The 115343-nt window shown below is 65.3% G+C and carries 87 protein-coding genes and 1 riboswitch (2 of these 88 cut by a window edge); of the genes, 40 read left to right on the forward strand and 47 right to left on the reverse strand.

Going from position 1 to position 115343, the window contains the following annotated elements; all coding sequences use genetic code 11:
- From ACN9M1_RS18325 to ACN9M1_RS18365, 9 genes are all read left to right on the forward strand, one after another.
- Positions 1–279, forward strand: partial view of an MFS transporter gene (locus ACN9M1_RS18325; RefSeq protein ID WP_426399984.1) — the 3' portion only. It extends 1050 nt beyond the left edge of the window; the window shows 279 of its 1329 coding nt (coding positions 1051–1329); its start codon lies off the left edge, out of view; the stop codon is at positions 277–279.
- Between the two features lie 14 nt (positions 280–293).
- Positions 294–2849, forward strand: a complete 2556-nt coding sequence (nirB, locus tag ACN9M1_RS18330) for a nitrite reductase large subunit NirB (protein WP_426399985.1) — start codon at positions 294–296, stop codon at positions 2847–2849.
- A gap of 14 nt (positions 2850–2863) precedes the next feature.
- Positions 2864–3202, forward strand: a complete 339-nt coding sequence (gene nirD, locus ACN9M1_RS18335) for a nitrite reductase small subunit NirD (RefSeq protein WP_426399986.1) — start codon at positions 2864–2866, stop codon at positions 3200–3202.
- Positions 3199–4431: an NAD(P)/FAD-dependent oxidoreductase gene (locus tag ACN9M1_RS18340; protein WP_426399987.1), complete on the forward strand. Its 1233-nt coding sequence runs from the start codon at positions 3199–3201 to the stop codon at positions 4429–4431. Before nirD ends, ACN9M1_RS18340 begins: the two co-directional genes overlap by 4 nt.
- A 289-nt stretch (positions 4432–4720) precedes the next feature.
- Positions 4721–7477 (forward strand): molybdopterin-dependent oxidoreductase, encoded by a 2757-nt coding sequence (locus ACN9M1_RS18345; RefSeq protein ID WP_426399988.1) that lies wholly within the window; start codon positions 4721–4723, stop codon positions 7475–7477.
- Positions 7478–7687: 210 nt separating this feature from the next.
- Positions 7688–7951, forward strand: a complete 264-nt coding sequence (locus tag ACN9M1_RS18350; RefSeq protein ID WP_426399989.1) for a YkgJ family cysteine cluster protein — start codon at positions 7688–7690, stop codon at positions 7949–7951.
- A gap of 282 nt (positions 7952–8233) precedes the next feature.
- Entirely contained in the window at positions 8234–8857 is a 624-nt protein-coding gene (locus ACN9M1_RS18355) for a DUF2239 family protein (RefSeq protein ID WP_426399990.1), read from the forward strand.
- The gene (locus ACN9M1_RS18360; protein ID WP_426399991.1) at positions 8854–10233 is read left to right on the forward strand and encodes an MATE family efflux transporter; all 1380 of its coding nucleotides are present in this window, start codon (positions 8854–8856) and stop codon (positions 10231–10233) included. Before ACN9M1_RS18355 ends, ACN9M1_RS18360 begins: the two co-directional genes overlap by 4 nt.
- Positions 10234–10787: 554 nt before the next feature.
- A complete protein-coding gene (locus ACN9M1_RS18365; RefSeq protein WP_426399992.1) occupies positions 10788–11210 on the forward strand; it encodes a hypothetical protein in 423 nt (140 codons plus the stop codon).
- A 23-nt stretch (positions 11211–11233) separates the two neighbouring features.
- Here ACN9M1_RS18365 and ACN9M1_RS18370 read toward each other — a convergent pair whose 3' ends face one another.
- The 7 genes from ACN9M1_RS18370 to ACN9M1_RS18400 all read right to left on the reverse strand — a co-directional run bounded on the left by ACN9M1_RS18370 (position 11234) and on the right by ACN9M1_RS18400 (position 17894).
- Positions 11234–11557 (reverse strand): Rieske (2Fe-2S) protein, encoded by a 324-nt coding sequence (locus tag ACN9M1_RS18370; protein ID WP_426399993.1) that lies wholly within the window; start codon positions 11555–11557, stop codon positions 11234–11236.
- A gap of 13 nt (positions 11558–11570) precedes the next feature.
- Positions 11571–12143 carry an RBBP9/YdeN family alpha/beta hydrolase gene (locus tag ACN9M1_RS18375; protein ID WP_426400762.1) on the reverse strand — a complete coding sequence of 191 codons (573 nt, stop codon included), beginning with the start codon at positions 12141–12143 and terminating at the stop codon, positions 11571–11573.
- Positions 12144–12244: 101 nt separating this feature from the next.
- Positions 12245–13387, reverse strand: coding sequence for a porin (locus ACN9M1_RS18380; protein ID WP_426399994.1), 1143 nt, complete (start codon positions 13385–13387; stop codon positions 12245–12247).
- A 55-nt stretch (positions 13388–13442) separates the two neighbouring features.
- Positions 13443–14291, reverse strand: a complete 849-nt coding sequence (locus ACN9M1_RS18385; RefSeq protein ID WP_426399995.1) for a TauD/TfdA dioxygenase family protein — start codon at positions 14289–14291, stop codon at positions 13443–13445.
- A 9-nt stretch (positions 14292–14300) separates the two neighbouring features.
- Complete coding sequence (locus ACN9M1_RS18390) at positions 14301–15293, reverse strand: quinone oxidoreductase family protein (protein WP_426399996.1); 993 nt, start codon at positions 15291–15293, stop codon at positions 14301–14303.
- A 136-nt stretch (positions 15294–15429) separates the two neighbouring features.
- A complete protein-coding gene (locus ACN9M1_RS18395) occupies positions 15430–16767 on the reverse strand; it encodes an MFS transporter (RefSeq protein WP_426399997.1) in 1338 nt (445 codons plus the stop codon).
- 71 nt (positions 16768–16838) lie between these two features.
- On the reverse strand, positions 16839–17894 hold the full coding sequence (locus tag ACN9M1_RS18400) for a 3-keto-5-aminohexanoate cleavage protein (RefSeq protein WP_426399998.1): 1056 nt from the start codon (positions 17892–17894) through the stop codon (positions 16839–16841).
- Positions 17895–18048: 154 nt separating this feature from the next.
- On the opposite strand from ACN9M1_RS18400, the gene ACN9M1_RS18405 reads away from it, so the two are divergent.
- The gene (locus tag ACN9M1_RS18405) at positions 18049–19113 is read left to right on the forward strand and encodes an AraC family transcriptional regulator (protein WP_426399999.1); all 1065 of its coding nucleotides are present in this window, start codon (positions 18049–18051) and stop codon (positions 19111–19113) included.
- Here ACN9M1_RS18405 and ACN9M1_RS18410 read toward each other — a convergent pair.
- Both ACN9M1_RS18410 and cls read right to left on the reverse strand, forming a co-directional pair.
- Entirely contained in the window at positions 19068–20321 is a 1254-nt protein-coding gene (locus ACN9M1_RS18410; protein WP_426400000.1) for an MFS transporter, read from the reverse strand. The two genes, ACN9M1_RS18405 and ACN9M1_RS18410, sit on opposite strands and share 46 nt — an antisense overlap.
- 97 nt (positions 20322–20418) lie before the next feature.
- On the reverse strand, positions 20419–21852 hold the full coding sequence (gene cls / locus ACN9M1_RS18415; protein WP_426400001.1) for a cardiolipin synthase: 1434 nt from the start codon (positions 21850–21852) through the stop codon (positions 20419–20421).
- A 186-nt stretch (positions 21853–22038) separates the two neighbouring features.
- Between cls and ACN9M1_RS18420 the strand changes: the two genes are divergently transcribed.
- Positions 22039–23781 (forward strand): phospholipase D family protein, encoded by a 1743-nt coding sequence (locus ACN9M1_RS18420; protein WP_426400002.1) that lies wholly within the window; start codon positions 22039–22041, stop codon positions 23779–23781.
- A gap of 91 nt (positions 23782–23872) precedes the next feature.
- On the opposite strand, the gene ACN9M1_RS18425 is transcribed toward ACN9M1_RS18420, so the two are convergent.
- Positions 23873–24013 carry an entericidin A/B family lipoprotein gene (locus ACN9M1_RS18425; RefSeq protein WP_426400003.1) on the reverse strand — a complete coding sequence of 47 codons (141 nt, stop codon included), beginning with the start codon at positions 24011–24013 and terminating at the stop codon, positions 23873–23875.
- A 294-nt stretch (positions 24014–24307) separates the two neighbouring features.
- On the opposite strand from ACN9M1_RS18425, the gene ACN9M1_RS18430 reads away from it, so the two are divergent.
- Entirely contained in the window at positions 24308–25876 is a 1569-nt protein-coding gene (locus ACN9M1_RS18430) for a methyl-accepting chemotaxis protein (protein ID WP_426400004.1), read from the forward strand.
- A gap of 54 nt (positions 25877–25930) precedes the next feature.
- On the opposite strand, the gene ACN9M1_RS18435 is transcribed toward ACN9M1_RS18430, so the two are convergent.
- Complete coding sequence (locus ACN9M1_RS18435; protein ID WP_426400005.1) at positions 25931–27358, reverse strand: EAL domain-containing protein; 1428 nt, start codon at positions 27356–27358, stop codon at positions 25931–25933.
- A gap of 218 nt (positions 27359–27576) precedes the next feature.
- Positions 27577–28482, reverse strand: coding sequence for a flagellar brake protein (locus ACN9M1_RS18440; RefSeq protein ID WP_426400006.1), 906 nt, complete (start codon positions 28480–28482; stop codon positions 27577–27579).
- 98 nt (positions 28483–28580) lie between these two features.
- On the opposite strand from ACN9M1_RS18440, the gene ACN9M1_RS18445 reads away from it, so the two are divergent.
- On the forward strand, positions 28581–29099 hold the full coding sequence (locus tag ACN9M1_RS18445; RefSeq protein WP_426400007.1) for a GtrA family protein: 519 nt from the start codon (positions 28581–28583) through the stop codon (positions 29097–29099).
- A gap of 3 nt (positions 29100–29102) precedes the next feature.
- On the opposite strand, the gene ACN9M1_RS18450 is transcribed toward ACN9M1_RS18445, so the two are convergent.
- A complete protein-coding gene (locus ACN9M1_RS18450; protein ID WP_426400008.1) occupies positions 29103–29573 on the reverse strand; it encodes a hypothetical protein in 471 nt (156 codons plus the stop codon).
- Between the two features lie 660 nt (positions 29574–30233).
- On the opposite strand from ACN9M1_RS18450, the gene ACN9M1_RS18455 reads away from it, so the two are divergent.
- The gene (locus tag ACN9M1_RS18455) at positions 30234–31580 is read left to right on the forward strand and encodes a diguanylate cyclase domain-containing protein (protein WP_426400009.1); all 1347 of its coding nucleotides are present in this window, start codon (positions 30234–30236) and stop codon (positions 31578–31580) included.
- 23 nt (positions 31581–31603) lie between these two features.
- On the opposite strand, the gene ACN9M1_RS18460 is transcribed toward ACN9M1_RS18455, so the two are convergent.
- The 3 genes from ACN9M1_RS18460 to ACN9M1_RS18470 all read right to left on the reverse strand — a co-directional run bounded on the left by ACN9M1_RS18460 (position 31604) and on the right by ACN9M1_RS18470 (position 35113).
- Positions 31604–32947: a GGDEF domain-containing protein gene (locus tag ACN9M1_RS18460; RefSeq protein WP_426400010.1), complete on the reverse strand. Its 1344-nt coding sequence runs from the start codon at positions 32945–32947 to the stop codon at positions 31604–31606.
- Positions 32948–33013: 66 nt separating this feature from the next.
- The gene (locus ACN9M1_RS18465; RefSeq protein WP_426400011.1) at positions 33014–33766 is read right to left on the reverse strand and encodes a substrate-binding periplasmic protein; all 753 of its coding nucleotides are present in this window, start codon (positions 33764–33766) and stop codon (positions 33014–33016) included.
- A 324-nt stretch (positions 33767–34090) separates the two neighbouring features.
- Complete coding sequence (locus ACN9M1_RS18470) at positions 34091–35113, reverse strand: helix-turn-helix domain-containing protein (RefSeq protein ID WP_426400012.1); 1023 nt, start codon at positions 35111–35113, stop codon at positions 34091–34093.
- Positions 35114–35336: 223 nt separating this feature from the next.
- Here ACN9M1_RS18470 and eat point away from each other — a divergent pair, with 223 nt between their 5' ends.
- The 4 genes from eat to eutC all read left to right on the forward strand — a co-directional run bounded on the left by eat (position 35337) and on the right by eutC (position 40500).
- Complete coding sequence (eat, locus tag ACN9M1_RS18475; protein WP_426400013.1) at positions 35337–36728, forward strand: ethanolamine permease; 1392 nt, start codon at positions 35337–35339, stop codon at positions 36726–36728.
- 146 nt (positions 36729–36874) lie between these two features.
- Positions 36875–38149 carry an HAD family hydrolase gene (locus tag ACN9M1_RS18480; protein ID WP_426400763.1) on the forward strand — a complete coding sequence of 425 codons (1275 nt, stop codon included), beginning with the start codon at positions 36875–36877 and terminating at the stop codon, positions 38147–38149.
- A gap of 62 nt (positions 38150–38211) precedes the next feature.
- A complete protein-coding gene (locus ACN9M1_RS18485; protein ID WP_426400014.1) occupies positions 38212–39618 on the forward strand; it encodes an ethanolamine ammonia-lyase subunit EutB in 1407 nt (468 codons plus the stop codon).
- Positions 39619–39621: 3 nt separating this feature from the next.
- On the forward strand, positions 39622–40500 hold the full coding sequence (gene eutC / locus ACN9M1_RS18490) for an ethanolamine ammonia-lyase subunit EutC (protein WP_426400015.1): 879 nt from the start codon (positions 39622–39624) through the stop codon (positions 40498–40500).
- Positions 40501–40608: 108 nt separating this feature from the next.
- Here the strand turns inward: eutC and ACN9M1_RS18495 are convergent, their stop codons facing one another.
- From ACN9M1_RS18495 to ACN9M1_RS18515, 5 genes are all read right to left on the reverse strand, one after another.
- Positions 40609–41172, reverse strand: a complete 564-nt coding sequence (locus ACN9M1_RS18495) for an acyloxyacyl hydrolase (protein ID WP_426400016.1) — start codon at positions 41170–41172, stop codon at positions 40609–40611.
- 306 nt (positions 41173–41478) lie between these two features.
- On the reverse strand, positions 41479–42993 hold the full coding sequence (locus ACN9M1_RS18500) for an AdeC/AdeK/OprM family multidrug efflux complex outer membrane factor (RefSeq protein ID WP_426400017.1): 1515 nt from the start codon (positions 42991–42993) through the stop codon (positions 41479–41481).
- Positions 42994–42995: 2 nt separating this feature from the next.
- Positions 42996–46109, reverse strand: a complete 3114-nt coding sequence (locus tag ACN9M1_RS18505) for a multidrug efflux RND transporter permease subunit (RefSeq protein ID WP_426400018.1) — start codon at positions 46107–46109, stop codon at positions 42996–42998.
- The gene (locus ACN9M1_RS18510; protein WP_426400019.1) at positions 46106–49249 is read right to left on the reverse strand and encodes an MdtB/MuxB family multidrug efflux RND transporter permease subunit; all 3144 of its coding nucleotides are present in this window, start codon (positions 49247–49249) and stop codon (positions 46106–46108) included. Before ACN9M1_RS18510 ends, ACN9M1_RS18505 begins: the two co-directional genes overlap by 4 nt.
- A 39-nt stretch (positions 49250–49288) precedes the next feature.
- On the reverse strand, positions 49289–50683 hold the full coding sequence (locus ACN9M1_RS18515) for an MdtA/MuxA family multidrug efflux RND transporter periplasmic adaptor subunit (protein ID WP_426400020.1): 1395 nt from the start codon (positions 50681–50683) through the stop codon (positions 49289–49291).
- 270 nt (positions 50684–50953) lie between these two features.
- On the opposite strand from ACN9M1_RS18515, the gene ACN9M1_RS18520 reads away from it, so the two are divergent.
- The 3 genes from ACN9M1_RS18520 to ACN9M1_RS18530 all read left to right on the forward strand — a co-directional run bounded on the left by ACN9M1_RS18520 (position 50954) and on the right by ACN9M1_RS18530 (position 53500).
- Positions 50954–51694 (forward strand): response regulator, encoded by a 741-nt coding sequence (locus tag ACN9M1_RS18520; protein ID WP_426400021.1) that lies wholly within the window; start codon positions 50954–50956, stop codon positions 51692–51694.
- Positions 51678–52964: an ATP-binding protein gene (locus ACN9M1_RS18525; protein ID WP_426400022.1), complete on the forward strand. Its 1287-nt coding sequence runs from the start codon at positions 51678–51680 to the stop codon at positions 52962–52964. The genes ACN9M1_RS18520 and ACN9M1_RS18525 overlap by 17 nt, the downstream gene beginning before the upstream one ends.
- 101 nt (positions 52965–53065) lie before the next feature.
- Positions 53066–53500: a putative hemolysin gene (locus ACN9M1_RS18530; protein WP_426400023.1), complete on the forward strand. Its 435-nt coding sequence runs from the start codon at positions 53066–53068 to the stop codon at positions 53498–53500.
- Positions 53501–53569: 69 nt separating this feature from the next.
- Here the strand turns inward: ACN9M1_RS18530 and ACN9M1_RS18535 are convergent, their stop codons facing one another.
- The 3 genes from ACN9M1_RS18535 to ACN9M1_RS18545 form a co-directional block, all read right to left on the reverse strand.
- Positions 53570–54355: a M48 family metallopeptidase gene (locus ACN9M1_RS18535; RefSeq protein ID WP_426400024.1), complete on the reverse strand. Its 786-nt coding sequence runs from the start codon at positions 54353–54355 to the stop codon at positions 53570–53572.
- A 105-nt stretch (positions 54356–54460) separates the two neighbouring features.
- A complete protein-coding gene (locus tag ACN9M1_RS18540; protein WP_426400025.1) occupies positions 54461–56158 on the reverse strand; it encodes a phospholipid carrier-dependent glycosyltransferase in 1698 nt (565 codons plus the stop codon).
- A gap of 106 nt (positions 56159–56264) precedes the next feature.
- Positions 56265–57815: a methyl-accepting chemotaxis protein gene (locus ACN9M1_RS18545; RefSeq protein ID WP_426400026.1), complete on the reverse strand. Its 1551-nt coding sequence runs from the start codon at positions 57813–57815 to the stop codon at positions 56265–56267.
- Between the two features lie 237 nt (positions 57816–58052).
- A riboswitch (FMN riboswitch) is annotated at positions 58053–58215 on the forward strand.
- A 129-nt stretch (positions 58216–58344) separates the two neighbouring features.
- Here ACN9M1_RS18545 and ribB point away from each other — a divergent pair.
- Positions 58345–59079 (forward strand): 3,4-dihydroxy-2-butanone-4-phosphate synthase, encoded by a 735-nt coding sequence (ribB, locus tag ACN9M1_RS18550; RefSeq protein ID WP_426400027.1) that lies wholly within the window; start codon positions 58345–58347, stop codon positions 59077–59079.
- A gap of 151 nt (positions 59080–59230) precedes the next feature.
- Here ribB and ACN9M1_RS18555 read toward each other — a convergent pair whose 3' ends face one another.
- The 5 genes from ACN9M1_RS18555 to ACN9M1_RS18575 all read right to left on the reverse strand — a co-directional run bounded on the left by ACN9M1_RS18555 (position 59231) and on the right by ACN9M1_RS18575 (position 64105).
- Positions 59231–59857, reverse strand: a complete 627-nt coding sequence (locus tag ACN9M1_RS18555) for a bifunctional 4-hydroxy-2-oxoglutarate aldolase/2-dehydro-3-deoxy-phosphogluconate aldolase (protein ID WP_426400028.1) — start codon at positions 59855–59857, stop codon at positions 59231–59233.
- A 38-nt stretch (positions 59858–59895) separates the two neighbouring features.
- The gene (locus ACN9M1_RS18560; protein WP_426400029.1) at positions 59896–61248 is read right to left on the reverse strand and encodes a GntP family permease; all 1353 of its coding nucleotides are present in this window, start codon (positions 61246–61248) and stop codon (positions 59896–59898) included.
- An 82-nt stretch (positions 61249–61330) separates the two neighbouring features.
- Positions 61331–61717, reverse strand: coding sequence for a RidA family protein (locus tag ACN9M1_RS18565; RefSeq protein ID WP_065854532.1), 387 nt, complete (start codon positions 61715–61717; stop codon positions 61331–61333).
- A gap of 32 nt (positions 61718–61749) precedes the next feature.
- Positions 61750–63234 carry a D-aminoacylase gene (locus ACN9M1_RS18570; protein ID WP_426400030.1) on the reverse strand — a complete coding sequence of 495 codons (1485 nt, stop codon included), beginning with the start codon at positions 63232–63234 and terminating at the stop codon, positions 61750–61752.
- A gap of 1 nt (position 63235) precedes the next feature.
- Positions 63236–64105, reverse strand: a complete 870-nt coding sequence (locus ACN9M1_RS18575; protein WP_426400031.1) for a MurR/RpiR family transcriptional regulator — start codon at positions 64103–64105, stop codon at positions 63236–63238.
- Positions 64106–64266: 161 nt separating this feature from the next.
- On the opposite strand from ACN9M1_RS18575, the gene ACN9M1_RS18580 reads away from it, so the two are divergent.
- Together ACN9M1_RS18580 and ACN9M1_RS18585 are read left to right on the forward strand one after the other, a co-directional pair.
- On the forward strand, positions 64267–65544 hold the full coding sequence (locus ACN9M1_RS18580) for an amino acid deaminase (protein ID WP_426400032.1): 1278 nt from the start codon (positions 64267–64269) through the stop codon (positions 65542–65544).
- 11 nt (positions 65545–65555) lie between these two features.
- On the forward strand, positions 65556–66482 hold the full coding sequence (locus tag ACN9M1_RS18585; RefSeq protein WP_426400033.1) for a sugar kinase: 927 nt from the start codon (positions 65556–65558) through the stop codon (positions 66480–66482).
- 94 nt (positions 66483–66576) lie between these two features.
- On the opposite strand, the gene ACN9M1_RS18590 is transcribed toward ACN9M1_RS18585, so the two are convergent.
- Positions 66577–67626, reverse strand: coding sequence for an NAD(P)-dependent alcohol dehydrogenase (locus tag ACN9M1_RS18590; RefSeq protein ID WP_426400034.1), 1050 nt, complete (start codon positions 67624–67626; stop codon positions 66577–66579).
- A gap of 134 nt (positions 67627–67760) precedes the next feature.
- Here ACN9M1_RS18590 and ACN9M1_RS18595 point away from each other — a divergent pair, with 134 nt between their 5' ends.
- Complete coding sequence (locus ACN9M1_RS18595; protein WP_426400035.1) at positions 67761–68702, forward strand: LysR family transcriptional regulator; 942 nt, start codon at positions 67761–67763, stop codon at positions 68700–68702.
- Positions 68703–68738: 36 nt separating this feature from the next.
- On the opposite strand, the gene ACN9M1_RS18600 is transcribed toward ACN9M1_RS18595, so the two are convergent.
- From ACN9M1_RS18600 to ACN9M1_RS18610, 3 genes are all read right to left on the reverse strand, one after another.
- Positions 68739–71180, reverse strand: coding sequence for a penicillin acylase family protein (locus ACN9M1_RS18600; RefSeq protein ID WP_426400036.1), 2442 nt, complete (start codon positions 71178–71180; stop codon positions 68739–68741).
- A gap of 277 nt (positions 71181–71457) precedes the next feature.
- Positions 71458–73344, reverse strand: a complete 1887-nt coding sequence (locus ACN9M1_RS18605) for an ATP-binding protein (RefSeq protein WP_426400679.1) — start codon at positions 73342–73344, stop codon at positions 71458–71460.
- 286 nt (positions 73345–73630) lie between these two features.
- The gene (locus tag ACN9M1_RS18610; protein ID WP_426400037.1) at positions 73631–74917 is read right to left on the reverse strand and encodes an MFS transporter; all 1287 of its coding nucleotides are present in this window, start codon (positions 74915–74917) and stop codon (positions 73631–73633) included.
- A 152-nt stretch (positions 74918–75069) separates the two neighbouring features.
- Between ACN9M1_RS18610 and ACN9M1_RS18615 the strand changes: the two genes are divergently transcribed.
- Positions 75070–75417, forward strand: coding sequence for a DUF3175 domain-containing protein (locus tag ACN9M1_RS18615; RefSeq protein WP_426400038.1), 348 nt, complete (start codon positions 75070–75072; stop codon positions 75415–75417).
- 20 nt (positions 75418–75437) lie between these two features.
- Here the strand turns inward: ACN9M1_RS18615 and ACN9M1_RS18620 are convergent, their stop codons facing one another.
- The gene (locus ACN9M1_RS18620) at positions 75438–75710 is read right to left on the reverse strand and encodes a hypothetical protein (RefSeq protein ID WP_426400039.1); all 273 of its coding nucleotides are present in this window, start codon (positions 75708–75710) and stop codon (positions 75438–75440) included.
- 311 nt (positions 75711–76021) lie between these two features.
- Here ACN9M1_RS18620 and ACN9M1_RS18625 point away from each other — a divergent pair, with 311 nt between their 5' ends.
- Positions 76022–76270, forward strand: coding sequence for a dodecin (locus ACN9M1_RS18625; protein WP_426400040.1), 249 nt, complete (start codon positions 76022–76024; stop codon positions 76268–76270).
- A gap of 53 nt (positions 76271–76323) precedes the next feature.
- Here ACN9M1_RS18625 and acpA read toward each other — a convergent pair whose 3' ends face one another.
- Positions 76324–78465: an acid phosphatase gene (gene acpA / locus ACN9M1_RS18630; RefSeq protein WP_426400041.1), complete on the reverse strand. Its 2142-nt coding sequence runs from the start codon at positions 78463–78465 to the stop codon at positions 76324–76326.
- A 274-nt stretch (positions 78466–78739) separates the two neighbouring features.
- Here acpA and ACN9M1_RS18635 point away from each other — a divergent pair, with 274 nt between their 5' ends.
- Both ACN9M1_RS18635 and ACN9M1_RS18640 read left to right on the forward strand, forming a co-directional pair.
- On the forward strand, positions 78740–80101 hold the full coding sequence (locus ACN9M1_RS18635; protein WP_426400042.1) for a cytochrome-c peroxidase: 1362 nt from the start codon (positions 78740–78742) through the stop codon (positions 80099–80101).
- A gap of 107 nt (positions 80102–80208) precedes the next feature.
- Positions 80209–81786, forward strand: coding sequence for a TerC family protein (locus tag ACN9M1_RS18640; RefSeq protein WP_426400043.1), 1578 nt, complete (start codon positions 80209–80211; stop codon positions 81784–81786).
- Positions 81787–81962: 176 nt separating this feature from the next.
- On the opposite strand, the gene ACN9M1_RS18645 is transcribed toward ACN9M1_RS18640, so the two are convergent.
- Together ACN9M1_RS18645 and ACN9M1_RS18650 are read right to left on the reverse strand one after the other, a co-directional pair.
- Positions 81963–82952: a DMT family transporter gene (locus tag ACN9M1_RS18645; RefSeq protein WP_426400044.1), complete on the reverse strand. Its 990-nt coding sequence runs from the start codon at positions 82950–82952 to the stop codon at positions 81963–81965.
- 86 nt (positions 82953–83038) lie between these two features.
- Complete coding sequence (locus tag ACN9M1_RS18650; protein WP_426400045.1) at positions 83039–83860, reverse strand: AraC family transcriptional regulator; 822 nt, start codon at positions 83858–83860, stop codon at positions 83039–83041.
- Between the two features lie 212 nt (positions 83861–84072).
- Between ACN9M1_RS18650 and ACN9M1_RS18655 the strand changes: the two genes are divergently transcribed.
- The 3 genes from ACN9M1_RS18655 (at position 84073) to ACN9M1_RS18665 (ending at position 87003) form a co-directional block, all read left to right on the forward strand.
- Positions 84073–85659 (forward strand): ATP-binding protein, encoded by a 1587-nt coding sequence (locus tag ACN9M1_RS18655; RefSeq protein ID WP_426400046.1) that lies wholly within the window; start codon positions 84073–84075, stop codon positions 85657–85659.
- Complete coding sequence (locus ACN9M1_RS18660) at positions 85643–86302, forward strand: response regulator (RefSeq protein WP_426400047.1); 660 nt, start codon at positions 85643–85645, stop codon at positions 86300–86302. The genes ACN9M1_RS18655 and ACN9M1_RS18660 overlap by 17 nt, the downstream gene beginning before the upstream one ends.
- A 149-nt stretch (positions 86303–86451) precedes the next feature.
- Positions 86452–87003, forward strand: a complete 552-nt coding sequence (locus ACN9M1_RS18665) for a Spy/CpxP family protein refolding chaperone (RefSeq protein ID WP_426400048.1) — start codon at positions 86452–86454, stop codon at positions 87001–87003.
- Positions 87004–87015: 12 nt separating this feature from the next.
- Here ACN9M1_RS18665 and ACN9M1_RS18670 read toward each other — a convergent pair whose 3' ends face one another.
- The 4 genes from ACN9M1_RS18670 to ACN9M1_RS18685 all read right to left on the reverse strand — a co-directional run bounded on the left by ACN9M1_RS18670 (position 87016) and on the right by ACN9M1_RS18685 (position 89391).
- The gene (locus ACN9M1_RS18670) at positions 87016–87456 is read right to left on the reverse strand and encodes a universal stress protein (protein WP_426400049.1); all 441 of its coding nucleotides are present in this window, start codon (positions 87454–87456) and stop codon (positions 87016–87018) included.
- A gap of 140 nt (positions 87457–87596) precedes the next feature.
- Positions 87597–88505 (reverse strand): helix-turn-helix domain-containing protein, encoded by a 909-nt coding sequence (locus ACN9M1_RS18675; RefSeq protein WP_426400050.1) that lies wholly within the window; start codon positions 88503–88505, stop codon positions 87597–87599.
- Positions 88506–88555: 50 nt separating this feature from the next.
- Positions 88556–88972 carry a hypothetical protein gene (locus tag ACN9M1_RS18680; protein ID WP_426400681.1) on the reverse strand — a complete coding sequence of 139 codons (417 nt, stop codon included), beginning with the start codon at positions 88970–88972 and terminating at the stop codon, positions 88556–88558.
- Positions 88973–88980: 8 nt separating this feature from the next.
- Positions 88981–89391, reverse strand: coding sequence for a glycoprotein (locus ACN9M1_RS18685; protein ID WP_426400051.1), 411 nt, complete (start codon positions 89389–89391; stop codon positions 88981–88983).
- A 697-nt stretch (positions 89392–90088) separates the two neighbouring features.
- On the opposite strand from ACN9M1_RS18685, the gene ACN9M1_RS18690 reads away from it, so the two are divergent.
- The 4 genes from ACN9M1_RS18690 to ACN9M1_RS18705 all read left to right on the forward strand — a co-directional run bounded on the left by ACN9M1_RS18690 (position 90089) and on the right by ACN9M1_RS18705 (position 94893).
- Complete coding sequence (locus tag ACN9M1_RS18690; RefSeq protein ID WP_426400052.1) at positions 90089–92872, forward strand: EAL domain-containing protein; 2784 nt, start codon at positions 90089–90091, stop codon at positions 92870–92872.
- 111 nt (positions 92873–92983) lie between these two features.
- The gene (locus ACN9M1_RS18695) at positions 92984–93487 is read left to right on the forward strand and encodes a DUF6622 family protein (protein WP_426400053.1); all 504 of its coding nucleotides are present in this window, start codon (positions 92984–92986) and stop codon (positions 93485–93487) included.
- A 90-nt stretch (positions 93488–93577) separates the two neighbouring features.
- Positions 93578–94387, forward strand: coding sequence for a TOBE domain-containing protein (locus ACN9M1_RS18700; RefSeq protein WP_426400054.1), 810 nt, complete (start codon positions 93578–93580; stop codon positions 94385–94387).
- Between the two features lie 5 nt (positions 94388–94392).
- Positions 94393–94893: a flavodoxin family protein gene (locus tag ACN9M1_RS18705; RefSeq protein WP_426400055.1), complete on the forward strand. Its 501-nt coding sequence runs from the start codon at positions 94393–94395 to the stop codon at positions 94891–94893.
- A 12-nt stretch (positions 94894–94905) separates the two neighbouring features.
- On the opposite strand, the gene ACN9M1_RS18710 is transcribed toward ACN9M1_RS18705, so the two are convergent.
- Together ACN9M1_RS18710 and modB are read right to left on the reverse strand one after the other, a co-directional pair.
- The gene (locus tag ACN9M1_RS18710) at positions 94906–95667 is read right to left on the reverse strand and encodes a sulfate/molybdate ABC transporter ATP-binding protein (RefSeq protein ID WP_426400056.1); all 762 of its coding nucleotides are present in this window, start codon (positions 95665–95667) and stop codon (positions 94906–94908) included.
- Complete coding sequence (modB, locus tag ACN9M1_RS18715; RefSeq protein WP_426400057.1) at positions 95664–96350, reverse strand: molybdate ABC transporter permease subunit; 687 nt, start codon at positions 96348–96350, stop codon at positions 95664–95666. The genes ACN9M1_RS18710 and modB overlap by 4 nt, the downstream gene beginning before the upstream one ends.
- Before the next feature lie 436 nt (positions 96351–96786).
- Here modB and ACN9M1_RS18720 point away from each other — a divergent pair, with 436 nt between their 5' ends.
- Both ACN9M1_RS18720 and ACN9M1_RS18725 read left to right on the forward strand, forming a co-directional pair.
- A complete protein-coding gene (locus tag ACN9M1_RS18720) occupies positions 96787–97863 on the forward strand; it encodes a LuxR family transcriptional regulator (RefSeq protein ID WP_426400058.1) in 1077 nt (358 codons plus the stop codon).
- A gap of 244 nt (positions 97864–98107) precedes the next feature.
- Positions 98108–109456 (forward strand): LWXIA domain-containing protein, encoded by an 11349-nt coding sequence (locus ACN9M1_RS18725; RefSeq protein WP_426400059.1) that lies wholly within the window; start codon positions 98108–98110, stop codon positions 109454–109456.
- 127 nt (positions 109457–109583) lie between these two features.
- Here the strand turns inward: ACN9M1_RS18725 and ACN9M1_RS18730 are convergent, their stop codons facing one another.
- Genes ACN9M1_RS18730 through ACN9M1_RS18745 form a run of 4 tightly spaced genes read right to left on the reverse strand, consistent with a single transcriptional unit; the run spans position 109584 to position 113054 of the window.
- Complete coding sequence (locus ACN9M1_RS18730; RefSeq protein ID WP_426400060.1) at positions 109584–110378, reverse strand: lytic transglycosylase domain-containing protein; 795 nt, start codon at positions 110376–110378, stop codon at positions 109584–109586.
- 11 nt (positions 110379–110389) lie between these two features.
- A complete protein-coding gene (gene sctR, locus ACN9M1_RS18735; protein ID WP_426400061.1) occupies positions 110390–111049 on the reverse strand; it encodes a type III secretion system export apparatus subunit SctR in 660 nt (219 codons plus the stop codon).
- A gap of 56 nt (positions 111050–111105) precedes the next feature.
- Complete coding sequence (gene sctQ, locus ACN9M1_RS18740; RefSeq protein ID WP_426400062.1) at positions 111106–112209, reverse strand: type III secretion system cytoplasmic ring protein SctQ; 1104 nt, start codon at positions 112207–112209, stop codon at positions 111106–111108.
- The gene (locus ACN9M1_RS18745; protein WP_426400063.1) at positions 112206–113054 is read right to left on the reverse strand and encodes an autoinducer binding domain-containing protein; all 849 of its coding nucleotides are present in this window, start codon (positions 113052–113054) and stop codon (positions 112206–112208) included. Before ACN9M1_RS18745 ends, sctQ begins: the two co-directional genes overlap by 4 nt.
- A gap of 287 nt (positions 113055–113341) precedes the next feature.
- Between ACN9M1_RS18745 and ACN9M1_RS18750 the strand changes: the two genes are divergently transcribed.
- Together ACN9M1_RS18750 and sctS are read left to right on the forward strand one after the other, a co-directional pair.
- Positions 113342–115297, forward strand: coding sequence for an FHIPEP family type III secretion protein (locus ACN9M1_RS18750; RefSeq protein ID WP_426400683.1), 1956 nt, complete (start codon positions 113342–113344; stop codon positions 115295–115297).
- 34 nt (positions 115298–115331) lie between these two features.
- A protein-coding gene (gene sctS / locus ACN9M1_RS18755) for a type III secretion system export apparatus subunit SctS (RefSeq protein ID WP_426400064.1) crosses the window boundary here: on the forward strand, positions 115332–115343 show its start. It continues 264 nt past the right edge of the window; the window shows 12 of its 276 coding nt (coding positions 1–12); the start codon lies at positions 115332–115334; the stop codon falls past the right edge of the window.

The raw sequence follows: 115343 nt of genomic DNA on the forward strand, positions 1-115343 counted from the left end.
ACCCACATGGCCTGCGGCGCCACGTATGCGCTGGTGCCCTTCATCGATCGCCGCGCACTGGGCGGCGTGGCCGGCATCATCGGTGCGGGCGGCAACGCTGGCGCGGTGGCTGCCGGCTTCCTGCTCAAGGGTATGGCCGATACGCAGGCCACGCTGTCCATCCTCGGCGTGCTGGTGGCGCTGTCCGCCATCTGCGCCATTGCTGTGCGCTTCTCGGCAGAACACAAGGCGCGTGAACAAGCGCTGTACGACAACACGCTGGCCGCCGCCAACGCCTGACAAGGAACATCACCATGACCATGAAGATCGTCGTCATCGGCCACGGAATGGTGGGCCACAAGTTTCTGGAAAGCCTGCTGCACGCGCCGGGTCATCACCTGCAAGTGACGGTGCTGTGCGAAGAGCCGCGCCCCGCGTACGACCGTGTGCATCTCTCCGAATTCTTCGCCGGCAAGACTGCGGAAGACCTGTCGCTCGTTACGCCGGGTTTCTTCGACCGCGATGACGTGGTGCTCAAGCTCAACGCCCGCGCCACCGCCATCGACACGACCGCCAAAACGGTGACGGCCTCCACCGGCGAGGTGCTGCCGTACGACAAGCTGGTGATTGCTTCCGGCTCGTCGCCCTTCGTGCCCCCCGTGCCGGGCAAGGACCGCAAGGACTGCTTCGTCTACCGCACCATCGAAGACCTCGAAGCGATGGCCGAATGCGGCCAGCGCGCCAAGACCGGCGTGGTGATCGGCGGCGGCCTGCTGGGCCTGGAATGCGCCAAGGCCCTTCGCGATATGCACCTGCAAACCCACGTGGTCGAGTTTGCCGGCCGCCTGATGGCCATGCAGGTGGACGACGGCGGCGGCCGCATGCTGCGCCGGAAGATCGAAGATCTGGGCGTGACGGTCCACACGCAAAAGAACACGGTGGAGATCGTCGATGGGGTGGACGGTACGCACCGCCTGAACTTCGCCGACGGCACGCATCTGGACGCCGACATGGTTGTCTTCTCCGCCGGCATCCGCCCGCGTGATGAGCTGGCACGTGCCTGCGGCTTGGAGGTGGGCGAGCGCGGCGGCATCGTGATCGACTCGGAATGCCGCACCTCCGCGCCGGATGTGTACGCCATTGGCGAATGCGCACTGTGGGGTGGGAAGGTCTACGGTCTGGTTGCTCCCGGCTACGAGATGGCCCGCATCACCGCCAAGCAAATCCTGGCCGCCGATGACGCGACCGAATTCAGTGGTGCCGACATGAGCACCAAGCTCAAGCTGATGGGCGTGGACGTGGCCAGCCTGGGCGATGCACAAGGCACGACGCCGGGCAGCCGCAGCGTGCAGTTCACCGATGAGCGCAAGCAGATCTACAAGAAGCTGGTGGTGTCGGAAGACGGCAAGTACCTGCTGGGCGGCGTGCTGGTGGGCGACGCGGCCGAATACGGCACGTTGTTGCAGATGATGCTGAACCGCATTGAACTGCCGGAGGCGCCGGAATTTTTGATCCTGCCGCAGGCCGATGGCAATGCGCGCCCGGCATTGGGTGTGGATGCACTGCCCGACAGCGCACAGATCTGCTCGTGCAACGATGTGTCGAAGGGTGCGCTGTGCCAAGCCGTGTGCGGCGGCGCCACCACCGTGGGCGCACTGAAGGATGCAACCAAGGCCGGCACCTCGTGCGGCGGCTGCGTGCCGCTGATGACGCAGGTGATGAAGGCCGAGATGAAGAAGCAGGGCCTGGCCGTCAACAACCACCTCTGCGAGCACTTCCCGTATTCGCGTCAGGAGTTGTACCACCTGGTGCGCGTGGGCCGTATCCAGTCGTTCGAGGCACTGCTGGAAGCGCATGGCCACGGCATGGGCTGTGATATCTGCAAGCCCGCCGTGGCAAGCATCCTCGCTTCGTGCTGGAATGACTTCGTGCTCAAGAAAGAGCACGCCAGCCTGCAGGATTCCAACGACTACTTCCTCGCCAATATCCAGAAGGACGGCACGTACTCCGTGGTGCCGCGCATGCCGGGCGGCGAGGTGACGGCGGACGGCCTGATCGCCGTGGGCCAGGTCGCCAAGAAGTACGGTCTGTACACCAAGATCACCGGCGGCCAGCGCGTGGACCTGTTCGGCGCGCGGCTGGAACAACTGCCGCTGATCTGGGAAGAGCTGATCGCGGCTGGCTTCGAGTCGGGCCACGCCTATGGCAAATCGCTGCGCACGGTGAAGTCGTGCGTGGGCTCCACGTGGTGCCGTTATGGCGTGGGTGATTCGGTCGGTTTTGCGATTGCGCTGGAGAACCGCTACAAGGGGCTGCGCTCGCCGCACAAGATCAAGTTTGGCGTATCGGGCTGCACGCGCGAATGCGCCGAAGCACAGGGCAAGGACGTCGGCATCATCGCCACCGAAAAGGGCTGGAACCTGTACGTGTGCGGCAACGGCGGCATGAAGCCCCGCCATGCCGAACTGCTCGCCGCGGACCTCGACCAGGAAACGCTCATCAAGTACGTCGACCGCTTTCTGATGTTCTACGTGCGCACGGCCGACCGCCTGCAACGCACCAGCACGTGGCGCGACAACCTGGAAGGCGGTCTGGACTACCTGAAGGACGTGGTCATCAATGACAAGCTGGGCATCGTGGCCGAGTTGGAAGCCGAGATGCAGCACGTGGTCGACACCTACCAAGACGAATGGAAGACCGCCGTGACCAACCCCGAGGTGCGCAAGCGCTTTCGCCACTTCGTCAACAGCGACGCGAAGGACGCGAACGTCGTCTTCGTGGAAGAGCGCGGGCAGATCCGCCCCGCCACGGTGGAGGAGCGTACGAAGACACGCCCCGTGCGCATTCCCGTTGTTGCTGAAGCCGCTTGAGAGAGGAGCCCATCATGCAAGCATCCCGCTGGACCCCTGTTTGTTCGCTGGACGACATCGTGCCCAACACCGGCGTGTGTGCGCTGGTGGATGGCGAGCAAGTCGCCGTGTTCCACGTTGCGGGCAGCGCACCGCAGCTCGTCTACGCCATCGGCAACTACGACCCGAATTCCGACGCGGCCGTGCTCTCGCGCGGGCTGGTCGGCAACCTGGGCGAGCGCATCGTCGTGGCCTCGCCGATTTACAAGCAGCACTTTGACCTGGCGACAGGCGAATGCCTGGAGGCGCCGGCCAACTCGGTGCACGCGTACGCGACGAAGGTGGAAGACGGACGTGTCTGGGTGGCCGTATGAATGCCCGGACCGCGCGCCCCAAGCTGGTCGTCATCGGCAACGGCATGGCTGGCATGCGCACGGTCGAAGAGCTGCTCAAGCTGGCGCCGGACCTGTACGACATCACCGTGTTCGGCGAGGAGCCGCACGGCAACTACAACCGCATCCTTCTCTCCCCCGTGCTGGCGGGCGAGAAGCAGGTTGACGACATCATGCTCAACACGCGTGAGTGGTATGCGCAGAACCACATCACGCTGCACGCGGGCGACCCGGTGGTGAGTATCGACCGCCCGCGCCGCACGCTGCGCTCGCGCGACGGCGTGGAAATGCAGTACGACCGCCTGTTGATCGCCACCGGCTCGCGGCCGTTCATCCTGCCGGTGCCGGGGCACCTGCTGCCGGGCGTGATCGCCTTTCGCGACATCCAGGATGTGGAGACGATGCTGGAAGCCGCGCGCAACCATCGGCACGCAGTCGTCATCGGCGGCGGCCTGCTCGGGTTGGAAGCGGCCAATGGCCTGATGCGCCAGGGCATGGAGGTAACGGTCGTGCACCTGTCCGACACGCTCATGGAACGCCAGCTCGACAAACCCGCCGCGCTGTTGCTGCAGAAAGCACTGGAGGCCAAGGGCCTGCGCTTCCTGCTCGGCGCCCACACGGCCGAACTGCTCGGCACCGATCGTGTGACGGCCGTGCGCTTCAAAGACGGCACGCAAATTCCCGCCGACCTCGTCGTCATGACCGCCGGCGTGCGCCCGAACATTGAACTCGCCAAGGCCGCCGGCCTGCACTGCGAACGCGCCATCATCGTCGACGACACGCTGCAAACGTACGACCCCCGCATCTACGCCGTGGGCGAATGCGTGCAGCACCGCAGCGCCACCTTCGGCCTCGTCGCCCCCATCTGGGACCAGGCCCGCGTGTGCGCCGCGCACCTCGCCGGCGCCGGCCACCGCCGCTACATCCAACAAGCCACAGCGACTAAGCTGAAAGTCACGGGCGTCGACCTGTACTCCGCTGGCGACTTCATCGGCGGCGAGGGCACCGAAGACATCGTCCTGCGCGACCCGCGCCGCGGCATCTACAAGCGCCTAGTGCTGAAGGACGACCGCGTAGTCGGCGCAGTGCTGTATGGCGACGTGGCCGACGGCCCCTGGTACTTCGACCTGATCCAGCGCCAGACCTCCATCACGCCGATCCGCCAGCGCTTGTTGTTCGGCCGCGCGCTGTGCGAAGCGGAAGCCGCATGATGATGGACAGCACAAAAAATTGGCGTCCCCATCTGCACGCAGATGGTTTGGCCGTACTGGCCCTAGAGGGCGCCTTGAATTTCTGTCAGCGGGCGGAAAAAAAGACGGGGAACTGTTTGAGCGAAGCGAGTTTTCCCCGTCTCCGCCCGGTGACATAAATTCAAGGGGAAGTCGCCATCTCGGGCGCGCCTTTCTTTTGCTTACTTTTCTTTGGCAAGACAAAGAAAAGTGAGTCAGCCCCGGCAGGGGATGAAACCAGGGATGCACTACAACGTACAGCACCACAGAGATGACGATGAAAACCATCCCCATTCACCCAGCCACTGAAGCCGCGAACACCACGCGCACCACCTGCCCCTACTGCGGCGTCGGCTGCGGCGTACTGGCGACCCCCCAGCCGGATGGCACCGTCGACATCAAAGGCGACCCCACCCATCCCGCCAACGCCGGCCGCCTGTGCGTAAAGGGTTCCGCACTGGGGGAGACCGTCAGCCTCGAAGGCCGCCTGCTGTATCCGGCGATGCGCGAGCGTGCGCACGACCACGACGCGCCGGTTGCGCCGCTACACCGCGTGTCATGGGACACCGCCCTCAACACCGTCGCCCAAGGCTTCCGCCGCATCATCGACAACCACGGCCCTGACGCCGTCGCACTCTACGTCTCCGGCCAGTTGCTAACCGAGGACTACTACGTCGCCAACAAGCTGATGAAGGGCTTCATCGGCACCGCCAACATCGACACCAACTCACGCCTCTGCATGTCGTCCGCCGTGGCCGGGCACAAGCGCGCGTTTGGCGAAGACCTCGTCCCGGTCTGCTACGACGATCTGGAAGTAGCAGACTTGGTCGTGCTGGTGGGCTCCAACACCGCGTGGTGCCACCCAATCCTGTTCCAGCGCATCGTGCGCGCAAAAGAGGCGCGGCCGCAGATGAAGGTGGTGGTGGTCGACCCGCGCCACACCGCCACGTGTGAACTGGCGGATCTGCACCTGCCCATCAAGCCCGGCACGGATGTGTGGTTGTTCAATGGTCTGCTGTCGTTCCTCTCCCGGCGCGGCGTGGTGGACCGCAACTTCGTCACCCTGCACACCAACGGCCCCGACGCCGCACTGCAAGCCGCCGGCACCGAGAGCGAAGACGTTGAAGCCGTCGCCAAGGCCTGCAAGCTCAAGCTCGACGATCTGCTCACGTTCTACAGCTGGTTTGCCAACACCGAACGCACCATCACCGCGTTCTCGATGGGCGTCAACCAATCCAGCGCGGGCACCGACAAGGTCAACAGCATCATCAACTGCCACTTGCTCACGGGCCGGATCGGGCGCGCGGGCATGGGGCCGTTCTCCATCACCGGCCAACCGAATGCGATGGGCGGGCGTGAAGTCGGTGGCCTCGCCAACATGCTGGCCGCGCACATGGAGCTGAATGAGCCATCTCATCGCGAGCTGGTGCAGACGTTCTGGAACGCACCGCGCATGGCGGACAAGGCGGGGCTGAAGGCAGTCGACTTGTTCCAGGCTATTGAAGACGGGCGCGTAAAGGCGGTGTGGATCATCGGCACCAACCCCGTGGTCAGTCTGCCCGATGCCGACCAGGCGCGGCGGGCGCTGGCCAAGTGCGAACTGGTTGTCGCTTCTGACATCGTGGAAGCCACCGATACCACCGTGCTGGCAGACGTTCTGCTGCCCGCGCTCGGCTGGGGCGAGAAAGACGGCACGGTGACGAACTCCGAGCGCCGCATCTCGCGCCAGCGCGCCTTCCTGCCAGCACCGGGCGAGGCTCGTGCCGACTGGGACATCATCGCCGACGTGGCTCGCCGCATGGGCTACGACGGCTTCGACTTCAAGAGCCAGCACGCGGTGTTCGACGAGCACGCACGCCTGTCGGCCTATGCCAATGATGCAGGCGGTGTACGCCGTGCCTTCCACCTTGGCGGCCTGACGGGGCTCGACGCCGGTGCGTACGACAGCATGGTGCCGACGCAATGGCCAGTCACGCTTTCCGGCAGCAGCGAGGCGCGTCTCTTCCGCGATGGCCGTTTCGCGCACGCCGATGGCCGCGCGCGCTTTGTGCCCACGCCGGCGCGCGCGCCCGTGCACAAGGCAGGTGGCGACTACCCCCTCGTCCTCAACACCGGCCGCGTGCGCGACCAGTGGCACACCATGACGCGCACCGGCCGTGCGCCCAAGCTGGCCGACCACGTGCCCGAACCGTTTGTCGACCTGCACCCGCACGATGCGCTGCTGGCCGGCGTGCGCGAAGGCAACCTCGCGCGCGTGTCGTCGCGCTGGGGCAGTGTGGTGGCGCGCGTGCGCATGACGGGCGGCATCGCGCGCGGCAGCGTGTTCGTACCGATCCACTGGAATGGCCAGTTTGCTTCCGATGCGCGTGTAGGCGCGGTGGTCAACCCGGAGGTCGACCCTGTCTCTGGCGAGCCCGAGTTCAAGCACACGCCGGTGATGGTCGAGCCGTTTGACGTGGCATGGCACGGTTTCGTGCTCTCGCGCCGCGCGCTGGATACCGACGACGCAACGTGGTGGACGCGCATTCAGGGCAAGCAATTCGTGCGCTACGAATTGGCTGGGCGGCAGCCACTCGGCAACGTGCATGACTGGGCGCGCAAGCTGCTCGGCGTGGACGACCCGCACGCCGACTGGCTCGAATACGAAGACGCCACGGCCCGTGTCTATCGCGCCGTGCATGTGGTGGACGATCGCATTGAAGCGTGCGTATTTCTCTCGCCACGGCCCGATCTGCCATCGCGCAACTGGCTGGCCGGGCTGTTTGCGCAGCCGCGCCTGGAAGACCTCGACCGCGCGGGCGTACTGCTTGGCCAACCGATGGAAGCCGGCGCCGATGTGGGGCCCACCGTGTGCTCGTGCTTTGGCGTGGGCCGCAACACCATCTGCGATGCCATCCGCACCCAGGGCCTGCAATCCACGGGCGAGATCACTGCCTGCCTGAAGGCGGGCGGCAATTGCGGCTCTTGCGTGCCGGAGCTCAAGCGGTTGCTGGCGGAAACACGGGTGCTGACGGAAGAGGCGGCGTGATGTCACGGCACCAAGATGTGTCATCGGAAAGACGGGACGCCAACCGCCGTCCCTTTTTTCGATGGCGGTACCGCATCGGGGCAACGCCTTATCATCTCGCCCGGTCGAGTCCCGGATAGTTCGCCAATGCATAGTCAAAAGATCAGATTTCTTCGCTCACGCATCCCCGCGTTTGAGTGCGTCCCCGGCTGTCATGATTGCTGTGGCCCGGTGACTGCCTCAACGGAAGAGATGTCGAGGCTGCCTGTCAAGAGCGATGCCGAGCACGAAGCGGCGTTGGCAAACCTGAGTTGCCCGCATCTTGATACCAAGGGATGCAGTGTGTATCTGGAGCGCCCCTTGATCTGCCGCTTGTTTGGGACGACACCGAGGCTTGCTTGTCCGAACGGAAAGCGGCCGGACCAGATGATCGATCCGGACGTTGAACGGCAGATTCAGCGCTTCTTTGTCGAAACACGTCACGTGCTGGTCTGAGAACGTGAGTCCGTTCTAACGGCCTCACACAATAAAAGGGGCGAATGAACGCTTTCGCCCCCTTCTTGATACCGACCTACGCGGGGTGAACTGACCGGCTGGCTGACGAGAGCGGAGTCCGCCGGATCGATTGCGACCTCATGCTCCATGTATGGGCCACCAACAAGGCTCGGATTCAAGGGGGGAGGGCTTGCTGGCATTTTTCACCCGGATAATATTGACTCTTAATTAAACCCGGGTAGAATGCGTTCCTGTTGAAATTCGCAGCAGGAGCACATTCCTATGGATGCCACAGCAATCCACGCGTGCACGGCCTTTGCCGGCACCCGACGCTTGGCCGGCGGGCCCGTCCGCGACGTCGCCCTGGCGGTCAAAACGCACCTCGACGCGCACCCCGACTCCCAAGTTCTCGTCTTCGACAACACGAGCGCGCAGCCCGTGGAATTCGACGTGCGCGGTACGCTGGACGAGGTGCTCGCGCGACTCGACCGTACGGCGTCGCCCGTGCCAACTGCCGCCGACACCGAATGCCGCCCGCGCGGCCCCGGCCGTCCCAAACTGGGCGTGATTGCCCGGGAGGTGACGCTATTGCCGCGTCATTGGGACTGGCTGGCCGCGCAGCCGGGCGGGGCATCCGTCACCTTGCGCAAGCTGGTGGAAGACGCACGCCGCGCCACCGAAGGCGCAGACCGCCGCCGCGCTGCACAGGAAGCGGCCTACCGCTTCATGGCCGCCATGGCCGGCAATGCCGCGGGCTTTGAAGAGGCCACGCGCGCGTTGTTCGCTGGCGATGCCGGCGCATTTCAATCCCTCACCCAAACTTGGACCGCCGACGTGCGCGACTTCGCGCGTGAACTGGCGCACGCTGCGTTCGATACCCACTCACAAGAAGAGGCGGCTGCATGACGGCACCTACCGCAGTACCGACACCTCGCCCGCTGTGGCGGACCTTTGTGTCATTTCTCGGGCCGCTGATCCTGGCCAACATCCTGCAATCGTTGTCGGGCACGCTCAATAACGTCTACGTCGGCCACATGCTGGGCGTGAAGGCGCTGGCCGCAGTGTCGGCCTTCTTCCCGATCCTGTTTTTCCTGATCGCCTTCATCATCGGGCTGGGCTCGGGGGCGGGGGTGCTGATCGGGCAAGCGTGGGGCGCCAAGAAGCCTGAGGCGGTCAAAACCGTGGCCGGGACCACGCTGTCGGTGGGTTTTATCGCGGGCTTGGCCGTGGCGCTGCTGGGTGGGCCGTTCGCGCATGCGCTGCTCGGCTGGCTCGGCACGCCGACCGACATCCTGCAAGATGCCACGCTCTACGCCAGTGTGATGCTGTATGCGATGCCGGGCCTGTTCGTGTATCTGCTTGCCACGGCGATGATGCGCGGCGTGGGCGACACGCGCACGCCGCTGCGCACGCTTGCACTGTCGACCTCGATCGGACTGGTACTGACGCCAGCGTTCATTCGCGGCTGGTTTGGTCTGCCGCAACTCGGTGTGGCCAGCGGTGCGGTGGCGACCATCATTTCGTTCACGGTGGCGCTGGTGTGGCTGGCGTTCTTCCTGCGCCGCCGCAACCACCCGCTCGCGCCCGATGCTGTGCTGGCGCGGCATCTGTGGGTCGACTTTGGCGTGCTCAGGACTGTCCTGAAGATTGGCGTGCCGACCGGCGTGCAGCTGGTGGTCATCTCGATTGCGGAGCTGGCGCTGCTGTCGTTCGTCAACAGCTTCGGCTCGGACGCCACGGCCGCCTACGGCGCCGGCACGCAGATCATCAGCTACGTGCAGTTCCCCGCCATGTCGATTGCGATTACGGCGTCGATCCTGGGCGCACAGGCCATCGGTGCGGGCAAGCCTGATCGGCTCGACGCCATCATGCGCACCGGGTTGTGGTTGAACGTCGCCATCACCGGGGTGCTGGTGGTGCTGGCGTTGTTGTTCTCGCGCGCCGTCATCGGCTGGTTCACCACGAATGCGGAGGTGATGGACCTCGCGCAGAGCCTGCTGCATATCTCGCTGTGGAGCTCGGTCATCTTTGGCATGGCGAGCGTGTTCTCGGGCGTGATGCGCGCCAGCGGCACGGTCATGGCGCCGACGGCCATTTCCATCCTCGCGATTGCGGCGGTGGAAGTGCCGGTGGCGTGGATGCTGAGCCGGCATATCGGCACGGATGGCATCTGGGCGGCTTACCCCGCCGCGTTCATCGCCATGTTCGTGATGCAGGGGGCGTACTACGGCCTGGTGTGGCGGCGTCGTGCGCAGCGCTTTGGGATTCGGCGGATGGTGTGAGCGTTTCCAACGGGGCTTCGTTGGGGGCGCGGAATGTTCGCGGCGGATGCGGCCTGGGTTCGCAGCGGTCGTTAGTCTGATGTTTCCATAGGGGCAGAAGATCGAGAAAAGCAGAGCGTCAATGGAAGGCTGCCTCGCCATCTCGAAGCCCCTGCGTTGAGGAAACCACGATGCCACGAATCACCCAGTCCCCCACTTCGCACGTCAACCGTGCCTCGCAAGACGCTGGGCAGACCTCTGCCACCACGTCTTCCGGTGCGTCATCCAGTGCGCCAGCCCGAGCGCGCACGAGCACTTCCGTACTCAAGGGGCTGAAGTCGCTCGCAAAAACCATTGGGATCACTTCGACGGCCCCCAAGCGTTCCAAGCCATCGCTGGCGGCACTCATGCACCAGGAAGCACCGTCGAAGCTGACGCGTGCCCACCTTGGGGTGCCTGACCCTGGCGATAGCAAGCCGTCTTCGGCGTCGTCTTCAGCTGTGCCATCGCGGCAATCCTCGGGTGCGGGGCCCTCCGGGTCTGCGCCGGCTCGTACTGTGCCAGGACGCGGGCGCGTGCAGTTCCAAAGCACTGTCGGTACACGCGTGATCCACAATCAGGCCAGCGATGCATCCGTCCGCCGCGGCACGGACAAGGTCGATTTCACCAGCGAACTCAGACCGTCCGGCGTGCATACGCGGCCGGCCAAGCACATCGACGCGCTTCGCGCAGCGCAAACAACGCCGCAGCGCGACATTCTGGTCGGCAATATGGTGCAGGTGTTGAACGAGCGCATGCACGGTGCCGACGCCGATCCGGAGGAGGCAGCGGAGATCAAGCAGGCATTGGCTGCCAAGACGTTTCCGCAAAGCCTTGTCTTTTTGGCCCAGATGTCAGGGCTGGCGACCGCGGAGAGCCGAGCCGCCGTGGTCGCCCGCTTCCATGAGCTGGCTGCGGACGATGCCGAGCTGGCCAAGGATTCGGCCCAGCATACTTAGCAGGGGCGGTGGCGATATCGCCGTCAGCTCGCGTTGGCCGCGTCTTCGAGAGACACGACGACGTGTTCATCGATAACGTCAACAGCGTAGGTGTCCAGGCAGAGGCTGGCTGCGCCGGGTGTGCAGCCGGTCGCAAGGTCAAAGTGCAGCCCATGCGCGGGGCATTGCAGCCGCGTACCGTCGAGCTTGCCATGCGCCAGCGATGCACCCTGGTGCGGGCAACTGTTGTCGATGGCGTAGACGGTGCCCTCGATATTGAAGACCACCACACTGCGCCCATCAATGAACACCAGCTTGCGCTGGCCCGGCGGCAGCTCCGCCATGGGGATCGACGCGGTGTTCGGCATGTGGCGGCTCGGTTCAGCGCAACGCATGAATGAGCGCTTGCGCCCGTGGCCATGGGCCGAACCCTGACGCCGGGTTCAGATGCCCGACTTCTCCCAGATCGATCAACCGACTCCCCCAGTCCATCGCCATGCTGGCCACGCGCTGGTAAGACGCCAGCGGATCATTCCGGCTCGCCGCAACAATGCTGGGAAACGGCAGCAGCCGGCGCGGGCAGGGCAGCCAGCCGTTCTTCTGCAGCACGTCTGGCGTGGGATAGCCAGAAGGCAGCGGCGTATCGAGATCGGCCGGCGCAGCCAGCAGCGCGCCGTGAATCTTGCGGGCGTGCCGCTTGGCCCAATGCACGGTCGTCATCACGCCTGCACTGTGCGCGACCAGGATCACCGGGCCATCGATGGCGGAGATGGCTTTGTCCAATGCGGCCACGCGTGCAGCGCAGCTCAGCTTGTCGGCCTCGAGCGGCGGAACGGAAACCGCGCGCTGCCCTTCGGCCTGCAACTGGGTCTCCAGCAGTGTTTGCCAGTGCTCGGCCACGTGGTCGCGCAGGCCCGGCACCATCAGGATGGTCGGAGTGGTCTTCAACATCATCATCGACTTCAACTTGGGGGATAAAAAACGAGGAGGTCGCCCTCCTCGAATGCCGACCTGGGAGATGGCGCGTCAACGCCACCTCCCCTGGTTCTGGCCGCTCAGAACTTGTGGCGGATGCCGACTGCTGCGCCCACCATGCTCGTTTTGCCGGTGGCCAGGCCGTAGCCTGTGGCGTTGAGGTCCACCGTGGCCTGATCCAACGCCAGGCCCGCGTTGCGTGCATACGCGGTAGTCAGGTAGAGATCGGTGCGCTTAGAGAGCGTGTAGTCGGCAATGAACGCGACCTGCCACGGGTTGGCTTGTGTGGAAGGCGCGCTGTTGATTGTTTTGATCTTCTGATACGAGTATTCGAGCGACAGGCCCAGCGCATTGGTGGCCTGGTAGTTCACGCCGGCCCAGTAGTAGTCGTCACGTAGGGCGACGCTGCCGTTGGCGTTCTTGTTCTGGCCCCAGCGATAGCCGCCCATGACCTTGACGGTGTCGCCAAACAGATAGCTGCCCGCAATCGCCGCCTTGCGCACCGTGCCCGAACTGAAGGCACCGCCGCCCAGTGCCGTGCTCGGGTTGTACTGGTCAAAGGCCAGCGTGGCGCCGATGGGGCCGGCCATGTACGCCACGCCCGCGCCGTAGCCGCTATCGCGACGGGCTTGCCCGGGCACCTCGCCGTTGCCGCCGCCGGTAGGGTTGGCGCTCGGTGCGCCCGTGCCGAAGCTCCAATGCGCCTGGGCGGTGACGGGGCCGAAGGTGCCCGTGTACATGGCGGTGTTGTCGGAGCGGAAGTTGACACCCGTTTGCACTGCGGCCGGTTCGTACTGCGTGGAATACGCCATCGGCTCGAAGTTGGCGAGCAACTGGAACAGCGTCGTGTACTGCCGCCCGAACGTGAACTGCCCGACGGTGGCGCTCCTCAAGCCCACGTAAGCCTGACGTCCGAACAGGCGGCCGCCTTGTTGCGATTGGCCCGTATCGCTCGCAAAGCCGCTTTCCAGCACGAAGAGCGCGCTCAAACCGCCGCCCAGGTCTTCCGTGCCCCGCAGGCCCCAGCGTGAGCCGGAGAGCCCGCCGCTCTGCATCGACACGCGGTTGCCGGAACTGCCCGGCGTGGCGCCGGGCAGGTTGGTGGCGTACTCGATGTTGGTATCCACCACGCCGTACAGCGTCACGCTCGATTGCGCGCACGCCGCGCTGGCGCAGGCCAGTAGGGCAATCGGCGCCATGGGGGCGATGTGCTTGCTCTTCATGTTGCAGGGTCTCCTCTTGGTGTTGTTGCCGCGAGCTCGGTTGGCCCAGCGGTCTTTAAAACGGCTTGCTGCCGATAATGCCTGCGCGCTCCATCTTGCGATGGCACGGCGCGTAATCCATGACCGCGTAGTGCTGCGTGGCGGTGTTGTCCCAGATGGCCACGCTATTGGGCTTCCAGCGCCAGCGCACCTGATATTCGGGGATATACGCCTGGCTGATCAGGTAGCGCAACAGGTCTGCCGCGCCGCTGGTGGCGTCTTGCCCAACGCGCACGCGCGCAGGCGTGTGGTAGTTCGTGAAATGCGTGGTGAAGCCGTTCACGTACAGCACCTTTTCGTCGGTTTCCGGGTGCGTGCGCACCACGGGGTGTTCGGGGTCGGGATACTGCGCCTTGAGCGCCAGGCGTTTTTCAATCGGCATGGCAGCGCCGAAGCTGGCTTCGATGCTGTGGCGCGCGCGCAGGTTGGCAATGTCGCGCTTCACGTCGTCGGGCAGCCGTTCGTAGGCCAGCACCATATTGGCCCACATGGTGTCGCCGCCCACGGGCGGGCATTCCACGCAGCGCAGTACCGCGCCAAACTGCGGCGCCTCGCGCCACGTGGTGTCGGCGTGCCAGCAATTTTCGTAGCGGTCGTTCGGCTGGTCGGGCGTTTTGTAGATGCGCACGAGGCCAGGGTGATCCGGGTCGCTGCCGGCCACGGGGTGGTCTTCCAGATCGCCAAAGCGGCGGGCAAAGGTGACGTGCTGCGCGCGGCTCAAGTCCTGGTCGCGCAGAAAAAGCACGCGGTGCGTGAGCAGCGCCGCGCGGATCTCGTTGAACAGGCCGTGGTCTTCAATGGCATCAGCCAGTTGCACGCCGATGAGTTCTGCGCCGAGCGCGTTGGTCAGTTGTTCGACTCGCATGGCGGTGCCTCAGATGACGAAGACCGACGAGCCGGTCGTCTTGCGCGCTTCCAGATCGCGGTGGGCCTGCACGGCGTCTTGCAACGCGTAGCACTGGTGGATTTCGATGCGGATGCGGCCAGCGGCGACGTGGTCGAACAGCTCGCCGGCGAGCGCCGCCTTTTCAGCCGGATCGGCGATGTAATCCGCCAGCGCCGGGCGCGTCATGTAGAGCGAGCCCTTCATCGCCAGCAACTGCGGATTGAACGGGGGAATCGGCCCCGACGCCGTGCCCACGCACACCATCAGCCCGCGCCGCTTGAGCGAATCGAGCGAGGCATCAAAGGTGGCCTTGCCCACGCTGTCGAACACCACGTTCACGCCCACGCCGTCGGTGAGTTCGCGCACGCGCTTGGCGACACGATTGTCGTCACCCCCGTGCGCGTAGTTGATGACGTGGTCGCAGCCGTGCGCACGGGCGATGTCGGCTTTGGCTTCGCTCGATACGGTGCCGATCACCGTCAGCCCGAGCAGCTTGGCCCATTGCGAGACGATCAGCCCCACACCGCCTGCAGCCGCGTGCAGCAGCACCGTATCGCCCTTGGCAAACGGGTAGATTCGGCGCAGCAGGTAGGCGGAGGTCAAGCCGCGCATGGTCATGGCGGCGGCGGTTTCGCAGGCAATGGCATCCGGCAGTTTGATGAGCGGTGCGGCCGGGATCAGGCGTTCGGTGCTGTAGGCGCCCAGTGTGTTGACGAAGCCGGTGTAGGTGACACGGTCGCCTTCGGCAACGTTGGTGACGCCGTCGCCCACGGCCTCGACAATGCCTGCCGCTTCAACGCCCATGCCGGCGGGCAGTGGCACCGGATAGAGGCCGGAGCGGAAATACGTATCGGCAAAGTTCAGGCCGACGGCCTCGTGGCGCAGGCGGACCTGGCCGGGGCCGGGGCGGCCGACTTCGACGGTCTCGCAGCGCAAGACTTCGGGGCCGCCGGTTTCATGAAAACGGACTGCGGTTGCCATGGGTGTCTCCAATGTTTCAGCAATGTTTTGGGTGCGCGCTGCCCGCACGGCTCGCGGGGCGAGTCGCAATCAAAGCGGGAGAGGGATGCGGGTGCCTTGTCGGGCGGCGCGCGTAAAAAAGGGGCGGCTCAGGTGGTCATGCAGATGCAACCGCAGGCGGCCCGGCCACCGGCGCCGCATCCATCGGCACATGGGCGACGCGCTTGAGTTCGGCCTCGTAACTACGCGCGGCCAGCAGAAAACAGGCGGCCGCCACGACACCGAAGAACGGCATCACCGCCAGCGCGGTCTGCAAGCCCCAGGCATCGGACATGGCGCCGCCCACGAATGGGCCGATCGCCAGACCGAACAGGTTCTGGAACAGTGAGAGCAGTGCCGCGCCCGTCGAACGCACACCCGGATGAATCACGTCGAACACCACGCTGGAAGCGGGCGCCACTGTGCACGTCATCAGAAAGCCACCCAGCGCGATCAACAGGAACTGCTGACTGGCGGACATGGCGGAACCAAACGCTGTAACGAAGACGAACACGGTCACGATGGCGAGCCCCGCGACTGCAATCAATCGGTTGCGCTGCCGGCGTGCTGCCACCACGTCTGCCACCACGCCCCACACGAACGCACCCAGCGCGCCGCACAGCACCACCAGCGCGGCCTGCATGGCGGCATGCTCGGGCGCCGTGCCGTGATAGCGGTTGAGGTAGCTCGGCAGCCACGACCAGATGGTCGAGACGACGATCAACTGGAAGGCTGCACCCAGGCACGTCCACCACAGCGTGCGCGAGCTGCTGATGGCCGTCGCCACGCGCTGCAGGAGCGTGCTGCCCGGCTGCCGCGCTTGGGCATCGTTGGATGCCATGGCTACGGTCTTGTAGTCCGGCACGAACACATAGAGCAATGCCAGCACCAGCCCCGGCACGCCCACCACGCCAAAGGCTGCCTGCCAGCCCCAGCGCGCGGCAATCACGCCGCCGAGCAACACGCCCAGCACGGAGCCCACGGAGGCCGCCGCAAAGAAGGCGCCCATCAACGTGGCGCGCAGGCGCCGGGGAAAGAGGCTGGCGATAAGCGCAGCGCCCACCGAGCCATAGCCCGTTTCGCCCACGCCCACCATCGCCCGCGCCGCAAAGAGCTGCGCATAGTTGCGCGTGAACATGCAGGAGATCGTCGCCAAGCTCCACACCGTTGCCATCACGACGATGCTTTTGACGCGGCTGAAGCGGTCGGCCAGCAGGGCCACCTGCAGCCCGCCCACCGCCACCACGATGGAGATGACGGACACCAGCGCGCCCAGTTGCTTGTCCGACAGCGCCCACGCCGTCTTCAGATGCGGGAACAGCGACACGATGACTTGCCGGTCGATGTAATCGAACAGCATCAGTGCGAAGGTCATCGCAAAGGCAAACCACGCCTGGGGGCGGCTGACGAGATAGTCGTCGTGGTCTGTGCGCGGGTCGGCGGCGTGCAGATTCATGGTGGTCTCCGAGTGGCGGCGCTTGCGTTGAGCGCCGCCTGTGTTGGCCCGGTGATGCTGCGGTTTCTAGTTTAGGCTGCGCGCAGCGGCAGGTTCTTCACGTTTGGCGCGCGGTTGGGGGACATGCCGTTCTTCGCCAGCGTGTCTTCCACGCTGTCGTATTGCACGCCGATGCGGTAGATGGCGCGAGCCTCCTTGCCGCTGGCGATCTCGCGGCCAAGCTCCTTCGCCACGCGCACGCATTGCTCGATCTGCTGGACGGAAGTCATGCGGTTGCCGTGCTGGTCGATGATGGTGTCTTCAATGCCGCAGCGCGGGTGCAGGCCCATGGCCATGGCCATCATGTTGAACGGCAGCACGTTCTTGAGCAATGACTCGGCGGTCAGCGTGCAACCATCCGGCGCGCGGTGGATGAAGTTGAAGAAATTGAATGGGTTGGGGCCGTCAAAGCCGCCGCCAATGCCGATCCACGTCAGGTTGAGCGGGCCCTTGTAGACGCCCTTGCGCACGAGGCGCTCAAGCGTTTCCAGCGCGTGGATGCCGGTCAACTGAAAGTGCGGCTGTACGCCCGCTGCCTGCAGACGGCGCAGGTGCTCTTCCACCCATTGCGGGCCGGCCGGCACGGTCATCTCGCGATACGCCTGCTGATACGCCGGGTGCGACAAGGAGGTGCCTTCCAGATACTCCGGATACAGCAGCTCCATGATGTTCATCTGCGTGGTGTTGATGGCCACGGTCACTTGGTCAGGCGTTGGCGTGAGATCAGCCAGCATGTGGCGCGTGTCGTCCGACAGCCACTTGGCGGCCTGGCCTTCGTCTTCCGGCGCAAACGAAATCGAGCCGCCCACCTGGATGATCATGTCCGGCACCGCGGCGCGCACGCCGGCAATCAGCTCGTTGAATTTCGACAGCCGCTTGGAGCCCTTTCCGTCCAGCTCACGCACGTGCAGGTGCAGCACGGTGGCACCGGCGTTGTAGCAATCCACGGCTTTCTGCACCTGTTCTTCCATGGTGACGGGGATGTCTTCCGGAAAATCTTCCGGCATCCATTCCGGGCCGTACGGCGCAACGGTGATGACCACCTTGTCCTGGTTTTCGGGGTGCAGGGAATCGTCGAGGAATTGCATGGGTTGTCTCCGCTAGGGATGTCTCGGGTGGACTTCACTATAGGGACGCGGTAGTTTTCAATTTCTCAGTTGGTGCCAAGTTTTTCTCTTTTGGCGCCATTCCGTATAAACACCGACCCGCCAACAACCTGCCGGAACAGCCAACGGAACCCCCATGGAAACGATGGTGCGTGCACGCTCGCTCAATGGTTACTTCCAGGTGGTGCGGCGGCTGGGGTTCAACCCGCAGGAGGCGTTGCGGCAGGTGGGGTTGGACCCCGCCAAGCTGACCGACCCGGAACAGCCCGTGCCCGTGGTGGCGACCTGCCAGTTGATGGAGATCACGGCCAGCAGCGCACCGTGTCTGACGCTCGGCCTGCTGATGGCCGAGGCGCGGCCGGAGCTGGACTTTGGCGTGCTGGGCTTGCTGCTGGGCCACAAGCGGACGTTGCGCGAAGCACTGCAGGCCATCATCCAGTACCGCCATCTGCTGAATGAAGCGCTGGCGATCTATCTGGAGTCGGACGGCGACATGGTCGTCATTCGCGAAGAGGTCATCACCGAGACCCCCGTGCCGTTGCGCCAGGCCAATGAGTTGGCCGTGGGCGTGTTGGCCCGCACGTGCAGTGCGCTGCTGGGCGCGCACTGGAAACCGCGCAGCATCCATTTCACGCATGCCGCACCGGGCGATCTCAGCCTGCACCGGCGCCTGTTTGGCTGCCCCATCGTGTTCGGCAGCGACTTCAACGGCATCGTCTGCGCAGCGGCAGACCTGGAGATTCCCAACCCGGCTGCTGACCCGGCTCTGGTGCGCTATGCGGAAAGCCTGGCCGAACCGCTCAACGTATCGGGCCCCGACGCGATGGTGCAGGAGGTGCGACGCGCGGTGTATCTGTTGTTGCCACTGGAGCGCGCTTCTGTGGAGCAGGTGGCGGAGCACCTGCATCTGAGCGTGCGCACGCTGCAACGGCAGCTAGAGGCCGCCGGTGCCACGTTCTCCGAGCTGGTGGAGGAGGTGCGGCACAACCTTGCCGTCCGCTACATGGCGAATCCGACCTACCGGATCGGGCGGGTGGCGGCGCTGCTGGGCTATACGCGGCAGGCGTCGTTCACGCGCTGGTTCATCGCGCATTTCGGCATGACGCCGCGGGCGTGGCGCAATGCGCAGCGCAGTGACAGTGCTGGCGACGCAGCTCAGGCCGGTTCCAACCCTGCCGACGCATCCTCCGCACGCGGCTGACGCACCAGCCGCACCGCCGGCGATTGCAGGATGCACAACAACTGCAGCGCAAAGCTGGCCAGTGCCATCAGCAGGCACGCACCCATACCCGCCTGCGCCGCCAGCCATGCCGCCAAGGCAGCACCCACCGGCCGTGCACCGTACGACATCACGTTCACCGCGGATACGCATGCCAGCAGCGCGGGCGGCGTGACCGTCTGGCGCAGCGTGGTCGTGCTGACCACCCACAGGATCGGCCCACACCCCAGCATGAAGAACCCAGCATGGGCGAGCGCCGGCCACGGTTGCCAGAGCGTCGCTGCCAGCAACGCACCGCCGGCCAGTCCGCACACGGGGCCGGTCGCCACCACATGGCCAAAGCGCCAGCGCGCCAGGATGCACGCAGCGAGCAGTGCGCCGATCACCATGCCTGCACCGTACATGCCGAGCGTGAGCCCGATGGCCTGCGCCGACAGCCCAAGCTGGTGCGCCGCATACGGCACGAATACGGCGAGCACCATGAAAAAGGACATCGTGAACAGGCATTGCGTGATGAACACCGGTCGCAACAGCGGATGCTGAAACACGAAGCGCGCACCCTCGGCAATGTCGCGCAGCGGATGCGTCGCATGCCGTGCGGCAGCTGTGGGTGAGGGCACACCCGTCAGCAGCGCGGCTGCACCCACGGATAGCGCGGCGGCCAGCACGAATGCCGTCATGGCACCGGTCCAGCCGATCAGCGCGCCGCCGATGGCGGGGCCACAGGCAAACGCCACGGTGCGCGCCAGTTCGATGCGCCCGTTGGCCCGCGAGAGCATCGTCGGTGGCACAAGCGACGGCACCAACGCTGGTGCCGCCACGCTGAACACCACCGTGCCGCATACCGCCACGAAGCCCAGCACCACCAGTGCCGTTAGATTCAGTTGGCCAGCGAGCAGCAGCCCTGCCACCCCGAACAGTGCTGCTGCACGCACCGCTTCTGCTCCGGCCATCAACGTGCGTTTGGGCCAGCGATCCGCCAGCATGCCGACGGGAATGGCAAACAGCACGAACGGCAGCGTCAGCGCGACCTGCAGCCAACTCGCCGTGCTGGCGTCGGCATGCAGGGTCAGCACCGCGACCATGGGCATTGCAGCGAGCGCGATTTGCTCGGCTGATTGCGCGGCCAGATTGGAGCCTGCGAGCCGGTTGAAACCGGGCGGCAGGCGGTCGAGTGCGGTAAGGGGCATCGCGCGTCTCCTGAAGTCATTGACCTTCAGGTTAAGGACGGCGATGCGGTGATGCGCTCCGCTTCTTGCGGGCGAATTCGCAAATGTGGAAAGGCGGCTACAGAATCGGCGCGAACAATTTGGCCACGTGCATGATCACGCGGCGTAGCGGGTGCGCGCGCTCGTATTCGTCCCGGCCGATGCGCGTGGCTTGCGCAAAGTCCGCGTCGAGCATTTGCGCCACGTCATTCGCGAAGCGCTGGTCGGCCGTCACGACCATCAGCTCGAAATTCAGTCGGAACGAGCGGTTGTCCAGGTTGGCGCTGCCGACGGCGGCGGCATCGTCGTCGATCAGCACGACCTTCTGGTGCAGGAAGCCGGGCAGGTAGCGGTAGATCTTCACGCCGGCGCGGATAGCCTGGTGGGCATACAGCGTGGAGGCCAGGAAGACCACGCGGTGGTCCGGGCGCGATGGAATCAGGATGCGGACGTCCACCCCGCGCAGCACCGCCAGGCGCAGCGCCGCAAACACCGCCTCGTCGGGAATGAAGTACGGCGTGGTGATCCACAGCCGGTGGCGCGCGGACTGGATAGCCTCCATGAAGAACAGCGAGCAGGTTTCCTGCTTGTCGGCGGGGCCGCTGGCCACCACTTGGCAGACCATGTCTTCGTCAGGACGCAGCTCGGGCACGATCAGTTGCGGCACTTCATGCGCCGCCCAATACCAGTCTTCGGCAAAGGTGAGTTGTAGGTCCATCACCGCCGCGCCGACGATCTCGATATGCGTATCGCGCCACGGAGCCAGCGGTGGTTTCTCGCCCAGGTATTCGTTGCCGACGTTATGGCCGCCCACGTAGGCGCGTTCGCCATCCACCACCACCAGCTTGCGGTGGTTACGGAAGTTGAGCTGGAAGCGATTGACGAAGCCGGCATGTGTGGAGAACGGCTTGGCGTGCACGCCGCCGTCGGTCAGGCGCTGCACATAGTGGCGTGGCAGGGCGTGGCAACCGATGGCGTCGAACAGGAAGTACACGCGCACGCCGGCACGCGCGCGCTCAAGCAGCGCGTCGGCTAGGCGGCGGCCGAGCGTGTCGTCATGCACGATGAAGAACTGCACGATCAGCACCCGCTTGGCCTGCGCGATGGCCGCGAAGATGGCCTCAAAGGTCTCCGCGCCGTTGACCAGCAGCCGCACGCGGTTGCGCGACAAACACGGCATGCCCGTCAGCCGGGGCAGCGCCTGCATGCACGCGTGGTGCGGCTCGACAACGGAGGATTCGTGATCGCGCAGTCGGCGCCAGTCGTCCGACAGCGTGATCTCGCGCATGCGGGCATTGTTGAAGCGCCGCGCATCCACGTAACCGGCAAAGGTGCTGCGCCCGAAGATCAGATACGGGATCAGCGTGAATTCTGGCAGCGTGACGAGCGAGATGGCCCAGGCAATGGCCCCCTGAGAGGTACGCACGGTCAGCACGGCGTGCATGGCGGCCAGCACGCCCACGCAGTGCACAAGAAACAGAAAGGTGGCGAATGTGGTGGTTTGGGTCAGCATCAGGGGGCAAGGAGGGCATGCCACGGGGCATTTTGACACGCCTAAGGTGGCGTCGGATAAACACGGATTCGCGCCGCCTCGCCGGCGGCGTAGCCTGGGAGCGCCGGTGCCACTCACAGGCACGCGGCATGCTGATGTGCAGTTACCGTCCTGTCGATTCTCTGTAGCACAACGCGACCAACCAACATGCAAGGGCGCACGCTGATCTTCCGCACGTTTCTACGCGTCTGGCTGACCTGCCTGACAGCGCTGCTGCTGGGTGGCTGCGCCAGCCTGCCTGAGCACGTCGAGCGGCCGGTCACGACGGCGCTTTCGGGGGCGGAATCTACGACTGCACTGGGGCGTTTGGCGCAGGCGAAGGCCCCCTCCGGGGACGTGTCGGGTTTCCGGCTGATCCCCTCGGGCGAAGAGGCCTATGCCACCTTGCTCACGCTGGCCGACCGCGCTGAACGGACCCTGGATCTGCAGTACTTCATCATCGGCAGCGACAACGCCGTGCGGGAGTTGATGCGCCACGTGCTGGCCGCCGCCGAACGCGGTGTGCGCGTGCGCGTGCTCGTCGACGACCTGCACAGCGATGGGCGCGATCTGGCGTTCCTGAAGTTCTCGTTGCACAAGAACATCGACGTGCGGCTGTTCAACCCGTTTCCGGGTGGGCGCATGTCGAACCTCACGCGGTATTTGAGCGGCGCCGCCGAGTTCCGCCGCGTCAACCGGCGCATGCACAACAAGGCGTTCATCGCCGACAACGCATTGGCCGTGACAGGCGGGCGCAATCTGGGCGCTGAGTATTTCACCCAAGACAAGACCACCAATTTTGTCGACCTGGATGTGCTGGCGGCGGGGCCAGCGGTGCGGCAGCTGTCTTCTGCATTCGACGCGTACTGGAACAGCGAATTTGCCTACCCCGTGCAGGCATTGGCGCCCAAGCCCAGCGATGCCCATCCGCCCGAGCAGAAGGACGGTAACTACCCGCAGGCCGTATCCATGCCTGCCCGCCCGGAAGCGCCATTGCGTCGCATCGAGGTGCCGACTGCGCCAATCGCGGCGATGGACATGGCCTCCGCATCCGGCCCGCAGGCCTCCGCGCGGCAGATCACCGACCCTGAGCAGCAGCGACTGCGCAACCAGACCGACTTGGCCAGCACCACGCCCGTCGACCCCCTGCCGCTGCGGCCTGGGCCACGCGACTGGTTCCTCGCCGACCAGATCGCGCGCGGCCGGCTCAGCCTGGAATGGGCGCCCGCGAAGGTCATCGTCGACCGCCCCGCCAAGGTGTCCGGCGACGACATCGAGCCTGGCGGTGAGCGCCTCGCCCGCACATTGATGCGTGTCGTGGACGAGGCGCAGCGCGAGGTGATTTTGATTTCGCCATACTTCGTGCCTGGCAAGCGCGGCGTGGAAGTGGCCAAGGGCCTGCATGATCGGGGCGTGCGCCTGCGCGTGCTGACCAACTCGCTGGCAGCCACCGATGCACCCATCGTGCACGTGGGCTATGCGAAATACCGTGGAACGCTCATCGATAGCGGCGCGGAACTCTATGAGCTACGTCCCACGCTCGGCGAGCGTCCGAGAGTGGTCGGCACGTTTCGGTCATCGCAGGCGAGCCTGCACGTGAAGTCCGTCATCGTGGATCGGAGCACGCTCTTCATCGGCTCCATGAACATCGACCCGCGCTCGATTGCGCTGAATACGGAAACCGGGCTGGTGATCCGCAGCCCAGTGCTGGCGCAGGCCGTGGCCCGGCTGTTTGATGATTCGCTGAAGGAAAGCGCCTATCGCGTGACCAAGGCGGATGACGGCCAATTACGCTGGACCACGCACGAGAACGGCAAGGAGGTTGTCGTCAACCACGAGCCCGATGTCGGCTTCGGCCGCCGAACGTGGATTCAGATGCTGGCGCCGTTCACGCCAGAGGAGTTGTTGTAAGGCTTCCGCCCAAAGAAAAACGCCGCGAGTTGCGGCGTTCTTCCACTCCAGCCGGGAGGCCCGAGCAAGGGGCGCCCCGGCCTTCGTGTCATTACATCTTCTGCTTGGTGCTGTCGGCTGCGTTTTCCAGCTTCTGGCCACCGGTCTGGATGTCCTTGCCCATGCCCGCCATCGTGTTGCAACCCGCCAGAACGGCGCAGCCCAGGGCCAGCAGTGCAATCAGTTTCTTCATCTTGATCCCCTTGTGAGCAGTGCGGTAATCCGCACGATTTCGCATGATTGCCACCGGATGGGTGGCGCAATCCGCATTTTAGTGTCACCCCACTTGAGGGGGTGCGCCTGACGCATCTTTTTTACACTCTTGCATATCACTTGCGGCATATCCCGGACATTCAATGCCTGGGCCTCCATTTCTCTCCTGGTTTGCCGATAGGACTCTTCGGGAGTGAACCGGGTGCCAGACGAGCGGTGCATTGCAACCGAACCAGACAACGCCAGACGGCCCAACCAAGCGGGGGATAGACCTATGTGGAAGTGGATGGATACAAGCATTCGAACGCGACTGACGATTCTGGTGGCCGCGTTTGCCGTGATGATTGCGGCGGTGGGCGCCGCAGGCATCGCCACCGGTCGGGCAACCAACGCCGACCTGCGCGCCGTGTACCTGGAAGACGCCAAAGGGCTGGACTTGCTGGCCAAGGACACGATCAACCTGCTGTGGGCGCGCATTCACCTGACCAATTTCGATTCGGTCTCGTCGCCCGAAGAACTCAAGAAACTGCTGACGGACGCGCACACCATGGTCAAGACGGCCAACGATGCGTGGGCCGAGTTCATGAAGCTGCCGGTGCCCGAAGCCGACCGCGCCCAATTGCAGGCCGCTGACGCTGCGCGCACGAAGTTCGTCAAGACCGCGTTGGAGCCGGCCATCGCCGCGCTGGAACGCAGTGACCTCACCACGTACCGAGACTTGAACACCACCCAGGTGCCGCAGCTTTTTGTCGCCTATGACACGGCGCTCGGCCCGCTGGTCAAGGCGCGCTTCGCCTATGGCCAGGCGCGTTTTGACCACTCGCAATCGCGCTACGCCATGAGCATCTGGGTGTCGGGTGGTTTGCTGGCGGCTGCGCTGTTGTTGTCGGTGGTGGCGCGTGGGGTGCTGGGCCGCACGGTGGTGCGTCCGCTGGAACGTGCCATCCACGTATTCGAGCGCATGGCTTCAGGCGACCTCGCCACGCGCGTGGAAGGTCAGACCACCGCAGGCCGTCGTGATGAAACCGCCCGCCTGATGCACGCCGTGTCCTCCATGCAGACGAGCCTGCAGCGGATCATCGGCCAAGTGCGCACGGGCTCGGATTCGATCGCCAGCGCCACCAAGCAGATCGCTGCAGGCAATGCGGATCTGTCGCAGCGCACGGAGCAGCAGGCCAGCTCGCTGGAGGAAACCGCCTCCAGCATGGAAGAGCTGACCAGCATCGTGAAGCAGAACGCCGACAACGCGCGTCAGGCCAGCACGCTGGCTGTGAGCGCATCGGACATCGCGGTCAAGGGCGGAGAGGTCGTTGGCCGCGTGGTGGACACCATGGCTGGCATCAACGAGAGCAGCAAGAAGATTGCCGACATCATTGGCGTGATCGAGGGCATTGCGTTCCAGACCAACATCCTCGCGCTCAATGCGGCGGTGGAAGCGGCCCGTGCGGGCGAGCAAGGCCGGGGCTTTGCGGTGGTGGCAGGGGAAGTGCGCAGCCTGGCGCAGCGTAGTGCCACGGCAGCCAAGGAGATCAAGGAGCTGATTGGCGATTCGGTGGGCCGCGTGCAAAACGGTTCGACGCTGGTGGCCGAGGCTGGCACGGTGATTGAGGAGGTGGTGACCGCCGTCAAGCGCGTGACCGACATCATGGGCGAAATCAGCGCCGCATCGGAAGAGCAGAGTAGCGGCATCGAGCAGGTCAACCAGGCCGTCACGCAGATGGATCAGGTCACGCAGCAGAACGCCGCATTGGTGGAGCAGGCCGCGGCTGCGGCGGAATCGCTGGAGGAACAGGCGGAGGCGCTGCGCTGCGCGGTGGCGGTGTTCCGCGTCGAACACGCATAAGCCAAGCGCGACAAGACGCAACGCCCTTCCATGTTTGTGGAAGGGCGTTGTTTTTTACGGCAGTAGATCGCGTGCGCGTTCGGCAATCACGCCTTGCGTGTCGTCGATCCAGCGAGCGGGGAAGGGCTGCGACAGCAGATAACCCTGGATGACATCGCAGCGGCAAGCGCGCAGGGCTTGGAGCTGCGCGGCGGTTTCTACGCGCGTGGCTGTGACGGGCACGCCGGCCGCGTGGGCGGCGGCTACCAGGCGCTGCAGCGCGCCGTGGCTGTGTGCGTCTGCCACCGCGCCGACCACACCCTGGTCGAGCTTGACCTGGTCGGGGCGAAAGGTCTCCAGGCAATCGAGGCTGTGCTCGGTGGCGCCAAAGTCTTCGACCGCCACGCGCGCACCGCATGCGTGCAGTGCTTCAATGGCCTGGCGTGCGGCACCATTGGCGCGTTGCAGCGTATGTTCCGAGACCTCGAAGACGAGCCGCGCCGGCGGCACGGCGTGGCGCGCGGCAATGTCGCGCACCACCTCGCTCAACTGCGGGTCCAGCAATTGCGCCACCGACAGGTTGACCGCCGCATGCACGCTCGGCTGATGCCGTGTGCCGCTCCGCCCAGCGCGCTCGGCTTCTTCGCGCTGCAGGCCGGCCAGCATTTGTGCGGCGTTGTCGAGCACCCAGCGGCCCACCTCGCGGATGTCGCCCGTCTGTTCGAGGATCGGCAGAAAATCTGCCGGTGCCACGCCACCGAGTTCGGGTGAAATCCAGCGCAGCAGGAATTCATAGCCGACGATCCGGCCATCGGCCAGGCTCAACTGTGGCTGCAGGTTCAGGCTGAACTGGCGGCGCGCCAGCGCGTGGCGCAGTTGCGCAGCCAAGCGCGGCCGTTCTGCCACGGCGTCGTTTGCCTCGGCAGCCGACACCGGGGCGTCGGCATGCGGCATGGCGGGGGCGGGCGCATAGACGGCCGGGCTCTGCTCGCCGCCGTGCTGCACGTGATAGAGCGCGCGGTCGGCCTGATCAATCAGTCGGGCAGGGTCGGCCGGCGTGCTGTCAAACAGGGTCATGCCGATGCTGCACGAGCAGACCAGCTCATAGCCATGCGCGATGAACGGACGCGTCAACGCGGCGGAAATGCGCCGCGCGAGGTCATGCACGGCTTGTGCCGAGGTGAATTCGGTCGAGGCAATCGCAAAGGTTTCGTGGCCGACGCGGCCAACGAAGGGAGCCGTGGCATCGACGCCGGCGTCGCACAACGCTTTGAGCCGCGCCGCACACTCGACGAGGATCGCCCGCGCGGCCAGCGGGCCCAGCGTGGTGGTCGCCTCGGCAAAGTGGTCAAAGCCGATCAGCAGCAACGCGCCAGTGCCATCCGGCTGCGCGGGCTGCATGGGCTGAGGCAGCGCGGCCAGCCACCGGATGAATCGTTCGCGGTCCGGCAACCCGGAGATGGGGTCCAGACCCGATGGCGCGACGGACGTGGCGCGACTCATAAATGGAGATCGTCCTGCAAATACCTGTGAAACGGAAATGCGTCGGTTCGCGCGGGTCATTCAATTGTGTCGAGTTGTCACGACGAACCTGTGGGCATCATAAGCCGAAACTCCGCTTGCCGGGCCGTTGCCCGGCGCATTGTCGCGGGAATCGTACGGGCGTTTTTTATGTTTAGAGATAATTACATCTGATAAAAATATTGCGCATATCACTGATTTTACGCCATGCGCTGGCCACCCCAAAGCAATTGCTCGTAGATAAAGCACTGCAGCAGCATCCGTTGCGAGGCCCCTAATTCGATGAACTCCACGCCGTACTGATACGCATTGGGCAGGTCGGCGGGCTTTTCGCTGCGGATCAGCGCGGCGGCCACCAACTCGGAGTGGTAGTCGCGGGTTTTCACGCGGAATCGCAGGCGCGCAGGCGCACCGCTCAACTCCAGCCGATGGGCCGATCGGAACGATGCACCCGTGGTGCTGATGTCGGAGATATGGATCATGCGCGGCGGCTCGCCGCTCACCAGCATCTTGCCCACCACGTTGGCGCGTACGCGCAGCGACTTGCGCAGCGCACGGCTTTTGATGCGCCTTGGCGCCGACAAGACGACGTATTCGAACGGGATGCGGCACACGGCCATCACCGTGCATTCAAAGCTGGCAATGCCCTCGCCCGAGAAGGCGTGGATCTCCAGCAGCTCGTCTTTGACCGGCATGACGGCGCGGCCACCGTCGGCCGGCATGGTAATGAGCAGATGGCGCTGCGGGCTATAGCCCATCACACGCGCGGCCCCCTTGCTTTGCCCGGCGCCGGCGGTCAGACGCACGGTCAGCATGCCGCCCGGGCGCAGGCCAAGCTGTTCCATGGCGATGGAGCGCTCGTTCTCCGGGTCCTCCGCCATGTCGGGGAACAGCGTATTCGGAAACAGCGTGTTGGCGAATGGCGAAGCGCTGGCAGGCGTGCCGTCGGCCTGACGGTGTGGCCGGTGCAGGGTGAAGAGCAGGTCGATCTCTTCCGGGGAGTGGATGACGTCGCCTTTGGGGACGAGCAACTGCCCGTCGGCGTCGAGCATCGGCCACGGCAGGGGGATCGCTAGCGGAATGTCGAGAGGTTGGAGTTCGAGCATGTCAATGGAGCGTCCGCAGCGGCGCGGGTGCCCACGTGCTTATACGGCAAAATGTTGCCCAACTTTAAACGGGCACGGGAGTTGCGCACCTTGCGGCCATGACTCAGCGCAATTTTGATTCTCAGGCAGGTGGGCCGCACGCAGACCTCGGGCGCGCGCAGCGTTTCTGGGCTGTGGCGGCGCAGTTCTCCCGCTATGTCGTCATCGGCTTCGGTGCCACGCTGGCGCACTACGTGGTGCTGTTCGGGCTGGTGCAGGCCGGCGTGTCGCCCTGGCGGGCCTCGGTGGCCGGCAGCGTGATCGGCGCCACGCTCAACTACATCATCAGCCGGCAGGCGGTGTTCAACAGCACGCGCGGTCACATTGGCGCGATGGTGCGGTTTGGGCTGGTCGCGTTTCTGGCGCTGGGGTGCAATGCGACCATCATGGCGATTGGCCTGTCGCTTGGGCTGTATTACCTGCTCGCGCAGGTGTTTGCCTCGGCCATTACGGCGGTCTTCAATTTTCTGGTGCACCGGCATTGGACGTTCCGCGACGCCGCTGCTGTCGGGGCGCCCAGGGAGCCGCAGCCCGCCATTGTGCCGAAGCGGCCGGCGTGTAGCAGGCGCGGGCGCTAGCGATCAGTGTCGGCGGGCGGTGGCGTGCAGGCCTGAGGCGGCGTCGGTCGGGAAAGTCACCTCGGCCAGGCCATCCGCAGAGCGCGTCTGGCCATCGTCGCGCAGTCGTTCCACGATCAAGTGCACGTCGATGATGTCGGCCATGCCAGCGGCCTCTAGCGAGACGAGTGCGGCAAGCTGCGCAATCGCAAACGTATCCGCGAGCAGGGGCGTGTCGTCGTGCAGGTCCCCGCTGGGGAGCATGTGCGGCGCGGCCTCGCCGGCACGTGCGGGATGCTGCGCCGCGTCACGGGCGCGGTAGGCGAAATAGGCGTCGGCAAAGTGCACACGGTGTGCGTCAAAGACGCGAATGGCGGCGGTCAGTGCGTCGTCGATCCACGCGGGGTCGACCGGCTCGCTCCCCTCGGGCAGCCCCGCCAGCTTGAGCGCGTAGCGGTGTGTTTCGGTACCCGGGGCGACAAAACTTAATTCCATACAACCTCCCACAACCGCAGGCGTCGCGTGGCGCACGGCGGCTGGCTGTGTTGACTCGTCCCCCCGGAGCGATATCAGTCATAGTAGCGGAGCCCGTGCCGGTGTGATTGCCGTTTCGTTCTTCTGGATGAGTCCGGCAGCATTCACTGCCTATGCAGGCATCCGCAATGTGGAGGTACCGGCGTTTGCCTCAGGCAAACGTATGCATCAGGCCACGCACCATAAAACCTAGCCGAAAGGCTGACTGTCGCGGTGTAGACGTAGGTGTACAGTTGTCCGATGTCCGGCGTGGCCGGGCAGCTGCCGGCCACCGGCAGCGACAAACGCAGACGGGAATGACGCGGGGCGCGTTTCCCTCGCGTCGACTTCAAGCACGAGGGGCCAGAACGAGCGTCTGACCCGTGTCCCCTCGCGGGAAGGGATTGCCCCGTTAACTCACGGCTTCTATAGTCCGCCTCGAATTCGCGCACATGGATTGTGTGCGACAGGTCTGCCAGCCTCCGGCTGAACGCGCAGACCACGAGACCGGTTACGGGGATCCACGTCGAGCACCACCGCAGCTTGCCTAATGCGGCCCATTGCGATCACGCAGTGGCGGGCGAGCCGGTGCCGTCATATCCGTTGCTCCCCGGGACTGCCGCATTCGCGAAGTGCATCGCCATGCTTGAGGACCACCATTTGTATAAGGCTGCGATCGAACATTCGCCGATTGGGATCGGCCTGTGCGCGCCGGAGGGTCGCTTTCTCGACGTGAACCGGGCGCTGTGTGCGCTGACGGGGCACGAAGCACAGGCGCTGCGCTCGCGCGATCTCTTCGATCTCTGTCACCCCGATCACGCCCAGCGCACGCGCGACGGCATCGGTGCCTTACTTGCCGGCCACCGGGAGTCGCTCTCGCTGGAGACCCGCTTTGTGCGCCAGGATGGCAGCACCGTGTGGGTCCAAGCCGACGTGGCCCTGGCGCACCAGGATACTGGCGATGCCAAGCACCTTGTTGTGCAGGTTCAGGACGTGACTGCGCGGCGTCTGGCGCTCGAATCGCTGCGCGCGTCGGAGCAGCGGCTGGCCTATGTGCTGGACGGCGCAGGCCTGGGCACGTTCGACTGGTCCACGCGGGCGCGGCACGTGTCATTCAATCGCCGCACTGCCGATATGCTCGGCTACGATCCGGCCGATTTGCCGAACGATCCGGACGGCTGGTTTTCCATGGTGCACCCGCAAGACGCGACGACGAGTGCGCGACGCATCTATCGCCATCTGCGTGGCGATGCCGACAGTTTTGAAGTGGAACAGCGCATGCGCGCCGGCCATGGCCAGTGGATCTGGGTGGCGGCGCGTGGCCGTGTGACCGAGCGCGATGCCCTTGGCATGGCCACCCGCGTGAGCGGCACGCTGCTCGACGTCACCCAGCGCCGTGCCGCACTCGACAAGGCGCACCATCTGGCGCTGCATGACCCGCTGACCGACCTGCCCAATGCGCGCCTGCTGCGCGATCGGCTGTTCGTCGCCATCCAGGCGGCACGCCGTGCCCGTGCGCAGGTGGCGGTCGTCTTTGTCGACCTGGATCGCTTCAAGCCCGTGAACGATGAATATGGCCACGGCGTGGGCGACCTCGTTCTCAAGGCCACCGCCATGCGCCTGCGCAGCGGCCTGCGTGCGTCCGACACAGTGGCGCGCCTGGGCGGCGATGAGTTTGTCGCCGTCCTCACGCACTGCACCACGCGCGAAGACGTTTCGCAGACCGTCGAGCGCCTGATCGAGCAATTGCAGACCCCGTTCCGCGTGGAGGGCCATGTGCTGTCGCTGGGCGTGAGTGCCGGCGTGGCGCTGTATCCGACCGATGGCCGCGATGCCCAGACGCTGATCCGCAACGCCGACGCCGCCATGTACGAAGTCAAGCGTGCCGGCGGCAATGGCTTTGGCTTCCATGCCTCGCTCAACTACGAGCGCCTGATGGGCATGCGATCGCGCGATCGCGATTTCGACGGCGAGGCTGACGCGCACTGATCTGCTGCCACCTGCCAGCCTGATCAGTCGCCGAGGGGTTCGTTCTCGGGCGTGGCGTGCGCCCCAGCCCCGTGCAGGGCGAACTCCACGCGATCGCGGCCGTTTTTCTTGCTTCGGTACAAAGCCGCATCTGCGCGCGAGATCATGCCGTGGATGGTGTCCTCATCTTGCATGCAGGTCACGCCAAGGCTCGCCGTCATCCGGCCGATCAGGCGGAAATCGTGCTCCCCGATCGCCTTGCGCAAGCATTGCGCATAGCCCATGACATCTTCCGGCCCGGCATTGGGGCAGATCAGCAGAAACTCTTCACCGCCCCAACGGCCGACCGTATCGGTTGGCCGCTTGACGTGCACGATGCGGCTGGCAACCTCCACCAGCACTTGGTCGCCCACCTGATGCCCATGGGTGTCATTGATGGATTTGAAGCGATCCACATCCATCAGGATGATGGCCAGTGGACTGCCATCGCGCAGGCAGCGCTCCAGCTCGTGGGTGAGCACGGCATCCAGACATCGCCGGTTGAATACGCCGGTGAGCTGATCGGTCAGGGAGAGCGTTTCCAGCTGCCGGTTTTTTTCGACCAGCTCCGCTTGGGTAGCCTGAAGCTGCGCGAAGGCCTCGTTGGTGATGTGGATGGCCTCGCGCGCCGTCATTTCGGCTTCTGTGCGCTGCGCGATGATGCGCTTGAGCTTGCGCAGGACTTGGTTGAAGCCCTCGATGACACTGTCGAACTCCGTGCGGCCCAACTTGGGAAGCTCTTCCAGATGATCACCCTGGGACGAGGCGAGGTTGAACAGCGCGCGCTGTAGATGCGCCAGCGGCCGGAACACCATGCGCAGCCCGAAGGTCAGCAGCAGCACCAGGGCCACATCCATGGCGGCGACCTCCGTGATGCCCTGGATCATGGCGGCACGCAGGGCGTGGCGCATGGGGTCTCGGGTGAGGTAGAGGACCGCTTTGCCGATCGGCTGTTTTCTACGCTGCGGGTCGATGCCGGCGGGTGGGTAGATTTCTACCTCGCTGATCACTTCATGCGGGCTGGGAGCGGTGCATGTTGGGGCGCCCGACGCGAGCGTGCCGGCACCCGCTGCTTTCCGGTGGACGGCGGTATAGGTTTCCTGCCGATCCGCAGAGAGCGCGCACACCTGAACGACCTCCGGATGCACGAGCGCGGATTCCAGCTTGGTCCGCATGATGTCGACGTTCAGCGCCCAGACCGGTTCGGCCAGGCTCTGCCCGAGGCTGTCCAGGATGTCCGTGCGGAGTTGCTCGAAGCGCTGATCCAGATCGCGTTGTCGCTGCCATTGCCGATGGATGGCGAACGCCCCTAAAGTCGTTGTCGTGACAACGATGAAGAGCGCGATCATCCTGTTCCGGATCGATTGAACAGGAGACAGCGGGGGCATGAGTGGGCGGGGCGGCTGGCTGCGCGATTACTCGTCTGCCGCCCTGTCAAACAGCTGGCGGAATCGGGCGAGCTCGGGGTGCGACTCTTCGTATTTCTTGCTGAACCCGACGTGAACGGTCTCGCTTTTGACAGTCAGGATCCGCTTGGACTTGTAGCGCATCCGCTCGGGAATGCCCTGCGCCTCCAGCGTGACCAGCGCCTCGTTGATGACGATGCTCGGGTTGACCACGCAGTCAATCTCGCCCACCAGCATCTTCTTGACGAGATCCTGAAACTCCTGGCCTTCGACAATGCTGATCTTGCCGGCCTTTGCCATCTCGAAGAAGCGCGGGCCGGGTGCCAGGTAGCCGCGCTGGTTGCCGAACCGGAAGCCGGCAAAGTCGTCGGGGTAGGTGTTGAGCGCGCGCCCTCGCACCGAATCGCGGTTGCAGTGTACGGCAACGTCCTCGGTGTAGATCGACTTGGAATGATTCAGGAACGGGCGCTCCTGCGGGCGGTAGTACACGCCGAGCACGCCGGCGCTGTTGCCGTTCTTGGCTTCTTCCACGGCGCGCGCCCAGGGCACGAAGCGAATCTCCACCTTGTATCCCGGAATCCGCTTGAGCACGCGCATCAGGTTTTCGACATAGGCGCCCTTGGGCGTGCCATGGTCGTCGTAGGAGAGCGGGCGTTGCCCGGCCTCGGAGTAGATCAGGATGGATGTTTGCGCCAGAGCAAGCGCGGGCGCCCAGAAGGCGCACAGTGCGCAGAAGACCCAGGAAGGGCGCAAGAGATGCATGGCGTCAGGTGGCGCTGAAGAGAATGCAATGCCCGGTCTACGTGGCGGCGTGGTGCCCGCCGAACTGGCGCAGTGTGAGCTCCAGAACAGTTAATCGGCAATCTAGACGAGTGGTTTAGCCCCACTGAAGAGTGGATGGCTGGCACAGCGCTGTACAGCGTGTGCCGGTGCCGGTTCCGATGATGGGGCGATTGCTCATTAGGCCGGCTTTCTCCAAGCTTGCATGCTGGTCTAACAATGAAAAAGGGTTCGCAGGAACTGGCCTGCAAACCCTTTCATGTTGCGGTGCGGACGGATCAGCCTGGGTGGGCAGTGTGCTTGGCGTCAGCAGCGCATCCTCGCCCGTACTGCGGCCGAAGGGGTTTCGCCGAAGAGCTTCTTGTAGTCGCAGGAGAACTGGCTGAAGTTGACGAAGCCCCAGGCCGCCGCAATGTCGCCGATGGCACGGCTGCCGCTGCCTTCGCATAGCGCGCGCCGCACGCCGTTCAGGCGGAGCGCGCGCAGGTAGGCCATGGGGCTGATGCCGAGGACATCTTCGAAGCAGTATTGCAGCGTGCGCCGGCTGACATGGACCGCCTCGCACAGCATCGGTACGGTGACCGGGCATTTCTGCTGTGCCATCGCGTATTCGCACGCGTTGTTGACGATGCGCATCCGGCGCTGGAAGTTGGCGCTGGCCTCGGCTTCGATCTCGCCGCTGTCCAGCAGCGCCAGCAGCGACACCAGCACCGCTTCCTGGCGCAACTGCAGCGCCGCGTTGCCGGGGGTGTCTTGCATGCCGCCGGCCACCTGCAGCAGGTCGGCGATATGGCGGCGGCAGGTGTCCAGCGCATCGTGTTCGACATTCAGCAATTCGGCCTGGCCGAGTTTGCTCCAATCCACTTCGCAGCCCAGACGGGTGGCGGTGGCCAGCAGCGCGTTGCGCTGCACAACGATGCCGTAGATCTCATGCTGGTCGGGCGTGACCAGTTCGAACTCGCCGCCGCCCGGACGCGTCATCACCGCATCCGCGCCGACTTGGCGGCCGTTGATGCGCATGCCCGCCGCGTAGGCTTCGATGCCGAACCAGAGTGCATCCGACCATACCCGGCACGACTGGCGGATGGCGCGGCTGGTGCTTTCACGGAAGATCTGCACGCCCGCGCTTTGCCATTCGTCCAGCACGCCTTCAAACGCGCCGCAGGCAATCTGGTCGTAGCGCTGCTCCCAGTTGGTCAGGTTGTGGGCGTGTTCATCAACATCGTGCGCGATGACGGTGCGCAGCGCCCGCTTTGTGTGCGGCTGTGCCAAGTTTGCGCGCGCGGGGGAGCCGGCTGTTGCAGTTTGGAGCAGTTGGGCCTCGGACATGTGAGTGACTCCCGGTGTTGCGCGGCGGTTAGGCCCATGACAGGTTTGCCGAATTTCAATAACGCCGCCAAGACCACCGTGCTTATATTGGTGCCGATGGCGCAGCGCTTGTCCCTTCTCATGCAAGCGCTATGCCCGCAGGCTTTGACCCTGCGTGCAGGCCATCAGCGCCGCAGCGTGCGGCACATGCATATCGCGCCTATCGCGCCAATAGGAGAGCCCCATGGATGCCAGCTCATCCGGCCATGACCACGTCTTGAAGCCGGTTTTGAATACCCTGCAGCTTTGGGGAATTGCAGTCGGCCTGGTGATTTCGGGCGAATACTTCGGCTGGAGTTACGGCTGGGCCAGCGCCGGTACGCTCGGCTTTACGATCACCGCGTTGTTCATCGCGGCGATGTACACCACGTTCATCTTCAGCTTTACGGAACTGACGACCTCCATTCCGCATGCAGGCGGCCCGTTTGCCTACAGCAAGCGCGCGTTCGGCCCGGTGGGTGGCTATCTCGCCGGGGCGGCCACGCTGATCGAGTTCGTGTTCGCACCGCCGGCGATTGCGCTGGCGATCGGCGCCTACCTCAACGTGCAGTTTCCCTCCATCGATCTCAAGCTGGCCGCGCTGGGTGCTTACCTGGTATTCATGACGCTCAACATCGTGGGTGTGCAGATTGCCGCCACCTTCGAGCTGTGCGTGACGCTACTGGCCATCTTCGAGCTGCTGGTGTTCATGGGTGTGGTCTCGCCCGGATTCTCGATGGCGAATTTCATCAAGGGTGGCTGGTCGGGCAGCGACAGCTTCAGCCTGGCGGCGGTACCCGGCATGTTCGCCGCGATCCCGTTTGCGATCTGGTTCTTTCTCGCCATCGAAGGTGTGGCGATGGCGGCGGAGGAGGCAAAGGATCCGAAGCGGTCGATTCCTATCGCTTACATCACCGGCATCCTGACGTTGGTCGTGCTGGCCGTCGGCGTGATGCTGTTCGCCGGCGGCGCGGGTGATTGGACCAAGCTCGCCAACATCAACGACCCGCTGCCGCAGGCCATGAAGCTGATTGTCGGGGCCAATAGCAACTGGCTGCACATGCTGGTGTGGCTGGGTCTGTTCGGGCTGGTGGCGTCCTTTCACGGCATCATCCTCGGCTACTCGCGCCAGATCTTCGCCCTGGCCCGAGAGGGCTACCTGCCGACGTATTTTGCTCGGGTGCATCCGCGCTTCAAGACGCCGCATCGCGCCATCATTGCCGGCGGCATTGTCGGTATCGCCGCCATCTACAGCGATGAGCTGATCACCATCGGCGGCCAGACGCTGACGGCCAACATCGTCACCATGTCGGTGTTCGGCGCCATCCTGATGTACATCCTCTCGATGCTGAGCCTGTTCAAGCTGCGCCGTGCCGAGGCCGGCCTGGCGCGTCCGTTTCGTGCGCCGCTGTACCCGTACTTTCCTGCCTTCGCGCTGTTCGGTGCGTTGGTGTGCATGGCCACGATGATCTACTACAACCCGCTGATCTTCGGCATCTTCCTGGCCTTGCTGGCGCTGGGTTATGCCTGGTTCCTGGCGACCGCGCGTCGCCGCGCCGAGAGCGATGCGGCGGTAGGCGTGATCTCCGGCCGCTGAATGGTTTCTTCCCTGATTGACGCAACCAACTGACGCAATCCACCCACTCGACGAGAGCGACCATCATGAACAACAGCGACAAGACGCCTGCCTTGCAGGACCTTCACGACAGGCCGCGTGCTTGTGCCAATGCCGCTGCCAGTGGGCTGGCCCGGCGTGGCTTCCTGGGCGGGCTGCTGGCAGCCGCAGCCGGCGGCGCGCTGGCACCGGCGCTGGGCCATGCCGCAGCGAAGAAGACGGCCATCGGCCTGGACCGTGCCAAGTGGGCACCGCGCAACCACGAGATGGTGGCGCAGATGATCGCCGCGCATGGCAACACCGCGCCCGGCTACAAGGTGAGCAAGCGCCCCTACGCCGTTTTCGACTGGGACAACACCAGCATCATGAACGACTGCGAGGAAGCGCTGTTGATGTATCAGATCAACACGCTGGCCTTCAAGCTCACGCCGGCGGAGTTCGCCGCCATCATCCGCCAGAACGTGCCGCCGGGCCCGTTCAGCAAGGATTTCAAGAACGCCGCCGGCAACGTGGTCGACCTCGATTCGATCTGCGCCGACCTCGACGCCGACTACGCCTTCCTGCACGCCAACTACAAGGGCATGGCCGGCAGCAAGCCGCTGGCGGAGATCACCTCCACGGTCGAGTTTCAGGACTTCCGCGCCAAGCTCTACTACCTGTATGAGGCGGTCAACGACACCCACGGCGTGAGTGTCGGCTATCCCTGGGTGATCTACTTCTTCGCCAACATGAGCGAGGCGGAGGTCAGCGCGTTGGCCGAGGCCTCCAACGATGCCGCACTGGGCGCGGCGTTGAACAAGGTCAAGTACACCAGCCCGGCCGACCGTCCGGGCAAGGCCGGGGTGGTCAGCGTCACGCATTTCCATGGCATCCGGCTGTGCACGGAGATCGCCGGCATGATGGATACGCTGCGTAGCAACGGCATTGATGTCTATGTCTGCACCGCGTCGCTGGAAGATGTGGTGGCGGTGTTCGCCACCCACGCCAAGTATGGCTACAACGTGGCGCGCGAGAACATCGTCGGTCTGCGCCTGGAGCGCAACGGCGGGGTCTACCGCAACGCCTATCTCAAGGACTGGCCGCTGACCTGGGGCCCGGGCAAGTCGGTCGCCATCAAGCAGGAGATCGTGGCGAAGAAGGGCTATGGCCCGCTGTTCGTAGCCGGCGACAGCGATGGCGACTACGACATGTTGCGCGACTTCCCGGAGACGCAGTACGGTTTGATCGTCAATCGCATGAAAAGCGGCAAGATCGGCGAGCTGTCCAAACTGGCAGCTGAACAGATCCCTTCGTCCAAGCCGCGCTTTCTGTTGCAGGGGCGTCAGGAGTCGACCGGCAACTGGCTGCCGGTGGAAACCAGCATCAAGTACGGCAAGACGGCACCGCAATTGCTGACCACCTGAGGGTGCAGGGTCCGACGGTCTGTTGAGCAGCCGCCGGACCTTGCTGAAGACGGAGAATGAGCATGCCGGGACACAGGTTCAACCACCGCGTTGGCAGCGCCAGTTACGCTTTTCGCGACCTGAAGGAGCTGATGGCCAAGGCGTCGCCGGCGCGTTCGGGCGACATGCTGGCGGGTGTGGCTGCGGTCAACGCCGAAGAGCGTGCGGTGGCACAGATGGCGCTGGCCGAGTTGCCGCTGAAGATCTTCATCGAGGAGCCGCTGGTTCCCTATGAAGACGACGAGATCACGCGGCTCATCATCGACACGCATGACCGCGCCGCCTTCGCGGCCATCTCGCACCTGACGGTCGGCGACTTTCGCAACTGGCTGCTGGCCGACGATACGGATAGCGCTGTGCTGGCTGCCGTTGCGCCCGGCGTCACGCCGGAGATGGCGGCGGCCGTCTCCAAGATCATGCGCAACCAGGACCTGATCCTGGTGGGCAAGAAATGCCGCGTGGTCAGCGCCTTCCGGAACACCATCGGCCTGCCGGGGCGGCTGTCCACGCGATTGCAGCCCAACCACCCGACCGACGACGCCAGCGGCATCGCCGCCAGCATGCTCGATGGCCTGCTGTACGGCAACGGCGATGCGGTCATCGGCATCAATCCGGCCACCGACAACGTGCCGCAAGTGGTGAAGCTGGTGAGCATGATGGCCGACGTCATCTCCCGCTACGAGATTCCCACGCAGTCGTGCGTGCTGACCCACGTCACCAATACCATCGCCGCCATCGAGCGCGGCGCGCCGGTGGATCTGGTCTTCCAGTCCATCGCCGGCACCGAGGCCGCCAACCGCGGCTTCGGTATCGACCTCGCCATTCTGGGTGAGGCGCGCGAGGCGGCGCTGTCGCTCAAGCGCGGCACGGTCGGCGATAACGTCATGTACTTCGAAACCGGCCAGGGCAGCGCACTCTCGGCCAATGCCCACCACGGCATGGACCAGCAGACCTGCGAGGCACGCGCCTACGCGGTGGCGCGGGAGTTCAAGCCCTTGCTGGTGAACACCGTGGTCGGTTTCATCGGCCCCGAATACCTCTATGACGGCAAGCAGATCATCCGCGCGGGGCTGGAAGACCATTTCTGCGCCAAGCTGCTGGGCCTGCCCATGGGCTGCGATGTCTGCTACACCAACCACGCCGAGGCCGACCAGAACGACATGGACGTGTTGCTGACTTTGCTGGGCGTGGCCGGCTGTACCTTCGTCATGGGCATCCCCGGCTCAGACGACATCATGCTCAACTACCAGACCACGTCCTTTCACGATGCGCTGTACGCACGCCGTGTGCTGGGCTCGCGCCCGGCGCCGGAGTTCGAGACGTGGTTGCGGCGGATGCAGATCTTCAACACCGTCGGCGGTGAAGGGCAGTTCCGCCTGCATGCCGACACACCGCCCGGTTTTCGCGACGCGTTGCTGCGGTTGCACTGAGTCATGGACAGGATAAAAAAGCGCGAAAAGCGCGACAAGTCTGGCCAGCCCGACCAGCCCGCCAAACCGGTGACCGACAATCCGTGGGAAGCGCTGCGCCGCTTTACCGCCGCGCGCATCGCCTTGGGGCGTGCTGGCGTGAGCTTGCCCACGGGGCCGCAACTGGCCTTCCAGCTCGCGCACGCGCAGGCGCGCGACGCGGTGCATCTTGCGCTGGACGTTGACGCTCTGAAGCTGCAGTTGCAGGCGCATGGCATCTGCGCGGCGGATGCCGTGATGCAGGTGCACAGCGCCGCGCCCGACCGGCTCACCTATCTGCAGCGGCCCGATCTTGGGCGGCGCCTGTCCGACGAATCGCGCGCACAGATGCTCGCTGCACCATTCGCGGCCGCGGCGCAGGCACGTCCCTATGACGTCGCCTTCGTCATCGCAGACGGCCTGTCGTCATTGGCTGTGGGTCAAAACGCGGCGCCTTTTCTCGCCGAACTCCAGCGGCGCATCGTCCCGGAAGGGTGGAAGATCGCGCCGCCGGTCATCGTGCGCCAGGGGCGCGTGGCGGTGGCCGACGAAGTGGGTGAACTGTTGGGCGCGAAGCTGGTGGTGATCCTGATCGGCGAGCGCCCGGGCCTGAGCTCGCCTGACAGCATGGGGCTGTATCTGACGTGGATGCCTGCGCGGGGCCTGACCGATGCCAGCCGCAACTGCATCTCGAATGTCCGTCCGCAAGGCTTGCGTTACGAGGAGGCCGCTTACAAGCTGCACTACCTGATGTCCGAAGCGCATCGCCGCGGTTTGTCGGGCGTGGCGCTGAAGGATGAGACACAGAGCGAGAGCGGGGAGCAGCTCGATTTGCGCGGGAATTTTCTCCTCGGCAACGACTGAGTACGGCAGCTCCCGCCGTGGTTCAAGCCAGTCGTATCGGAGATGGCTGCCGGCGTCAGGGGTGGCTTTGGCTCACTGTCCTGAACAATCCGGCAATGCCTGGTTGGCTTAGAACGTGTACCGGAGGTACAGCTCGTTCAGATCCGTCCCCGGGTTCGGGCGCTTGATCGATGCATTCGAGAGGTGCTCGAAGCGGTAGCCCATCTGGAACTGCTGCTTGCTGCCAAAGGCCACGCCCACGCCGATCATGTCGGAGAACTGGAAGGCCGTGCTGAAGTTGTGTTCATCCGACGTGCGGGTGTGCGACAGCAGGCGCGGGCCGATGCCGACTTCCACGAACGGCACCCACGAGCTGCCACGCTTTTCAATGCGGAACAGCGGCGTCACGCCGAATTCGGTGAGGTTCTGGCGGTTGGTGCCTTTGGTCGAGCGCCATTGGCCGAGGGCGACTTCCCAGTCCAGATTGACAAACCAGCCTTCCGGATTGCCCCAGTGGTAGCCCGAGTCGAAGTCCAGATCGACACCATATTTTTCAATGCCATGCTTGTTGTCCTTGCCGTAAATGGCGCGCACAGACGGATCGGCTTGGGCCGGCAGGGCGGCGAACAGCGAGGCAGCGCCCAGGGCGGCAGCCAGCAACTTGGTGGAGCGGGAAAGCGCGGATCGGATCATCAGAGAGAGGCAGAGTCGTTTGAGCAGCGCGCGTGATTCACGGCAACAGCATCGGCCAGCCACGCGCGCGACGGACATGGCGGCAGGCAAACAGACGGTCGGGATGGCGCCGGGCGACTGGCTTGCAAGGCACGGGGCCACGCAAATTACGCGCCTGCGCTCTCGCAGCCGGCCCGAACGATCGGGGCAGCCTGAAACAAATTCTGACGATTATAGGAGGAACTCTCTAACGATGTGCGCCACCACCGCGCAAGGTGGTATTGCCGGCAGCGGAACGTCAGCTGCCGGCAAGGTCGGATGGTTTTGTTATTGCGCGGAGGGCGCCGCCGCGGGGGATGCGGGTTGCAGCGCGGCTTGGCCGACGACCGGCACCTTGCCGTGCCAGCCGCCGCCCAGTGCCTTGACGAGCAGCACGGCCGCCGAGTACCGCTTGCCCTGCAGCGTGAGCAGCGTGCGTTCTGCGTTGTAGGCGGTGGCTTGGGCGGTGATGACTTCCAGGAAGCTGATCGTGCCCGCGCGGTAGCGGTTCAGATCTAGCTGCGCGGCTTCCTGGGCGGCCTTGACGGCGTCGGCTTGCGCGTCGAATTCCTGCGCCTGCCAGCGCAGGGCGGCCAGGTTGTCTTCCACGTCCTGGAAGGCGCCGAGCACCGTCTGGCGATAGGTGGCGACGGTGCCGTCGTATGCCGCGCCGGCCTTGTCGACCGCCGCAGAGCGCGCGCCGGCATCAAACAGCGTGGCCGCCAGCGACGGGCCGATCGACCACACGCGGCTTGGCAGCGTTGCCAGGCGCGACAGCGTATTGGCCGACAGCCCGGCCGATGCGCCCAAGGTGAGCGTCGGGAAGTACGCGGCCTTGGCCACGCCGATCTGCGCGTTGGCCGCCGCCATGCGGCGCTCGGCGGCGGCAACGTCGGGCCGGCGCTCCAGCACTGAGGAAGGCACCTCCAGCGGAATGTCCGGCAACGCAGGCAGTTCGTACACGTTGGAAGCAGCGATCGGCGCCAGCGAAAACTCCGCCGGCGGCTTGCCGATCAGCACGGCAATCGCGTGTTCCAGCTGTGCCCGCGTGACTTCCGTGTCCAGCAATTGCGCTTGCGCCTGCTTTAGCTGCGTCTGCGCGGTGAGCACGTCGGAGCGCTGCGCCACACCCACTGCGTACTGGTTTTGCGTGAGCGTGAGGAAGCGCTCGTAATCGGCCACGGTGCGCTGCAGGACGGCCTTCTGTGTATCCGTGACACGCAATTGAAAATAATCCTGCGCCAGCGTGGCCTGCGCCGACAGCAATGCCGAGGACAGATCGCCCGCGCTGGCTTGCGCGCTGGCCTGGTTGGACTCCACCGATCGGCGGATGCGGCCCCACAGGTCCAACTCCCAACTGGCATCGAGCGATAGGCTTTGCGCGTTGGTGATCGACGGGTTGCCGGTCCCCAGGCTGCCATCCGGGTTGACCGTGGTGCGCACCGAACGGCTGCGCGTGGCCGACGCATTGGCGCCCAGCGTGGGGAAGAACGACGCGCGCGCCTGTTGCACCAGCGCCTGCGCCTGACGGTATTGCGATTCCGCGACCAGGATGTTCTGGTTGGCCGCCGCCACCTGTTCTTCCAGCGCGTTCAGTTGCGGATCATTGAAAATTTCCCACCACTTGCCGCGGGCGAGGGCGTCGTTGGGCGTGCCAACTTTCCAGTCGCCGGCTTCCTTGTACTGCTGCGGCACCTCGGCATCGGGGCGCTTGTAGTCGGGGCCGACCGCGCAGGCGGACATCAGCGCGCATGCCGCGAGCGCGAGCAGGAGGGGGCGGAGGGCTTGGGGGCCTCTTGTCATGTTCAGCTTCCTTGCGAATCCAATGCGGAGTCCAACGCGGGTAAAGGTGCTTCCCGGCGACGGCCCAGTAGCCGCAGGCGCAGCTTGTCGAGCGCCAGGTAGACCACCGGCGTGGTGTAGAGCGTCAGGATCTGGCTGACCAGCAGCCCACCGACGATGGAGATACCCAGCGGCGTGCGCAGCTCCGCGCCGTCGCCATGGCCGAGGGCCAGCGGCAGGGCGCCCAATAGCGCGGCCATCGTCGTCATCAGAATCGGCCGAAAGCGCAGCACGCAGGCGTGGAAGATGGCATCCGTCGGGCTCATGCCCTGGCTACGCTCGGCCTCCAGGGCGAAGTCGATCATCATGATCGCGTTCTTCTTGACGATGCCGATCAGCAAAATCACGCCGATCAGCGCGATGATCGAAAAGTCCGTGTCCGTGATGATCAGCGCCAGCAGCGCGCCCACCCCCGCCGAGGGCAGCGTCGACAGGATCGTGATCGGGTGCATGTAGCTCTCGTACAGCACACCCAGCACGATGTAGATGGTGATGAGCGCGAACAGGATCAGCACGGGCTGGCTGGAGAGTGAGTCCTGGAACGCCTTGGCCGTGCCCTGGAAGCTGCCATGCACGGTGCTCGGCACGCCGATGCGGTTCATGGCGTCCTGGATGTCCTGCGTGGCGCCCGACAGCGACGCGCCCGGCGCCAGGTTGAACGAAATCGTGCTGGCCGCGAACTGGCCCTGGTGGTTCACCGCCAGCGCCGTGTTGGTCGGCTCGTAGTGCGAGAACGTCGACAGCGGTACCTGCGCGCCGGTTGAGGTGATGAGGTAGATGTCGCGCAGGCCTTCGGGGTTCTGCCAGTACTGCGGCGCGGCTTCCATCACCACGCGGTACTGGTTGAGCGGGTTGTAGATGGTCGACACCTGGCGCTGACCGAAGGCGTTGTTCAGTGCGTTGTCGATATCGCTCGGGTTGAGGCCGAGCGCCTTGGCCTTGTCGCGGTCGATCACGAGCGAGGTCTGCAGGCCCTTGTCTTGCGCATCGGTGTTGACGTCGGTCAGCGACTTGAGTTGCGACAGTGCTTGCTTGATCTTCGGCTCCCAGGCGCGCAGTTCATCGAGGTTGTCGGCCTGCAGCGTGTATTGATACTGCGCGTTGCTGGCGCGGCCGCCCACGCGGATGTCCTGTACCGACTGCAGGAACAGGCTCGCGCCCGGCTCCTGAGCAAGCTTGCCGCGCAGCCGGTTGATGACCTGATCGGCCGACAGCTTGCGTTCAGCCAGCGGCTTGAGCTGGAGGAACATCTGCCCCGTGTTGCGCTGGCTGCCGCCCGTAAAGCCGACCACGTTTTCCACCGCCGGGTCTTGCCGCACGATGCTGATGAAGTCCGTCAGCTTGGTGCGCATGGCCTGGAACGAGATCGCCTGGTCTGCCTGGATGAAGCCCATCACACGGCCCGTGTCCTGCTGCGGAAAGAAGCCCTTGGGCACGATCACGTACAGGTAGCCGTTGAGGAAGATCGTCAGGCCGAGGATCAACAGCGTGAGCCAGCTATGGCGCAGCGCCCAGGCCAGCGAATACCGGTAGCCATCGAGCAGCCAGGTGAAGAAGCTCTCGGTCTTGCGGTGGAACCAGCCGTGCTCTTCTTCGTTGGCCGGCTTCAGCAAGCGCGCGCACATCATGGGCGTGGTGGTGAGCGATACCACCAGCGACACCAGAATTGCCACCGACAGCGTGACCGCAAACTCACGGAACAGTCGCCCGACAATGCCGCCCATCAGCAGCAGCGGAATGAATACGGCAATCAAGGAGAGGCTCATCGATACGACCGTGAAGCCGACCTCACGCGCGCCCTTGAGTGCAGCCTGCATCGGCCGCATGCCATTCTCAATATGGCGCGAGACGTTTTCGAGCACCACGATGGCATCGTCGACCACGAAGCCGGTTGCCACCGTCAGCGCCATCAGCGAGAGGTTGTCGAGGCTGTAGCCGCACAGGTACATCACCCCGAACGTGCCGATGAGCGAGACCGGCACCGCAACGCTGGGGATGAGCGTGGCCCGCACGTTGCGCAAGAACAGGAACACCACCATGATCACCAACGCAATCGACAGCACCAGCGTGTGCTCCACATCGCGCAGCGAGGCGCGGATGGTGGGCGTGCGGTCCATCATCACATCCAGGTTGATTTGCGCGGGAATGGTGTTGCGCAGATAGGGCAGGGTGGCGTTGATGGCGTCGACCGTGTCGATGATGTTGGCGCCGGGCTGCCGGCTGATGATGAGCAGTACCGACGCCTTGCCGTTGGCCGAGCCGTAGTTGCGGATGTCCTGCACGCCGTCGCTGACGTCGGCCACATCTTGCAGCCGCACCGGCGAGCCATTGCGCCACGCGATGATGAGCGGCTTGTATTCGACGGCCTTCTTGGCCTGGTCGTTGGCGTAGATGGTCCACACGCGCTCGCCCGATTCCAGCATGCCCTTGGGCTTGTTGGCGTTGGTAGCGGTGATCATCCCGCGTACGGTCTCCATCGAGATGCCGTATTTGTTCAGCGCCGTCGGGTTCAGCTCCACGCGCACGGCGGGCAACGATGCGCCGCCAATGGTCACCTGACCGACGCCGGTCACCTGCGACAGCTTTTGCGCGAGGATGGTCGATGCCGCGTCGTACAGCTCGCCGCGCGACATGGTGTCGGACGTGAGCCCGAGAATCATGATCGGCGCGTCGGCCGGGTTGACCTTGCGATACGTCGGGTTGCTCGGCAGGCCCGAGGGCAGCAGGCTGCGCGAGGCATTGATGGCGGCCTGCACGTCACGCGCGGCACCGTCGATGTCGCGCGATAGGTCAAACTGCAGCGTAATGCGCGATGAGCCCAGCGAGCTGGACGACGTCATCTCCGTAATGCCCGCAATGCGCCCGAGCGAACGCTCGAGTGGCGTGGCCACCGTGGCCGCCATCGTTTCGGGGCTGGCACCCGGCAGCGAGGCGTTGACGGAGATGGTCGGAAAGTCCACCTGCGGCAGCGGCGACACCGGCAGCAGCTTGAACGCAGCCATGCCCGCCAGCGCCACACCGATGGTCAGCAGTGCTGTGGCAACCGGCCGCGCGATGAAGGTAGCGGATAGGTTCATGGCTGGCCGCCGTGATCGTCTGCGGTGCCGCCGGAACGCGGATGCCCGCGCCGCGCCGCGCGCCGCTCACGCCAGTCGCGCAGGCGCAGGCCTAGGTTGTCGAACGCCAGATAGATGACGGGCGTGGTGAACAGCGTCAGCACCTGGCTGACCAGCAGACCGCCCACCATCGTGATCCCGAGCGGCTGGCGCAGCTCCGAGCCCACGCCCGTGCCCAGCATTAGCGGTAGGGCGCCCAGCAGTGCCGCCATGGTCGTCATCAGAATCGGACGGAAGCGCAGCAGGCAGGCTTGGTAGATCGCGTCGCGCGGCTTCATGCCTTGCTCTCGCTCGGCCTCTAGCGCGAAGTCGATCATCATGATCGCGTTCTTCTTGACGATACCGATCAGCAGGATGATCCCGATGATGGCGATGATGCCCATGTCCTTGCCCGCAAGCAGCAGCGACAGCAGCGCACCCACGCCGGCCGACGGCAGCGTCGACAGAATCGTCACCGGGTGGATGGTGCTTTCGTACAGCACCCCCAGCACGATGTACATGGTGATGATGGCCGCCAGGATCAGCCAAAGCTGATTGGAGAGCGATGCGCGGAACGCCAATGCAGCGCCTTGGAAGCTGGTCTGCATGCTGGCGGGCAGGCCGATTTCCTGTTCGACCGCGTTGATCGTATCCACCGCCGCACCCAGCGACGCGCGCGGCGCCAGGTTGAACGAGATCGTGGCCGCCGGGAACTGCCCCTGATGGTTCACCACCAGCGAGCCCGGTTGTTCCACCACCGTGGCAAAGGCGCCCAGCGGGACTTGCTGGCCACTGCTGGAGGGCACGTGCAGGTCGTACAGCGAGTGGGGCCCAAGCTGCATCTTCGGGTCGCTTTCCAGCACCACGCGGTACTGGTTCGATTGCGTGAAGATGGTCGACACCAGGCGCTGGCCGTAAGCGCTGTACAGCGCGCTATCGACCGCCGCCATGGTGATGCCATACACCGCTGCCTTGTCGCGGTCCACCTGCACATAGGCACGCAGGCCGTTGTCCTGCAAGTCGCTCGCCACGTCGCGCAGCTCCTTGGTCTGCTGCAGGCGTTCGACCAGTTTCGGCACCCACTTCGACAGGTTGTTCGGGTTCGGGTCTTCCACCGTGAACTGGTACTGCGTGCGGCTGACGCGGTCTTCAATCGTCAGATCCTGCACCGGCTGCATGTAAAGCTGGATGCCAGCCACCTTGGCCAGCTCAGGCTGCAGGCGTTGGATGATCTCGGTGGCGTCCGCGTCGCGCTGGTCCTTGGGTTTCAGGTTGATCAGCATGCGGCCGCTGTTGAGCGTGGTGTTCACACCGTCCACGCCGATGAACGACGACAGGCTGACCACTGCCGGGTCTTTGAGCACCACCTCGGCCAGCTTCTGCTGGCGCTCGGCCATGGCCGAGAACGAGATCGATTGCGACGCATCCGAAATGCCCTGGATCACGCCCGTGTCCTGCACGGGGAAGAAGCCCTTGGGCACCACCACATACAGCAACCCCGTCAGCACCAGCGTGCCGATGGCCACCAGCAGCGTGCTCTTCTGGCGGTTGAGCACCCACTGCAGCATGCGGCCGTAGCGCGCGATGACGTTATCGAAAAACGCACCGGCAGCATGGTAGAAGCGCGACTGCTCGGCTTCGGGAATGTGCTTGAGCAAGCGCGCGCACATCATCGGCGTGAGCGTGAGCGATACCACCGCCGAAATTAAAATCGACACCGCCAGCGTGATCGCAAACTCCCGGAAGAGCCGACCCACCACATCGCCCATGAACAGCAGCGGAATCAGCACCGCAATCAGCGAGAACGTAAGCGAGATGATGGTGAAGCCGATCTGCTTAGCGCCCTTGAGCGCAGCTTCCATGGGTGGGTCGCCGTCTTCAATGTAGCGGGCAATGTTCTCGATCATGACGATGGCGTCATCCACCACAAAGCCGGTGGCAATGGTCAGCGCCATCAGCGTCAGGTTGTTGATCGAGAACCCGGCCATGTACATCACGCCGAACGTGCCCACCAGGGACAGCGGCACCGCCACCGCCGGAATGATGGTGGCCGGCACGTTGCGCAGGAACACGAAAATCACCATCACCACCAGCGCCACGGCCAGCATCAGTTCGAACTGCACGTCCGATACGGAGGCGCGGATGGTGGTGGTGCGGTCGGTCAGCAGTGTCACTTCCACGTTGCCGGGCAGGGTGTCCTTGAGCTGCGGCAGCAGCGCCTTGGCGCGGTTGACCACCTCGATCACGTTGGCGCCAGGCTGGCGCTGCACGTTCAGGATGATGGCGGGCGTGGCGTTGGCCCACGCGGCCAGCTTGGTGTTCTCGGCGCCGTCGACGATCTGCGCGACGTCGGTCAGGCGGATGGGTGCGCCGTTCTTGTAGGCGACGATCATCTTGCCGTACTCAGCGGCGGACTTGAGCTGGTCGTTGGCGTCGATGGTGGAGGCGCGCGCCGGGCCATCGAAGCTGCCCTTGGCGCCGTTCACGTTGGCGGTGCCAATGGCCGTGCGGATGTCGTCGATCGACAGCCCCAGCGCCGCCAGCGCCGACGTATTGGCTTGGATGCGCACCGCCGGCCGCTGCCCGCCGCTGATGCTGACCAGGCCGATGCCCGGCAACTGCGACAGCTTCTGGGCGATGCGCGTATCGACCAAGTCTTCCAGCTTGGGCAGCGGCATCGTGTTGGAGGTGATCGCCAGCGTCAGGATGGGCGCATCTGCCGGGTTGACCTTGCTGTAGATCGGCGGCATCGGCAGGTCATTCGGCAGCAGGTTGCCGGCAGCGTTGATGGCGGCCTGCACTTCCTGCTCGGCAATGTCGAGCGAGAGCGACAGATCAAACTGCAGCGTGATCACCGAGGCGCCGCCGGAGCTGGACGACGTCATCTGCGTGAGCCCCGGCATCTGGCCGAACTGGCGCTCCAGCGGCGCCGTGATGGATGACGTCATCACATCCGGATTGGCGCCCGGATACAGCGTCGTCACCTGGATGGTCGGGTAGTCGACCTCTGGCAGCGCGGAAATCGGCAGCATCCGGTACGCCACCAGGCCCGACAGCAGGATGGCGACCATCAGCAGGGTGGTCGCCACGGGCCGGAGGATAAATATGCGGGAGGGATTCATGCCAACTCGGTGCAGAAGACTTCAGGCGGGTACACGCGATTACGGCTTGGCCGCAGGCGCGCTTGCGGCAGGCGCGGAGGCGCCGCCTTGGCCGCGACGGTGGCGACGGCCCTGCTGCCCGTCCTGGCCGGCAGCCGGCGCGCTGGCGGGGGAGGCGCCGGGCTGGATCACCTCCACCGGTGCGCCATCGCGCAGCTTGTCCGCTCCATCAACCACCACGCGCTCGCCCACTTTCAGGCCCTGGGCAACGGACACTCGATCGCCCTCCGTCACGCCCAGCTTGACCACGCGCAGCGACACGTTGCTGTCGTCGCCCACCACATAGACGAAGGTGCCTTGCGTGCCGCGCTGGATGGCCGCGCCGGGCACGATCACCTGATCATGCAGCGTATCGACGCGCATGCGCACGTTCACAAACTGGTTGGGGAACAGCGCGGCGTTCTGGTTCGGAAACTGCGCGCGCAGCTTGACCGTGCCGGTGGTGTTGTCGATGGTGTTGTCCACGGTCATCAGTGCGCCGTGTGCGAGTACCGTCGTTTGTGCGCGGTCCCAGGCTTCCACGGGCAGCTTGTTGCCCGATTGCAGGCGCGGCATCACCTTCGGCAGGTTGTCTTCCGGGATGGAATAGATGACGGTGATCGGATCAATCTGCGTGATCACGACGATGCCGTTGGTATCCGATGCATGCACGATGTTGCCCGGATCCACCTGGCGCAGACCCACGCGGCCCGACACCGGCGCTGTGATCCGCGTGTACGACAACTGCACACGTGCGTTGTCGACATTGCCCTGGTCCAGCTTGACCGTGCCTTCGTACTGGCGCACCAGCGAGGCCTGCGTGTCCACCTGCTGCTTGGCAATCGAGTCTTGCGACAGCAGTGTCTGGTAGCGCTGCAGATCCAGCTTCGCATTGGTCAGCAACGCCTGGTCGCGTGCGAGTTGGCCTTCGGCTTGTGCGAGTTGCGCTTGATAGGTGCGCGGGTCGATTTCGGCCAGCAGGTCGCCGGCCTTGACGGTCTGGCCTTCCGTGAAGGCCAAGCGCACGAGTTGGCCGTCCACGCGGGTTTTGACGGTCACGTTATTAACGGGGGTGACGTTGCCCAGCGCAGATAGCACGACGTTGATGTCGCCCTTGGCCGCGGTGGCCACCATGACCGGCATGGGCTTGCCGGCCATGGCACCGCCACGTCCACCCGGGCCGCCGCGCCCAGCACCTTGGCCGCCGCTGTTGCGGTGTATCGCGTGGTACACCGCATAGCCGATCAGTGCCAGGATGATGAGGACAACCCAGATGCCCCAGCGCCGCCGCTTGCCGCCCGCATTGCCACCCTCACGCGGCGGCGGCAGCAGTGTCGGCGAAACCCCGTTGGACGTGTCGTGCGGATGGCGTCCGGCATCGGGCTGGCCGGCTTGTGGGTCCTTGGCGTCGGACATGGTGGCTTCCTGTTCTTAGCGATATGAGGGCAAGCGCACATGATACTGGGCGCCTGCTCTAAACAGCCCGCAGCTTAAAGGCATCGCCTTTGCGCAGAATTAGTCGCACCGTAGGTTGTATTACTGCAGATTACAAATCGATGGTGCTGTTACTGCGAGAAACAATATGGCGGAAATACGCGGCATCTGTGTGCGCGGTAGTGGCTATCATGGGCACACTTTCAAGCGTCTGCGTTGACGCACACCACGCCCAAGCAAATCCCGAGCGACATGAGCGGCACCAAGATCCTGGTCGTCGATGACGACGTCGAACTGCGCGACCTGCTGCGCGAATACCTGACCCAACAGAGTTTTGCCGTCTCCGTCATGCACGACGGGGATGGACTGGCCGCGCGGCTGGAGCGCGAACGCCCCGCATTGGTGGTGCTCGACCTGATGATGCCCAAGGTGGACGGCTTGTCGGCCCTGCGTGACCTGCGTGCCCGCAACGATGATGTGCCCGTCATCCTGCTCACTGCCCGCAGCGACGAGATCGACCGCATCATCGGCCTGGAGATCGGCGCGGATGACTACCTCGGCAAACCCTTTTCCCCGCGCGAACTGCTTGCGCGGATCAACGCCGTGCTGCGTCGCCGCCAAGCGGTGCCGGCATCGGCCCCGGAGGATCGCGACAGCTTTGCCTTCGGCCCTTTTAAGCTCAACTTCCGCATGCGCACGCTGTTTCGCGGCGACCGCGCGCTCTCCATCAGCGACACCGAATTCGCGTTGCTCAAGCTGCTGATTGCGCACGCCATGCAGGTCCTTACGCGCGAGCACATCGTCGAATTGATGTATGGCCCGGGCAGCGGCGTGTCGGACCGCGGCATCGACGTGCAGATCTGGCGCCTGCGTCGCGTGCTGGAAGAAGACGCCCAGCGCCCGCGCTATATCCAGACCGTGCGCGGGCGTGGCTACACTTTTGTGCCGGATGAGCGGGAAGAGCAGGGCGAGCGCGATGAAGTTCAAGGCTAGGTTTGACACGCTGTTCGGGCGGCTTGCCGTGCTGATCGTGGTGGTGCTGGTACTCAGCCATTTCTCGTGGCTGGGTGTGCTGCGTGCGGAGCGCCGTGAGCGGCAATTTCAGGCATCGGTCGACCAGATGGCGTTCCAGCTGCAGGCGTTTCAGGCCGTCATGGATGGCCACCTGAAGGCCAAGCTGCCCGACCTGGTGACCGAAACCAATGACGCACCACCCAGCGATACGCTATCGGCGTCGGATAAGTCTTCCGAACTGGCACGGCAGCTTGCTCGTCGTTTGCCGGCCGGTACGGAGTTGCGGCTCGAACCCTCCGCCACGCCTCGGGTGTACGTTCGCTTTGCGCAGCGCGACAAATGGATCGCCATGCCGCTCGTCTGGGTGCATGCGCCACCGACCATTTCTGCCGTGGTGCCGGGCGTGATGGTGGTGTTGGCGATTGCGATTGCGTTTTCGCTGTTTGCGGCATGGCAGATCCAGCGGCCCGTGCGTGCTTTGGCCGATGCCGCTGGCGCATTGGCCCGGCGCCGCTACGTGGCGCCGCTCAAGGAGCGTGGCCCCTACGAGCTGCGCCAGTTGACGGTTCAGTTCAACCACATGGCGGCGGATCTGTCGGCCACCGACGAAGAGCGCAACACCATGCTCGCCGGTATCGCGCATGACCTGAAGACGCCGCTTTCCCGCCTGCGCCTGCGTGCCGAGATGCTGGCTGATCCGAAAGCTGGCGCCGGCATCGAGCGCGATGTCGAATCCATGTCGGCCATCGTCGAGCAGTTTCTCGCCTATGCGCAGAGCGGCGACGGCGAAGCGCGCGAGGTGACGGTCGATCGCCATCTGCGCGGTCTGGTGCAGCCGTTTGCCGAGCAAGGCAAGCACGTTGCCCTCGATCTGCATGCCGGCGATCGCTTTCGGCTCAAGCCGACGCATCTGGAGCGCATTGTCGTCAATCTGCTCGACAACGCCTTCGCATACGGTGCCGAGCCCGTCAACGTGCGCACAACCGCCGACGAAGGCGGCTACACGCTGACGGTGGAAGACCACGGCGCAGGTATCCCCACCACGGACATTGACCGCGTGATGCGCCCGTTCGTCCGTCTGGACCCGGCGCGTGGCGGCAATGCGCATTGCGGCCTCGGCTTGGCCATCGTCGACCGGCTGGTGCGGCATCTGGGTGGGGAGCTGGCAGTCGGGCCGGCTGCGGCCGATGGGGCGTCCCCAGGATTCCGCGTGACGATGCGGTTTCCGGTGTCGGCGGCCATTGCCTGACAGCGGCCTCTGACACACGGATTGGCGATTTCGTACGCTATCCTAGGCGCGGCAAGCACGCTTGTTGCGTGCGCTCCACCAGACCCCCCGGGAGGAAACGCATGAATCGCGCTGTCTGTCTCGCCAAGGATGCTGGCCAGGGCCGCCAGGCCGCCGCTGCTGTTGTCTGTGTGCTGGCGATAGGGTTGGCAGCTTGCTCGTCACCGATGCCGCCATGGCAGCCGCCACGGACGACCATCCAGCCTGCACCTGCACCTTTACCATCTGCGCCGGTGACCACGTTACCGCCCGCACCTGTAGCGCGCCCGGTGCCGGCTCCGCCGCCCGCGATGGCGCCGAACACACCGCCCCCCGCCGAGGACGCCGAGCCCCCGCGCGTGGGCATGGCGAACCCGGCCTCAACGTATTGTCTGCAACGGGGCGGGCAGCTTGAGTTTTCCACCCGCGCGAACGGCGCCGAGGTGGGCACGTGCGTCAGCCCAGGTGGGGACGAATGTGAGGAATGGGCCTTCCTGCGCGGCAGTTGCACGTGGTGAACTGCGCGTAAACAAAAAAAGGGCCGCGGAGGCATCCTCCGCGGCCCTTTTTACATGGCAGTGCGCCGATCAGCGCGGGCTGTTGCCCAGCTTGGCGGCCACGCGGTCTGCACGATCCTGCGAACCCGGGTGCGAGCTCAGCAGGCCGGCCGACTTGCCGCCATCGAGCTTGGCCAGCTTCTGGAACGCCGTCACCAGCGCGCGGCGGTTGCTCTTGGTGCGCGTGAGCAGGTCGAACGAGTAGTCATCCGCAGCGGTTTCCTGCGATTGCGAGAACTGCGCATTCACGAAGGCTTCCGACAACGCGCCCATTTGCGAGGACGACAGCGCGGCCACCGCACCATTCCCGCTGGCGGCCAGCGCGCCGCGTGCGGCCTGCGTGGCGTAGGCGACTTGCATGGCGTTCTTGCTGTGGCCCAGCGCCACGTGGCCGATTTCGTGGCCCAGCACGGCGCGGACTTCGTCGTCGGTCATCTTGTCCATCAGGCCGCTGTACACACGCACGCAGCCGTTGGCCATGGCCCAGGCGTTGATGTCCGGCGTCATGTAGACCTTGGCGTCGATGGGGATGCCGCTGGCTTGCAGTGTCGGCACGATGCCGGCCAGACGCTTGGTGTAGGTGCTCTTGGCCGGGGCGATCTTGTTCTCGGCGTCGCTCTGCGCGCAGCTTTGCTGCGACAGCGTGCGCACGTCGTTGTCGGACAGCGAGGCGGCCTGGAACAAGTTGCTGCCGGCTTGCGTCATGCCTTGCATGTCGGTGCCAGCACAGGCGGTCAGCACGGCGGCTGCCGCCACCGTCAGGGCGGTGGCGCGCAGGGTCGAAAGGGACAATGTGGGCAGCGAGGACAGGCTCATGAGTGGGCTCCTTGGTTAGACGAGAGAGAGGCCCGACATGCTAGGCGCCGCCTGCGCCGCGTGGGTTAAGTTGTGTTAACACCGTAAGAATACCCACCCGCAGGCTTATCGCCGCGCCACCACCACCTTGTCCGCAGATTCCGCCACCAGCCGCATCGGCACGCCGGCTGCCTGCAGCTTTTGCCATGTCGTACGGCGCATGAAGGCGTAGGCGGGCGGGCCGTCGGTCCAGCGTTGGATCCATTCATCGGTGGTGGCGATCACCTTGCTGGGCTCCAGGCCCGCGCCCATTTCCAGCTCGTCAAAGCCCGCGACCAGCGTCAACGGGCGGCCCAGGTAGTAGATGGCCGTCTGGTCCAGCCAATCGACCGAGTAGAACGGCGTCTCGGTGGGAATCGGGCCGGTCGCATCCAACGTTTTTTCGATGATGTCGCGGGCGGAGAGTGCGTCGCGGAAGATCTCGCTGCCGTTGAGCACACGGTCCCAGCAGAACAGGGCGGACACGGCGAGCACGATCACCGCGAGTGTGCGTCGCTGCCAGCGCAGTGCCAGCAGGGCAGCCAGCGTGCCGATGGCCAGCATGGCCATGACTTCGCGCAGCATGGGCATGGCCTGCGCCACCTGTTCGGGCGGCATTTTGGCGCCGGCCTTGGCACCAATGATCGGGACGGCAAACCACAGCCCGATCGCAATCAGGAGGTTCACGCCCAACGCCCAGGCGACGGCGCGCGTGGGCATCTTCTCCAGCGCCAGCGCCAGCACGATCGCAAATGCGGGAAACGCCGGCACGATATAGCCCGGCAGCTTGGAGCTGGACGCCGAGAAGAACAGGAAGATCATCCCCGCCCAGGCGATCGACCAGCGCACTAGGTCAAATTGTCGCGTGGCGACAAACAGATCCGCCGCGCGGCCAAGGCGCCTGCCGATGGCCGCAAACAGCAATGGCGTCCACGGCAGCAGCCCAGCCGCGCCCACTGTAACGAAGTACCACCACTTGCCGCTGCGATGGTGCTCATTGGTGAGGAAGCGCTGGAAGTGCTCGTGGATGAAGAAGAAGTTGAAAAACTCCGGGTTGCGCTGCTGCACGATCACAAACCACGGCACTGTGGCGATCAGATACAGCGCCAGGCCCGGCAGCCAGTGCATGCGGCGGATCAACGCCCAGTCGCGCGTCATCAGCAGATACGCCACGCCGATCAACCCCGGCACCACCAGGCCGATCAACCCCTTGGTGAGCGTGGCGCCGGCCAAGGCCAGCCACACCACTAGCATCCACCCGAGCCGACCACCGCGCGAGACGCCCGGTCGTTGGGCCAGTGCAAAGCCGCACGCGCCCACGGTCAGGAAGAAACCCACGCCCATGTCGAGCGTGATCACCTGCCCAAACAGCAGGTACAGCAGCGACGACGCCAGGATGGCCGCCCCCGTTGCCGCTGCACGCCCGCCGCGGTACACCGCCAGCGTCCACGCCGTCATCAGGATGCCGCCCAGGCCGAACAGGATCGGCCACAGGCGCGCGCCCCACGCATTCACGCCAAACGCCTGGAAGGTGGCCGCCGTCGTCCAGTACTGCAGGGGCGGCTTCTCGAAGTACTTGAGATCGTTCAGGCGCGGTGTCACCCAATCGCCCGAGACCACCATCTCGCGTGGGATCTCCGCATAGCGGCCTTCATCGGGGCGGAACAGGGTGGAGCGCTGGAACAGGTCGTCCGTCCACAGCGCAAGGAATACGGCGATGAGCGCAACAACGATCAACGCCATCCACGGCGAACGAGGGCGGGAAGAAACAATGCGGGATTCCATGCGGGGACGGCGATAGCGGCACGGTCGGAAAGGCTTGGATTCTAGTCGATGCCGGGTTAGCGGACCGTTAGCCGTGGTCTCCAAGCCTTGCGCATCGCCCCCGCGGTCAGCCCGCCGCGTTGTTGCTCAGCCTGAATACGGACACCACCTCGTTGAGCTTGGTCGCCTGTTCCTCAAGCGATTGGGCTGCGGCCGCCGCCTGCTCGACCAGCGCCGCATTCTGCTGTGTCACCTCGTCCATCTGCACGACGGCCTGGTTGATCTGTTCGATGCCACGGCTTTGCTCTTCCGAGGCGGCGGAGATTTCGCCGACGATATTCGACACCTGCCGGATGGCTTCCTTCACCTGGCCGATGGTCGTGCCGGCGGCCGTGGCCTGCGTGGCGCCATCCTGGATCATCGTGACCGACGCGCCGATCAGTTCCTTGATCTCCTTCGCTGCCGTGGCGGAGCGCTGCGCGAGGCTGCGGACCTCGCTCGCCACCACGGCAAAGCCGCGGCCCTGCTCGCCAGCGCGCGCGGCTTCCACCGCGGCGTTCAGCGCCAGGATGTTTGTCTGGAACGCGATGCTCTCGATCACGCCTGTGATCTCCGAAATCTTGGTCGAGCTGCCGCTGATTTTTCCGATGGTGCCGACCATGCCCTGCATCGCGTCGTTGCCCGCGTCGGCCATCTCGGTCGCACGCAGTGCGAGCGCGTTGGCGTGCCGTGCGTTGTCTGCGCTGTGCTTCACGGTTTCGGTCAGCTGAGTCATGCTCGATGCCGTCTCTTCGAGCGAGGCAGCTTGCTGTTCGGTGCGCGCCGATAGATCGACATTGCCATTGGCGATCTCGCTTGACCCAAGTGCAACGTACTGGCTCGCCGACTGGATCTCGGCCACCATCGAAACCAGTCGCCCCTTCATTTCAGCAAGGGCCTCGAGCAGGCTGCCCGGCGCGGCGTGCGACGCATCGAAGTTTGCACTCAGGTTGCCTTGTGCGATTTCCTGCGCGATCTTCGTCGCGTACGCCGGTTCTCCGCCCAGCGTTCGCTTGACGCTGCGGGTCACCGCCCACGCAATGCCACCGATGGCGGCAGCGATGACGACCGCAATTACGCCGAGCACCGTCACCAGCCGCATGAACGTTGCGTTGATGTCGTCGTAAAAGAAGCCGGTACCGATCCACCAGTCCCACTCCGGAATGGACACCACGCCTTGTAGCTTGGGTTCGGGCTCGGCATCGGGCGAGCGCTTGATGAGCACGTCGACGAGCGCGAAGTGGGATTGCGCCATGCCGGTGCGGTAGGCCTCGCTGTCGGTCACGCCGGTCGTCGTTCGGTTGCCCTGTGCCTTGGTGCCGATGAACTTGGCGTTCGGGTGCACGAGATTGATGCCGTCGGCGGTTGTCACCCAGTAGTAGCTTTTCGTGTTGGCATTCAATTGCGCCAGCGTGTCCTTGGCCGCCTGCTGCGCCTGTTCCCGCGACATCGTGCCGCGCGCTTGCGCGTCTCGATAGGCGTTGACCAGGTGCTCGGCCTTGGTCAGCAGAATGACGAGCTGCTCGCGGCGGCTCTCGATCAACGAACTGCGCAGGGTCTGCAGGGCCGTCGCCGCCAGCAGGACGACACCGAGCAGCGCCGCAGCGACGAGCGCCAGCAACTTGGTGGACAGTTTCATGGGGCTCCCCTCCCGATATAAGTTGGGAGGTCTAACGGCCCGAAATCGCGTAACTTGCGCCGGTGCGTTCGCTGATCGAACTGCAGCGTGCGACTATCGAGCAAAATCCGGGTTTGCCCTCACGCGGCAGGCCGGCGCGTCGTGATGGGAGGACAACCTTGCCCGACCCGTCAGTAGGGTCGATGCGTTGCAATTTGTTGCGGTAGCATGGCGCCTGCCGACACCTTTGTCGGTGTAGTACGTCTTCAGGGCGGGGTGGAATTCCCCACCGGCGGTATGCGGGCAATGTGTTTTGCGCCCGTGAGCCCGCGAGCGCCCGATATGCGCCTGCATATCGGGGTCAGCAGATCCGGTGAGATGCCGGGGCCGACGGTCAGAGTCCGGATGGAAGAAGATGTGCGGAACAACACGCTCCCGCTGCTGGGCGCGCTTGGCCATGTCTTGACGTGCGCCGGGTGTGCCGCTGCCAGGACGTGTTTGTCTGCTTGCCCTGGAACGTCTTGTCGCCAATCTCGCGAGGAGCGTTTCCATGTTGTCCACTCAGCAATCCCCTGTAGTTCACCCGCCCGCATTGCCCTCAACCATGGAAGGCAATGTGATTTCTGACGCCATCGAAGCCCGCTTTGATCCGGCCGACATGCCCGAACGCATGGCTGCCGCGCTCGATGCGGTACGCCTTGGCGTGCCCGTCGTCGTGCTCGACGATGCCGACCGCGAAAACGAGGCCGATCTCATCGTCGCTGCCGACAAACTTACGCAGGCCAGCATGGCGATGTTGATTCGCGAATGCAGCGGCATCGTCTGCCTGTGCCTGACGGCGGAGAAGAGCGCATCGCTCGGCCTGCGCCCGATGGTGGAAGACAACCGCAGCCAATACGGCACAGCGTTCACCGTGTCGATCGAGGCGCGCACGGGGGTGAGCACCGGCGTGTCAGCAGCCGACCGCATCACGACGATCCGCGCGGCGATTGCGCCGGATGCCGATACGCAATCGATCGTCAGCCCCGGGCATGTGTTTCCGCTGGTGGCGAAGGAGGGTGGAGTGCTCACGCGGCGCGGCCACACCGAGGGCTCGGTAGACCTGGCACGTTTGGCAGGCTTGCCGCCCGCTGCAGTGCTATGTGAGCTGATGCTGCCCGACGGCACCATGGCGCGCCGTGACGACGCGGTGCGCTTCGCCGATCAGCACAGCCTGCCGGTGCTGACCATTGAAGACATCGTGCGGTATCGGGAACACATGGAGCGCGCGGTCAGCTTCGTCTGAACCGGCCCATGATCCTACTGCGCGGCCCGATCTTGGCCCTGTGATGCTCGCTGTACCCATGTACAGCTGCGCTTCTCGGACCAACCTCGGGCCGCTCGCTACGGATCCTGAGCCGGTTCAAAAGCCGACCGCGTGAGAGAGGTGAGGCTGATTACCGCTTGAGCGCGGCCGCTTCCTTGGCAAGCGCTGTGATATCCGCCCAGTCGCCGGCAGCGACCTTGTCCTTGGGCACCATCCACGAGCCGCCCACGCACACCACGTTGGGCAGCGCGAGGTAGTCGGGCGCGCTCTGCGGCGTGATGCCGCCCGTGGGGCAGAAGCGCACGTCACCGAACGGGCCGTAGATCGACTTGAGCATCGGGATGCCGCCTGCCGCTTCGGCCGGGAAGAACTTCAGCGTGGTCAGGCCGAATTCCAGCGCCAGGATCAGCTCCGACGGCGTGGCAATGCCTGGCAGCCAGTCCAGCTCGGCCTTGGCTTGTGCCACGGCCAGCATCGGCGTGATGCCTGGCGACACGGCAAACACGGCGCCCGCGTCTTTCGCCCGCTGGAAATGCTCGGGCCGCGTGAGCGTGCCTGCGCCGACGATGGCATCGCTGCCAAGGTCCTTCACCACCGCGCGGATCACATCCAGCGCCACCGGCGTGCGCATCGTGATCTCGAACGTGCGGATACCGCCTTCGTACAGCGCGCGGCATACCTTGACGCCTTCATCGACAGATTGGAACTGCAGCACCGGAATGACCGGGCCGGCCTTGACGACGGAATCGATACCCACAACGTTCTCCTAGATCAACTTCATATCAACAGAACAGCTTAAACGACGGTCGACAGCGCCAGCGTCAGCAGCAGCGCCACGACCGAGATGATGGTTTCCAGCACCGTCCACGTCTTGAAGGTTTCCGGTACGGTCAGGTTGAAGTACTCCTTCACCAGCCAGAAGCCGCCGTCATTCACGTGCGACAGGATCAGCGAGCCGGCACCGGTGGCCAGCACCATCAGCTCTGGCCGGACGGCCGCGCCTGATGCTGCAGCGATGGGGGCGACGATGCCGCAGGCAGTGGTCATGGCCACGGTGGCCGAGCCGGTGGCGATACGGATCATCACGGCCACCACCCAGCCCAGCAGCAGCGGCGACAGGTGCGCATCCGTTGCCACACCCACGATGGCCTTCGACACGCCGGAGTCACGCAGAATCTGGCCGAAGCCGCCGCCTGCACCCACCACCAGCGTGATCGTGGCGATCGGTGCCAGGCACTCGTTGGTGAACTTGAGGATGGTCTCGCGGTTGAAGCCGCGTGCCTTGCCGAAGGTGTAGAAGCTCACCAGCGCGGCGATCAGCAGCGCCATGACCGAGTTGCCGGCCAGCTTGAGGATGTCATTGGCCAGCGACTTGGGCGTGGTGAACAGATCCGCCCAGCTGCCGATCAGCATCAGCACCACCGGCAGCAGGATCGTGAACAGCGTGATGCCGAAGCCCGGCAGTTCGCGCTTCTGGTCGGCTTCCACAAATTGCGCGGCCAGCGGGTTGTTTTCATTCGGCTTGACGTAGCGCGAAACGAGCATCGCCCAAAGCGGACCGGCCAGGATGGCCGTCGGCAGGCCGACGATCAGCGCATACAGGATGGTCTTGCCGATGTCTGCCTGGTACGCCGTCACGGCCAGCAGCGCGGCCGGGTGCGGGGGGATCAGGCCGTGCACCACCGACAGGCCTGCCACCATCGGCAGACCCACCATCAGGATCGGTGTGCCCGTGCGCTTGGCCACGTTGAAGGCAATCGGGATCAGCAGCACGAAGCCGACTTCAAAGAACACCGGCAGGCCGATGATGAAGGCCACCACCATCATCGCCCAGTGCGCGTTTTTCTCGCCAAAGGCATGGATGAGCGTCTTGGCGATGCGCTCCGCACCGCCTGACTCGGCCATCATCTTGCCGAGCATGGTCCCTAAGCCCACCACCAGCGCAATGTGGCCGAGCGTGTTGCCCACGCCGGTTTCGAACGCCTTGACGATGTTGCCCATCGGCATGCCGACCACCACGCCCAGCGCGAGCGAGACGACGATCAGCGTAACGAACGGGTTCAGTTTCTGGACGGCGATCAGGTAGATCAGCGCCACCACCGCCAGCGCGGCGGTTAGCAACAGCGAGTTGCCTTGCATCGGGACCATCGGGTTTTCTCCTCAGTGTGTGTTCACGGCTCTTGTTGTCGTGGCCGCGCCGTCGTGCAGCGCGTGCCTTTTGATATGCGGACTACGGCTTCTTGTAGGCCACGCAATCCACTTCCACCTTGCAGTCGATCACCATGCTCGACACCACGCACGCGCGGGCCGGCGGGTTGGCGCCAAAGTATTCCTTGAACACCTTGTTGAACGACTGGAAGTCGCGCGGATCATCCAGCCACACGCCGCAGCGCACGACGTGCTCGGGGCCGTAGCCGGCTTCGGCCAGGATGGCCAGCAGGTTCTTGATGGTCTGGTGCGATTGCTCGACGATGCCGTTGCCGACCACCTCGCCGTTCACCATGGGCGTCTGGCCCGAGACGAACAACCAGCCATCTGCGCCGGCCGCACGGGCAAAGGGGAGGTGCTGGCCACCGGTGCCGGTGCCGCCTTCAACGCCAATTCGGGTAATCGTCATTGCTGTATTCCTTCTTCCAAACAAATGCAGATTCAGTGGACTTCCGTGCTGGCCGTTGCCTGCGCGCGAGGCCCGCGCTTAAGGAACCGCCCAGCGCGATGGGGCTGTACGGCACCGTCCTGATACGACAGATGGCCGTTGACCCACACCGCCGCGATGCCAGCGGCCGGTTGCTGTGGGTCGGTGAAGGTGGCGACATCGCGCACGATTTCCGGGTCGAACAGCACGAGGTCCGCCCAATAACCTTCGCGCACGAGGCCGCGTTCGGCCAGGCCGAAGCGCTCGGCGGACTGGCCCGTCATCTTGCGGATAGCGGCCGACAGACTCAGCAACTTGCGCTCCCGGCTGTAGTAGCCGAGCACGCGCGGGAAGGCGCCCCACAGGCGCGGATGCGGTTTCGGATCATTTGGCAGACCGTCGGAGCCGATGACCGTGGCGGGGTGCGTGATGATGCGGTCCAGATCCTGCGCCGACATGTTGTGGTACACCGCGCCGGCCGGTTGCAGGCGGCGCGCAGCTTCCATCAGGTCGGTGCCCCAGGCGGCGGCGATTTCCTTCAGCGTCTGCCCAGCCATGCCCGGCTCAGGCTCCGACCACGTGATGAAGATGTCGAATTCGTCCGTCACCTGCTTCAAATCGAGCGTGGACGAACTTGCGGTGTAGGGGTAGCAGTCGCAGCCGACCGGCTGGTAGCGCTGCGCTCCTTCGATCGATTCCAGCACTTCGCCTGCGCGGCCCCAGTTGGCGGCGCCCGCGCATTTCAGGTGCGAGATCACGATGGGCACGCGCGCATGCTTACCGATGCGATACGCCTCGTCCATCGCGTCGAGGATGGCGGCGAACTCGGTGCGCAAATGCGTGGTGTAGATGGCGCCGGCCTCGGCCAGCGGTTCTGCCAGGCCCATCACCTCTTCGGTGGTCGACGCGAAGGCGTTGGCGTAGGCCAGGCCGGTCGATAGGCCCAGCGCGCCGTGGTCAAGCGCCTCGCGCAGCTGCGTGCGCATGCCTTCGACTTCATCTGCGGTGGCGGGGCGGTCGAGGCGGTCGAGGTGGTTGTTGCGCAGCGCCGTATGGCCGATCAGCGCGGCGACGTTGACGGCCGGCTGCGCGCGCTCCACGGCTTCCACGTAAGAAGCGAAGGTCGGATAGGCGAACGCGCTAGCGGGGCCGAGCAGGTTCATCGGGTCCGGCGGATCGCCCTTGAGCGTGGCCGGCGACGCGCTGATCCCGCAGTTGCCGACGATGACCGTGGTGATGCCCTGCGACACCTTGCACAGCATGTCGGGCGTGCGGATCACGTTGGTGTCGTCGTGCGTGTGCACGTCGATGAAGCCGGGGGCGAGCACGCGGCCTTCACCGGCGATTTCCTCATCCCCCAGCCACGCGGTGGAATCCGACGTGGCGATGGCGGCGATGCGGCCATCGGTGATGGCCACGTCGAACAGCGTGGCCTCGGGTTCGTGGCCGCTGCCGTCCACGATGCGGACCTGGCGGATGACGGTGTCGTACTGCTGCATGTCAATCTCCGAGCGGCTGACGATTGCCGCCGCCGCGATGCGCATCGAGCACGTACTTGATGCGCCGTAAGAGCTCCTTGCTGCGATCGGCCTGCTGTAGTGCGACCTCGGTCGCCAGCAGGTCGATCATCATCATCATGGCGTAGCGCGATGATGACGGCTTGAAGATGAAATCGGTTTCCATGGCCTGGATCGGCAGCAAAACATCGGCCAGCGCCGCCAGCGGCGAGCCGATGGCTGTGATGGCGATGACCTTGGCGCCGTACTCGCGCGCAATGGTCACGCTGTCGATCACCTCCGGCACGTGGCCGGTCACCGAGAACACCACCACCACGTCGTCCGGGCTGAGCGTGGCCGCGACCATCCGCTGCAGCATCGAATCATGATAGGTGGTGACCGGCCGTCCCAGGCGGGCGAGGCGGTAGCGCATCTCGTCGGCCATGGTGGTCGAGCCGCCGCCCATACCGAACACGGCGATCATGCGGGCCACGGCCAGTGCCTCGGCAGCGGCGCGGAAGGCCTCGGGCCGCACCAGCGCGCGATTGGCTTCCAGCACGTTGGAGATGTCAGCCAGGATGCCGTCGGCGCTCGAGGGCGGGCGATCGGCGCCGCCATCCAGAAACCGCTGGCCGACTGCGGCTGCCTGCGCTAGCTTGAGCTTCAGTTCGCGCACGTCGCGGCAGCCCATCGCCTTGGCGAATCGGGTGACGCTGGCTTCGCTCACGCCGGCGCGTTCGGCCAGTGTCTGGATGCTGCCGGCGGCGGCTTCGGCAATGTCGCTCAGCACCGTTTGCGCGACCTTTTGCTCAGCCGGGCGCAGTTCTGCGGCACGCTGGGAGAGGCGGGTAACGATGTCGATCGGTTCGCGCATGGGGTCGGGATTAAACTCGCGCATTCTGGCCCCGGTAGTTGTCCGGATGGTGGCTAACGGCGGTCTTTGGTACTTTGTAACAGGTCGGCCGGCAGAATAATTTCGCCGCTATCATTGTGTCAACCCGATGTTTACCCCCAAAGGAACGTGAGTCGATTCCCATGAATGATACAAAGTACCAAGGAGACGCCAACGCCACTGTCCAGCCCCTCGACAAGGGCTTGGGGGCGTTGGATGCCGCTTGCACGCCGGAGCAGATTGCTGCCCAGCGCTGGAACGTCTTGAACGAGGATCTGAACCTGCCGGCGGCGGTGCTGTATCAGTCGCGCATTGAACACAACCTGGCCTGGATGCAGCGCTTCGTCGACGAGTACGGCGCCAAGCTCGCGCCGCACGGCAAGACGACGATGGCGCCGCGCCTGTTCCAGCGCCAACTGGCGGGCGGCGCGTGGGGCATTACGTTGGCAACCGCGCACCAGACGCGTGTGGCCTATGCCCATGGTGTGCGCCGCGTGCTGATGGCCAACCAGTTGGTCGGTAAGCGCAACATGGCCATCCTGGCCGAACTGCTGGCCGATCCGTCGTTCGAGTTCTTCTGCTTGGTGGATGCGGCGGATCAGGTCGATCAACTTGCTGCCTTTTTCGGCAAGGCAGGTCACCCGATCCAGGTGCTGATTGAGCTGGGCGTGCAGGGTGGCCGCACCGGCGTGCGCGACGACGCGCAGCTGCAATCGGTGCTGGACGCGCTCACGCGGGCCGATGGCGCGGTCAAGCTTGCCGGCGTGGAGGTCTACGAAGGTGTGATCAAGGAAGAGGCCGACATCCGCGCCTTCCTGCAGCGTGCCGTGAAGACCATCGGCGACTTGGCGAAGGCCGGCCGTCTGCAACGCACGCCGGCTGTGCTGACCGGCGCGGGTTCGGCCTGGTACGACGTGGTGGCAGAAGAGTTCGCCAAGGCCAATATCGGCCAGCCGCTCGATGTGGTGCTGCGCCCCGGTTGCTACCTCACGCACGACGTCGGCATCTACAAGGCCGCGCAGGCTCGCATCGACGCGAACAACCCGATCGCGCACAAGATGCGTTCGAGCCTGCTGCCTGCGCTGCAACTGTGGGCCTATGTGCAGTCGGTGCCCGAGGCCGAGCGCGCCATTATTGCGTTGGGCAAGCGCGATGCCGCGTTCGATGCAGGCTTGCCGCTGCCGGTGCTGCGCTACCGACCGGGCGATAAAGCGTCATCCGCCACGCCCGCCCACTGGGAAGTCACCGGCATGATGGACCAACACGCCTACCTGAAGATCGCCCCCGGCGACGATATCAAGGTCGGCGACATGATCGCCTTCGACATCTCGCACCCGTGCCTGACGTTCGACAAGTGGCGCCAGATCTCGGTGATCGACGACGCCTACAACGTCGTCGACGTCGTCCAGACGTACTTCTGAGCGAGGCACCCATGGCAGACATCCTCGCTTATGGCGAAGCGCTGATCGAATTCAACCAGGCCGATTCTGGTAGCTCGTCGTGGAATTTCGGCTTTGGGGGGGATACCTCCAACTTCTGCATTGCCGCAGCCCGGCAGGGCGCGCGCGCCGGCTACATCAGCGCGCTCGGTGCCGACCGTTTCGGCCAGGCGCTGCGTGCGCTGTGGCAGGAGGAAGGTGTCGATCACACCTACGTGCATACCGACGCGCAGGCGCCCACGGGTCTGTACTTCGTGTCGCACGATGCACGCGGGCATCATTTTGATTACTTGCGCGCGGGCTCGGCGGCCAGCCGTTTCCAGACCGCGCAATTGCCGTTGCAGGCAATTGCGGCAGCCAAGGCATTCCATCTGTCAGGCATCAGCCTAGCGATCAGCGACAGCGCTTGCGATGCGGGTTTGGCGGCGATGGCGCATGCGCGGGCGGCGGGTGTGCTGGTGTCGTTCGATACCAACCTGCGCCTGCGTCTGTGGCCGCTGGCGCGTGCGCGCGCCGTGATGCAGGAAGCAATGCGCACGTGCGATCTCTGCCTGCCGAGTTGGGATGACGTGACCGTGCTGCTGGATTGCCATGACCGGGATGGCATCGTCGATACATTGCTCGGCTGGGGCGTCAAGCTCGTGGCGCTGAAGATGGGGGCGGAAGGCTGCTACGTGGCCACGCCGGAATCGCGCACGTTGGTGCCGCGCCATACCGTCAACGCGATTGATGCCACGGGGGCGGGGGATTGCTTTGGCGGCTCGTTTGTTGCGCGGATTGTGGCTGGGGATACCCCGGTAGATGCGGCGCGTTATGCCAATGTGGCCGCGGCTATTTCCACCACGGGATACAGCGCTGTTGCGCCGATTCCGCGGGCCGACGCTGTACGCGCCGCGCTGGCTGCAGTGCAACACGGGTAAGCCGGCAACCGGACGCCGATTGCGCCGAAACCACTGAAACAAAAACGCCACCGCGTTGTATTTGCGGTGGCGTTTTTTGTTGCGTTTGCCTTGGTCAGGCGGCCAACGATGCGCTGTCGATGACGAAGCGGTATTTCACATCGCCGTTGAGCATGCGCTCGTAGGCGTTGTTGATCTGGTCGGCGCGGATCATTTCGATGTCGGCGACGATGCCGTGCTCGGCGCAGAAGTCCAGCATTTCCTGCGTCTCAGGAATACCGCCGATCATCGAGCCGGCCAGGCTGCGGCGCTTCGTGATGAGGTTGAACACCTGCGGCGAAGGGTGCGGTGTGGCCGGCGCTCCCACCAATGCCATCGTGCCGTCGCGCTTGAGCAGCGCGAAGAAGGCATCCAGATCATGCGGTGCAGCCACGGTGTTGAGGATGAAGTCCAGCCGCTTGGCGTGCGCGGCCATTTCATGGGCGTTGCGTGAAACCACTACGTCATGCGCCCCCAGCGCCTTGGCGGCTTCGCGCTTGTTTTCCGATGTGGTGAACGCCACGACGTGCGCGCCCATCGCCCGAGCGAGCTTGATGCCCATGTGGCCCAGTCCGCCGATCCCCACCACGCCCACGCTGTGCCCCGGCCCCACCTTCCAGTGGCGCAGCGGCGAATACGTGGTGATGCCCGCGCACAGCAGCGGCGCCACCGCAGCCAGTTGCGCTTCAGGGTGGCGGATGTGCAGCACGTAGCGCTCATGCACCACGATCTTCTGCGAATAGCCGCCCAGCGTATGGCCCGGCGCGTCTTCGGTCGGGCCGTTGTACGTGCCGACCATGTGGTCGCAGTAGTTTTCAAGCCCATCGTCGCAATCGGCGCAGTGCTGGCAGCTGTCCACAATGCAGCCCACGCCCACCAGGTCGCCGACCTTATGGCTGGACACGTGCGCGCCCACCGCCGACACGCGGCCGACGATCTCATGCCCCGGCACGCACGGATACAACGTTCCGGCCCATTCCGCGCGCACGGTATGAATGTCGGAGTGACACACGCCGCAGTACGCGATGTCGATCTGCACGTCGTGCGCACCAGGTGCCCGGCGCGTGATGTGCATCGGTTCGAGGGATTGGTCGGCGGCGTGGGCGCCGTAAGCTTGAATGGTCATGGAGAAACACCTTTCGTGAGTGTGGGCGACATCATCGACGCCATCTTGGCGATTCCCCCGCCAGCTGACTAGCTAATGGATGCTTAAAGAGGATATAAGGCTAGCTAATTAATCCTCCTGTGAGACTCGCAGCCATGGTCAGGCGCAACCTCAACGATCTGCTGTATTTCGTCACCGTGGCACGCGAAGGCAGCTTTACGCGTGCCGCTGCGCTATTGGGCGTGACACAGTCGGCGCTCAGCCAATCGGTGAGCAATCTGGAGGCGAAGCTTCAGATCCGGTTGCTCACACGGACCACACGCAGCGTCTCGCCCACCGCGGCTGGCGAACGGCTGCTCAATGCCATCGGGCACCGCCTTGACGAGATTGACGCCGAACTGGACGAACTGACGGCGTTGCGCGACAAGCCCGCCGGCACGGTGCGCATTACGTGCAGCGACTACGTGCTGCACAACATCCTGCTGCCTAAACTCACACCGTTGTTGCGCGAGTACCCCGATATCAAGCTGGAGTTCGACGTGAACTATGGCTTGCGCGATATCGTGGCGGATCGGTTTGACGCAGGCGTGCGCCTGGGTAACACCATCGACAAGGACATGATTGCAGTACCCATCGGCCCGCCCATGCGATGGGCCGTGGTGGCATCGCCCAGCTACTTTGAGGCCCATCCCATTCCCAAGCGGCCGCAAGACCTGATGGCGCACCAGTGCATCAACCAGCGTCTGCCGACTTCCGGCGGCCTCTATGTGTGGGATTTCGAGCGTCGGGGCCGGCAGGTCAACGTGCGTGTGGATGGCCAACTGATCTTCAACACCACGCAACCGCAAGTGGATGCGGCGCTGGCCGGCCTGGGCATCATCCTGCTGCCAGACGATGAGGTGATGTCGCACATCACGGCGGGCCGGCTTATCCGCGTTCTGGAGGATTGGTGCGCTCCATTCGGCGGTTACCACCTCTACTATCCCAGCCGGCGGCAGCCTTCGCCCGCATTCTCATTGGTTGTCGATGCGCTGCGGTTCAGTGGGCCACGCGAAGCGTACGCCGCACACCAGGACGGCGCGCAAAGCCTCCGTTGAGGGTGTCAGTTTGTGCTGCTGTCGCCAGCGTGCGCCTTACTTTGCCGGCACCAGATGCACACGCGATTCCGTGGCCGCTTCCACAGCCTTGCGCGAATACAGCAGCGGGAAGTACTCCCCCTTGAGCCACAGCGGCGCAAGGTCGCGGTAGTGTGGGCTGTCAGGGTCGCCGGACTGGCCCGGCAGGTTGACGGCGCGGGAGTTGTCCCAGTTGCCCACATCGACAACCGTGCGGAATGACGGGCCGTTGGTCTGCAGGAAGTCGCTCGCGCGATACGTCGATTGATTTGGCGTGTACGGGCTGCCGCCTTCGGGTGTCGGGCCGACATTGAGCTTTGCGCGCGTCGCATCGTCGACGATGGCGGCGAACGGGTGGGCGTTGAGGTTGTGGTGCAGTTGGCCCCAATTCCAGGCCTGCGGGTTTGAGCCTTGGCGTTTGATCATATCGGCCCACGCATCCTTCAGGCTGGCGAGCAGGACGGCATCGCGCTTGGCGGCGGCTTGTTGTGGGTCTTCGCCGAATTTGCGTTCGCTGCCTTGCGGGTGCTCGAGCGTGTCGAGCATGACGGCGGTATCCGGCGTGCCCACCGCATCGGCGCTGGCCTTGGAGAGCACGGCGTGCTTGAACGCACGGCCCAGATGGTGCGTGAACCAGACCTCGTGCAGCGCAGCCTGCGGAGAATCGGCCAGCATGGTCGCGTTCCAGCCCTTGAAGAGGTTGAGCGCGGCTTGCGCATCGGGGTCAATGCGGGCATCGTTGGAGGACAGCGGCGCGAGCAGTGCCATCAACCGCCGCGCCGGAATCGACACCATGTCGTTCTGCAAGCGCATCGAATCTTCAATCGATACCTTGTCGAGTTTGGCCAGCACCTCGTCAATGCGCGCGTGGCGCGAGCCGTTGGTCCACTCGAAGCCGAGCTTGCGCTCGCGGTAGGGGTAGTCAGCGGGCAGGTTCATCTCGTTGGACGAGGTGAAGTAGCCCGACTTCGGGTTGTAGCTGCTGGGCAGTTGATCGCCGCGCCAGAACCCGGCCCATTCGTAGCGGCCGTCACCGGGCACGGGCAGCAGGCCATCCCAGTTCGGGCGGATGGGGGCGAGGCCGCCCGGTACCCAGCCGATGTTGCCCTTCGTATCCGCATAGACCTGGTTTTCGGTGGGCGCCCCCCAGTTCAGCATCGATTGCTTGAACTGCGCGAACGTGCGCGCGCGCATGTAGCCGACCGAGCCAAAATACGGCGACATGCCCGGCGACAGCCACGCCGAGCGCACGGCATAGGCGCGATGCTTTTCCGCGTCGATGTAGATGACGGGGCCGTGACGCGTGAAGGTCAGGTCGACGGGGCGCGGTTCCCCACCGCGCACCTTCACGGTTTCGTGCAGCACAGTGAAGGGCTCCCAGCCGCCGTTGTAGCGGTACTCGGTGTTGTTGGCCGGGTTCAGCTCGTAGACGTAGAGGTCTTCCTGGTCGATGTTGAAGATGGTCAGGCCGAAGGCGACATGCCCGTTATGCCCGATCGACACGGCCGGCAAGGACGGTTCCCCCGCGCCGATGATGTCGAGCGTGGGCGTGCTGACGTGGGCGATGTAGCGCAGGCTCGGTGCGGAATACGCGCGGTGCGGGTCGTTGGCCATGACGGCGCGGCCGGTGGCGGATTTACCGGGCGCGATCACCCAGTTGTTGCTGCCCTCCATGGTCTCTTCGAGGTTGGTGGCAGCCGCAACACGCACGCTGTCGATGTCGACGCCCTTGAGCGATTCCGGCGTGAGGCGCACGCCTTGCGTGGCGAGTGTGAAGACCTTGAGCAGATCTTTCGGCAGGCACGGGTCCAGACCCTCCGGCAACTGGGTCTGCCAGTCGGGCTGCAGGCCAAAGCGGATGGTGTCGTCGACCAGGCTGGCCTTGCAGGCCACGTTGGCGCGTGCGACTTCGGATTGCAGATTGCGCGTCAAGCCATGGCTGCGGATGCGCACCACGTCTTCCGGTGCCCAGTGCGCAGGCGTGTAGCTCAGCTTGCGGAACTCGAACGGCATCTGCTCCGGGTGCTTGGCCAGCCAATCGACGTAGGCATTGATGCCCGCAACAAAGCGCGTGGCAATGCGCTGCGCATCTGGGCTGTAGTGCTTCCATTCGACCTGCATGTCGCCGCGATAGAGAAACAGCCGCGTAGCGCGATCCTGTTCCACATAGGCGGGGCCGAATACTTCCGAGAGCTGCCCCAGGCCGCGGCGGCGCCACAGGTCGATCTGGAATAGGCGGTCGCGTGCGGCATTGAAGCCTTGCGCGAAGAAGCCGTCGTCTTCGCTCTTGGCGTAGATGTGCGGCACGCCCCAGTGGTCGATCAGGATGTCGGCGGGCTTGGAGAGGCCGGGGACCGCGATGGTTTGTATGGCTGCCTGGGGCGCATCTTTGGCAACGGCCTGTGCGGAGATGCCGAGCGCAACAGCCGACAGCAGAACGGGAAGTGAACGGATGGGCATGGCGATGCAGTCTCCTCTCTGAGCCCGGAATGCCGGTACGGCCCTAGCGCGGGCCACAGGATTCGAGCGTTCTTATGGATACGGATACAGCAGACAGCCGCGAGCGCGACTGATGGGAAGGGCAAGCTGGCCGATCGGCAGAGCCGGGTGCTGCGAACTGCTAGGGGAGAGATGCCCGCCGATCGGCACAGATTGATGAGTATGCGGATGCATGCGCATATGCGCCAATGACTTTTGTTCGGTCAACCATTCCGTCAAGGCATGGTTGCAGGGACGCTCACGCCAACGTCTCGGGCCCTGTCTTGCGATGCACATTAGCAGCGAGCACGTGGCCCAGCTCACCGGGGAAAATCGGTTTGGTGATGACGGATTGATAGCCGGCTTCCTTCGCGGCCTTCAGGCGGATCGGGTCGGCAAACGCGGTGACGGCAATGGCTGGCAAGTCGGCCATGCCGCGCGCGCGCACGGCCCGCACGAGTTGCATGCCGTCCATGCCGGGCATCGCCAGGTCGCTGACCAGCGCGTCGAATGGGTGATCGGGCTCCGACAGCGCATCGAGCGCCGCCGCGCCGCTGGACACGGTGACCACCTCGGCGCCATAGCGCTCCAGCATCAGCGCAATCACACCGAGCGACTCGGGGTTGTCATCCACCGCCAGCACGCGCAGCCCGTCCAGCGCGGGCATGCCTGTGCCTGTGACCAGCCCTGGCATCTGGCCGGCTTGCTCATCGGCCTGTGCGGCGTGCAGTGGCAGCGACACCGCCATGGTGGTGCCGAGGTTGGCGCCGCTGCTGGCCGCGGTGATGCGCCCGCGATGCAGCTCCACCAGTTGCTTGGCAATCGCCAATCCCAGGCCCAGCCCGCCGTGGCGCCGCGTGCTGGACAAGTCCGCCTGCTGGAACCGGTCGAAGATGTGTGGCAGGAAGGCCGGTTCGATGCCAATGCCGGTATCGCGCACCGTGGCGACCACACCCTCGGGCGCCGGGTGCACCGACAGCCGGATATGCCCGCCGTCGGGCGTGAACTTGACGGCGTTGGCCAGCAGGTTCCAGAACACCTGCTTCAGGCGTCCCGCATCGCCCTGCAGCATGGGCACGGGCAGGAATTCGGTGTCGATGGTGATCTGCTTCTGGCGTGCCATCGGCTCGATGGTTTCGCGCGCGCGTTCCAGCACGTCGGCCAGGTCGACCGGCGCGATCTCCAGCGGCACCTTGCCCGACAGAATGGCCGACATGTCGAGCAGATCGTCGATCAGGTGCACCTGGGTGCGGGCACTGCGTTCGATGGCTTCGATGCCGCGCTTGAACATGGCCTCTTCATACGGCCGCATGTTCAGCAGCTGCGCCCAGCCCAGCACCGCATTGAGCGGTGTGCGCAACTCGTGGCTGACGGTGGCGAGGAAGTCGTCTTTCAGGCCGCTGGCGCGCTCGGCTTCTTCCCGTGCACGCTGTTCGGCTTCGAGCAACAGCGCACGGTGCGCTTCGGCCTGGCGGCGTTCGCTGATGTCGATGGCGGCGTTGGTCAGGCCGATGATCTCGCCGGTGTCGTCGCGCAGCGGCATGACCACCACGTCGTAGACCACGCGCTGCGTGTGCCGGCGGCGGAACGCGAATTCCACCCGCGTGGGCGTGCCGGTGGCAATGACGCGCTGGCCCGCATCGGTCAGTTGCGATGCCGCGCGGCGGCCGAACACTTCGCGCACAGTGCGGCCCATCAGGTCTTCCGGCTGCAGCCCGAACACGGGGTTGTGCACCCAGGTGAAGTGCATCGTGTTGTCGACGTCGTACAGCGAGATGGGCGAGGCCTGCAGCGCTGCCAGCAAGCGTTGCTGCGACAGGCGCTGCTGCGTCTCCGCCAGCGCGCGGCGTTCTGCCCCGGCGCGGGCGCGCCGCAATTGCTCGCACAACACGCAGATCAGCAGGGCGCCCACGGCAAACACGGTCATCTGCACGGGTGTGAGCGGCAGCGTGACGGATGATGTCTGCACGGCCGCCAAGCCGACAAACAGTGCCGCGTAGCAAACGATGGCCACAATGCCCGGCCAGAAGCCGCCGTACCATGCGGCAATCGTTACGACCGGAAACGCAAGGTAGAACGGCAGACGCAGGCCCACGGCCGATTCCAGCATCAACCGTGCGAATGTGCCGACCACGGCTGCGCCAATCGCCACCAACCACGCCGACGGGCGAATGGCTGGCGCGACATCGAGCCCCGCACCGCTGAAGGGGCCGGGGTCAGATGCCGGACGCGCGGGGCGCGACGAAGACGGCGGGATGGACTTCACGATCGGGCGCAATCTTGAGAGCGGCGGGGCGAGGCGGCCAAAGGTGCATCAGCATACGAACTGCCCGATACCGATGCCATCGGGGTTTCGCTGACATGCTTGCCGGAGGGTGACCCATTCGGTGCTCGGCGCTTGCCCAGGCCAGTAGCCGCGCGGGGGCGCAAGCTTACCCCTCTGACGTGGGGTGTTCGGGATGCGCATCGCGCAGGCGATGGCGGCGCGTCAGATCGGGAAACAGCCGCATCCAGATGGCCACCACCAACAGCGTACCCAGGCCGCCCACTACCACCGACGCCACCGGCCCCAGCAGCCCGGCCACCATCCCCGATTCGAATTCGCCCAACTGGTTGGACGCGCCCACGAACACCGAATTGACCGCGCTCACCCGCCCACGCATGTTGTCCGGCGTATCGAGCTGCACCAGCGAGGTGCGGATCACCACGCTGATCATGTCGGATGCACCCAGCACGACCAGCGCCAGCATCGATAGCGGCAACCACCGCGATAGGCCGAACACCAGCGTCGCCACGCCAAATACGGCCACGGCTGCAAACATCACCCGGCCCACGTGCCGATCCAGCGGACGGTGTGCCAGGAAGAGCGCCATGGCCAGCGCCCCCACTGCCGGCGCAGAGCGCAGCAGCCCCAGGCCCCACGCCCCCGTGCCCAGGATGTCGCGCGCATAGATCGGCAGCAGCGCCGTCGCGCCGCCCAGCAGCACGGCAAACAGATCGAGCGAGATGGCGCCCAGCACCACCGGCCGACTGCGGATGAACACAATGCCCGCGAACAGCGATTCCAGGCTCACCGGCGTACTGACGGGCACTGCGCGTTCCATGCGCACCAGCGCCAGCAGCACATGCGCCAACAGGAACAGGGCCGCCGCCGTGGCATACACCACGGGCGCGCCGGCCACATACAAGAAGCCGCCTATTGCCGGGCCGAGGATGATGCCCGTCTGCGTTGCCGAACTGGACAGTGCCACGGCGCGCGGCAATACCTGCGGCGGCACCAGCGAGGGCAGCAGGGCTTGCAGCGTGGGGGTTTCGAAGGCCCGCATGGCGCCGATCACCACCACGCAGAGGAAGATGGCCTGCACGCTGGCATGGCCCGTGAGCGCAGCGGCGGACAGCGCCAGCGCCACCAGCGCCTCGACGGCCTGACAGGCGCGCACCACACGGCGCCGGTCGTAGCGGTCGGCAATGTGCCCCGAGGCTAGCACCAGCACCACCGAGGGCAGGAACTGCACCAGCCCCACCAGCCCCAGCACATAGGCGCTGCGCGTGAGGTCGTAGATCTGCCAGCCAACCGCCACGCCAAACATTTGATAGGCGAAGGTGGTGGAGAGCCTGGCGAACCAGAACAGTCGGAATGCGGGGTAGGAGAAGGGGGCGTCCGACAGCGTTTGCGTCGGTGCGGAAGAGGTAGTGGAAAGACCAGCGTCGCCAGACACGTTGGATGCACGCCGGAAGCCGGCGGTAGAGGAAGGGGGCGGAAAAGATAAGCGAAACGCCCGTCATCGTAACGGAACTCTGCCGTGCGCACAGGCCCGCGCGGGTACGTGGTTTGCAGAACGATGAAGACATCATTACAGGAGATTTCACCATGGCAGCAACGCACGCCAAACCGAAATCCGGCGCCAAGGCCGGCCGCGGTACATCGCATCGCTGGTCGCACCATGTGATGGAAACGAGCGATGCGCTGGATCTGGAACCCGACATCTTCAAGTCACGCAGCCCGGCACGGATTGCCGCTTCGCTCAAGGCTTCGGCCGAGCACAGCAAGCGGCGCAAGGGCTCCGCATTCCAGTCGGCCATGTCGATGCTGACGTTCTATATCAATCGGGCGGGACACAACCTGAGCGCCGGGCGGCGGCGGATTCTGGAGCGCGCCAAGGAGAGCCTGCGCGCCGAGTTCGGCCGACCCGCAGCGGGCAGCAAAACCAAGCACTGAGCCTGGGCCGGGTCGGGCGCTCAGATGGAAAGCATCACGCAGAGCAGCCGATGCGCGACGGCCTTGTAGTCCCCATCGGGCGAGTAGGTGGACAGCGTTTTGCCCCGGTGCTTGACGGTGACGATGCCGTTGCGGGTGGAGTAGGTGGCGTTGATCTTGCGGCCGCAGCATTCCATTTGCAGCGGGGCGGTGTCGGCCAACAGGCGCGAGGTATCAGACGAATCGGACGATGTCGCCGGGGCGGTCGTGGAAATCGGGCGCTGGGCGCTGGCGTGTTGGACGGGATGGCGCATGGGGCCTCATTCTGCTTTGGGGGGCGACGAACGGCTCTCGCAGGTTCCATACCAGCTTGATGGACTACGGTACGCGCGGTGTAGCCGCCCGAAAAGTGGCACGTTGGTGATCGCCGTGTAGTGGGTTTGACATCACGCGTCGTTTCGAATGACAAGGTTTGTCAACTTTATAAACGCAATTAACCGCCAGGATTTTCCGGCCCCGTGCAAATCCGGGCTATCAGAGCGCGGGGGTACCTGCCATTCTGGTAAATGACGTGGCGCAAGCGGCGCCGTCGCCGACGTCCCAACCATGCCAACAAGGAGGCGATATGGGTTCCCACACCTACAAGATGATCGAGCTGGTCGGCTCTTCTCCGGATTCCAGCGACGCGGCCATCCGCAATGCCATCGCACGGGCGGGCGAGACGCTCAAGCACCTGGACTGGTTTGAAGTGCTCGAGACACGCGGCCACCTGGTCGACGGCAAGATCGCCCATTGGCAGGTAACGATCAAGGTGGGCATGCGGCTGGAGACGCTGGAGAGCGAAAAGCCAGCCGGCAAGAAGAAGGGCAAGTAGGCGGCAAAAAAAAGGCGACCCGAAGGTCGCCTTTTTCGTGAGCACTGATCGCGTTATTGCGATTGCGAGAAGTCCAGCGCGTTGGTCAGATCGCCCATCGGCTGATTGCCGTTGGCGGCGAGGGCCGCGTCACGCTGCTTGATACCGGGCAGCGTCGGCAGGGCAAAGCGGTGTGTGATCAAGCGCAGCACCGAAGCCGTGTCGTACTGGGTGTGGTCCACAAAGCCCTTCTTGGCGAACGGCGAGATGATGATCGCCGGGATACGCGTGCCCGGGCCCCAGCGGTCGGCCTTCGGCACCGTGGCGTGGTCGTAGAAGCCACCGTTTTCGTCGTACGTCACCACCACCACCATGTTCTTCCACTGCGGGCTCTTCTGCAGTTGGGCGATCACGTTGGCGATGTGGGCATCGCCGTCGGCCACGTTGGCGTAGCCGGGGTGCTGGTTCAGGTTGCCCTGCGGCTTGTAGAACGTGACCGGCGGCAGGTTGCCGGCGGCAGCGTCTTGCAGGAACGCGGCGTCGTAGTCCTTCAGGTGGGCTGCACGTTCAGCCGCACCGGTGGCGGTGGCCGGATCGAAGCGGCTGAAGTAGTTGAACGGTTGGTGATGCGGCTGGAACTGGATCGAGCCCGAGTAGATCACGTTGCGCGTGGTGTTGGGCGCGTCGGCCAGGGCGGCGTTCCAGGCGCCGGCATACCAGGCCCAGTTCACGCCCTTGGCGGTCAGCAGATCACCGATGTTGGTTTGCTTGGATTGTGCCGGCAGGGTCGTCGCCTTGGTCGGATCCGCATAGGCAGCGTTGCTGGTTGCCACAGCGTTGCCCGACGGCTGATACGGCGGCTGCATCGTGTTGACGGCGAACGCGCTGCCGTCGGCTTCCAGCGGCGTCAGGTTGCCGTCCTTCGTGCCGTTGCCAAAGGTCGGGGCGCCTGCCATGACGGAGCTTGCGGTCGGCGTGAGCGTGGGCGAGCCATTCGGGCCCGTCACCACCTGAGCGATGCTGCCCGAGGCCGGCGAGCTGGCGGCGTTCGGGTAGATCGGCGCGCAGGCGCAGATCAGGTACTGGTGGTTCAGGAACGAGCCACCGAAGGCGCCCATGAAGAAGTTGTCGGCCAGCGTGTATTGCTTGGCGATGTTCCACATCGACATCTTGCTGCCGTCGTAGTAGCCCATGGTCAGGCCGCCGGCATCGGCAAAGGCGGCGTACATGTCGTTCTTGCCGCCGTTGATCTGCATCTGGTTCTGATAGAAACGGTGCCAGAGGTCGCGGGTGATGACGTTCTGTCCAACCACAATGCCTGTGCCGTTGATGCCGGCCGGATCGTCAATCCGGAACGGCTTGTTTGCCCAACCGCTTGTTTGCGCTTCGGTCACCTGTACGGACTGGCCGGCGGCGGTCACGCCTTTCCACGTCGGCGGCAGCGTCGGCAGTGTGGAGCCATCGAAGTCCTTCTGCGCGACGGCGGTGCCGGTCGAGGTCGGATTCACGCCCGGAATGCCGTTGGCGCCGGGGAACAGACCATACAGGTTGTCGAAGCCGCGGTTTTCCGCGTAGATCACGACGATCGTCTTGACGTTGTTGGCCAGTGCCATGCGCTTGGCCACGCCGTTGCGGATGGTCTGGCCGATGTCGCCGCCACCGGCCACTGCATCGGCAATCAGGTCGATGGCCTGATCGATTTCAGCCTGCAGCGCGGCCTTGATGTTGGCGTCGCCTTCCTTGTTGTGGTCTTCCAGCAGCTTGTCGACCGTCACGCCCAGGCGTGCGGCCAGCGCGGCCTTGGCAGCGTTGATGTCGCCGCCGTTGCTGTCCATCAGCACCGCCAGTTCGGTCGAGATGGCGCTGACGATGGCGTTGGCGCCAGCCGGTGCGCGGAACACCAGCGGGCGCGTGATGGCCGTGTGTGCGCCCGTGGCCGGGTCATTGCGGAACGCGTCCGTGCCGACTTCCACCGCCACCGCACCCGAGCTGGGCAGCGTGTAAGCGCCATCCTTGTCGGTATAGGTGCTGGCTTCACCCGAATCGCACTTGCCGTTGTTGTTGGTGTCGATACAGACCTTGGCGTGCTCGAAGTAGCTGCCAGTCACCACGCCGGAGGTACCGGTGGAGGCGCTGTTCGAATCGCTGCCACCACAGGCAGACATGCTGGCCGCGACCAACGCGGTCAGCGGCAAAAGACGGAACGCTCGGCTCATGATTTCCCTGAATTGTTGTGTGGGGGACGAAAGCGAGCGGGAGTCTGTGCCTTGTGTGTGACAAGTTGATGATGCAAACGCAGGCGTGGAGCGGATCTCGCCCCAATTCAGCGTGACCACCATCATCAGGATGAGAAGGGGCACGACCGAACGTTTGAAGACATTTGCCACCATGAGGGCTCTCCAAGGGCTGACGTGACAGCGGTTTGACGACATCAAAGTGTCATGGGAGCCGTGCTAAGTTGCAAGGCTCCCAACATATCGCCCACTGCCAATGCGCCGCCCTTTGTCTGCTGCCACTCTTCGCGTGATCGCGGTTTCGGCGCTTGCGCTGGCTGGTGTGGCGGCCGGGTTGAGCGGCTGCGGGCGCGGTGAACCCGGCGTGGCGCAGGCCGCCACAGCGCCGGCAGCCAAACCGGCAGTGGCCTCCGCGCCTGCTACATCTGCTGCATCTGCCGCACCGGCCTACGAAAAAGCCTTCTACACGATGATGGCGACGCGCCGCCCCTCGGTGCCGGCCATGACCGCACTGGGCAAGGCGCTGTTCCTCGATCCGGCGCTTTCTGCCTCGGGCAAGCTGGCCTGCGCAAGCTGCCACAGCCCCACCCACGCGTACGGCCCGCCGAATGACCTGTCGGTGCAACTGGGTGGCGAGGGCATGAACAAGACGGGCGTGCGTGCCGCGCCGTCGTTGCGCTATCTGCAGAACGTGCCGGCGTTTACCGAGCGCTTCTTCGAAAACGACGGCAACGACGCCGAAGACCAGGGCCCGACCGGCGGCTACACGTGGGACGGCCGCGTATCGTCCACGCACGATCAAGCGCGTATCCCGTTGCTGTCTGCGCACGAGATGGCCAACGGCACGCCGGCCAACGTAGTCGCCAAGCTACGCAGTGGCCGCCACGCGCAGACGTTCCGCCAGGTGTTCGGCAACGACATCCTCGACAACGAAGACACCGCGTTCCGTGCCGCCCTGATGGCGCTGGAGGTGTTTCAGCAGACGCCGTCGGAGTTCTATCCGTACGACAGCAAGTACGATGCGTTCCTGCGCAAGCAGGCCAAGCTGTCGCCGCAGGAAATGCGCGGCCTGCAACTGTTTGCCGACCCGGCCAAGGGCAACTGCGCCTCGTGCCATGTCAGCGCCATCAAGCAGGACGGCGCTTTCCCAGCCTTTACCGACTTCGGCCACATCGCCGTGGGTGTGCCGCGCAACCGCACGCTGGCGGGCAATGCCGATCCGGCGTTCTTCGATATGGGTCTGTGCGGCCCCGACCGGACCGACCTGAAAACGCACACCGAATATTGCGGCCGGTTCCGCACGCCGTCGCTGCGCAACGTGGCGCTGCGCAAAACCTTCTTCCACAACGGCGTCATCCATTCGCTCGAAGACGCGGTGCGCTTCTACGCCCAGCGCGACACGCAGCCGCAGAAGTGGTATCCGCGCAAGGCCGACGGCACCGTCGACAAGTTCGACGATCTGCCGCCGCAATACCGCGCCAACGTCAATATGGAACCCCCGTTTGGCGGCAAGCCCGGCGACAAGCCCGTGCTGTCCGAGGCTGACGTGCGCGATATCGTTGCCTTCCTCAAGACACTGACCGACGGCTACCGCCCCCCGCGCATTGCCCAGCGCTAAGCCTGCCGGCCCGTTTGTTGCAACGCTTCACACGTGCCGGCGCGGGCCGTGCGTGCGCTGCGGTTATCATCGGCGGATTGCGTTTCTGCTGTCTTCCATTGCCCTCTATGACTTGGCTTGCTGACCCGTCCGTTTGGATCGGCCTGTTCACCTTGGTGGTGCTCGAGATCGTTCTCGGCATCGACAACCTCGTTTTTATCGCCATCCTCGTCAACAAGCTGCCGCCTGCGCAGCGCGATCGTGCCCGCGTGATCGGACTCGGGCTGGCGCTGGTCATGCGTATGGTGCTGCTGGCCGCCATGTCGTGGCTGATCGGGCTCACCAAGCCGCTGCTCACGCTGGGGCCGGTGGACTTATCCGGCCGCTCGATCATCCTGCTGCTGGGCGGGTTCTTCCTGCTGTTCAAGGCCACGTCTGAACTGCACGAGCGCCTGGACGGCGAGCCGCAGGACGAAAGCCATGGCATCGGCCACGGCAAGTTCTGGAACGTGATCGCGCAGGTGGTGATTCTGGATGCGGTGTTCTCCATCGACTCCGTCATCACCGCCGTGGGCATGGTCAACGACCTGCCGGTGATGATGACGGCCGTGGTGATCGCCATGGGCGCCATGCTGTTTGCCTCGCGCCCGCTGACGAACTTCGTTAACGCGCACCGTACGGTGGTGGTGCTGTGCCTGAGCTTCCTGCTGATGATCGGCTTCAGCCTAGTGGCCGAAGGCCTGGGCTTTCATATTCCGAAGGGCTATCTGTATGCGGCCATCGGTTTCTCGATCCTCATCGAGTTCTTCAACCAGGTGGCCCAGCGCAATACGGTGCGCTATGAGCGCCGTCGCCCGCTGCGCGAGCGCACTGCCGATGCGGTGCTGAGCCTGCTGGGCGATCGTCGTGGCACCCCGGCCGACGCCGAGTCGCACGAAGCCGCCCCGCACGCAGACCAGCCCGCACCCGAAACCGTGTTTCGCCCGGAAGAGCGCAGCATGGTCAGCGGCGTGCTGGACCTGGCCGAGCGCTCGGTGCGTTCCATCATGACGCCGCGCCACGATATTTCTTGGGTGGATCTCGACGCCGATGCGGCGGTGACGCGCAAGCTGCTGCTGGCCGTGCCGCACAACCAGTTTCCGGTGTGCCGGGGTGGGTTGGACGACCTGGTGGGCGTGGCGCGCGCCAAAGACCTGATGGGCGACCTCGACACGCGCGGTGCCATTGACGTGGAGCGCAGCGTCAAGCCGGCGCTCAAGGTGTCGGACAACATCGGCATCCTGCGCCTGATGGACAAACTCAAGCGCGCACGTGGCCGCATGATGGTGGTGACTGATCCGCTGGACGTGGTGCAGGGCGTTGTCACCCCCATTGATGTGCTCGAAGCCATTGCCGGTGAATTCCCCGACGAGGACGAGCGCCCCGGCGTGGTGGAGGTCAGCGAAGGCTGCTGGGAAGTCGCCGGCGAAGCCGATCTGCGCCAGCTCGAAGACGTGCTCCACGTCGACTGGCTGCTCGATGAAGGCGGCGGTGCCACCAGCCTGGGCGGCTATCTCTTCAACCAGTGGGACCGCCTGCCCGAAGTGGGCGACACGCTGGTGCGCCACGACCTGCGCTTCGTCATCCTGGAAGCCGGCAGCCGCCGCATCGTACGCGTGCGCATTGAGCGCATGGAAGAGGTGACGGCGCCTGACGCCGAAGCCTAGCCAGCCGACGAGGCCGGCGAGGGCGCACCAGGGCCTGTTCCCATATGGAACGTGCGCACGCAGTGGGAATTTGGGCTGCAGGGCTAGGCGTGGACAGCGCCGCTTAGCCGGCTAAGCAAGCTGGCTGCAACGACGCCATGCGGCCCAAATTCCCATTGCCCTCCGGGTTGATCCGATCAGGGGCCATCTGCTTTGTCGGCGCGTCTTGCAAAGGGATGACCCTTTGCGGCGACGTCCTTCGCGCATCCGGCCCCTGCTCGGATCAACGTGCGTACGTTCCATATGGGAACAGGCCCTAGCCCCAGGCTCAGTACTGCCGCCAATACCGATGCGATGCCCGCCACTTGGCGGGCGCTGACCACCTCCCCGAGCAGCGTGGCGGCAAACACAATGGCCGCCACCGGCGCCAGCGCCGTGAACAGCGACGCCTCTGCGCCGCTCACGCGGGCCGCACCGGCATACCACAGCACAAAACCGCCTACGGTTGGCACGATGGCGTAGTAGGCAACCGCCGCCACAGCGTGGGTGATCTGCGCGGAATCATGCAACTGCCACGGGGTTTCCCATAGCGCGGGCAAGAGGGCCGCGACGAGGCCGAACGCGCTCATCAGCGTCGACAGCGCCAGTGGCGGCACGGGCGTGCGCAGCCGCTTGTTGAGCAGGATGAACATGCCTTCGCACAGCACAGCGCCCATCACCAGCAGATTGCCTAGCAGCGGGTGGGCGGCATCCCCACCGGGTTGAAACGCAATGGCCAGCACGCCGGCAGTGGCCAGCGCAATCGCGCCCAGCACTGCGCGTTGGGGGCGCTCACCCAGCAGCACGATCGCAATCAGCGCCGATACCACCGGCAGCGTGCCGATGATCACCCCCGCATCTGCCGCTGACGTGTGCCGCAAGCCCGAAATCAGCAGCGTCGTATAGCCGACGCTACCTGCCGCCGCCTGCATGAACAACAGCACCCAATCGCGGCGCGCCAGCACCGGCCAGCGTGTGCGCGTGACCCGCATGGCGATGAGGAACAACGGCAGCGCCATCGCAAAGCGCAACGCCGTGGCCGAAAAGGGCGGCAGACCCGCCGCGATGATCTTGCTGGCGGTGACGGTGCTGCCGACCAGAATCATCGCCAGGGCCAGGTAAAGGCAGCCTTCCAATCGTTTCGACATGGGGTCTTCCGCGAGTGAGAAAGCCCGCAGGATGGCTGCCCGCGACGTGTGCGTCTTGAACGAAATTGCAGCGGAAGGTTTTGGCGCTAGCGGGCGGCCGCTACCATGCCGGGCGACACGCCGTACTTGCGCACGAACTGCCGCGTCATGTGGCTTTGGTCGGCAAAACCGCAGGCGGCGGCCGCTTCCGCCAACGGCAGGCCCTGCGCGATCAGCCGGCGTGCCAGAGCAATGCGCCGCTGCAATTGGTAGGCGTGGGGTGTGAGGCCTGTCGCACGTGCAAAACCGCGCAGCACTTGGAATCGGCTCAGGCCGGTGTCGTGCGCCAGATCGAGTAGGGAGACCGCCGCGGCCGGGTCATCGTCAATGCGTGCGCGGGCGAGGCGGATCGCGTCGGGTGCCTCATCAATGCGATGCGCCGGGGCATGCAGCACGTCCGCGAGCACGGAGAGCAGCAATTGTTCGCGCAGCAACGCGTCATGCTCAGCGGCGGAGGCGGGTGATACGGTCATCTGCGTGAACAGCAGACGCACACGCCGCGCCAGGTTGGCACCTTGTGCGACGGGGCGGTCGAATTCAGCCTGGCCGTTGCGGCGGACGTCATGCGCCAGGTCGATGATGACTTCCGGGTCGAAGTACAGCATGCGCCAAGCGCGGCCGGCGTCGCCGATGGGCGTGCCGTCGTGTACCTCGCCGGGGTTGACGGTGATGACGTCACCGGCGCCGGCTTCCACCATGCCGCGTCCGCTCAACGATTTCTGCGCACCCCGATCAACAATGCCGATACCGAACTGCTCGTGCGTGTGGCGCGGGAACGTATGCCGGCTGTCAGCGGCGACGGCCTCCACGCCGGGAACGGCGCAGCGGAGCATCGAAAACGCAGGGCGGGCCGGCGTGCTGGGCGACATGTCTTTCCGTGGTGGAGGACTAAGGCTGGCAGCATAACGCGCTTGACCCACGCCCGGGCGCGTGCGCGTTACGCCATATCGGAATGCCGTGAAAACGTGTTCTTCGCATTTCGCTCATTTTCTGACGGGGCCGGGTTGTTATGCTCAAGGCATCCCGCCAGAGGCCGCCCGGTAAGATGATGCCAGTCCGGTGCCCGGCCAACCGTTCATCCATGCGCCCGTCTTTCGGCATTACCTCCAAGCTGTTCGTTGCGCTGTTTACGCTGAGCATTGTCGTGGCGCTCGCCATGGGCGCGGCGGTGCGATGGCGTTTCGACACCAACTTCCTCGATTACGTGAACGCGCGCGAGGCCGAGCGCCTCGCTGCCGTGGCCCAGGGCGTGGAAGCCGCCTACGGCCAACACGGCAATTGGGATTTCCTGCGCAACGATCCGGCCGCGTGGTTCCGCCTGTTGCGCCATGAGGGCGCACGCGCCCGGGCCAATGGCATGGGCGGCGATCGCTTTGATGGGCCCGGCGCCGGCCACCACTTCGAGCCGCTGCCGCCCGGCATGGGGCCTGACGTGTCGGCCGGCCCGCCTTCCGGTAAGCCGCCTGGTCCACCGCCCGCTGGCAGCCTGTCACCGCATCCGCCGGGCGATGGGCCGCCGATGCCGCATTCGCCCATCTGGCTGCTGGACGCCCAGCGCAACGCCATCATCGGCGACGGGCCGCCGCTGGGGCCGAACGCGCAGTGGCACGCGCTGCACCACAACGGCGAGACTATCGGCTGGCTGGCCATGCCGCCGCGCATGCGCGTGCCGGAGGGGGCCGACCAGGCATTCCAAGTGCAGCAGTTGCGCGCGACGTGGATCATCGCGGGGTTCTCCGTGCTGCTGGCCGCGCTGGTGGCCGTGCTGCTTGCGCGCGGGTTGCTGGCGCCCATGCGCCGCATGACGGATGCCGCGCGCCGCATGGCCGACGGCGACTACGCCACGCGGGTCGACGTCCATTCGCGCGACGAGCTTGGCGAGCTGGCGGCCGACTTCAACCACCTCGCTGCCTCGCTGGAGGCCAACCAGAAGATGCGCCGCCAGCTCACCGCCGACATTTCGCATGAGTTGCGCACACCGCTGGCCGTGCTGCGGGGCGAACTGGAAGCGCTGGAAGATGGTGTGCGCCCGTTGACCGCCACGTCGCTCGCCTCGTTGCAGGCCGAGGTGTCGACGCTCAGCAAGCTCATCGACGACTTGTACGAGCTGTCGCTGGCGGACGTGGGCGCGCTGGCCTTCCACATGGAGCCGCTGGACCTGGCCGACACCGTCTGCAGCGCCGTGCAGGGCTTCACGCCGCGCCTGATGGAGAAGGGCATCGCACTGCAGCTCGACTTGCCGAGCGGTTCATCGCACGCCGCACAGGTGCGCGGAGACCCGCAACGCCTGCGCCAGGTCATACAGAACCTGCTGGAGAACACCCTGCGCTACACCGATGCCGGGGGCACCCTGCGCGTCCAGGTTCACGCAGAGGGCAACTGGCAGCAGGTCGACGTGCAGGACAGTGCGCCCGGTGTGCCGGAGGCCATGCTGCCGCGCATTTTCGATCGGCTCTTTCGCGTGGATGCATCACGCAGCCGTGCGCAGGGTGGGGCGGGGCTCGGCCTGAGCCTGTGCCAGACCATCATTACCGCGCATGGCGGCACCATTGAAGCCAAACCTTCACCGTTGGGCGGGCTGTGGATCGCGATTCGTCTACCCAGCCTGCCCGTTCTTGATTCGCCTGATCCGCTGGACCCCCTTGCCGACCATGATTCTCATCGTTGAAGACGAACCGAAGCTCGCTGCGCTGATGACCGACTATCTGCGCGCCGCCCACTACGAAACCGAATGGCTGGCCGAAGGCACGCACGCGGTGCAGCGCATCCGCGAGGCCATGCCCGAACTCGTGGTGCTCGACCTGATGCTGCCCGGCAAGGACGGCCTGGAAATCTGCCGCGAGGTGCGGGCCTTCAGCGAGGTGCCCATCGTCATGGTGACGGCGCGCGTGGAAGAGATCGATCGCCTGCTCGGCCTGGAACTCGGCGCAGACGACTACATCTGCAAGCCATTCAGCCCGCGCGAACTGGTGGCGCGCATCAAGACCATTCTGCGCCGCGCCCAGCGCGCCGGTGGTGTGCCGGAGAGCGCGTTGGTGATTGACGGCGCGGCGTATTCCGCCACGCTGCGCGGCCAGCGCATGGATCTGACGCCGGTGGAGTTTCGCCTGCTGGCTGCGCTGGCAGCGGCGCCCGGCCGCATTCTGTCGCGCGCGACGCTGCTGGAACAGATCTACGACGACCACCGTGTTGTGACCGATCGCACGGTCGATACCCACGTCAAGAATCTGCGCCGCAAGATGGAGCTGATCAGCCCGGGCACCGACATGATCCATTCTGTGTACGGCGTCGGTTACCGGCTCGACGCCTGACGCTCGGGGTTCGGGGTACCCAAGGGCTTGCGGCTGCCTGGGCAGACTTCAGAAAAACTCCACGGTTCGCCCACCTTTGGTGCGCCTTCGCTGGCTACAGTGATTGCATGGCTGCTCTCTGCAGCCGACGCTTTCACAGGAGCCCAACCATGATCGTTGCTACCCCTCGCCGCCTGGCTGCCATTGCCGCCGGGCTGTTGCTTTCCTGCGCCGCGCTTGCGCAGACGGCCGCACCAGACGCTGCTCCACTGGCACCACTGCCACATCCCGGAATGATGGGCCCGGGCATGATGGGCCGTGGCCCCGGTCCAGGTCCCGGCATGGGGGCCCCTGGCCCGCATCGTGGCGGTGCCCCCTTCCTGCGTGGGCTGAACCTGACCGAAGAGCAGCGCGACAAAATCTTCGCCATTGAATACGCGCAGATGCCCGAGGCGCGCGAACAGCGCAAGGCCATCGAGCACGCGCATCGCGATCTGCACAAGATGGTGGTGTCGGGCCAGTATGACGAGGCGCGCGCCCGTGCGCTGACCGAAACCCTCGGCCGTGCCGTCGCCCGCGAGGCGCAATTGCGCGCGCAGGCGGGCACGAAGATCCTGCAGGTGCTCACGCCCGAACAGCGCAAGCAGGTGAGTGAGCGCGAAGCTGCGCGCGTGGCGGAACTTGAGCGCGGCGAGGGCGCGCCGGAACCCGTGCCGATGTAACCGGCAACGCCGCTATCGGTACACCACCACCGGAATGCTCGCGTAGGTCAGCACCTTGCGCGTTTCATTGCCGATCAGTAACCGGCCCATCAGGCTGCGGTGCCCGTGCGATGCCATGAAGATGACGTCGCACGCGTGCCGCTTGGCCGCATCCAGAATGCCCAGGTAGGGTTCGGGAAACTGCGTCACGTCGCTGTCGAACTGGATGCCTTCTTCCTGCGCGCGTTGGGCAATGCGCTCGATGCACTGCTTGGCATGCCCCTGCACCTGCTCCATGTAATGCGCGTGCGGACACTCGCCCACGCCGGCCGAATAGGCCATGTTGGGAAACTCTTCGATGCAGTTGTACGCGGTCAGTTTGCAGCCCGTGGCACGCGCCAGCTTGAGTGCGCCTTCAATGGACTTGCGGCACTGCTCGGAGCCGTCGGTCGGCAGCAGGATATGGGTGAACATGGTGCTCTCCATGGGGGACCCATGTCCAAATTACTGCGCCGCACAGAGCGCTTCCATCGTGGAAAACGCTAGGGCGTACGCGGCTTTTCAGCCGATGCTGAATACGATCGTTCGTTTTCTTGCTGCAGCATGCAACCAGCTCAGGCGCCTTGCCACGCCCGCCGGTAGAACGACGGCGATGCACCGAGTTGCACTGCAAAACGCCGGCTGAAATGGCTGGCGCTGGCAAAGCCGCAGCGCTCGGCAATGGTCGCCAGCGGCAGGGACGTGTTGCGCAGCAGATCTTGCGCGCGGGCCAGTCGCTGCTGCATGACCCATTCGTGCGGCGCCACGCCGAATGACGCGCGAAACATCCGCGCAAAGTGAAACTCCGACAGGTTCGCTTCGGCAGCCAATTCACCGAGGGAGAGCGGCAGATGCAGCTCCGCATCGATGCGCGCGGCAATGCGCCGGCACACGTGCGGCGCCAGTCCGCCGCGTACGGGCAGGGCGCGGGTGCGGCCCTGCGTCTGCACGAGATACGACAGCGTGTCGTTGGCCAGCGCGTTGGCGCGCATGCGGTCGTCGAGGTCGCTCCAGTCGAGCTGGGCGATGCGCGTGCAGGCCTGGGCGAGGTGTACATCTTCAATGAAGGTGCGGTCGTGCAGCGTGAACAGGCGCGGCTCGGCATCGAGCAGACGCACCGCATGCCCCGCCAGCGCATCGGGCGCGAAATACAGGTGAACGAATCGCATTGGTTGTTCGATCACCCACGCAGACTGATGCTCCGCCGGCAGCATGCACACGCGCCCCGGGGCACCGAATAGGTGCGGCAGATCTTCTCGGTGCGTGGTGTAGCCGCCCTGCAGATAGACCGACAGCGTGTGGTGCCCGGGTTGGGTGTAGCGCGCCTCGTCGTGCTCGTTGCGCCAGATGGCGGCGGTGACACCATCGCCCAGATTGGCGACGCGCTCCAGCGACGCCCGTGACCCGCGCGCGAGCGTGCCGAAGACGCTGGCGTCTGCGGTTACACGCGGATCAGGCGAAGAAGGGTTGGGAGCGGGGCGCACCCAGTGATGTTACCAACGACGGCCACGCAATGCGCGCAGACGTTTCCCCATCAGCCCGTACACAGCTGGCGTGCGACCGCGCCGGCCAGGCCCACGCCTTCCACCGGTTGCCAGGCGGCGTCGTTACCAAACTGTTTTTCGACGACGGTCAGCGCGCCCTGGTACAGCGTGGAGCGCGAGACGGAGAACTGCCGCGTACGGCAATCGATGGTGTAGAGAAAGTCCGCCATGTCGCCACGGAAGGCGCCAAACATCCGTTGCAATGAACGCTTGCCCGCACGGTTGGACGCCTCCACGCGCACCCATGCACTGATCGGGCCGCTGGGCATGCGCTGCACGCTGTCGGCGTTGAGCGATGCGTAGCTGTCGGGTTGATCCGGCAGCGCGACCCAGCGTTCGGCGCCGCTGGTCGGTATGGCTGCGCTGGCGAGCACACCGGCGATCAGGCTGGCGATCACGCGGCGCATGGTGGGCATCATCGCGCCTTGGTGGTGGGGGTCGGGCTGGTGTTGCCGCTGCCCGGCACCGGAATGGCTATCGAATCCGAATGGCTGCAGGCCATGGTTACGCCGGCTTTGTCGACGTCGACCAGGACTGCGCCGGGCTTGTCGCTGTTGGTGGGCGTGCCGGCCAAGCTGCCCGACAGGCGACGCATGATGTTTTGGCACGTCGGGCCCGGGCCCTTGGGTGCCTTGGCTGGCGTGGAGGGGGCTGCGTCACGGCTGGCTGCTGCAGTGACTGGGCTCGGCGCAGTCGTCGTGGCCGCAGCGTGCACGCGTGGCAAGGCTGCCAGCGCGGCCAGCACGGCCACCGCAATCAGCAAACGCGCAGCACGCCGGGCAGACGACGTGCACAACGAACGGGAGGGGGGAGACAAAGATGGCATGGCGGTCCGGACATGGGCATCCAAATGCGCCTGCGGGTTCACCCTGGAGCAGGCGCGCTTATCGGACAGTAACGGCACCTTCCTCTCAAACTTGACGTGGCAATCTGCCTCATTGGTCACGCGGCGTGATTTGCGCTGCCTAAACGATATACGCCGCGTCAACATAATGCGTGCGCGCGGAACATTCACGCCCGCATGCCGACCAACCAATATGCCGGGGTGATTTACTCGGTGGCTGAAGCACGAAGGCCTGTCCTGAGAAATGGGCATCACAAAGGGGCATCACCAAGGTTCTCAACCAGGCCACCAGAGCAGCCGAAGACGCAGGCGGGATCAGCAGCAAAGGGGTATGTGAAGTGCCAGCAGAAAAAACGGCGACGGAAATTAAATAGGGATGGAATACCCTGTCTTTTCCGCCCTTTGTTTTTTCATGCCGGACACTATGATTCAAAACGTGGAAGCGATACCGGTGCAGCACTGTGCCGGAGCATCGTGGGTCGGTTCTCCTCTCTGGAACAGATCGACACGGTCCAGAGATTTCAGCCCGCGCCTCGTCAACTGAGCGCGGGCTTTTCTTTGTCGGCATAGCGGCTCTAAGGGCACTCTTCAGTTTTTCGCCATCGCGCCGTTGTGCATAGGGTCGAAGCGTGCAGTCTCGCTTTCTGTTGCCGTCGCTGACCAAGCAAGCGTATCCCCGATGACTCGTTTCCACCCGGCCGATGCCGGAGCCTCTCCTGTTGACGCCGCGTCGCCGCTCGCACCCGAGTCGCGCCCCGCGGTGGCGGCAGCTATGGTGACGGACGCAGCCGCGGCGGAATCCACCGGCACGGACTTCGTGGCACTGGCCAAGCTGTCATCCGACGCTGTGCTGCTGACCGTGGAGGGGCGGGTGGTGCGTGCCAACCCCGCCGCCGCGCGCTTGATGAATGCGCAGGACCCAGCACAGCTGGTCGGCGTGCAGCTCGCTGGTCTGATCCACCCGGACGATGTTCCGCAAGCGCTGCCACGCGTGGCGCGGATGGTGAGCAGTGGCCAGCCTGCCGAGCCTGTCGAACACCGTCTGGTCCGCGCCGACTACACCCATGTGCTGGTCGAAACGGTTGCCGCCGCGTGCGAGCATGAAGGCCACCCCGCCGTCATGCTGGTGCTGCGTGAAGCCGGCTCCCACCATGCACTCGAACGCCACGCCGTGCAGGCGCGTGCCGAGGCGCTGCACGCGCGCCGTTTGCTTGCCTCGGAGAACGCCGTGCTCGCGCAACTTGCCTCCAATGCGACGCTCTCAACGGTGTTGCGCCACCTGTGCCTGTACGTCGAGCAGGTCTATCCGAATGCCATGTCGGCGGTGCTGCTGCTCGACACGGAAAGCCGGCCCGACCACCCACGCCTGCGTGTGGCCGCCGCACCTACGCTGCCCGCCAGCTATGTCGCCACGCTGGAAAACGCCCCGATCGGCCCCGACTCGGGCGTGTGTGGCTGTGCCATGTTTTTGGGCGACACCGTGGTCATTGACGACGTTGCCGGGGACCCGCGCTGGCAGCACGAGCGCACTGCGGCACTGGCGGCCGGCTTTGGCGCGGCATGGGCGTTGCCCATCCGATCGTCACGCGGTGACAAGCTCGGCGTGCTCGCCCTGTTTTACCGCGAGCGCTGCGTGCCGGCGGATGAAGAGCAGCATTTCCTGGACGACGTCACCCATCTGGCGGGCGTCGCCATCCAAAAAGACGCCGTTGAGCGCGGCCTGGCTGAAAGTGAAGACCGCTACCGCCTGGCCATTTCGAACCTGCACGAAGGGGTCGTGATCCAGTCGGCGCAGGGCGTGGTGCTGGCGGCCAATGCCAGCGCTGAGCGCATCCTGCGCTTGCGCCCGGGGCAGCTGGTGGGGCGCGATCGGCTGGAAGCCATTCAGCGCGTGGTGGACGAAGACGGCAAGGAAATCCCCCTGAGCATGATGCCGTCGGGCTTTGTGCTGCGTACGGGTGAGCCGATTCTCGGCCGCGTGTATGGCCTGTTGCTCAAGACGGGCGAGCTGGTGTGGGTGCGGCAGAACATTATTCCCCTTCGCTCGACCGGTCGCCATGGCGAGGCTGTGCCGAGCAGCGTGATGCTGTCGTTTGCCGACATCACCGATATCAAACGTGCCGAGCAGCGGCTGCGCCATCTGGCCGCACATGATCCGCTGACGGGGCTGACCAACCGCAGCTTCTTCACCGCGCATCTGGACAGCGCCATCGAGCGCGCGCGTGACGAGAGCCGCGAGCTGGCGCTGTTCTTCCTCGATCTGGATCGCTTCAAGAGCGTGAACGACACCGCCGGCCACGCCTGCGGCGACACGCTGCTGCAAAGCGCCGCCGCGCGCCTGGCCGACAGCATCGGCCCCGGTGACGTGATTGCCCGCCTGGGTGGCGACGAGTTCGTCATCCTCGTCGAGCAGCGCGTGGAAGGCAAACGTATCGCCTTGCTGGCCGAGCGCTTGCTGCAGGCCATGCGCGAGCCGTTCGATACCGTCAACGGGCGCTATTACCTGGGCGTATCGGTGGGCGTGGCGCTGTATCCGCACGATGGGATTTCCGGCTCCGACTTGCTGCGCTCAGCCGATGCCGCCATGTACCGCGCCAAGCAGAACGGCCGCAACCGCGCGCAGTTCTACACGGCCGAGCTGAACGCCCGCCTGCAGCGCCGCTACATGCTCGAAAACGCGTTGCGTGATGCGCGCGACAACAACGAACTGCAACTCGTCTATCAGCCCAAGTACGACCTCGCCAGCCACCGCATCGTCGGCGCCGAGGCGCTGCTGCGCTGGAACAGCGCCAAGCTGGGGGCGATCTCGCCAGTCGAGTTCATTCCGGTGGCAGAAGAGACCGGGCTGATCGTGCCGATTGGCGAGTGGGTATTGCGCCGCGCCTGCGAACAGGCGGTGGTGTGGCATGAGGCGCTTGGCTACGACTTCCGCATGGCGGTCAACCTGTCGGCGCGCCAGTTCCAGGCCGGCGATGTGGTCCCCATGATCGAGCAGACGCTGGCCGACACCGGCCTACCGCCTACCGCGCTGGAAGTGGAAATTACCGAAAGCCTGCTGATGGGCGGGGCCGATGAGGTGCGCCCGATGTTCGACGCGCTCACCGCGCAGGGCATCCGTATTTCCATCGATGATTTCGGCACGGGGTATTCGTCGCTGTCGTATCTGCAGCGCTTCCCGATCAGCAACGTCAAGATCGACCGCTCCTTCATCACCGGCATTCCGGGCGACCCCGACTCGGTGGCGCTGACCGAGGCCATCGTCGCCATGGCGCGCGCCCTGGGCATGACCGTGACCGCAGAGGGCGTGGAGGATGCCGATCAGGTGGAATTCCTGGCCAAAGCGGGCTGCCAGGAAATCCAGGGCTACTACATCGGCAAGCCAGTCACAGCGGAAGGCTTTGACCGGCTGCTGCGCGCGCACCTCTCCGTGGTGGACGCCGGCGTGCGGGCCGCGCTGGGCTAAGAGCCGCTAACCACTCGCGGCGGCATTTTTGCCATTCGTCGCAAACCGCTCCCGCGTGCGGGAGCCGGCCCCTAAGCTGGTGGCATTCCAAATTCCCATGCGGAGACCGCCATGCCCCAATCCCTTGCCTCCATCGTGTCGCACACGCCCACCTGGGTGTTCGTGGTGTTTGCCGCGCTGATCGCCATTGGTGTGCGTCAGATGCAGCCGCGTACCGTGTCGCGCCGTCGCCTGATCGTGCTGCCGATGGTGGTGGCTGGGTACTCGCTCTACGGTGTGGCGATGGCAAGCCATGGCAGCGCGCTGGCGCTCACGATGTGGCTGGTGGCCGGCCTAGTGGCGTTTTTGCTGACGTACATGTCGCCGCCCAGCGGCGCTGTGTCGGAAACGGCGGACACCGTGCGCGTGTCGGGTAGCTGGGTACCGATGGTGGTGATCCTGGGCCTGTTCAGCGCCCGCTATGCCTACAACGTGATGCTGGCGATCCATCCGGAAGTCATGCACTCCAATAGCTTCATGGCGCTCTTCAGCGCGCTGTTCGGATTCCTGGGCGGGCTGTTGCTGTCGCGCTCGGTGCTGCTGCATGTGCGCACGCCCCGCTTGATCGCCGTGTGATTTGGCGCCCGCATGGGCGCCGCACGGATCAGCGCGCATTGATCAGCGTTAACATCCGCATGTTGCAATCTCCCTCCAATACGAGACGACATGCTGGAACTCGACGGCACCATCTGGCTGCGCGCCGGTGACAACAACTGGGGCGGACATGGCCGCATCGCGCTGCTGTCCGCCATCGGGCAGACGGGCTCCATTACCGCCGCCGCAAAGGCGGTGGGCCTGTCCTACAAGGCCGCGTGGGACGCCATCGACACGATGAACAACCTGGCCGGCGAACCACTGGTCGTACGCACGACGGGTGGAAAGGGCGGCGGCGGCAGTGTGCTCACACCGCGTGCCGAGCGCTTGATCGAGAGCTTTCGCGTGCTCGAAGCTGAGCACCGCCGCTTTGTCGAACGCCTGGATGCCGCTGCCGAGACTGCCAGCGAAGACGCCAATCTGCTCCGCCGCCTGATGTTGCGCACCAGCGCACGCAACGCGTTGTTCGGCACGGTCGAGGCCGTTGCATCCGGCGCCGTCAACGACGTGGTGACGTTGCGCTTGGCCGGCGGCCAGGCGGTGGTGGCCACCATTACGCAGGAAAGCACGCATGCGCTCGGGCTGGCGCCGGGTGTGCAGGCCGTTGCGCTCATCAAGGCACCGGCCGTGATGCTGCTGCGTGGGGCCGGGGAATGGCGCCTTTCCGCAGAAAACCAATTGCCGTGCGTGGTGACGGAGGTGCGCGAAGGCGCGGTGCAGTCGGAAGTTCGGCTGCGCTTGCTGGATGCGGAGTCCGCATCGGCCGAGACCGTGCTGGTGGCGATGCTTTCGCGCTCGGCGGTGGAAGTGCTGGAACTGGCCGAAGGCGTGGAGGCCCTGGCGGTGTTCGAGGCATCGAGCGTCGTGCTGGGCCTTGTCTGAGCCCCATGACGACACCCAAGACCCTGCTCATCGTCTACCACTCCATGACGGGCGGCACGCGCCAGATGGCGGAAGCCGCGCAGGCCGGTGCCATGGTGGACGGCAGCGTGACTGTGCGCCTGCTGCACGCTGCCCAGGCTGGCCCCGATGACGTGCTGGCCGCAGACGGCTATCTCTTCTGCACGCCCGAAAACCTCGCGGCCATCAGCGGGCAGCTCAAGGACTTTTTCGACCGCTGCTATTACCCCGCGTTGGATCGCATCAACGGCCGCCCGTATGCGAGCCTGATTTGCGCGGGCAGCGATGGCGAGAACGCCGTGCGACAGATCGAACGCATTGCCACCGGCTGGCGGCTCAAGCGCGTGGCCGAGCCCATCATCGTGTGCACGCATGCGCAGACGCCGGAGGCCATCCTGGCCCCCAAGCAGATCGGTGCCGATGCGCTGGAACGCTGCCGGGGACTTGGTGAGGCGATGGCAACCGGGCTCGCGCTGGGTGTGTTCTAGTCCCAGGGGCGCTTAGCGGTTCACCACCGCCGTCAGATGCGGGTATGGCGACAACGGCGGCGCATCGGGTGCGCGCACCGCATCGGCCACCACCCGTCCATCACGCAGCTCGAAGACGTGGTCACCAAAGATTTCGACATCCGCCGGGTCGTGCGTGATCATCAGCATCGGCACGTTCAGCCGCTGCTGCAGGGCCGACAACTCCGAACGCATGCGCGTGCGCAGCGCCGGGTCCAGCGCGGCAAAGGGCTCGTCGAGCAGCAGCATGGAGGGCTCGGCAATCAGTGCGCGGGCCAGGGCCACGCGCTGGCGTTGTCCGCCTGAAATCTGTGTCGGGTAGTTGGCCGCCACGGCACCCAGTTCGAACATGTCGATCCACTGCTGCACGCGTGGGTCGTGCATCCGATGAATGCGGCGCGGCGGGTTGAACCACCCGCGCTTGAGCCCGAACGCAATGTTCTGCGCAACGCTCAGGTGGTTGAACAACGCGTAATCCTGAAACAGATAACCGACGCGGCGCTCTTGTGCGCTGAGGTTGATGCCTTCCGTATGGTCAAACAGCGTGCGGCCATTGAGGGCGATGCGGCCGCGCTGGGGCGTCATCAAGCCTGCGATGGCGCGCAGCGTGAGGCTTTTGCCCGCGCCGGACGGGCCATACAGCACCACGCGCCGGCTTTCGGAGCGCAGGGCAACGTCCAACGAGAACACGCGCGCCGCGCTGGCGAGCGTCTTCTGCACAACAAGATCGATCATCACAGTAGGATTGGCGCTCATGCCAGTTGCTCCTGCAGGCTCGGTGCGCGGCCTTGCAGCAGGCGGCTGGCCACCACCAGCACCACGATGCAGGTGAGCGAGGTGATCAGCACCAGCGTATTGGCGGTGGCATCGTCGCCGGCCTGCACGGCTTCGTAGATGGCGACGGAGAGTGTTTGTGTGCGGCCGGGCAGGTTGCCGGCAATCATGAGCGTTGCTCCGAACTCGCCCAACGCACGCGCAAACGCCAGCAACACGCCGGCGGCGATGCCGCGCGCAGCCAGCGGCAGCGTCACGCGGAAGAACACCGCCGCTTCGGGCAGGCCCAGCACGCGTGCCGCATTCTCCAACTGGTGGTCCACGCCTTCGAACGCGGCGCGCGCGGACTTCATCACCAGCGGAAACGCCACTACGGTCGACGCGATCACCGCTCCCTGCCACGTAAACACGAGTTGGATCCCCAGACCGTCCAGCCACCCGCCGATGGGTCCGCGCCGGCCCAGCAGCACCAGCAGGTAGTAGCCGAGCACCGTCGGCGGCAGCACCAGCGGTAGCGTGAGCACGGAATCGATGACATCGCGCACGCGGCTACGCATGCGTGCCAGCGCGTAGGCGGCGCCCACGCCCAGGACGAGGTTGAGCGCCGTTGCCCAGCCGGCCACCTTGAGGGAGAGCAGCAGGGGCGTCCAGATGGAAGCAGACATGCGAGTGCGTTGCCAGAGGGGGCCATCGCCCAGCCGGATGACCGTTGGGTCGTTGGGCGCGGGCGACGGAATGGGTGAACTCATCGCAATATAGGGTTGGTGATAACGCTCGGTCAATCCTGACAGGATGATGGCCGGCATACGGCAAGGGGCATGGAAACGCCGTCGCATGACAACTGTCGGGAGGGGTTTATGCTGCATTGCGACATAAGCCACGTCGATAGTAGGGCACTAAAAAGTTTTGTTGGACAACGTTGCCGCCGACTTGCAACAATGCGCCAAAACGTAAGCCGGACGTCGCTTTTCACGATCCGCGCCCGCGGTGTACAGGGTCACCGCACAGCAACAGTCATCCCCCGGGGGGGAACAGCCTCGGCTATGTCCGGTATGTAACCGGCGGCCGAGCGGGTGTTTCCACCATGACCGGAGGACGGCAATGGCCGCCGCACATCGCTCAGATGGTTTGCAGGCAGTACGTTTCCCCCGCGCCGAAGACCTGGCGCTGCTGATGGACATGCGCACCACGCTCCACGGTGCGCCGCAGCCCGATGTTCCACCCCATGCGAACACGGCCGTCCCGCTGGAGCTGGACGCCTTGCCGGCGTCGGAAGGCATGGCACCGCTGCCCGGGCACGCCGACCCGCTGACCACCCGTTCCATCCCGGACGATGCAGCCAACGGTGATCGCTTTTTCGTGCCGCTGCCACCGGGCACCGAGATCCTCCCCGTCGACGAGCATGCGCTGACCTTCGAGCCCGGCCCGCTGCCCCCAGGGCGACTGCGCCTTGCCGCAGAGTTGCAGGCTGCAGGCAGCGTGGCCGAGCGCGCCCGGATCGTGTCTGGGTTGATGGGGCTGATGGGTTTCTCGTCGCTGGCGTATGCGGTGACTGAGCAGCACGAAGCCGCACCGCCCACCGTGGCCATGCTGAGGAACTACGTCAGCCCACGCTTCGTGCAGCGGTATTGCGACGATCGCCTGTTTGCGGTCGACCCGCGCCTGCCCGCGGTGTTTGCGACGGGCATGCCGCTCGTATGGGATTTGGCGTCGCTGGCGCGCAGTCAGCCGCGCATGGAGCCGGCGTTGCGCACTTTCCTGCAGATGATGGACGAGCATGGCCTGCGCAGCGGCGTGATGTTCAGCCTGGGCGCAGGCAAGGGCATGAGCACCGCGGTGGTCAGTTTCAGTTCGCCACATGCGGGGCGCGAGTGGATCAGTGACAGCGTGCTCGGTCAGTCCATCCTCTTTGGAATGGCGCTGCATCAGATCTGGCGCGCGCCGCTGCAAACGTTCGCGCGCAACGCGCACGTGTGCCACGAAGAGCCCATGCTGTCGGCCATGCAGCGCCGCGTGCTGACGTGCCTGGCCGCCGGCATGAGCGACAAGGAAATCGCCATCAAGCTGCAGACCACGGCGCACAACGTGGATTACCACCTGCGCCTGATCCGTCGCCGTTACGGTGCCACCAACCGCGCGCAACTGGCCTACATTGCCGGCCGCCTCAACTTGATCTGAGTGAAGGGGCAAGCGAAGCTGCCGTGCGGCACTGAGAGCGGGTGAGGCGCAGCGCATACACCCAGATCAGGGTCGTGCAGCAGGATCGTGAACAGGTTCCAAGGAAAGACCGCTACTGGATCGCGTAGTCCCCGGCATGGAGCCCGCCGGTTTCGCGCGCTTTTCTACGAATTTTCCGGATAGGCGTGCTTGGCAAGCGCGGCAATCATGGGCGAGCGCTCGTAGTCTGCCCAGGAGAACCGTAATGCTCAGAGCCATCGACGGCGGTGGTGGCATCCCGACGCCACCACCTCAGCCCATCCAACCGCCGCCGGCGCCCAGTGCACGCGATGTGTCTGATGCCGAGACGGCGCTGAAGAATGCGCTCCAGGGCAAGGCCCCCGACGATACGGCGGCGCTGAAGGCTGCCATTGAGAAAGTCCAGCAGACGCAGCCCGGGGTCAGCCGAGAGGCGCTTGCGCGGGCCGCCATCCTGCTGCAGGCCGCGCACAACGGCCCGGCGCATACCACGGCGCAACAACCCAAGGTCGACGCGCTGGAGCAGGCCGCCAGCCAGGTCGGTCTCACGCACGTGTTCGACAACACCACGTTGGACACTGCCACGCACGCGCTGTCCGACAAACCGCTGGCCACCGACCAGGCCCCGCCCACGCAAGCCGTGACGCTGCAAGACGCACGAGCCGCCATTCAGGCGGGGCTCGACGGCGGCATGACCGAGGCCGAGGCCGTCAACGCAGCGCGTGCCCAGCTTGGCGGCAGCGAGCAAAACGAGACGGTCCTGAGCGAAGCCGCCCTGACCATCGCGGCCGAAAAAGCCGTGGCAGACGGCAAGGTGCCGGCCGATGCCGACCCCATCCAGGTTGCCGCCAAGCAGGACGTCTGGCTCAACAATTTCTCCAAACCCGCCATCGACGACGCGGTGAAGGCGCTGCACGTTGAGCTCAAGCCGGCCGCCAACCTGGACGACACCGTCAAGGCCACCCAGACCGCCTTCGAGACCTGGCAGAAAGACAAGGCCGCCAATGCCGACGCGACTACGCTGGCGCGTGACAAGCAGGCCTACCACTCCGCGCTTTCCGATGAACTGAACGCCGCTGCCGGCCAGCCCGACAGCCAATGGCGTGCCGATCCGCTGCAGACCGAGCGGCGCCTGCTGGCCGAGCGCCTGGTCGCGCAACGCAACAGCGCCGCAAGCGGTACGCCAGGCGCGCAAGGTGCACCTACCGCTGCCACCGTGCTGAACGACCTGCACGCCGCGCAGATCGTCGACGCCGCTCAGGCCGCGCGCGCGTCGGGCGGCGCCGATGGCAACCTCAAGGCAGCACAGGCGCTCACCCAGCAGTTGCGCGGCGTGGCCAACACCGACCCGCTCTATGCGAGCGTCATGGACGACGCACGTACGCAAGACATCCAGGCCAGCGCGCTGCAGGACATCACCCACGCCAGCGGCAAGAACCCACACGACACGCTGGTGGCCGAAGGCAACGCGCTATCGCGCTACAAGGACACGGTGCTGTACAAGGGCCTCGTGCAATCGGTGCTGAACGCCGGCATCACGCACGACAACATCACCAAGGTGGGCACGCCAGGTGAGCTGCGCGACATCGCGGCGCTGCTCGAAGACGTGCAGCGCGCCTCGCCAGAGCTGGCGCAGGCGCTCTACACGCAAAACCTGCAGGGCAAGATCGACAGCAAGATCAAGGCGGGCGACCCCGAGGTCTACGCGCCCTCCATGCAAACGCTGGACAAGCGCGACGACTACTACGGCCCCATTAGCCGCATCGTCAACGCATTGGGTGGCCCGAAGAGCGACGGCGCGGCTCATGTCATGGGCAGCCTGAAGGCCTTCCTCTATAACGCGCAGGCCGACCAGGACCGCTACAAGGAAAACGGCTACACGCCACCCAGCACACCGTTCGACACGCTGGGCCTGGCCAAGGCTAACAATGCATCGATGGCGCCGTACCAGACCATCATCGATGAAGACCCGAACGGCGCGCTGTCGAAAACGCTGCAGAAGCACACCGGCCTGAAGCCATCACCGCTTACGGTGCAGGTCGGGCCGGACGATGCGGCCCACCTATCCAAGGCCCAGGCGGCGCTGAACAAGGCACTGGGCGGCGGCACGGCCGATGCGGCTGGCCTGCAGAAGGCGCTCGATGCCGCGCGCAACGACAAGGACAACGCCGACATCAGCAACTCGACATGGGCCCAGGCAGCGGTGCTGGCACGTGCGCAGGCGGTGACCGTGGCGCGGCAACAGGACAACACCGGCGACAAGACAGGAGACAAGGCCGGGCAGCCCCCCAGCGACCCCATCGACCAGGCCACCAAGGACGTCGACGGCGCCCAGCTGTTTACCGAACAGGACCTGCAGGACGGCGTGAACGCCCTGCGCAAGGGCACCTTGGCGGCAACGCCGGATGCCAAAACGCCCGACACGCAGCGCGACGGCGCCCAGCCCGACACCACCGCCCATCTGGGTCAGCTGGTGGCCAGCGGCATGACACTGCCCGAGGCCATTGCCGCCACGCGAGCCTGGCTTGGCGGCAACGAACAAAACGAGGCGATGCTGACGCAATCCGCACTGACGGTGGCGGCGCAGCAACATCTGGAGGACTACTACCAGGACCCGACCCAGGACCCCGTCGATGCCGGAGCCAAGGACCTCGCCAAGCTGAACGTGCTGGACCCGGACGTGCTGCGCGTGACGGCCGGGATCATGAAGCAGGACATCCAGCCCGACCAGAAGGCACTGGACAGCGCCGTCACGCAGGCCCGTACCGACTACGCGGCGTGGCAAGACGCCAAGGCCAAATCGGACAAGGCGCCCGACAACGCGGACCTCAAAGCCGCTGCCGCACGCGCCCTGCAGGCGTATCACAACGACCTTGACCAGGCGCTGAACGTCGCCGCCGGCCACAAGCCCGACGATGGCGATTGGCAGCTCAACCCCAACAACGTCGATACCCTGTGGAAAGCGCAGAACGCTGTCACCATGGCTGGCATTGCGCCCGAGATGGACGCAGCGCGCGGCACCGGCAAGGACTCCCCCGAGTTCAAGCAGTTGCTGACGAGCTTCCAGCAATGGCAGATGGGGCTTGGCGCGCAACAGGTGCTGCACATTGCCGCGCATGCCCTGCAAACCAACGGCGGCCCGGGCAAGGGCGACGCGGCGGCGGCCAAACGGCTCACGGGCCTGCTTGCCGGCATGCAGTCCGGTGACCCGCTGTTCGACCAGGTCATGGGCGACGCGAGCATCTCCGGCCTGCAGCAGCGCGCGCTGCAATCCATCCTCGACCATGCACCCATGATGTGCATCGCCGCCAACAACGGCAGCGATTCGCCGCAGGGCCGGCTCACCGCCATGGGTACGGCGCTCGATGCCTACAAGGGCACGATCTTCTACGCGCAACTGCTGGACGACACGATCCAGGCACCGCAGACCCAGTCGCTGTTTCAGCAGAGCGGCGCCCAGGTATTCGGCAAGGACAAGGGTGACCAGGCCAACGCCGCGGCCGATCAGATGAACGGCGTCGCGCCGGACCTGGCCGCTGCGCTGTACCACAGCCAGCTCCAAGGCAAGCTGGACGTGACTGACCTGAAAGCCATGTCGCGCATCTACGCGGCCGCGGGCGGCGCACGCAACCAGGACATGACCGACCTGCGCAAGCAGATCGAGGGCCTGATGCTCAAGCCCATCGACAAGGGCGGGCTGGGCACCGAATCGGTAGATTCACGGCTGAACACGACGTACTTCGTCGGCGGCGATGGCATGGCTGTGGTCACCGGCCAGGACTTCGGCCTGGGAGACGTCAAGGACGACAACGTCCCGATGCAGCTCACGCAGGACATCCTCGGCGACAACATCGGCGACGACGTCAGCAAGGAGATCCGGCGCGAGACCGGCTACAAAGACGCCGCCAAGCCGCCGGCGCCGGTCAGCACCGCCCCCGCCACCGCGAACGCCCCGAACACGAGTCCGCCGCTGAAGAACGACCTGCACTGGGCGCCCGACACCGCAGGCGTGAGCTCGGGCACCACCGCCGGTGTCACGGCCAGCGGCAACACGGTCGGGCTGCCTTGGCAGGACGGCATGCACACCGTCACCAGCCAGGCCGAGGTGTACAACGCCGTGGGCCAGGCATACGGGCTGGACCCGACGTATACGGCACGCACGCTGAGCGACCAGCAAGCCATGGCCGACGGCCAGTTCAATGAATACAACGGCAACGAAGTCGTCTACGACCACAAGGGCCACAAGACCACACTGGCCCAAGTGGCTAGCCAGCTCATGCACGGCGAAGGCGTGAACACGCCCAGCGGCACCACGCCCGTGGCGCTGACCTCGCTGTCGATGCAGTGGTGGGACAACCGCGAGGGCAAGGGCGACGCCAAGCGCCTGGCCATCATGGAGGGCATCGGCACCGACGGGCGCTATATCGACGTGGGCCCGGCCGATACCACCGTGCGCAATGGCTATGGCGACTGGGAATCGCACAGCGGACTGGATCGCGGCCTGCTGATCGCCCAGCCGCACTGGGTGGTCGATGCCAACGGCAACCTGATGACCGGCGACGGTTACTGGAAGACCTACAAGCCCGACGACCACTGGTACAACTGGGAGCACCTGAAGACCGACCTGGAGATCGGCCTGACGGTGGCGGCCGGCATCATCACCACTGTCGTGCAACCCGAGACGGCGGCGCTGTGGGCCGTGGTGCTGTCGAACCTAGCCGATGCGTACTTTGCGGTGACTGCCGTGGCGGGCGCGGCACAGTCGATCAAGGCGCTGTCCACCGCCAAAGGGCGTGACGACCCGTGGAACTGGGTGGGCCTGGGCGCCAACGTGCTGGGCGGCGCGGCAGGCGTAGGCGGGCTCGTCAACCGCACGGCCGTGGCCGCAGCGCGCGTGGGCGCCTACAACACCGACTTCATGGAGGCGATCAACGCGGTGCGCATCACGCGCGGCGCCAGCGCCGAAGATGCCGCGCGCATCAGCCTGCTCAATGACAATCGCTGGGCCTTGCGCCCGTTCCAGAACAACCTTACCAACGCCGTGCTCAGCCGCGCGCTGTATGGCTCGCCCGCGGCAACCGCCAACGCGGCGCAACGGCTGAATGCCGTGTTCGGCGTCACGCGCAACCCGGGTGTCGTGGCTGATCTCACGCAGGGCACGCTGCGCCTGCAGCGGCTGAATGAGGCCATCCCGCTGCTCAACCGGGCCGACGTGCTCGCCAGGCTGCCCGCACGCGTGCGCCGGCTGGCGGGGCTGCAGTTCCTGGGCGGCGGCGCCCTCGCTTATCGGCTGATGGGCACCGGCGCGCTCAATACCAACCTCGCGGCCATGCTGCATCAGGGGCAATCGCTGGTGGCGAACAACGGCCAGGCCACGGGCGAAGACTGGGTGCAGTTCTTCACCTCCGCCGGGCTCATGGGCGCCGGCATGGGCGTGGCGCGCCAGCATGGCGCATCGCAGCGGCAGGCCTACGAGGCGGCGGCAGCCAACCTGGCCGCGTCTGGCGTGCGCATGCCGGGCGTGGCGCCCGACGCGGGCAGCATGCCGGTACAGCGCGTGCTGCCGGAGCTGGGGCCGCGTGGTGCCGAATCGGCATTGGAGTCCCAGCAGGCGTTGCTCGCCAAGGTGCAGGCAGACGGTACAGGCCGGGGCGATGGTGCATTGAGCAACAACGAGGTGTACCGCTTGTACGCCCGCACGGGCGGCGTCACCGGCCCGGAAGACACCATGCCGGGCGAGTTCTATTTCCCCCGCCTGATCGCATTGGCAGAGCAGCGCCCCGAAGGGGCCTATACCGTGTCGCAAGCCGACGGCGCCTTCGTCGACAGCACCATGCCAACGGAAGGCCGCGCGCGCACCACGTTCTATCACTTCCTGCGCGAGGATGGCTTGGTCGACCCGGACGCCGTCACCGAGCGTGTCTATGTCAACGCAAAGACGTCGCATGTGCTCGACGTGCTCGACTTCCTGGTGCGCGGCGTGGTGGACCAGCCTGGCCGCTTCCCGGGCATCTATGCCGCCAAGGCGTCTGGGCCCGACGCCGCCGGCCCGCGCGCCGACAACATCGTCGTGTATGCCACCGACCGCGCGGCCGTGGACCGCGTAGTGGAGGCATTGCGGCATTACCAGCAGCAGCATCCGGACCACTTCCACGACACCGTGCCGTCGATGACCGAGGCGCAGATGCGCGGGGTGTCCACCGCGGCGGAACCGACCCCCGCGATGGTCGACCGGCTGCTCAACGCCATCGACAGGTTTGCCGCCGGCAACACGCAATTTGGCACCACCGACATCGGCCGCACGCCCAGCTCGGAACAGAGCTTTGGCAGCATCCGCGCCTACGCGATCTCCTTGGCCCAGCACGACACCGTGCTGGCGCAGCAGGCCGCCGCGCAATACGGCGTACCGTTCGATTACAGCGCCGCGCTGCAGAAAGCCACCAGCCGGCGCTTTGCCGAGATCGGCATCGACCCCGCCAACCCGGCGCGCAACCTCGGCGGCCCGGTGGAACGCCCGGCCGGCTCGCCCGACTACAGCGGCACCGGCACGCAATACCGCCCGCAGGACGGCACCTACCAGACCACGCCGGCCGACCGCGTGACGATGTCCTTTGCCGGCGCACCGCTGCCGCCCAGCGCCCACGCACTGATTGGCGCCTCCGACACGCTCACGCGCCAATTGCGCCTGCTGCACGACGCCGGCTGGACGGTGCGCCTCGGACACAGCAACCGTGGCTCTGCCGTGGATGCCGAGCGCAAGACCATCACGCTCGACGCCAACGCGCCCGACGCGGGAGCGCTGGTCTACACGCTGGGCCATGAGGCCGACCACGCCGTGAAGGTCGAGCTCGATCTGCTGGGCCTGCAAGGCCACAGCGAGGGCAGCTTCGTGCAGACCTCGCTTGCCGCCGAGGCCAGCGCCCAGGGCAACGCGTTCAACGTGCGCGACGAGGTGCTGGCCGCAACCGGTGTGGACATCGGTGCCCGCGCGCAGATGCCGCAGCCCCTGGAACAGGCCTATGCGCAGTGGGATGCCAACAACCCCGAGGCCTACCTGCGCTTGGCGCAGACCATGGGCGGCATGCGCACGTCCATCGCGCCGGACCAGACCTACGCGCAGTACTACGCCTCGCGCTGGAACGGCGCGGCGCCCGGCACACCGCACATGCCGGCTCCGGCATCGGCAGCCGCATCCAACGCGCAAAAAGCTGCCGCGCAGGCCGCCGAATGGCTCGACGTGAAAGACTTGCGCACGCTGCGGCACGTGCCCGGCGCCGAGGTGCCCAGGCTGAGCGATCTGGCCGGCAAGGCGGGCAGCAACACCGTCCTGATCGCGCTCAAGGACACCAGCCAGCCGGACGGCACGCCCGTCATCATCGCGACCACGCAACTGCGCGACGACGGCACCTTCGCGCCGCCCCAGGCCGTACGTGGCAGCAGCGTCCCCAAGATCGTCAAGCGCGCCGTGCGTGGCGATAACTCTGCAATGCACACCGCACGCAAGGGCGTCGATTTCTATATCAGCCCTGTGTCGTACGAGCGGTTGCAGGCTTTTGGTGGCCCCTCGCGCATCAATAGCGGCGACACTTCGCACGTGCTATCGCCCACGGCCGACCAGATCGACACCGAGGTGGTTGCCCACATCCAGCAGCTCGGCGGGGCCAAGCGCTACAAGAGCGTGAAAGAGGCCACCGGCGCCGCGCAGGACGGCGACGTCATCTACGTGATCGACAAGAAGGGCGGTGCCCCGAAGGGCCATGCCAAGCGCGGCACCGACGGCACATGGACATACCACGTGGATGCACCCATGGACGGCGCCACCGTGCCCGAGCGCAGCCTCGAAGCCGCCTTTGCCAAGCAGCAGACGCATGGGGCACGCACACTGCGCAGCGCGCCGCGCGGGGTGCGCTTTGTGGTGAGCTCGGTGCAGCCCGAGACAGTCAAGGAACTGGGCGGCTTCCTTAAGCCGCGCACGCTCTGGAAGCAGGCTGAATACGGCATGCCGGCCTTCAAGCCGGGCGAAATTGCACAGGCCGCCACCACACTGAACCGGCAGGCCAACGGCGGCTTCCTGCGCGGGCGCGCGGCGCAGCTTCTGCAATGGCGGCAGCGCACGCTGGAAACACCCGTTACGGCCGGCACGCCGCTGCAAGCGTCGGCTCACGCCTACGCCAGCACGCGCATGCTGCCCGAATCCGACGCCCATGCACTCGACTACAGCGGGGCGAACATCGCCCACCTGCGCGACCTGGTGAAACAGGGCCTGCTCGAAGCCGGCACGCACTACATCTACGTCTACGAGACGGCCGACAACGCGGGCAAGCTGGGAGGCCATACGCCCACCGGCCGCCTGGAGCCCAACGGCAATACCCTCATGTGGTATGACGCCCGGAGCAAGGCAGCCACGCAACACAACGGCACCCCGGCCAACGAATTGGCAATCGGACACGACAGCTTCGGTGCGGATACCCACTTCCTGCTCACGCGTCTGCCGCCCGATCAATTCGAGGCATGGCAGCGCAGCGGCACCGGCCTGGAGATCGGCGTGTTCCAGCCGGTGCTCTCCAGCACCACCACGGCGGCGCTGCCACCCGACGCGCCCAAGCTAGGCAACCTCACCCGCCCGCTGGACGAGGTCGAACTGCTGGCCGGCAAGGAGGCCGACCCCTATGCCAGCAATGTCGAATTCAAACCCGTCAAGGACCACGCGCCCGAGGTGGTGATGGCCGATGCGCAGCTCTGGCGCAAGCTCAAGCTCAAGCTGCGCGTGGCCCGTGACGTGGCCGCCAACACCGTGTCGCGCCGCGTGCCGTTCGCGGGCAAGCGCGCTGCACAGCGGTTCTCGGCGGCGGCCACGGCAGACCGGCACATGGTCAACACGTTCCTGCGTTCGGAATTCCCGCTCCAGGCACGGCTGGCGCCGATGGGCCGGGCATACCGCCTGCGCGACGACCCCGCCCGCGCACTGGCGTTCATCAAGAAAACGGGCGGCGCCATGCCGGTGATCTCGCTCGTGGTCGACCCGTATTCGCTGCGCGCCGCCGTTGGCAAGCGCCAGGACCCGAGCTTTGTGCAGGCCGCCAAGCAGATCGACGTGAACAACGCCACCATCGACCATGCCAACGCGCAGATCAAATCCGGCAGCGGCGCCGATCAGAAGAAGCTGTTCCTGGACGATCTGCACCAGTCGCGTCTCGACAAATGGCTCGACCTGTCGTCGCAGACCGGCGTGGTCATCCGCCTGGAGTTCGCGCCGTCGCGGCCACTGATCGGTACCAACGGCCACTTCACCGCGCGCACCAATGACGCGTACGACAACCACGTGCGGCTGTTTTCGATGCTTGAGAAGTGGGGCGCCGCCCACCCCGATGCGCAGCAGCCCCACGTGATGGTCAGCTTCCACGGCTGGGATACGGTGCTTGAGCCGGTGCCGGGCGGGGGCAACGCCAAGCTGGTCGAGCAGGTGTTGGAGCGCCCCACGCTGCCCTGGGTGCATATGGGCGTGTCATACGCCACCAATGGCGCCGACGCCATCGCCAACGAGCGGCTGAACACCACCGTCGCCGACATGGTGCTGCGCTTCGAGCGCGACGGCGCGCCCACCCAAGGCCGGCTGCATGGCGACGATGCCCTCACGCGTGTGTTTGAGCGCCCGTCCAAGAGCCAGTACGACGCGCAGAACCAGGTGCTGCTGGCCGAGATCGCGCGGCTTGGCAAGCAGAAGTACAACCTGTCGGACAGCCAGGTCAATGCGATCATCGACCGCGTCTTCAACGGCAACACGAGCGCGCTCGTCAATCGCGCCCGCGCCACCGAGATCGACTTTGCCAAACCGCTGTGGGAAGCCAAGCGGCGCCTGAGTCCGACAGAAAAACGCGCCAATCAGTTTGCCGACCAATGGACGACCGAGATGGGCGTGGCTGCGCGCCCCGCGGGCGCCAAGGCACTGCCGGCGTCGGCCAGCAACCAGGCCACACCCCTGCCCACCTGGCGGCAGATGGTGGAAAACGAAAAAGCCCTGTCGGTGGACGCGTCCGGCGAGCCGCAGAGCGCGGGGCGCGTGGAAACCACGCAGACCGCCCGCAAGATGCTGGTCAAACCCGAACAGGCGTCGGCGGAACTCAATGCACTGGGTGTGGAGGGCGCCAAGCCCAAGCTCGGCACGCGCGCGCGCGAAGTGGCGACCGTGGGCGCCTCCGTGGCAGGCGGCGCGGGCGCGGTGCTGATCGGCATACCGGGCACTGGCGCCAATACCGTTTCTCTGGCCGGCAACCCATCCATGCTGCTGCTGCGGGTCGGACGTTCGGCGCAGGTGCTGCATCAGGCGACGATGGCGACCATCGAACGGGCAGACCCGCGTGTCTTTAGCGAGGCCACGCAGACGATGGTCGACCGGCTGGTCAAAGCACTGCCGGACCACACGTCGGAGAAGACCGTGCCGGCCAACCTGACAGAGATCGAGGGCCGCCTGCGCACGTTCGTTGCCGAAGCCAACTGGAGCGTGCACAACATCTACCAGCGCCTGGGCAATCGGGAAATCACGCGCACGCAGGCCGGTGAGGCCACGCAGGCCGTGTCGGCGGATCTGGTCAAACAGATCCAGGCCGTCTTCAGCGGCACCGGGCTGCAGCAGGTGCATCTGGGCCACCCGCGCACCAAGCTCGGCTACTGGGGCCGGCAGATCGCCATCGGCGGCTACAGCGCGGGGCTGGCCTCGTATGCGCATGCGATGGCGACCAAGGCGTGGACACTGGCGCACGATTCGGCCGTCTGGTATGTGCTGCCCACGGGCGGCACAGTCGCGTCGATCGCGTACACCACCGGCGTGCTGCTCGGGCGCGGACGCAACATCGACATTGAGCAGCGCAGCCGCACGGTGCGGGGACTCGATATCTCGGCAGACACGCTCGCCGCTACCGGCGGCATGCTGCTGGGCGCCGCGCAGATGGCGGGTGGCGACTACATTAAGGGCGTCCCGATGCTGTTGTCGTCGGGCGCGCTTGGCCTCTCGCGCTTCAGCTCCCACTTTCCGAATGCGTCGGAGTTTGTGAGCAAGCACAAGATCGCTATCGCGCTGCTGCCGCTGTCGGCGTATGCATTCAACCTGATCAAGCCGCTGTTCATACAGGACGACAAGAACAAGCGCCCGCCAGGCACACCGGCTGTCACGCAATCGCCTAGTGCATCACCAAGCGCATCGCCGAGTGCATCGGCATCGCCTTCGGTGTCACCGTCGCCAACGCTCTCACCGTCTACCTCGCCTTCACCGTCGGGCAGTGCGAGCGCGCCCTCAACCAGCCAGTCGCCCAGCCAGTCGCCCAGCACATCGGCCACCCCGCAGCCCACACATTCCGAATACGTAGTGCAGCCGGGCGACACGCTCAACGGCATTGCAGACCGGTATCGCACGCCGCTGTTGCACGAGGCGCACGTCTCCGACGCGCAGCGCCAGACCATGTCGGACGAGCAGCAGGTCCAGGCAGCGCTGGCGCAGTTGCTGCAGATCAACCCACAGTTCGCGCATCGCAATGTCGGACTGATCCAGCCGGATGAGCCGATCGTGATCGTGCCGTGAGCACCATCGCTGCGTTGCCGAGTCGGGTCCCCACCGCCCGTAGGGCGACGTGGGCAGGCTCGGCATCGACTGTCAACAGCAGGCTGCCGCCGATCACCCCATGCTGGAACTGATCGTGAACAGGTGCTTAGCGCGGCAGTGCTATGCAGCGCAGGCAGGACGGACCATCGGCGCGGTTGCACGCAATGATCATCACTTGCCGGCCGTTCTGACCGGTGCACGCGCTGCCGGATAGCACTCTGGGCTGTGCTTGCGCTGATGCTGATGCCGGCGCTGATGTGGACGCGGTGCGTGGCGGTCTTGGGGCCGGTGCACCGCCGCCAGCGGGTACCACCGGGATCGGCTCAATGCGCGCCTGGCCTGCATCGGGCACGATCGCGGGAACATCCCCGGCGTTGGCGACGACTTTCTGCACGTAGCCGTGGCGGAAACCGGTCTCGAAATTGCCGCTGTAGTAGCACGACAGGGCGGCGCGCAGTGCCTGCTGTTGATCACCGTAGCGCGGCAGGGAGCGCGCAAAGCATTCAGCGAGGATGGTGCCACCCGCGCGCAGGTTGCGACAGGCATCGAAGGCCGTCTCAATGGTTTCGCCAAAGCGCGCGAGGTTATAGCGGTTGACCTGCCCGAGCCCGATGCTGAAGTTGTAGCCCTGGCGCTCCAGGGAATGCGCTGTCGCCACGGCTTCTTCCAGCGTCGCCGGCTGGCGCACCAGCCTGCCGCCGACCACGCCAATCGCGTACGGGTTGTAGGCGGATTCCGTGCGGACCAGCGCTTCGAGCGTCAGGCGATCAACGCGGGGTGCGCACGTGGCGGCCAGCGTGGCGAAAGTACGCGCGTCGATGCGCGGTCCGGCCATCGCGGAGGCGCCCACTAGGCAGGCCGTGAGTGCCATGGCGGCAACGATGAAGGCATGCGCACGCATGGTCGCCACCGCTATCGATAAGACAGCACGAGCCCGTGCACCAGCACCGACCAGCCGTCGAGCATCACGAACAGCAGCAGCTTGAACGGTACCGAGATGGTGGTTGGCGCAATCATCTGCATGCCGAGCGCCAGCAACAGGTTGGCGACAATCAGGTCCACCACCACGAAGACGATGTACAGGACAAAGCCCACCTGGAACGCCTTGATCAACTCAGTGAGCGTGAAGCTCGGTACGAGCACGGTCAGGTCGTCGTTCTTGAGGCCGGCGGCGCGCTCCTTGGGCCAGATGCTGGTGGCCGATTTGACGAAAAAGTTGCGCTCTGACTCCAGCGTGTGCGCCTGCAGGAATTTCTTCACCGGCGGCTGCGCGGCATCGAGGACGGCGATCACGTCATCCACGCTCATCTGGCTGCTGAGGTTGAAGTTGCGCCCGCGCAGGTTGTCGACCATCTCCATGCCGACCGGTGCCATGATGAACACCGTCAGGATCAGCGCGATGCCGTTGAGCACGATGTTGGGCGGCACTTGCTGAATGCCCAGCGCCGAGCGCAGCAGGCCAAACACCACCACCAGCTTGGTGTAGCTCGTGACCATGAGCGCGGCAAAGGGCGCGATGCCCAGTGCCGCCACCACGGCAATCATCGCGACGGGATTGGGCAGGTTTCCCATGGGGCGTGTCGAATGTCGAATATGGGGGATGTTGTTCTTGTGGAGGCGCCAGGGCGTTATGCCTGTCCTGGCGCTGGCTGGCCGATGAAGCGCGAGACGCGCACGCCCAGCCGGTTGCCGACGGCAATCAGGTGGCCTTCACCCACTGGCGTGCCGTTGGCCAGGATGCGGATGACGGCCTGGTTGAGCGGCTGTGCCAGTTCCATGACCGTGCCGGGCCGCAGCGCACGCAGTTCGGCCAGCGACAGGCGGCGCTCTTCCAGCTCGAAGGTGGTGACCAGTTCGATGTCGTCCAGGCTGTCGGCGGGCAGCGCTCGCGCAGGCCCTTCGGCGCCGGATGGGGTGCCAGAGTGGTCGCCGGATGGAGCGGCGGCGTGTTCGGTTGTCATCGGTTTTTCCTCCACGTTTTCCACGACGATGCGGCTGCCTTGCACTTGCCCGAACACACGCAGGTGCAGCCGCCCGCGCACGCGGGCCACGCAGCGCAATGCGTCGCCCGCGGCCAGCCATTTTTCGATGCGGATGATGTCGCCCAGCGCAATGTCGGCAAAGTCGCGGCGCGACAGAAAGGTGGCACCCAGCTCGAACCGCAGCGGCACCTGCGTGCCCATGAAGGCCGAGAGCGGGATGGGCTCCGCTGCCAGGTCGGATGGACACAGTTCGGGCAGCACCTTTGGTGATTCGAACAGCAGGCCGGCGCGCGCCTGCCACGGTGCGTCGCTGTCTGCGGCAGGGGCTGTATCGCGGCGGGTCACCCGTAGCTGCAGTACGTCGGGGCGGTCCAGCCGCACGTCGGGCGGTGCGCTATCGGGCTGCCATGTGAGGCCGCGCCCGCTGCGTTGCTCGATGGCGCAGGCGAGCGGAGCGAGGGCATCCGCCAGCACGGCACAGCGCAGGGCTTGCGGCACGTGTGCATCTGCGGCGTCGGCCAGCCAGGCGCGTTCTGCGGCGGCATCGAGCAATACCCACCCCGGCGCATCGCCCAGCGTGAAGCGATAGGCCTGGGCGGCAGTCTGCACCGTATGGGCTTCGCAACGCGCTTCGTAGGAGGCGTCCCCTACGGAAAACGGTAGTGCCGCACGCGCCAGATACAGGCGCGACAGTGTCCGCGCCAAGGCTGGGTCGACGGCCGAGAGCATGCGGGCGTCCAGCGTGTTCATGTCATGAACATGCGGCCGGCCATGTAGGCGAGCTGCACGCGGTTCTGCGCGCCGTACTTCTTCTTGAGCTGGCGCAGGTGGTAGTCGACGTTGTGGGGCGACATGTTGAGCTGCTCGGCAATCGCCTTGTCTGACAGCCCACTGGTGATGAATTCCAGAATCTGCCGCTGTACCTGCGTGAGGGCGCGAGCGTGCGTGTCTTCGTGCAAGGGCTTGGCGTGCTGCATGAGGAATTCGTGCACACCGAGCCCCACGGCGTAGGCCTGGCCGACCACGTTGTCGGCAATCCAGCCTTTTGCGTTGTTGCCCGAGCCGAAACAGATGACGCTGTGCTCCAGGCTGCGCGGGCTCACCACGCCAAAGCTGATGCCGCTGCGCAGGCCTGCACGCTCGGCGTCTTGCAGCAGGCGGTGGAGGCGGTCGGACTCGGCGGGGGCAGTTGGCGTGGCACCTAGGTCGGCCAAGTCCCACACCAAGGGCCACTCATGGCGCAGGGCAAAGGCCAGGCGCGGGTCGACTTCAAAGTAGCGCTCATCCACGTAGCGCTTGGGCCAGTTGGGCGGGGAATAGGCGCGGAAATACAGCACGCGCGTAATCGATTCACCAATGCGCGTGAGCCGGTAGTAGCAGAGCCAGTCAAAGCCGATGCTGCGCAGGATGGCGCGCAGCAGCAACTGCCGTTCCTGGGCGCCGTGCGCGGCCCGCAAATCCTGCGCGGTCTCCGAGAAGGATTCGGTGCGTGCCGTGGCGCCCAGACGGATCGACTCCGCATCGACCACGATGTGTTCTTCGCCAAACAGGATCGGCGCGCGGACATCGCCGGCACCCACATTCGAAGCAGTCAACCGGGGCCTCTCGCGTGGCAAGTGAATGCACTTAATGTAGTGGTGTGCACACGTCGCGATGAACTACAGAAAAACGTAGTCGACCCCGAAACTTCGTGGGAGTTTGACCGCGCGACTACGAGTTTCAGCGTTGAGCCGAGTCGCCCACCGCCTCTACACTTTTCGCAAGGGAAGCGGGCACCTGAGCGTGCCCGCCGTCTACGGAAATTCGTGGGCCGACGGCCCGAAGGCGCGCCATGGCAAAGCCTCGGAATCTTGCTGCAGCGTTGGACGTTCCACTCACCGGCATGCGTTGGGCACGGCTGGTGAACTACGACATTGCGATCGCCGTGTTCGTGGTGGCAGTGGTGGCGCTCTTCGTGCTGCCGCTGCCGACCGTTGTGCTGGACGGGCTGATCTCGCTCAACCTGGCGGCCAGCATCGTGCTGCTGTGCGTGTCGATCTATTTGCCGTCGGCACTGGCGTTTTCTTCGTTTCCGGCGGTGCTGTTGTTTACGACGCTGTTCCGGCTGTCGCTCAACATCGCCTCGTGCAAGCTGATCCTGCTGCAGGCCAATGCGGGCCACGTGATCGATACCTTCGGCAAGCTGGTGGTCGGTAACAACTTCGTCGTGGGCGGTGTGGTGTTCCTGGTGATTGCGGTGGTGCAGTTCATCGTCATTGCCAAGGGCTCGGAGCGCGTGGCGGAAGTGGGCGCGCGGTTCTCGCTGGATGCCATGCCCGGCAAGCAGATGAGCATCGACGCCGACCTGCGCGCCGGCATCATCACGTCGGACGAGGCCAAGCGCCGCCGTGAAGCGCTGGAGCAGGAATCGCAACTGCACGGCGCCATGGACGGCGCGATGAAGTTCGTCAAGGGCGACGCCATTGCCGGGATCATCATCGCGGTCATCAACATCCTGGCCGGCATTGCGGTGGGGGCGCTGATGCACGGCATGTCGATTGGCGATGCGCTGCACCGTTACGCGATCTTGACGGTAGGCGACGGCATGGCATCGCAGATTCCGTCGCTGCTGGTATCGATTGCCGCTGGCATCGTCACTACCCGCGTCGCCACGCGAGACCGCGAAGCCCGCCACCTCGGCCAGCAGATCGGCGCGCAGATCACCGCGCACCCGCGCGGCATGCTGATGGCCAGCGGTGTGCTGCTGGCCTTCCTGCTGGTGCCGGGGTTTCCGAAGTGGTCGTTCCTGCTGCTGGCGATCGGCACCGCGGCCGCTGCGTTCCTCCGCATGCGCCAGCGCCGGCAGGCTCCTCCGTTGGACTTGCTCGTGCTGGGGCCCGATGCGCGGCGGATGGCCGAACCCGAAGCCGGTTCGCCCGCAGAAGGTATTGCCCCGCCCATTGCCGTGCGCCTGGCAGAAGACCTGCGTGGCGAGATCGAACTCGTTGCGCTGCAGACCCGCCTGGCCGAGGCCAAATCGCGCGTGCAACGCAAGCTCGGTGCGGTGTTCCCGCGTGTGCAATTGAACTGGGATGCGAACCTGCCGGCGCACGGCTATGCGTTGCTCGTGCAGGACGTACAAGCGGCCGAAGGCACGCTGCCCGAGCGCGATGCGATTGCGGACAGCGCCTTGCCCGCTGAAGACCGACTCGCCGCCGAAGTGGAAGCCCTCATCGAGCGCAACGCCGCATCTCTCATTGGCATTCAGGAAACGCAAAACCTCATCCAGATCATGCGGCGTGAACACGGCGAGTTGGTGGCCGAACTCACGCGCCTGGTGCCCCCGCAACGCATTACAGAAGTGCTGCGCCGGCTGGTGCAAGAGGGTGTGTCGATCCGCAACCTGCGCGCCATCTTCGAAAGCCTGATCACGTGGTCGCCCAAAGAGCCTGAAGACGTGATCGGCCTGGTGGAACTGGTGCGGGTGGACTTGCACCGCCAGATCACCGAGCAGTTCTGCGGCACCAGCCGCGTGCTCGATGTGGTGCTGTTCGAGCAATCGTTGCAGGAGCGCATCGAGCAGGCCGTGGTGCACACCAAGCAGGGCAGCGTGCTCAGTCTCACGCGTGACGCCAAGCAGGCGATTACCGACCAGGTGGTGAAGATCCTGGGCGGCACGCGCCCGCTGGAGAAAGACCGCCACGGCCGCCCGCTGGCAGTGATGGTGTCGCTCAATTGCCGGCGTTACGTGAAGACGATGCTGCAACCCGTGTTTGGCGATCTGCCGGTGCTGTCGTACCAGGAGATCGACGAAGCCATCGAACTGAATACCGTGGGCTGGGTGACCAACCCCGCCTGAACACTCAGAACGCAAAGGAGATGTGCCCATGAACATGAGCGCCACC

The sequence above is a fragment of the Ralstonia sp. R-29 genome, from assembly GCF_049913345.1.
GTDB lineage: Bacteria > Pseudomonadota > Gammaproteobacteria > Burkholderiales > Burkholderiaceae > Ralstonia.

Coding starts and splice junctions, on each gene's coding strand:
- sctR (WP_426400061.1), bottom strand. CDS start 111,049: ATGGGAAACCTGCCCAATCCCGTCGCGATGATTGCCGTGGTGGCGGCA.
- ACN9M1_RS18660 (WP_426400047.1), top strand. CDS start 85,643: ATGATTCTCATCGTTGAAGACGAACCGAAGCTCGCTGCGCTGATGACC.
- ACN9M1_RS18470 (WP_426400012.1), bottom strand. CDS start 35,113: ATGTCCGAGGCCCAACTGCTCCAAACTGCAACAGCCGGCTCCCCCGCG.
- ACN9M1_RS18380 (WP_426399994.1), bottom strand. CDS start 13,387: ATGAAGAGCAAGCACATCGCCCCCATGGCGCCGATTGCCCTACTGGCC.
- ACN9M1_RS18600 (WP_426400036.1), bottom strand. CDS start 71,180: ATGCCCATCCGTTCACTTCCCGTTCTGCTGTCGGCTGTTGCGCTCGGC.
- modB (WP_426400057.1), bottom strand. CDS start 96,350: ATGTCTGCTTCCATCTGGACGCCCCTGCTGCTCTCCCTCAAGGTGGCC.
- ACN9M1_RS18375 (WP_426400762.1), bottom strand. CDS start 12,143: ATGATGTTGAAGACCACTCCGACCATCCTGATGGTGCCGGGCCTGCGC.
- ACN9M1_RS18395 (WP_426399997.1), bottom strand. CDS start 16,767: ATGAATCTGCACGCCGCCGACCCGCGCACAGACCACGACGACTATCTC.
- eat (WP_426400013.1), top strand. CDS start 35,337: ATGGATGCCAGCTCATCCGGCCATGACCACGTCTTGAAGCCGGTTTTG.
- sctQ (WP_426400062.1), bottom strand. CDS start 112,209: ATGAACACGCTGGACGCCCGCATGCTCTCGGCCGTCGACCCAGCCTTG.
- ACN9M1_RS18700 (WP_426400054.1), top strand. CDS start 93,578: ATGCTGGAACTCGACGGCACCATCTGGCTGCGCGCCGGTGACAACAAC.
- ACN9M1_RS18400 (WP_426399998.1), bottom strand. CDS start 17,894: ATGCAATTCCTCGACGATTCCCTGCACCCCGAAAACCAGGACAAGGTG.
- ACN9M1_RS18390 (WP_426399996.1), bottom strand. CDS start 15,293: ATGGCAACCGCAGTCCGTTTTCATGAAACCGGCGGCCCCGAAGTCTTG.
- ACN9M1_RS18695 (WP_426400053.1), top strand. CDS start 92,984: ATGCCCCAATCCCTTGCCTCCATCGTGTCGCACACGCCCACCTGGGTG.
- ACN9M1_RS18385 (WP_426399995.1), bottom strand. CDS start 14,291: ATGCGAGTCGAACAACTGACCAACGCGCTCGGCGCAGAACTCATCGGC.
- ACN9M1_RS18485 (WP_426400014.1), top strand. CDS start 38,212: ATGCCGGGACACAGGTTCAACCACCGCGTTGGCAGCGCCAGTTACGCT.
- ACN9M1_RS18640 (WP_426400043.1), top strand. CDS start 80,209: ATGACTTGGCTTGCTGACCCGTCCGTTTGGATCGGCCTGTTCACCTTG.
- ACN9M1_RS18445 (WP_426400007.1), top strand. CDS start 28,581: ATGACTCAGCGCAATTTTGATTCTCAGGCAGGTGGGCCGCACGCAGAC.
- ACN9M1_RS18500 (WP_426400017.1), bottom strand. CDS start 42,993: ATGACAAGAGGCCCCCAAGCCCTCCGCCCCCTCCTGCTCGCGCTCGCG.
- ACN9M1_RS18540 (WP_426400025.1), bottom strand. CDS start 56,158: ATGGAATCCCGCATTGTTTCTTCCCGCCCTCGTTCGCCGTGGATGGCG.
- ACN9M1_RS18545 (WP_426400026.1), bottom strand. CDS start 57,815: ATGAAACTGTCCACCAAGTTGCTGGCGCTCGTCGCTGCGGCGCTGCTC.
- ACN9M1_RS18580 (WP_426400032.1), top strand. CDS start 64,267: ATGAATGATACAAAGTACCAAGGAGACGCCAACGCCACTGTCCAGCCC.
- nirB (WP_426399985.1), top strand. CDS start 294: ATGACCATGAAGATCGTCGTCATCGGCCACGGAATGGTGGGCCACAAG.
- ACN9M1_RS18435 (WP_426400005.1), bottom strand. CDS start 27,358: ATGAGTCGCGCCACGTCCGTCGCGCCATCGGGTCTGGACCCCATCTCC.
- nirD (WP_426399986.1), top strand. CDS start 2,864: ATGCAAGCATCCCGCTGGACCCCTGTTTGTTCGCTGGACGACATCGTG.
- ACN9M1_RS18585 (WP_426400033.1), top strand. CDS start 65,556: ATGGCAGACATCCTCGCTTATGGCGAAGCGCTGATCGAATTCAACCAG.
- ACN9M1_RS18420 (WP_426400002.1), top strand. CDS start 22,039: ATGCAAGGGCGCACGCTGATCTTCCGCACGTTTCTACGCGTCTGGCTG.
- ACN9M1_RS18410 (WP_426400000.1), bottom strand. CDS start 20,321: ATGCCCCTTACCGCACTCGACCGCCTGCCGCCCGGTTTCAACCGGCTC.
- cls (WP_426400001.1), bottom strand. CDS start 21,852: ATGCTGACCCAAACCACCACATTCGCCACCTTTCTGTTTCTTGTGCAC.
- ACN9M1_RS18615 (WP_426400038.1), top strand. CDS start 75,070: ATGGCAGCAACGCACGCCAAACCGAAATCCGGCGCCAAGGCCGGCCGC.
- ACN9M1_RS18705 (WP_426400055.1), top strand. CDS start 94,393: ATGACGACACCCAAGACCCTGCTCATCGTCTACCACTCCATGACGGGC.
- ACN9M1_RS18670 (WP_426400049.1), bottom strand. CDS start 87,456: ATGTTCACCCATATCCTGCTGCCGACCGACGGCTCCGAGCAGTGCCGC.
- ACN9M1_RS18465 (WP_426400011.1), bottom strand. CDS start 33,766: ATGCATCTCTTGCGCCCTTCCTGGGTCTTCTGCGCACTGTGCGCCTTC.
- ACN9M1_RS18570 (WP_426400030.1), bottom strand. CDS start 63,234: ATGCAGCAGTACGACACCGTCATCCGCCAGGTCCGCATCGTGGACGGC.
- ACN9M1_RS18635 (WP_426400042.1), top strand. CDS start 78,740: ATGCGCCGCCCTTTGTCTGCTGCCACTCTTCGCGTGATCGCGGTTTCG.
- ACN9M1_RS18750 (WP_426400683.1), top strand. CDS start 113,342: ATGCGTTGGGCACGGCTGGTGAACTACGACATTGCGATCGCCGTGTTC.
- ACN9M1_RS18450 (WP_426400008.1), bottom strand. CDS start 29,573: ATGGAATTAAGTTTTGTCGCCCCGGGTACCGAAACACACCGCTACGCG.
- ACN9M1_RS18595 (WP_426400035.1), top strand. CDS start 67,761: ATGGTCAGGCGCAACCTCAACGATCTGCTGTATTTCGTCACCGTGGCA.
- ACN9M1_RS18530 (WP_426400023.1), top strand. CDS start 53,066: ATGAATCGCGCTGTCTGTCTCGCCAAGGATGCTGGCCAGGGCCGCCAG.
- ACN9M1_RS18680 (WP_426400681.1), bottom strand. CDS start 88,972: ATGCGCCGCGTGATCGCCAGCCTGATCGCCGGTGTGCTCGCCAGCGCA.
- ACN9M1_RS18655 (WP_426400046.1), top strand. CDS start 84,073: ATGCGCCCGTCTTTCGGCATTACCTCCAAGCTGTTCGTTGCGCTGTTT.
- ACN9M1_RS18515 (WP_426400020.1), bottom strand. CDS start 50,683: ATGTCCGACGCCAAGGACCCACAAGCCGGCCAGCCCGATGCCGGACGC.
- ACN9M1_RS18525 (WP_426400022.1), top strand. CDS start 51,678: ATGAAGTTCAAGGCTAGGTTTGACACGCTGTTCGGGCGGCTTGCCGTG.
- ACN9M1_RS18355 (WP_426399990.1), top strand. CDS start 8,234: ATGGATGCCACAGCAATCCACGCGTGCACGGCCTTTGCCGGCACCCGA.
- ACN9M1_RS18650 (WP_426400045.1), bottom strand. CDS start 83,860: ATGTCGCCCAGCACGCCGGCCCGCCCTGCGTTTTCGATGCTCCGCTGC.
- ACN9M1_RS18620 (WP_426400039.1), bottom strand. CDS start 75,710: ATGCGCCATCCCGTCCAACACGCCAGCGCCCAGCGCCCGATTTCCACG.
- ACN9M1_RS18725 (WP_426400059.1), top strand. CDS start 98,108: ATGCTCAGAGCCATCGACGGCGGTGGTGGCATCCCGACGCCACCACCT.
- ACN9M1_RS18710 (WP_426400056.1), bottom strand. CDS start 95,667: ATGAGCGCCAATCCTACTGTGATGATCGATCTTGTTGTGCAGAAGACG.
- ACN9M1_RS18575 (WP_426400031.1), bottom strand. CDS start 64,105: ATGCGCGAACCGATCGACATCGTTACCCGCCTCTCCCAGCGTGCCGCA.
- ACN9M1_RS18520 (WP_426400021.1), top strand. CDS start 50,954: ATGAGCGGCACCAAGATCCTGGTCGTCGATGACGACGTCGAACTGCGC.
- ACN9M1_RS18440 (WP_426400006.1), bottom strand. CDS start 28,482: ATGCTCGAACTCCAACCTCTCGACATTCCGCTAGCGATCCCCCTGCCG.
- ACN9M1_RS18720 (WP_426400058.1), top strand. CDS start 96,787: ATGGCCGCCGCACATCGCTCAGATGGTTTGCAGGCAGTACGTTTCCCC.
- ACN9M1_RS18510 (WP_426400019.1), bottom strand. CDS start 49,249: ATGAATCCCTCCCGCATATTTATCCTCCGGCCCGTGGCGACCACCCTG.
- ACN9M1_RS18370 (WP_426399993.1), bottom strand. CDS start 11,557: ATGCCGAACACCGCGTCGATCCCCATGGCGGAGCTGCCGCCGGGCCAG.
- ACN9M1_RS18645 (WP_426400044.1), bottom strand. CDS start 82,952: ATGTCGAAACGATTGGAAGGCTGCCTTTACCTGGCCCTGGCGATGATT.
- ACN9M1_RS18425 (WP_426400003.1), bottom strand. CDS start 24,013: ATGAAGAAACTGATTGCACTGCTGGCCCTGGGCTGCGCCGTTCTGGCG.
- eutC (WP_426400015.1), top strand. CDS start 39,622: ATGGACAGGATAAAAAAGCGCGAAAAGCGCGACAAGTCTGGCCAGCCC.
- ACN9M1_RS18730 (WP_426400060.1), bottom strand. CDS start 110,378: ATGCGTGCGCATGCCTTCATCGTTGCCGCCATGGCACTCACGGCCTGC.
- ACN9M1_RS18560 (WP_426400029.1), bottom strand. CDS start 61,248: ATGGTCCCGATGCAAGGCAACTCGCTGTTGCTAACCGCCGCGCTGGCG.
- ACN9M1_RS18565 (WP_065854532.1), bottom strand. CDS start 61,717: ATGACGATTACCCGAATTGGCGTTGAAGGCGGCACCGGCACCGGTGGC.
- ACN9M1_RS18690 (WP_426400052.1), top strand. CDS start 90,089: ATGACTCGTTTCCACCCGGCCGATGCCGGAGCCTCTCCTGTTGACGCC.
- ACN9M1_RS18625 (WP_426400040.1), top strand. CDS start 76,022: ATGGGTTCCCACACCTACAAGATGATCGAGCTGGTCGGCTCTTCTCCG.
- ribB (WP_426400027.1), top strand. CDS start 58,345: ATGTTGTCCACTCAGCAATCCCCTGTAGTTCACCCGCCCGCATTGCCC.
- ACN9M1_RS18345 (WP_426399988.1), top strand. CDS start 4,721: ATGACGATGAAAACCATCCCCATTCACCCAGCCACTGAAGCCGCGAAC.
- ACN9M1_RS18495 (WP_426400016.1), bottom strand. CDS start 41,172: ATGATCCGATCCGCGCTTTCCCGCTCCACCAAGTTGCTGGCTGCCGCC.
- ACN9M1_RS18340 (WP_426399987.1), top strand. CDS start 3,199: ATGAATGCCCGGACCGCGCGCCCCAAGCTGGTCGTCATCGGCAACGGC.
- ACN9M1_RS18505 (WP_426400018.1), bottom strand. CDS start 46,109: ATGAACCTATCCGCTACCTTCATCGCGCGGCCGGTTGCCACAGCACTG.
- ACN9M1_RS18590 (WP_426400034.1), bottom strand. CDS start 67,626: ATGACCATTCAAGCTTACGGCGCCCACGCCGCCGACCAATCCCTCGAA.
- ACN9M1_RS18430 (WP_426400004.1), top strand. CDS start 24,308: ATGTGGAAGTGGATGGATACAAGCATTCGAACGCGACTGACGATTCTG.
- ACN9M1_RS18535 (WP_426400024.1), bottom strand. CDS start 54,355: ATGAGCCTGTCCTCGCTGCCCACATTGTCCCTTTCGACCCTGCGCGCC.
- ACN9M1_RS18405 (WP_426399999.1), top strand. CDS start 18,049: ATGGAAACGATGGTGCGTGCACGCTCGCTCAATGGTTACTTCCAGGTG.
- ACN9M1_RS18665 (WP_426400048.1), top strand. CDS start 86,452: ATGATCGTTGCTACCCCTCGCCGCCTGGCTGCCATTGCCGCCGGGCTG.
- ACN9M1_RS18360 (WP_426399991.1), top strand. CDS start 8,854: ATGACGGCACCTACCGCAGTACCGACACCTCGCCCGCTGTGGCGGACC.
- ACN9M1_RS18685 (WP_426400051.1), bottom strand. CDS start 89,391: ATGCCATCTTTGTCTCCCCCCTCCCGTTCGTTGTGCACGTCGTCTGCC.
- acpA (WP_426400041.1), bottom strand. CDS start 78,465: ATGAGCCGAGCGTTCCGTCTTTTGCCGCTGACCGCGTTGGTCGCGGCC.
- ACN9M1_RS18460 (WP_426400010.1), bottom strand. CDS start 32,947: ATGATCGCGCTCTTCATCGTTGTCACGACAACGACTTTAGGGGCGTTC.
- ACN9M1_RS18455 (WP_426400009.1), top strand. CDS start 30,234: ATGCTTGAGGACCACCATTTGTATAAGGCTGCGATCGAACATTCGCCG.